General features: G+C 49.9%; 110 protein-coding genes (2 of these 110 running past the window's edge). 99 read left to right on the forward strand and 11 right to left on the reverse strand.

Translation table 11 applies throughout. The features are described 5' to 3' along the window. From fliQ to pduL, 70 genes are all read left to right on the forward strand, one after another. A protein-coding gene (gene fliQ / locus KB559_RS08915; RefSeq protein WP_211021364.1) for a flagellar biosynthesis protein FliQ crosses the window boundary here: on the forward strand, positions 1-199 show its 3' portion. The gene continues 71 nt to the left of window position 1, outside the view; 199 of the gene's 270 nt are visible here — the last part of the coding sequence; the start codon falls outside the window, past its left edge; it ends in the stop codon at positions 197-199. A gap of 12 nt (positions 200-211) precedes the next feature. Further along, positions 212-1,000, forward strand: a complete 789-nt coding sequence (gene fliR, locus KB559_RS08920; RefSeq protein ID WP_211021365.1) for a flagellar biosynthetic protein FliR — start codon at positions 212-214, stop codon at positions 998-1,000. Positions 1,001-1,014: 14 nt separating this feature from the next. Further along, positions 1,015-2,109, forward strand: a complete 1,095-nt coding sequence (flhB, locus tag KB559_RS08925; RefSeq protein WP_211021366.1) for a flagellar biosynthesis protein FlhB — start codon at positions 1,015-1,017, stop codon at positions 2,107-2,109. Positions 2,110-2,132: 23 nt separating this feature from the next. Then, positions 2,133-4,169 carry a flagellar biosynthesis protein FlhA gene (gene flhA / locus KB559_RS08930; protein ID WP_211021367.1) on the forward strand — a complete coding sequence of 679 codons (2,037 nt, stop codon included), beginning with the start codon at positions 2,133-2,135 and terminating at the stop codon, positions 4,167-4,169. Then, the gene (flhF, locus tag KB559_RS08935) at positions 4,166-5,641 is read left to right on the forward strand and encodes a flagellar biosynthesis GTPase FlhF (RefSeq protein ID WP_211021368.1); all 1,476 of its coding nucleotides are present in this window, start codon (positions 4,166-4,168) and stop codon (positions 5,639-5,641) included. Before flhA ends, flhF begins: the two co-directional genes overlap by 4 nt. After that, complete coding sequence (locus KB559_RS08940; RefSeq protein ID WP_211021369.1) at positions 5,638-6,528, forward strand: MinD/ParA family protein; 891 nt, start codon at positions 5,638-5,640, stop codon at positions 6,526-6,528. The genes flhF and KB559_RS08940 overlap by 4 nt, the downstream gene beginning before the upstream one ends. A 31-nt stretch (positions 6,529-6,559) precedes the next feature. After that, complete coding sequence (gene cheB / locus KB559_RS08945; protein WP_211021370.1) at positions 6,560-8,032, forward strand: chemotaxis-specific protein-glutamate methyltransferase CheB; 1,473 nt, start codon at positions 6,560-6,562, stop codon at positions 8,030-8,032. Positions 8,033-8,061: 29 nt separating this feature from the next. Then, complete coding sequence (locus KB559_RS08950) at positions 8,062-10,137, forward strand: chemotaxis protein CheA (protein ID WP_211021371.1); 2,076 nt, start codon at positions 8,062-8,064, stop codon at positions 10,135-10,137. 58 nt (positions 10,138-10,195) lie between these two features. Then, positions 10,196-10,657: a chemotaxis protein CheW gene (locus KB559_RS08955; RefSeq protein WP_211021372.1), complete on the forward strand. Its 462-nt coding sequence runs from the start codon at positions 10,196-10,198 to the stop codon at positions 10,655-10,657. Between the two features lie 3 nt (positions 10,658-10,660). Then, complete coding sequence (locus tag KB559_RS08960) at positions 10,661-11,287, forward strand: chemotaxis protein CheC (protein WP_211021373.1); 627 nt, start codon at positions 10,661-10,663, stop codon at positions 11,285-11,287. Beyond that, a complete protein-coding gene (locus KB559_RS08965; RefSeq protein ID WP_211021374.1) occupies positions 11,280-11,777 on the forward strand; it encodes a chemotaxis protein CheD in 498 nt (165 codons plus the stop codon). The genes KB559_RS08960 and KB559_RS08965 overlap by 8 nt, the downstream gene beginning before the upstream one ends. A gap of 2 nt (positions 11,778-11,779) precedes the next feature. After that, positions 11,780-12,226 carry a hypothetical protein gene (locus tag KB559_RS08970; protein WP_211021375.1) on the forward strand — a complete coding sequence of 149 codons (447 nt, stop codon included), beginning with the start codon at positions 11,780-11,782 and terminating at the stop codon, positions 12,224-12,226. A 15-nt stretch (positions 12,227-12,241) separates the two neighbouring features. Beyond that, on the forward strand, positions 12,242-13,030 hold the full coding sequence (locus KB559_RS08975; protein ID WP_211021376.1) for a FliA/WhiG family RNA polymerase sigma factor: 789 nt from the start codon (positions 12,242-12,244) through the stop codon (positions 13,028-13,030). A gap of 43 nt (positions 13,031-13,073) precedes the next feature. Next, entirely contained in the window at positions 13,074-14,480 is a 1,407-nt protein-coding gene (locus KB559_RS08980; protein WP_211021377.1) for a DUF342 domain-containing protein, read from the forward strand. Between the two features lie 33 nt (positions 14,481-14,513). Further along, entirely contained in the window at positions 14,514-14,840 is a 327-nt protein-coding gene (locus KB559_RS08985; RefSeq protein WP_211021378.1) for a hypothetical protein, read from the forward strand. Positions 14,841-15,129: 289 nt separating this feature from the next. Continuing rightward, the gene (locus KB559_RS08990) at positions 15,130-15,807 is read left to right on the forward strand and encodes a hypothetical protein (RefSeq protein ID WP_211021379.1); all 678 of its coding nucleotides are present in this window, start codon (positions 15,130-15,132) and stop codon (positions 15,805-15,807) included. Continuing rightward, positions 15,804-16,400 (forward strand): hypothetical protein, encoded by a 597-nt coding sequence (locus KB559_RS08995; RefSeq protein ID WP_211021380.1) that lies wholly within the window; start codon positions 15,804-15,806, stop codon positions 16,398-16,400. The genes KB559_RS08990 and KB559_RS08995 overlap by 4 nt, the downstream gene beginning before the upstream one ends. A gap of 258 nt (positions 16,401-16,658) precedes the next feature. Beyond that, positions 16,659-17,357 (forward strand): 30S ribosomal protein S2, encoded by a 699-nt coding sequence (rpsB, locus tag KB559_RS09000; protein WP_211021381.1) that lies wholly within the window; start codon positions 16,659-16,661, stop codon positions 17,355-17,357. 129 nt (positions 17,358-17,486) lie between these two features. Then, positions 17,487-18,137: a translation elongation factor Ts gene (gene tsf, locus KB559_RS09005; protein ID WP_211021382.1), complete on the forward strand. Its 651-nt coding sequence runs from the start codon at positions 17,487-17,489 to the stop codon at positions 18,135-18,137. A 126-nt stretch (positions 18,138-18,263) separates the two neighbouring features. Beyond that, positions 18,264-18,992 (forward strand): UMP kinase, encoded by a 729-nt coding sequence (pyrH, locus tag KB559_RS09010; protein WP_211021383.1) that lies wholly within the window; start codon positions 18,264-18,266, stop codon positions 18,990-18,992. Then, on the forward strand, positions 18,993-19,547 hold the full coding sequence (gene frr / locus KB559_RS09015; protein ID WP_211021384.1) for a ribosome recycling factor: 555 nt from the start codon (positions 18,993-18,995) through the stop codon (positions 19,545-19,547). 71 nt (positions 19,548-19,618) lie between these two features. Then, a complete protein-coding gene (locus KB559_RS09020) occupies positions 19,619-20,389 on the forward strand; it encodes an isoprenyl transferase (protein WP_211021385.1) in 771 nt (256 codons plus the stop codon). A gap of 21 nt (positions 20,390-20,410) precedes the next feature. Then, positions 20,411-21,214 carry a phosphatidate cytidylyltransferase gene (locus KB559_RS09025; protein WP_211021386.1) on the forward strand — a complete coding sequence of 268 codons (804 nt, stop codon included), beginning with the start codon at positions 20,411-20,413 and terminating at the stop codon, positions 21,212-21,214. A gap of 26 nt (positions 21,215-21,240) precedes the next feature. Further along, the gene (locus KB559_RS09030) at positions 21,241-22,380 is read left to right on the forward strand and encodes a 1-deoxy-D-xylulose-5-phosphate reductoisomerase (RefSeq protein ID WP_211021387.1); all 1,140 of its coding nucleotides are present in this window, start codon (positions 21,241-21,243) and stop codon (positions 22,378-22,380) included. A gap of 129 nt (positions 22,381-22,509) precedes the next feature. Further along, the gene (gene rseP / locus KB559_RS09035) at positions 22,510-23,784 is read left to right on the forward strand and encodes an RIP metalloprotease RseP (RefSeq protein WP_211021388.1); all 1,275 of its coding nucleotides are present in this window, start codon (positions 22,510-22,512) and stop codon (positions 23,782-23,784) included. A 21-nt stretch (positions 23,785-23,805) separates the two neighbouring features. Then, positions 23,806-25,257: a proline--tRNA ligase gene (gene proS / locus KB559_RS09040; protein WP_211021389.1), complete on the forward strand. Its 1,452-nt coding sequence runs from the start codon at positions 23,806-23,808 to the stop codon at positions 25,255-25,257. Positions 25,258-25,607: 350 nt separating this feature from the next. Next, positions 25,608-29,924 carry a PolC-type DNA polymerase III gene (locus KB559_RS09045; RefSeq protein ID WP_211021390.1) on the forward strand — a complete coding sequence of 1,439 codons (4,317 nt, stop codon included), beginning with the start codon at positions 25,608-25,610 and terminating at the stop codon, positions 29,922-29,924. Between the two features lie 152 nt (positions 29,925-30,076). Further along, positions 30,077-30,538 (forward strand): ribosome maturation factor RimP, encoded by a 462-nt coding sequence (gene rimP, locus KB559_RS09050; RefSeq protein ID WP_211021391.1) that lies wholly within the window; start codon positions 30,077-30,079, stop codon positions 30,536-30,538. Between the two features lie 48 nt (positions 30,539-30,586). Beyond that, positions 30,587-31,684 carry a transcription termination factor NusA gene (gene nusA / locus KB559_RS09055; protein ID WP_211021392.1) on the forward strand — a complete coding sequence of 366 codons (1,098 nt, stop codon included), beginning with the start codon at positions 30,587-30,589 and terminating at the stop codon, positions 31,682-31,684. Between the two features lie 40 nt (positions 31,685-31,724). Next, positions 31,725-32,045, forward strand: coding sequence for an RNase P modulator RnpM (gene rnpM, locus KB559_RS09060; RefSeq protein WP_211021393.1), 321 nt, complete (start codon positions 31,725-31,727; stop codon positions 32,043-32,045). Beyond that, positions 32,038-32,361, forward strand: a complete 324-nt coding sequence (locus KB559_RS09065) for a L7Ae/L30e/S12e/Gadd45 family ribosomal protein (RefSeq protein ID WP_211021394.1) — start codon at positions 32,038-32,040, stop codon at positions 32,359-32,361. The genes rnpM and KB559_RS09065 overlap by 8 nt, the downstream gene beginning before the upstream one ends. Next, a complete protein-coding gene (infB, locus tag KB559_RS09075; RefSeq protein WP_247681667.1) occupies positions 32,354-35,020 on the forward strand; it encodes a translation initiation factor IF-2 in 2,667 nt (888 codons plus the stop codon). The genes KB559_RS09065 and infB overlap by 8 nt, the downstream gene beginning before the upstream one ends. Before the next feature lie 15 nt (positions 35,021-35,035). Further along, on the forward strand, positions 35,036-35,389 hold the full coding sequence (gene rbfA / locus KB559_RS09080) for a 30S ribosome-binding factor RbfA (protein WP_211021395.1): 354 nt from the start codon (positions 35,036-35,038) through the stop codon (positions 35,387-35,389). 18 nt (positions 35,390-35,407) lie between these two features. Further along, the gene (locus tag KB559_RS09085; protein ID WP_211021396.1) at positions 35,408-36,385 is read left to right on the forward strand and encodes a DHH family phosphoesterase; all 978 of its coding nucleotides are present in this window, start codon (positions 35,408-35,410) and stop codon (positions 36,383-36,385) included. Continuing rightward, positions 36,382-37,302, forward strand: coding sequence for a tRNA pseudouridine(55) synthase TruB (gene truB / locus KB559_RS09090; protein WP_211021397.1), 921 nt, complete (start codon positions 36,382-36,384; stop codon positions 37,300-37,302). Before KB559_RS09085 ends, truB begins: the two co-directional genes overlap by 4 nt. A gap of 53 nt (positions 37,303-37,355) precedes the next feature. Then, positions 37,356-38,303 carry a bifunctional riboflavin kinase/FAD synthetase gene (locus tag KB559_RS09095; RefSeq protein WP_211021398.1) on the forward strand — a complete coding sequence of 316 codons (948 nt, stop codon included), beginning with the start codon at positions 37,356-37,358 and terminating at the stop codon, positions 38,301-38,303. A 162-nt stretch (positions 38,304-38,465) separates the two neighbouring features. Next, entirely contained in the window at positions 38,466-38,735 is a 270-nt protein-coding gene (rpsO, locus tag KB559_RS09100; RefSeq protein ID WP_076168040.1) for a 30S ribosomal protein S15, read from the forward strand. 93 nt (positions 38,736-38,828) lie between these two features. Then, positions 38,829-38,996 (forward strand): hypothetical protein, encoded by a 168-nt coding sequence (locus KB559_RS09105; RefSeq protein WP_211021399.1) that lies wholly within the window; start codon positions 38,829-38,831, stop codon positions 38,994-38,996. 301 nt (positions 38,997-39,297) lie between these two features. Further along, complete coding sequence (gene pnp, locus KB559_RS09110) at positions 39,298-41,403, forward strand: polyribonucleotide nucleotidyltransferase (RefSeq protein WP_211021400.1); 2,106 nt, start codon at positions 39,298-39,300, stop codon at positions 41,401-41,403. 208 nt (positions 41,404-41,611) lie between these two features. Then, the gene (locus tag KB559_RS09115; RefSeq protein ID WP_211021401.1) at positions 41,612-42,598 is read left to right on the forward strand and encodes a polysaccharide deacetylase family protein; all 987 of its coding nucleotides are present in this window, start codon (positions 41,612-41,614) and stop codon (positions 42,596-42,598) included. Between the two features lie 125 nt (positions 42,599-42,723). Next, positions 42,724-43,977, forward strand: coding sequence for a M16 family metallopeptidase (locus KB559_RS09120; protein ID WP_211021402.1), 1,254 nt, complete (start codon positions 42,724-42,726; stop codon positions 43,975-43,977). Beyond that, positions 43,961-44,416, forward strand: coding sequence for a dUTP diphosphatase (gene dut / locus KB559_RS09125; protein WP_211021403.1), 456 nt, complete (start codon positions 43,961-43,963; stop codon positions 44,414-44,416). Before KB559_RS09120 ends, dut begins: the two co-directional genes overlap by 17 nt. Positions 44,417-44,569: 153 nt before the next feature. Further along, positions 44,570-45,469 carry a dipicolinate synthase subunit DpsA gene (gene dpsA / locus KB559_RS09130; RefSeq protein ID WP_211021522.1) on the forward strand — a complete coding sequence of 300 codons (900 nt, stop codon included), beginning with the start codon at positions 44,570-44,572 and terminating at the stop codon, positions 45,467-45,469. Then, on the forward strand, positions 45,466-46,059 hold the full coding sequence (locus tag KB559_RS09135) for a dipicolinate synthase subunit B (RefSeq protein WP_211021404.1): 594 nt from the start codon (positions 45,466-45,468) through the stop codon (positions 46,057-46,059). The genes dpsA and KB559_RS09135 overlap by 4 nt, the downstream gene beginning before the upstream one ends. A gap of 230 nt (positions 46,060-46,289) precedes the next feature. Further along, positions 46,290-47,510, forward strand: coding sequence for an aspartate kinase (gene dapG, locus KB559_RS09140; protein ID WP_211021405.1), 1,221 nt, complete (start codon positions 46,290-46,292; stop codon positions 47,508-47,510). 45 nt (positions 47,511-47,555) lie between these two features. Continuing rightward, on the forward strand, positions 47,556-48,419 hold the full coding sequence (dapA, locus tag KB559_RS09145) for a 4-hydroxy-tetrahydrodipicolinate synthase (RefSeq protein WP_211021406.1): 864 nt from the start codon (positions 47,556-47,558) through the stop codon (positions 48,417-48,419). Between the two features lie 252 nt (positions 48,420-48,671). Further along, positions 48,672-50,351 (forward strand): ribonuclease J, encoded by a 1,680-nt coding sequence (locus tag KB559_RS09150; RefSeq protein WP_211021407.1) that lies wholly within the window; start codon positions 48,672-48,674, stop codon positions 50,349-50,351. 432 nt (positions 50,352-50,783) lie between these two features. Continuing rightward, entirely contained in the window at positions 50,784-51,548 is a 765-nt protein-coding gene (locus KB559_RS09155) for a ClpP family protease (protein WP_373316805.1), read from the forward strand. Further along, entirely contained in the window at positions 51,545-51,769 is a 225-nt protein-coding gene (locus tag KB559_RS09160) for a YlzJ-like family protein (RefSeq protein ID WP_211021408.1), read from the forward strand. Before KB559_RS09155 ends, KB559_RS09160 begins: the two co-directional genes overlap by 4 nt. A gap of 65 nt (positions 51,770-51,834) precedes the next feature. Next, on the forward strand, positions 51,835-54,501 hold the full coding sequence (locus KB559_RS09165; protein WP_247681668.1) for an FtsK/SpoIIIE family DNA translocase: 2,667 nt from the start codon (positions 51,835-51,837) through the stop codon (positions 54,499-54,501). A 188-nt stretch (positions 54,502-54,689) separates the two neighbouring features. Then, on the forward strand, positions 54,690-55,556 hold the full coding sequence (sleB, locus tag KB559_RS09170) for a spore cortex-lytic enzyme (RefSeq protein WP_211021409.1): 867 nt from the start codon (positions 54,690-54,692) through the stop codon (positions 55,554-55,556). A gap of 130 nt (positions 55,557-55,686) precedes the next feature. Further along, complete coding sequence (yfmF, locus tag KB559_RS09175; protein WP_211021410.1) at positions 55,687-56,967, forward strand: EF-P 5-aminopentanol modification-associated protein YfmF; 1,281 nt, start codon at positions 55,687-55,689, stop codon at positions 56,965-56,967. Between the two features lie 3 nt (positions 56,968-56,970). Then, complete coding sequence (yfmH, locus tag KB559_RS09180; protein ID WP_211021411.1) at positions 56,971-58,251, forward strand: EF-P 5-aminopentanol modification-associated protein YfmH; 1,281 nt, start codon at positions 56,971-56,973, stop codon at positions 58,249-58,251. A 1-nt stretch (position 58,252) separates the two neighbouring features. Next, positions 58,253-59,020: an elongation factor P 5-aminopentanone reductase gene (ymfI, locus tag KB559_RS09185; protein ID WP_211021412.1), complete on the forward strand. Its 768-nt coding sequence runs from the start codon at positions 58,253-58,255 to the stop codon at positions 59,018-59,020. Positions 59,021-59,131: 111 nt separating this feature from the next. Further along, positions 59,132-59,386, forward strand: coding sequence for a DUF3243 domain-containing protein (locus KB559_RS09190; protein WP_211021413.1), 255 nt, complete (start codon positions 59,132-59,134; stop codon positions 59,384-59,386). A gap of 210 nt (positions 59,387-59,596) precedes the next feature. After that, a complete protein-coding gene (locus KB559_RS09195) occupies positions 59,597-60,367 on the forward strand; it encodes a DUF3388 domain-containing protein (protein ID WP_211021414.1) in 771 nt (256 codons plus the stop codon). Positions 60,368-60,441: 74 nt separating this feature from the next. Next, entirely contained in the window at positions 60,442-61,482 is a 1,041-nt protein-coding gene (locus KB559_RS09200) for a RodZ domain-containing protein (protein WP_211021415.1), read from the forward strand. Positions 61,483-61,637: 155 nt separating this feature from the next. Further along, the gene (locus KB559_RS09205) at positions 61,638-62,129 is read left to right on the forward strand and encodes a YajQ family cyclic di-GMP-binding protein (protein ID WP_211021416.1); all 492 of its coding nucleotides are present in this window, start codon (positions 61,638-61,640) and stop codon (positions 62,127-62,129) included. A 171-nt stretch (positions 62,130-62,300) separates the two neighbouring features. Next, positions 62,301-62,645, forward strand: a complete 345-nt coding sequence (locus tag KB559_RS09210; protein ID WP_211021417.1) for a hypothetical protein — start codon at positions 62,301-62,303, stop codon at positions 62,643-62,645. Beyond that, the gene (gene pgsA, locus KB559_RS09215) at positions 62,642-63,229 is read left to right on the forward strand and encodes a CDP-diacylglycerol--glycerol-3-phosphate 3-phosphatidyltransferase (protein WP_211021418.1); all 588 of its coding nucleotides are present in this window, start codon (positions 62,642-62,644) and stop codon (positions 63,227-63,229) included. The genes KB559_RS09210 and pgsA overlap by 4 nt, the downstream gene beginning before the upstream one ends. Positions 63,230-63,263: 34 nt before the next feature. Further along, the gene (locus tag KB559_RS09220; RefSeq protein ID WP_211021419.1) at positions 63,264-64,529 is read left to right on the forward strand and encodes a competence/damage-inducible protein A; all 1,266 of its coding nucleotides are present in this window, start codon (positions 63,264-63,266) and stop codon (positions 64,527-64,529) included. 251 nt (positions 64,530-64,780) lie between these two features. Then, positions 64,781-65,842: a recombinase RecA gene (gene recA, locus KB559_RS09225; protein WP_211021420.1), complete on the forward strand. Its 1,062-nt coding sequence runs from the start codon at positions 64,781-64,783 to the stop codon at positions 65,840-65,842. A 101-nt stretch (positions 65,843-65,943) separates the two neighbouring features. After that, positions 65,944-66,795, forward strand: a complete 852-nt coding sequence (locus KB559_RS09230; protein WP_244861426.1) for a regulatory protein RecX — start codon at positions 65,944-65,946, stop codon at positions 66,793-66,795. A gap of 314 nt (positions 66,796-67,109) precedes the next feature. After that, positions 67,110-68,651: a ribonuclease Y gene (rny, locus tag KB559_RS09235; protein ID WP_211021421.1), complete on the forward strand. Its 1,542-nt coding sequence runs from the start codon at positions 67,110-67,112 to the stop codon at positions 68,649-68,651. A 76-nt stretch (positions 68,652-68,727) separates the two neighbouring features. Next, positions 68,728-69,522 carry a TIGR00282 family metallophosphoesterase gene (locus tag KB559_RS09240; RefSeq protein ID WP_211021526.1) on the forward strand — a complete coding sequence of 265 codons (795 nt, stop codon included), beginning with the start codon at positions 68,728-68,730 and terminating at the stop codon, positions 69,520-69,522. Between the two features lie 106 nt (positions 69,523-69,628). Further along, a complete protein-coding gene (locus KB559_RS09245) occupies positions 69,629-69,889 on the forward strand; it encodes a stage V sporulation protein S (protein WP_006286829.1) in 261 nt (86 codons plus the stop codon). 110 nt (positions 69,890-69,999) lie between these two features. Further along, positions 70,000-70,953 carry a dipeptidase gene (locus tag KB559_RS09250; RefSeq protein ID WP_211021422.1) on the forward strand — a complete coding sequence of 318 codons (954 nt, stop codon included), beginning with the start codon at positions 70,000-70,002 and terminating at the stop codon, positions 70,951-70,953. 226 nt (positions 70,954-71,179) lie between these two features. Beyond that, on the forward strand, positions 71,180-72,955 hold the full coding sequence (locus KB559_RS09255) for a 2-oxoacid:acceptor oxidoreductase subunit alpha (protein WP_211021423.1): 1,776 nt from the start codon (positions 71,180-71,182) through the stop codon (positions 72,953-72,955). Further along, the gene (locus KB559_RS09260; RefSeq protein WP_211021424.1) at positions 72,942-73,808 is read left to right on the forward strand and encodes a 2-oxoacid:ferredoxin oxidoreductase subunit beta; all 867 of its coding nucleotides are present in this window, start codon (positions 72,942-72,944) and stop codon (positions 73,806-73,808) included. The genes KB559_RS09255 and KB559_RS09260 overlap by 14 nt, the downstream gene beginning before the upstream one ends. 120 nt (positions 73,809-73,928) lie before the next feature. Then, positions 73,929-74,501 carry a phosphate propanoyltransferase gene (gene pduL / locus KB559_RS09265; protein ID WP_211021425.1) on the forward strand — a complete coding sequence of 191 codons (573 nt, stop codon included), beginning with the start codon at positions 73,929-73,931 and terminating at the stop codon, positions 74,499-74,501. 49 nt (positions 74,502-74,550) lie between these two features. Here pduL and spoVAD read toward each other — a convergent pair whose 3' ends face one another. The 3 genes from spoVAD to KB559_RS09280 are packed head-to-tail and all read right to left on the reverse strand — an operon-like array spanning position 74,551 to position 76,938. Further along, positions 74,551-75,561, reverse strand: coding sequence for a stage V sporulation protein AD (gene spoVAD, locus KB559_RS09270; protein WP_211021426.1), 1,011 nt, complete (start codon positions 75,559-75,561; stop codon positions 74,551-74,553). Between the two features lie 3 nt (positions 75,562-75,564). Next, on the reverse strand, positions 75,565-76,053 hold the full coding sequence (spoVAC, locus tag KB559_RS09275; protein WP_211021427.1) for a stage V sporulation protein AC: 489 nt from the start codon (positions 76,051-76,053) through the stop codon (positions 75,565-75,567). 24 nt (positions 76,054-76,077) lie between these two features. Next, positions 76,078-76,938 (reverse strand): DUF421 domain-containing protein, encoded by an 861-nt coding sequence (locus KB559_RS09280; protein WP_211021428.1) that lies wholly within the window; start codon positions 76,936-76,938, stop codon positions 76,078-76,080. Between the two features lie 166 nt (positions 76,939-77,104). Here KB559_RS09280 and KB559_RS09285 point away from each other — a divergent pair, with 166 nt between their 5' ends. The 10 genes from KB559_RS09285 to KB559_RS09330 all read left to right on the forward strand — a co-directional run bounded on the left by KB559_RS09285 (position 77,105) and on the right by KB559_RS09330 (position 87,970). After that, positions 77,105-77,311, forward strand: a complete 207-nt coding sequence (locus KB559_RS09285) for a DUF1657 domain-containing protein (RefSeq protein WP_211021527.1) — start codon at positions 77,105-77,107, stop codon at positions 77,309-77,311. Between the two features lie 205 nt (positions 77,312-77,516). Further along, entirely contained in the window at positions 77,517-79,067 is a 1,551-nt protein-coding gene (gene miaB, locus KB559_RS09290; RefSeq protein WP_211021429.1) for a tRNA (N6-isopentenyl adenosine(37)-C2)-methylthiotransferase MiaB, read from the forward strand. A 55-nt stretch (positions 79,068-79,122) separates the two neighbouring features. Next, on the forward strand, positions 79,123-79,584 hold the full coding sequence (locus KB559_RS09295; RefSeq protein WP_211021430.1) for a YlbF/YmcA family competence regulator: 462 nt from the start codon (positions 79,123-79,125) through the stop codon (positions 79,582-79,584). A 139-nt stretch (positions 79,585-79,723) separates the two neighbouring features. Next, positions 79,724-80,137, forward strand: coding sequence for a PaaI family thioesterase (locus tag KB559_RS09300; protein ID WP_211021431.1), 414 nt, complete (start codon positions 79,724-79,726; stop codon positions 80,135-80,137). Positions 80,138-80,235: 98 nt separating this feature from the next. Then, positions 80,236-81,015, forward strand: coding sequence for an NUDIX domain-containing protein (locus KB559_RS09305; protein WP_211021528.1), 780 nt, complete (start codon positions 80,236-80,238; stop codon positions 81,013-81,015). A 118-nt stretch (positions 81,016-81,133) separates the two neighbouring features. Continuing rightward, entirely contained in the window at positions 81,134-82,588 is a 1,455-nt protein-coding gene (locus tag KB559_RS09310) for a nicotinate phosphoribosyltransferase (protein ID WP_211021432.1), read from the forward strand. Between the two features lie 332 nt (positions 82,589-82,920). Then, the gene (locus KB559_RS09315) at positions 82,921-83,928 is read left to right on the forward strand and encodes a 2-oxoacid:acceptor oxidoreductase family protein (protein ID WP_211021529.1); all 1,008 of its coding nucleotides are present in this window, start codon (positions 82,921-82,923) and stop codon (positions 83,926-83,928) included. Positions 83,929-83,954: 26 nt separating this feature from the next. Further along, positions 83,955-86,261 carry a thiamine pyrophosphate-dependent enzyme gene (locus KB559_RS09320; RefSeq protein ID WP_211021433.1) on the forward strand — a complete coding sequence of 769 codons (2,307 nt, stop codon included), beginning with the start codon at positions 83,955-83,957 and terminating at the stop codon, positions 86,259-86,261. A 73-nt stretch (positions 86,262-86,334) separates the two neighbouring features. Continuing rightward, entirely contained in the window at positions 86,335-87,330 is a 996-nt protein-coding gene (locus KB559_RS09325) for an acrylyl-CoA reductase family protein (protein ID WP_211021434.1), read from the forward strand. Positions 87,331-87,433: 103 nt separating this feature from the next. Beyond that, the gene (locus KB559_RS09330; RefSeq protein WP_211021435.1) at positions 87,434-87,970 is read left to right on the forward strand and encodes a hypothetical protein; all 537 of its coding nucleotides are present in this window, start codon (positions 87,434-87,436) and stop codon (positions 87,968-87,970) included. 88 nt (positions 87,971-88,058) lie between these two features. Here the strand turns inward: KB559_RS09330 and KB559_RS09335 are convergent, their stop codons facing one another. Next, positions 88,059-88,571, reverse strand: coding sequence for a MogA/MoaB family molybdenum cofactor biosynthesis protein (locus KB559_RS09335; protein ID WP_211021436.1), 513 nt, complete (start codon positions 88,569-88,571; stop codon positions 88,059-88,061). A gap of 187 nt (positions 88,572-88,758) precedes the next feature. Between KB559_RS09335 and KB559_RS09340 the strand changes: the two genes are divergently transcribed. The 5 genes from KB559_RS09340 to KB559_RS09360 all read left to right on the forward strand — a co-directional run bounded on the left by KB559_RS09340 (position 88,759) and on the right by KB559_RS09360 (position 93,662). Further along, positions 88,759-89,793, forward strand: a complete 1,035-nt coding sequence (locus KB559_RS09340; protein WP_247681669.1) for a CobW family GTP-binding protein — start codon at positions 88,759-88,761, stop codon at positions 89,791-89,793. A 112-nt stretch (positions 89,794-89,905) separates the two neighbouring features. Next, complete coding sequence (locus KB559_RS09345; RefSeq protein WP_211021437.1) at positions 89,906-90,241, forward strand: four-helix bundle copper-binding protein; 336 nt, start codon at positions 89,906-89,908, stop codon at positions 90,239-90,241. 134 nt (positions 90,242-90,375) lie between these two features. Further along, positions 90,376-92,280 (forward strand): OPT family oligopeptide transporter, encoded by a 1,905-nt coding sequence (locus KB559_RS09350; RefSeq protein ID WP_211021438.1) that lies wholly within the window; start codon positions 90,376-90,378, stop codon positions 92,278-92,280. Positions 92,281-92,292: 12 nt separating this feature from the next. Then, entirely contained in the window at positions 92,293-92,682 is a 390-nt protein-coding gene (locus KB559_RS09355; protein WP_244861429.1) for a PqqD family protein, read from the forward strand. 92 nt (positions 92,683-92,774) lie between these two features. Then, entirely contained in the window at positions 92,775-93,662 is an 888-nt protein-coding gene (locus KB559_RS09360) for a protease complex subunit PrcB family protein (protein ID WP_211021439.1), read from the forward strand. A 69-nt stretch (positions 93,663-93,731) separates the two neighbouring features. Here KB559_RS09360 and KB559_RS09365 read toward each other — a convergent pair whose 3' ends face one another. From KB559_RS09365 to KB559_RS09375, 3 genes are all read right to left on the reverse strand, one after another. Further along, positions 93,732-94,097 carry a RidA family protein gene (locus KB559_RS09365; RefSeq protein ID WP_211021440.1) on the reverse strand — a complete coding sequence of 122 codons (366 nt, stop codon included), beginning with the start codon at positions 94,095-94,097 and terminating at the stop codon, positions 93,732-93,734. A gap of 144 nt (positions 94,098-94,241) precedes the next feature. Continuing rightward, positions 94,242-96,308, reverse strand: a complete 2,067-nt coding sequence (locus KB559_RS09370) for an ABC transporter ATP-binding protein (RefSeq protein WP_211021441.1) — start codon at positions 96,306-96,308, stop codon at positions 94,242-94,244. 1 nt (position 96,309) lies between these two features. After that, a complete protein-coding gene (locus tag KB559_RS09375) occupies positions 96,310-98,067 on the reverse strand; it encodes an ABC transporter ATP-binding protein (RefSeq protein ID WP_211021442.1) in 1,758 nt (585 codons plus the stop codon). Positions 98,068-98,508: 441 nt separating this feature from the next. Between KB559_RS09375 and KB559_RS09380 the strand changes: the two genes are divergently transcribed. The 4 genes from KB559_RS09380 to KB559_RS09395 all read left to right on the forward strand — a co-directional run bounded on the left by KB559_RS09380 (position 98,509) and on the right by KB559_RS09395 (position 103,757). Further along, complete coding sequence (locus KB559_RS09380) at positions 98,509-98,796, forward strand: HesB/YadR/YfhF family protein (RefSeq protein WP_211021443.1); 288 nt, start codon at positions 98,509-98,511, stop codon at positions 98,794-98,796. A 208-nt stretch (positions 98,797-99,004) separates the two neighbouring features. Beyond that, entirely contained in the window at positions 99,005-102,625 is a 3,621-nt protein-coding gene (locus KB559_RS09385) for an AAA family ATPase (RefSeq protein ID WP_211021444.1), read from the forward strand. Between the two features lie 6 nt (positions 102,626-102,631). Beyond that, on the forward strand, positions 102,632-103,111 hold the full coding sequence (locus tag KB559_RS09390) for a hypothetical protein (protein WP_211021445.1): 480 nt from the start codon (positions 102,632-102,634) through the stop codon (positions 103,109-103,111). Beyond that, entirely contained in the window at positions 103,083-103,757 is a 675-nt protein-coding gene (locus KB559_RS09395; RefSeq protein ID WP_211021446.1) for a hypothetical protein, read from the forward strand. Before KB559_RS09390 ends, KB559_RS09395 begins: the two co-directional genes overlap by 29 nt. 70 nt (positions 103,758-103,827) lie before the next feature. On the opposite strand, the gene KB559_RS09400 is transcribed toward KB559_RS09395, so the two are convergent. Beyond that, positions 103,828-104,334, reverse strand: coding sequence for an ADP-heptose synthase (locus tag KB559_RS09400; RefSeq protein WP_211021447.1), 507 nt, complete (start codon positions 104,332-104,334; stop codon positions 103,828-103,830). Between the two features lie 201 nt (positions 104,335-104,535). Between KB559_RS09400 and KB559_RS09405 the strand changes: the two genes are divergently transcribed. The 3 genes from KB559_RS09405 to KB559_RS25570 all read left to right on the forward strand — a co-directional run bounded on the left by KB559_RS09405 (position 104,536) and on the right by KB559_RS25570 (position 108,364). Then, the gene (locus tag KB559_RS09405; protein ID WP_211021448.1) at positions 104,536-105,507 is read left to right on the forward strand and encodes a phosphotransferase family protein; all 972 of its coding nucleotides are present in this window, start codon (positions 104,536-104,538) and stop codon (positions 105,505-105,507) included. Between the two features lie 292 nt (positions 105,508-105,799). After that, positions 105,800-107,554 (forward strand): ABC transporter ATP-binding protein, encoded by a 1,755-nt coding sequence (locus tag KB559_RS09410; RefSeq protein WP_211021449.1) that lies wholly within the window; start codon positions 105,800-105,802, stop codon positions 107,552-107,554. Positions 107,555-108,064: 510 nt separating this feature from the next. Further along, positions 108,065-108,364 carry a hypothetical protein gene (locus KB559_RS25570; protein WP_211021536.1) on the forward strand — a complete coding sequence of 100 codons (300 nt, stop codon included), beginning with the start codon at positions 108,065-108,067 and terminating at the stop codon, positions 108,362-108,364. A gap of 67 nt (positions 108,365-108,431) precedes the next feature. Here KB559_RS25570 and KB559_RS09420 read toward each other — a convergent pair whose 3' ends face one another. Together KB559_RS09420 and KB559_RS09425 are read right to left on the reverse strand one after the other, a co-directional pair. Continuing rightward, positions 108,432-108,884 carry a DUF441 domain-containing protein gene (locus KB559_RS09420; protein ID WP_211021450.1) on the reverse strand — a complete coding sequence of 151 codons (453 nt, stop codon included), beginning with the start codon at positions 108,882-108,884 and terminating at the stop codon, positions 108,432-108,434. Positions 108,885-108,920: 36 nt separating this feature from the next. Then, positions 108,921-109,913: a YpdA family putative bacillithiol disulfide reductase gene (locus KB559_RS09425; protein WP_211021451.1), complete on the reverse strand. Its 993-nt coding sequence runs from the start codon at positions 109,911-109,913 to the stop codon at positions 108,921-108,923. A 219-nt stretch (positions 109,914-110,132) separates the two neighbouring features. Here KB559_RS09425 and KB559_RS09430 point away from each other — a divergent pair, with 219 nt between their 5' ends. The 4 genes from KB559_RS09430 to KB559_RS09445 all read left to right on the forward strand — a co-directional run bounded on the left by KB559_RS09430 (position 110,133) and on the right by KB559_RS09445 (position 113,260). Further along, complete coding sequence (locus tag KB559_RS09430) at positions 110,133-110,606, forward strand: DUF3939 domain-containing protein (protein ID WP_211021452.1); 474 nt, start codon at positions 110,133-110,135, stop codon at positions 110,604-110,606. Between the two features lie 133 nt (positions 110,607-110,739). Next, positions 110,740-111,438 carry an HAD family hydrolase gene (locus tag KB559_RS09435; protein ID WP_211021453.1) on the forward strand — a complete coding sequence of 233 codons (699 nt, stop codon included), beginning with the start codon at positions 110,740-110,742 and terminating at the stop codon, positions 111,436-111,438. Positions 111,439-111,846: 408 nt separating this feature from the next. Beyond that, on the forward strand, positions 111,847-112,935 hold the full coding sequence (gene rsgA, locus KB559_RS09440; RefSeq protein WP_481856448.1) for a ribosome small subunit-dependent GTPase A: 1,089 nt from the start codon (positions 111,847-111,849) through the stop codon (positions 112,933-112,935). Between the two features lie 184 nt (positions 112,936-113,119). After that, positions 113,120-113,260, forward strand: coding sequence for a hypothetical protein (locus KB559_RS09445; protein WP_211021454.1), 141 nt, complete (start codon positions 113,120-113,122; stop codon positions 113,258-113,260). Between the two features lie 72 nt (positions 113,261-113,332). On the opposite strand, the gene KB559_RS09450 is transcribed toward KB559_RS09445, so the two are convergent. Then, positions 113,333-113,572, reverse strand: a complete 240-nt coding sequence (locus KB559_RS09450) for a hypothetical protein (RefSeq protein ID WP_211021455.1) — start codon at positions 113,570-113,572, stop codon at positions 113,333-113,335. A 360-nt stretch (positions 113,573-113,932) separates the two neighbouring features. On the opposite strand from KB559_RS09450, the gene KB559_RS09455 reads away from it, so the two are divergent. The 3 genes from KB559_RS09455 to KB559_RS09465 form a co-directional block, all read left to right on the forward strand. Next, positions 113,933-114,760, forward strand: a complete 828-nt coding sequence (locus KB559_RS09455; protein WP_211021456.1) for a hypothetical protein — start codon at positions 113,933-113,935, stop codon at positions 114,758-114,760. Positions 114,761-114,942: 182 nt separating this feature from the next. Next, complete coding sequence (locus tag KB559_RS09460) at positions 114,943-115,329, forward strand: GntR family transcriptional regulator (protein WP_211021457.1); 387 nt, start codon at positions 114,943-114,945, stop codon at positions 115,327-115,329. Then, positions 115,326-115,343, forward strand: partial view of an ABC transporter ATP-binding protein gene (locus KB559_RS09465; RefSeq protein WP_211021458.1) — the beginning only. It continues 849 nt past the right edge of the window; the window shows 18 of its 867 coding nt (coding positions 1-18); it begins with the start codon at positions 115,326-115,328; its stop codon lies beyond the right edge, outside the window. Before KB559_RS09460 ends, KB559_RS09465 begins: the two co-directional genes overlap by 4 nt.

Here is a 115,343-nt window from a genome sequence, read left to right on the forward strand (position 1 = left end):
GCTGATTATCGGTTTGGTCGTCGGTTTGATCGTGAGTATTTTCCAAGCTACCACCCAAATTCAAGAGCAGACGCTGGCCTTCGTTCCCAAGATCGTCGCCGTACTGTTGGCATTGCTGATGTTTGGGCCGTGGATATTAACGACGCTTGTCGATTTTACCTACAGCATATTTAACAACCTATCTAGTTATATCGGTTAGGCCGAAGAAATTATGGAGATTATACTGCACGGAATTTCTGTCTTTATGCTTATTTTTTGTCGAATGACGGCGTTTTTTGTTGTCGCTCCGGTTTTTTCTTCACGTGGCGTTCCTAACACATTCAAAATTGGGCTCTCCGCCATGATCGCATTGTTAATTTTGATGATTCAAGGAACGAATCAGGTGATACCCCAAGATCTTGGATACGTCTTGATGATTATCCGCGAGGTCTTGATCGGCCTGTTGATGGGGTTTGTGGCCTACCTGATCTTTTCGGTCATTTTGACTGCCGGATCATTTATCGATATTCAGATCGGATTCGGTATGGCGAACGTGCTTGATCCGATGACAGGCGCTTCCGCTCCCGTCCTCGGCAACTTTAAGTATATTATCGCCACGCTGGTCTTTTTAAGCATTAACGGACACCACTATTTGCTTGACGCAGTAATTCGCAGTTATAACTGGATCCCGTTATCAAACGATGTTTTTCAAAGGATTTATCGTGGAGGCGTTACGGAGTTTCTGGTCAGCACCTTCAGTCAGTCGTTTACGCTTGCTTTTCAAATGGCTGCGCCGCTGGTGGTTGCCTTGTTTTTAACGGACGTTGCTCTCGGCTTTCTGGCTCGTACGGCACCTCAGTTCAACGTTTTCGTAATAGGGATTCCTCTGAAGATTATTGTAGGACTGGTTGTACTGCTCCTTTTGATTCCGGGCTTCATCTACGCGTTTGAACATTTGTTTGAAGTGATGTTTAATGCGCTGCACAATTTATTTGGAACGCTGGGGAGTCGGCCGACATAGGGAGGGAATCGCTGATGACGTACCGGTATCGTTATAAACTGGATTTGCAGATGTTTGCCGGGGAGAAGACGGAGAAAGCGACGCCCAAAAAGCGGCAGGAAGCAAGAAAAAAAGGCCAGGTCGCGAAAAGCCAGGATATATCCGGCTCGATCATTCTATTATCTACTTTTATGTGTCTTATGGCCTTTGGCGGCTATATCAAAGAAAGATTGGTCGCTTTGTTTACGGATATTTTTTACCACCGCTTGACGATGGATGTGACCAAGGAAAATGTAATGATCATGCTAGGGGATTATGCGGTTCAGATTCTTCTGCTGATTGCTCCGGTCTTTTTGGTTGTCGTTGTGATGGGGGTTATCGCCAACTATGCCCAGGTAGGATTCCTTCTTACCGGTGATCCGCTGAAGATGCATTTCAACAAGCTTGACCCGATCAAAGGGTTCAAAAAAATATTTTCCATGCGCTCGCTTGTGGAGTTTTTCAAATCGATATTTAAGCTGACGATCATCGGGTACCTGGTTTATACGACGATATGGGGGGCAAGAAGTCATCTCGCAACCCTTGGGAGAATCCCGGTGGAACAGGCATTTCACTTCACAGCGGAGCTCACAATGAATCTCGGCATTAAAATCGCCGCCGCTTTGCTCGTTTTGGCGGTGCTGGATTATATGTATCAAAAGTATGAGCATGAGAAGAGCCTTAAAATGTCCAAACAGGACGTGAAAGACGAGTACAAGAAAATGGAAGGCGACCCGCTCATCAAAGGCAAAATCCGGGAAAGACAGCGCCGCATGGCGCTGCAACGGATGATGCAAGAAGTGCCGAAGGCAGATGTGATCATTACCAACCCGACGCATTTTGCCGTAGCGCTGAAATATGACGGATCGCAAATGGAGGCTCCGCAGGTCGTGGCCAAAGGGCAGGACTTTGTCGCACTCCGGATCAAGGAGATTGCCAAGGAGCATGGTGTTGTTACGATTGAAAATAAGCCGCTGGCAAGGGCGCTGTTTCAGAGAGCGGAAATCGGGGATATGATTCCCGGCGATCTCTTTCAAGCCGTTGCCGAAGTACTGGCATATGTATATAAACTGCAAGGCAAAGTGAAATAAGTTCGGGATCGGAGGAAGAACCGGTGAAGAAGTTCAAAGATATATTCATCCTAGTAGGCATTATCGGCATTGTTCTAATCATGATCGTTCCGATCCCGACTTTGCTGCTGGATATTCTTCTCATCATTAACATATCGATTGCATTAATGATTTTGCTCGTAGCCATGAACACGAAGGAAGCGCTACAGTTCTCCATTTTCCCGGCGATGCTTCTTATTACGACCCTGTTCAGGCTGGCGCTGAACGTATCGACTACGAAGTTGATTCTAGGACAGGCCGAAGCAGGCCATGTCGTAGCAACCTTCGGGTCCTGGATTTCAAGAGGGGAGCCTGTTGTCGGCTTCGTAGTCTTCCTGATTCTGGTGGTTGTGCAGTTTATCGTAATTACGAAAGGGTCAGAGCGCGTAGCCGAAGTAGCGGCCCGCTTTACTCTCGATGCGATGCCTGGTAAGCAGATGAGTATTGACGCCGACCTCAACGCAGGGCTGATCAATGAACAGCAAGCCCGTGAGCGCCGGAGCAAGATTGAACGCGAAGCCGATTTTTATGGCGCGATGGATGGGGCGAGTAAATTCGTCAAGGGCGATGCGATTGCGAGTATCATCATCCTCCTTATCAACCTGATCGGCGGCTTTATCATCGGGATGACCATTCATGGTATGTCGTTCGGGGACGCTCTCTCGACTTATTCGATCTTGACGATCGGGGACGGTCTGGTCAGTCAGATTCCTGCACTGCTTATTTCTACGGCAGCCGGTCTTATCGTTACGCGGGCTTCCTCTGAAGGAAACCTGGCCGATGACATCACAGGACAGTTGTTTACGTATCCCAAGCTTCTTTATATCGTTGCCGGTACGATCGCGCTGCTCGGATTGTTTACGCCGATCGGTCCTTGGACCACGCTTCCTTTTGCGGGATTGATGATATATGCCGCTAGGCGGATGCAGAAGAATCTCGACAAAAGACAAATTGAGCAGGAGATTCAGGAAGAGGAGCAGCAAATCGAAGAGGTACGAAGTCCGGAGAGCGTGATCAACCTGCTGCAGGTTGATCCGATCGAGTTCGAATTCGGTTACGGGTTGATCCCGCTGGCCGATACGGGACAGGGCGGAGATTTGCTCGACCGGATTATTATGATCAGGCGCCAATGCGCGCTTGAAATGGGGCTTGTCGTACCGGTTATCCGCATTCGCGACAATATTCAACTAAAACCGAATGAATATGTCATCAAAATTAAAGGAAATGTCGTTGGCGGTGGTGAATTACTACTTAATCACTATTTGGCAATGAGTCCCGGGATGGATGACGATTCGATTACAGGCATTGAGACTCAGGAGCCTGCTTTCGGGCTTCCTGCGCTTTGGATCGATGAATCCACTAAGGACCGGGCAGAGTTGTCCGGCTATACCGTGGTCGATCCGCCGTCCGTTGTTGCTACGCATCTAACCGAATTGATCAAGAAACACGCGCATGAGCTGCTGGGAAGACAGGAGACAAAGGCGTTGGTCGACAATTTGAGAGAGAATTACGCTGTCCTTGTCGACGAACTGATTCCTTCCTTGCTCTCCATCGGGGATGTGCAGAAGGTGCTGGCCAAGTTGCTGCGTGAGAAGATTTCGATTCGCGATATGGTAACGATTTTTGAAACCCTGGCTGATTACGGGACTTATACGAAGGACCCCGAGGTTTTGACGGAATATGTCAGACAGGCGCTATCCAGACAAATCACCCAGCAATATACGCAGCAGGGTGAAACGATGAGGGTAATCACCGTGGGGCCTACGCTGGAGAAGAAGATTGCGGAAAGTGTGCAGCAGACCGATCAAGGCAGCTATTTGGCGCTTGATCCGATGTCGACACAGACTCTTTTCCAAAAGCTATCGGAGCAGATTAACCGCCTGCTTCAGACCGGTCAGCAGCCGATCGTATTGACTTCACCAACGATCCGGATGTATTTGCGGCAGGTTATTGAGAGAAGCATGCAGGATATTCCGGTACTGTCCTATAGTGAACTTGAACCTAACGTAGAAATTCAGAGTGTCGGAGTGGTGAACTTATGAGAGTAAAACGTTATATCGTCGACACGATGCCGGACGCCATGTCCAAAATACGCACCGAACTGGGAGCCGATGCCGTCATCTTGAGTACCAAAGATATGAAGGTCGGCGGATTTATGGGATTATTCGGCAAAAGAAAGATTGAGGTCATCGCAGCTTCTGAAGGCAACGACGGATCTCCTTCCAAACCGCAGCCGCAGACGGCGCGCATTGCACAGACTCCGATGGCGAGGCAGGCGGTTCCGGATGTTTACCGTAAATCCTCCCAATTAACGTCTCCTTCTTCATCGGGAGCGGGCAACACAGTGTTGCCTCCGGCCGCTCAGCCTACCCGACCTGCTCAGCAGGCGCGTCCCGCGATGATGCCCGGGCTGCAGGAAAGGGAGGAGTTGCCGGTCGCGGCGTCCATGCCGATGTCGACAGTCTCATCCGTGCGAAAACAGCCATCTGATGGGATCGCTAGGCCTGACATCGCCAGGGAGGAGACGGCTGCCAGTAGATGGGACGAAGCGTTGCGACAAGCCTCCTTGGAAGAGAAGAGGCCCCCTGCTCCTTCAGCATCGCCGGCCCCTAAGCCGGCAGAAGTGCTTAGCTTGAAGGAAGAGAAGCTGCTCGAAGAGATTCGCGAGATGAAGACCTGGATCGGTCAATTGGCGAGACAGCAGCACGAAAGCAGAGAGCTTCCTGAACCCCTGCCGGCGATTAAGAGCCGACTGGAATGCCAGGAGTTGTCCGCGGACCTGGTTGAGAAGTGGATTGATGCCGCTTATCGGGAATGGATCGAATCCGGCAAATCGGCTTCATCGGATGTGCTGGAAGCTGCTGTAAGAGCCGAGGCCGCTTCCTTCCTGCAAGGTCGTATCGGGGAAGGCATTCAGGACGAGACCAAAATCGTCTACATTGCCGGACCTACCGGAGTCGGAAAGACGACTACGATTGCGAAGCTGGCTGCGGATCAAATTTTCCGGGCACACAAAAAGGTAGGCTTTATAACGGCTGATACGTACAGGATATCGGCTATAGAGCAGCTCAGAACGTATTCTTCGATTTTAAATGTGCCGCTTGAAGTCGTTCAATCACCGGGCGACGTGCAGAGAGCGATGCAAAGGCTCTCCCATTGCGATTTGATCTTGATGGACACGGCAGGGCGGAATTATTTGAACGAAATTCATGTGGCCGAACTGCACAGCATGCTCAGCACGTCGGAGCAAAGCGAGACTTATCTGGTCCTAAGCCTGACGTCAAAGACACAAGACATGAAGAAAATTACGGAGCATTTCAGCCGGTACGGGCTGGACAAAGTGATTTTCACCAAACTGGATGAAACGGAAAGCGTGGGCCCTTTGTACAACTTGATTCACGACTACCCTCTGCGGGTTTCCTATATTGCCAACGGACAAAATGTCCCTGACGACTTGCTGACGGCGGATTCTGAATTGCTGCTGGATTTGATTACAGGAGCTCGTAACTCATGAGCGACCAGGCGCAAGCTCTTCGACAACTGGTAACTTCCCGAAGCGGTTTTGACCCGCAGTCAATAAGTAAAAAGAGCAATGCCCGTATTATTACCGTAAGCAGCGGAAAGGGTGGGGTCGGAAAATCCAACTTTACTCTCAACTTCGCTCTCGCTTTAAAGTCGTTTGGAAGCAAAGTCCTCATTTTTGACGCTGATATCGGCATGGCCAATATCGACGTTTTGATGGGAGTTCGCCCGAGATACAGTCTTTATCATTTATTGAAAGGCGAACGGGACATCACGGAGATCATCGAGCTTGGAACCGGCGGACTTCCCTTTATTGCGGGAGGTTCCGGCATGACGGATTTGTTTACCTTGTCGGAACAGGATCTCAACTACTTTACTTCTCAGATCGAGCAGATATCGGAAGAGATGGATTTCATCCTTTTTGATACCGGGGCAGGACTCTCCAAGGAAACTTTGAAGTTTATAACTGCCGCCGACGAGTGTTTGGTTGTAACGACCCCTGAGCCGACCTCGATAACCGATGCTTACGCACTCATCAAGGTGGTGCACGGGCTGGAGAAGGATGTAGCGTTCCGGCTGGTCATCAACCGGGTCGCGGGTGAAAGCGAAGCCAAGCAGGTTGCTGATAAAATTTCGCTAGTCGCGAAGCAGTTTCTGGATATGGATATTCCTACTCTTGGGTATTTGAGCGATGACGCACACGTCATGCAGGCGGTGAAGAAACAGATTCCGTTTTCTGCCGCTTTCCCGGGTTGTCCGGCAGCACGAGACATTCGAAGCCTGGCAATGAAATATATGGATGTTCCACAACTGAAGTCAAAGGATACTTTGTCAGGAATCAAAGGATTTATGCATAAATGGCTTAAGCGCGCAAAATGATTCTGTATAAAGGACAGGAGTGGAACGAGATATGCCTTATCGGGTGATGGTAGTTGACGATTCGGCGTTTATGCGGAAAATCGTTTCCGATCTTATTGAACAGGATCCGGCATTTCAAGTGCAGGGTACCGCCAAGAACGGAAGGGAAGCGCTTGATCTTATAGAGTCGCTCTCGCCGGACCTTGTCACCATGGACGTCGAAATGCCGGAGATGAACGGGCTTGAGGCACTAAAGCACATTATGGAGCAGCACCCTTTACCGGTGATTATGCTATCGGGCATCAATGAGCAGGGAATGCGGGAGACGATTATGGCTCTAGAACTCGGAGCGTTTGATTTTATCCGCAAGCCTTCGGCATCCACCAGCTCACATGATATCGAACAGGTGGGACGAGAGCTCAGGGAGCAAATCAGGGTTGCGATGCTGGCTAAGGAGCGAAGGGCGGCTAGGGCGGCTGCGCTGGAGACCAAAGCTCCGGAGCGGCTGCCTCCGGTCGAACTGGGCTTCTCGGCCTTGCATCTGACAAGCCTAAGCACGGCGCCGGCCCAAAGGAAACCCGGAAAGTCCAGGGAGTCCTTGTTGGACCGGGGGATTTCGGCAGATCAACCGAAGCGGAATTCGGAAGCGAAGGAAGTTCCGGCTTCCCGCAAGCCTTTGGCGAAACCTATAACCGACGCCAAACCGGCTCCGGCTGCATCGGCTACAAGGCCGGAGAGCAGGACGGCCATCGTCCAGAGCGACGCCAAAGTAGACAAGGAAGATTTGCACCAGGCGGTTTCGCCTAAGACCCGAAGCAAAGCGGAGACGCTTGCAACGGCGAAACCAGGGCAACGTCGTCCGGCCGAACCGCCGTCAAGGCAAGCTGCGGAATTAGAGCAGGCTGCGCGGGAGAGGGAAAGAGCAAAAGAAGCCGCGGCCCGCACGGAATTCACCGACCTGGTTGCGATCGGAACTTCAACCGGCGGTCCCAAAGCGTTAAAGGCTGTGCTGGAAAAGCTTCCTGCCAACTTCCCGGCTCCTATCGTGATCGTGCAGCATATGCCGCCGAATTTTACCAAATCGTTGGCCCAGCGCTTGAACAGTTTGAGTGAATTAAACGTGGTGGAAGCGGAAGAAGGAATGAGGCTTGAGGCGGGTACCGCTTATGTTGCACCCGGCGGCTATCATTTAAATGTAGTTCCGGCCTCGGACGGAAGCTATAAGGTGTCTCTGACGGGGCAAGAGCCCCGCAATGGGCACAGGCCGTCTGTCGATGTCATGTATGATTCACTTCTGCCCTTGCAAACTCTTAAGCGGCACATTGTACTCCTTACCGGTATGGGCAGCGATGGAGCCAGAAGCATGAAACGGCTGTACGAAGCCGGTGTAACTTCCACGATCGCGGAAAGCGAGGAATCCTGCGTTGTGTACGGAATGCCCCGCTCGGCGATCGAAATGGGCTGCGTCAGTCAGGTACTGCCGTTGCATGAAATTGGTTTCAAGCTTGCACAAGTTGTGAAATAAACGGAATCTCTTGAAGGAGGTGCCTCACCATGGACATGAACCAATATTTATCCATGTTTATCGATGAGTCGAATGATCACTTACAGTCATTAAACGAAAATATGCTGGAACTGGAGAACCGTCCTGATGATCTCGGGATCGTACAGGTAATCTTCCGCTCCGCCCATACACTGAAGGGCATGGCTGCCACAATGGGCTTCGAGGACTTGTCCTCCCTGACGCATCAAATGGAAAATGTGCTGGATCTGGTGCGCAACGATAAACTTAAAATGCAGGATTTTATTTTTGATACCTTGTTCCAAAGTCTTGATGCTCTGCAATCCATGGTTCAAGATATTACCCAGGGAGGGGAAGGCAAAGAGGATGTAAGTTCGATCGTTGCCTCCTTGCAATCGATTGTCCGCGGCGATATAGCGCCTTCCGGGCAACAATCGGGCGCGAAAGCGGCTGATAAGGCTTCGTCTGCAAGCGGTGCGGCCATTCGGCTGGATGAATTCCAATACTCGGTCCTCGAGCAATCGATTACCGAAGGACACAAAGTAATGTACATCGAAGTGGCCGTAAGGGAAGACTGCCAATTGAAAGCCGCTCGTGCTTATCTGGTGTTCGACCTGTTGGAACGGTACGGGGAAATTGTGAAATCGCATCCGTCTGTCCAGGAAATCGAGCAGGAACAGTTCGACCGGAGCTTCTCTCTCTATTACATAACTCAAAAAGAGGCTGCGGAACTTCAAGGCATGATTATGAATCTGTCCGAGATTGATTCGGCTCAGGTAGCGCTGCTGGATCATGAGACACTGAGCCAGCTGGATTCAGGAATTAAAGAGGCTTCAGTCGCTGTAGAAGCTGCCGAGCCGACTGCGAATAATGCGGAGAAGCCGGCTGCCGGCAGTAAAGCAGCCAAGCCGGAAGAAGGCAAAACGAGCGCCCGTCCTTCCGCCGTGTCGGCAGCACCTTCCAGAACGATTCGGGTCGATATCGATCGCCTGGATGTACTGATGAATTTGTTCAGTGAGCTTCTGATTGACCGATCCCGCCTTGAACAGCTGGCTTATGAAGTGAAACGCTCCGATCTGACCGAAACCGTGGAGCATATGAGCCGGGTCAGCAGCGATTTACAAAACATTGTCCTGAAGCTGCGGATGGTTCAAATCGACTCCGTATTCAACCGTTTCCCGCGGATGATTCGGGATTTGGCCAAATCGCTGGACAAAAAAATCGATCTGATCATCGTCGGGGCCGAAACTGAACTCGACCGGACCGTGATCGATGAAATCGGGGACCCTCTGGTCCATCTGCTGCGGAACGCCGTGGACCATGGCGTAGAGCCTTTGGAAGAACGGATTGCTGCGGGCAAACCGGAAACCGGAACAGTGGAATTGCGCGCGTTCCACAGCGGAAACCACGTATTTATCGAAATCGAGGATGACGGCCACGGCATCGATCGCGACAAAGTGCTTGCGAAGGCTTTGAAGAACGGCGTTGTTACTGAGAGCGAAGCCAGTACCCTGACCGATGAGCAGGTATTTATGTTATTGTTTGCTCCGGGCTTCAGTACGGCAGAAGTGATCTCCGATATCTCCGGCCGCGGCGTAGGACTTGATGTAGTTAAAACAAAAATCGAGTCGCTCAGCGGAGTTGTCTCGGTAGATTCCAAGCTTGGAAAGGGCACGAAGTTTTCGGTTCAGCTCCCATTGACGCTGTCGATCATTTCAGCGATGTTGATCAAGGTCGGATCTGAGAAATATGCGATTCCATTGTCCTCCATCGTGGAAACGGGACTTATCAGACGGGAGCAAATTCGTAAGGTTCACGGCTACACGATGATCCCGTACCGTGATTCCCATATCCCGCTAATGTCATTAGCCGAGCTGTTTGATGTACGGGACTTCGATGAGAAGTCCGAAGAAGAGACGGAAATCGTTGTCGTCCGCAAGGGGGACAGGCTTGCAGCTCTGACGGTTGAGGACTTTATCGGTCAGAACGAAATTGTAATCAAGAACCTGGGTAAGTATCTGCCTCCTGTTCAAGGTGTAGCCGGTGCTACCATTCTAGGGGATGGGCAAGTCGCTTTGATTATAGATCCGAATGCTTTCATTAAATAAAGCTGCTTTTCAACCCGGCTGCGCAAACTTAAGCCGGGACCAATAAGGAGGGATCCCCATGGGAGAGGAAATTAAAGTCATCGTTTTTAAACTGGGGCAAGAAGAATACGGCATCGAAGTGGACAAGGTTCAAACGATCGAACGCATGATGCCGATTACCCGTGTGCCCAAGACTTTTTCTTTTGTCAAAGGCGTAATCAATCTGCGCGGCGTCGTTATTCCGGTCATTGATTTACGCGGACGTTTTGGCCTGCCGGAAGCAGAGCATAGCGATCAAACACGGATTATTATCGTGGCGGCCAATGAGATGGAGGTTGGGTTTATCGTCGATTCGGCGAATGATGTCATCGACTTGAATTCGGACTCTATCGATTCTCCTCCCGATGTGGTCGGAGGCGTCAAAGCGAAGTATTTGCAAGGGGTGGCGCGTCTTTCCGACGAACGTCTGCTTGTAATGCTGAATTTATCAGAAGTACTGAACCGCAGTGAAATTATTCAATTGGAAAGTTTAGAGGGATAACCGGTGGATCTGTTTAAGGACTTTGAGGAATTCAAAATGGACGTGTTGAAGGAGGTCGGCAATATCGGCGCTGGAAACGCGGCCACCGCACTCTCCAGACTGCTGGATAAGCCGATTGACATGGCGGTTCCTAAAGTTCAGATGCTGCCGTTCGAAGCGATTGCTGAGCGGGTAGGCGGAGCCGAGAAGATCGTGCTTGCCGTCTTTTTCCGGGTCGAAGGGGATACGCCGGGCAATTTATTCTTTATTCTTAGCCCGGAGGCGGCCAAGAAGCTCTTGCATCGCCTTGCAGGCATCGAAGTCGAAAGCGGGGACAGCTTTTCCGAAATGGAATGGTCTGCGATCTCGGAGATCGGAAATATATTGGCCGGGTCCTATATTTCTTCCCTTGCCGATTTCACCTCGCTTTCAATGACCCCAACCGTTCCAGCGCTTGCGATGGATATGGCGGGAGCAATACTAAGCTATGGGCTGCTGCAATTTGGAGAAATGGGCGATTCCGCCATGCTGATTGATACGACCTTCATCGAAGGCAAGCATGAAGTGGAAGGACAGTTTTTCCTGATTCCAGACCCCGAGTCCTTTGCAAAAATTTTCGCTGCTTTGGGAGTGCCAATGAGCCATGATTGATGAGCAGCATATCGTTAAGGTTGGCATGGCGGACCTGAATGTGATTCGCGGACAGGGGTTAATCCGCACAACGGGGCTTGGATCATGTGTAGGGGTAACATTATTTGATCCATTGCTCAAGCTGGCCGGCCTTGCTCATGTCATGCTCCCTTCGTCCTCAATCGCGCGGGAAGGTGCGTTGAACATTGCCAAGTATGCCGACACGGCAGTCCCGGAGCTGGTTAACAAGCTAAAGGCGCTCGGCGCCTCGCAAAGTCGACTGGTTGCCAAAATGGCAGGGGGATCGCAAATGTTTACCTTTGCCGGAACCGGAGACTCGATGCGGATCGGTCCAAGAAATGTGGAATCCTGCAAAGCGATGCTGTCGCAGCTCGGCATTCCGCTCCTTGCCGAAGATACGGGGGGAAATTACGGAAGAACGATCGAACTCGACTGTGAAACGGGTATATTATTCATACGCAGTGTACAAATGGGTATAAAGGAATTGTAGCTATGTCAGGAAAATTCAGGTACTTTCTTCTTATTGGATTTATCGGATTCTTAATTACTTTTGCCGTTTCGGCCGGGAATAATCTGTTTATGACCAGTTTTATCCGGGGACTTATCGGATTTGCAGCTTGGTTTTTCCTGAGTTTCGCGGGAAGCTGGGTCTTCGGCTTTTTGAAGGAGCAGGACGTCCGTTCGGATGCCAGTGATCTTTCTGCAGCGCTGCAGGAACAAGAGCAAGTGCAAGAGTTAGACAAAGGAAACAGCCTCGATTTTACGACGCCGGATCAAAGCGAGGAATTGAACGAATTATTGAAGCAGTCGCCGGACAACCAGTCGCAATCACAGGCTCACGAGTTTACACCACTCCATCCGCCTAAATTAGTTAAAACACTTGACGACAAAGATCCTGAAGAGCTGGCTAAGGTCGTTCGTCACCTGACAGAAAAATAAGGAGGGTGAAGGCAATTGAACGAGCGGAAGACATCCCCTCTGAATTACGCCGATGTTTGGGAAAGATGGAAGGAACACGGTGATTTAGAGGCCAAGAAACAACTTATCGAGAAGTATCTGCATATTGTCGACTACGTTTCGGGACGTCTGGCGGTCGGTCTGCCCAAGAATGTTTCCAAAGATGATTTATCCAGCAACGGAGTTATGGGGCTGATTGACGCTGTCGAGAAATTCGATTATAAACGCGGACTACAGTTTGAAACATATGCTTCGTGGAGAGTTAGAGGAGCGATCTTGGACGGACTGCGTCAGGGGGACTGGGTTCCCCGTTCCGTAAGAGAGAAAGCCAAAAAAATTGAAGAAGGATACCAGCAGCTCGAACAGCAGTATCTTCGGACTGTCACGGATATGGAAATGAGCGAGCACTTGAACATCAGCGAGAAGGAATTTCAGAACATGCTCCAGGAAGTCGCGGTTATGACGCTCTGCTCACTGGAAGATCCGATCCGGGAAGAAGAATCGGAGACACGGCTGTCCATGCTTGTTGACGATAAAGCAAAGAATCCCGACTATAAAGTGCAGGAGTTTTATTTGCGTGAATCACTTGCCAAAGGGATTGAAAAATTGACGGAGAAGGAACGCACGGTCGTGTCTCTGTTATATTATGAAGATTTATCGCTGAGTGAAATCGCAGAAGTGATGTCTTTATCGCCTTCACGGATCTCCCAATTGCATTCCAAGGCAATACTGCGGCTGCGCGGCAGTTTGGAAAAGCACCGCGACCTGCTTATGCGGGAGGATTAGAGGAGCTCATTTTCTTATAAGTAGATGGAAGGAGGAACGACTCATGCAATTTACGGATGATTTGGGGCAAATCCTGAGTATCACTTTAAATGACGACAAGACAGTAGCCTACTTGCAATTTATGAAAAAAGAAGAGGACTTCTCCTGTACTATGGATGCGCTCCATCAGTTTCTGAATTCCCAGGGCATTAAATATGGAATTCAGGAAGATATCGTGAAACGGTTTGCCATCAATCCGAGAGAATACTTCTTCAGCAAAACGCCGATTGCGATTGGCGTAGAACCTCAGCAAGGGGAAGATGGTTCAATTCGTTATGCGGTTCCTATGGATGATGTCAGATTTAAGCCTTTGGAAACCGATGACGGCAAAGTGGATTACAAAGAGGTTAGTCGTCTTAATAATGTCCGGAAAGGGCAGTTAATCGCCGAATTAGTTCCTCCGCTTCCCGGTCGGCCCGGAACGGCAGTAACCGGTGAAGCCATTCCTAATAAAGCGGGAAAAGACGCCAGATTCAAGGTCGGCAAAAATGTGGTGTTGAATCCCGAGCAAACCGCTATGTACGCGGCCATCGACGGGTTGGTTACCCAGACGGACAAAGGAAAGTTGAATGTGTTTCCTGTCTACGAGGTTAACGGTGATGTCGATTACAGTACGGGAAATATTGATTTTGTAGGTACCGTCGTCATCCGCGGCAATGTTCTGACCGGTTTCAAAGTCAGTGCGGCCGGGGATATTCGTGTTGTTGGCGGCGTAGAAGGGGCCGAATTGTATGCGGAAGGTTCTATCGAGATTACCGGCGGAATCATCGGTTATAACAAAGGCTTGGTCAAAGCCGGACAAAATATCAAGAGTTCTTTCATCCAGGACGGCAACGTGCTGGCGGGTGAAAATGTAGTAGTGACCCAAAGTATCATGCATTCCAATATCCGTGCAGGAAAAGACGTCATTTGCAGCGGAACCAAAGGCTTAATCGTAGGCGGCAGCATTCAAGCCGGCGAAAAAGTGACTGCACGAATTATCGGGAATCCGATGTCGACGACGACATCGATTGAGGTCGGCGTGCTGCCCGAGCTTCGAAATGAATTGATGGAACTACGTCAGCAAGTCAAAGAAATTATGGCAAACTTGGACAAGTCCGAAAAGGCCCTGACTCTGTTGGACCAACTCGCTTCTTTGGGCAAATTGACTCCGGATAAGGTAGAGATGCGCTCAAAACTGGGATTGACCAAAAAATTGCATATCCAGGAAATGAACGACCTGAAAGACCGGATGCTTAATATTGAAAAGGCGTTGGAAGATACCGGAAAAGCTCAGGTGGATGTCCTGAAAATGATATACGGCGGTTCAAAAATCGTTATTGGCCGGTATACCAAATACATTAAAGAACCGATTTCACGCATGTCCTTTTATTTCAGCGAAGGTGATATTACTATGTCGGCTTACGTATAGAACCTTATGTCGATTGAATGATGAGGTGATCGTATGGATTTGAAAGCTGTTGAATTGCAAATCGCCGTTCCCCGGACCCAGGAAGTTGGACGTATTCAGCAAGAAGCGCAGCAAAGACCTCAGATCGATCAAAGTTTATTATCCACGGCGAACATGAAGGAACGCGAGCTCGACCGTCACCGGAGTTCGAATGTTGACGAAAGCGCGCACAACAGGACAATAAAACGGGAGGACAGTTCTTCCTCGGGTAATCAACGCCAGGGCCAAGCTTCACCAGAAGAGAAACAGGCGGCACAGGAGAAGGAACAACAGCCGGCTGATCATCCGTATAAGGGGAAACATATCGACTTGTCCCTTTAGACTATTTATTTTAGAGGTTGTTCAAAAAGTCATCTTTCCACGACGAAGTAGATCATGAAGCGGATTCGACGTCGAATCTTGAATTCAGCCGGGCCTTCCGTTGCTCACGTACCCCATGAGCAAATGCTTACGAAGTCGTTTTCTACGAAAACGTTTAGCTCCGCTACTCAGTCCCTAACTTCATCCGACCTAAAGCGTTTTACAAAAACGCACTTCGAAAGCATACGCTTCGGTCCTGAAAACCTGACTTTTTGAACACGCATTTTTACAGCAAAAGGTGAGGATTACATTGTCATTTGGAGATCCATGGTTTTATATTGTACTTTTGGGGGCGGCGGCGCTTGTCTATGCATTGCTTCTGCCGGGACGAAGTCCTGCTGCGAGCTCTAAGCCTGGAGTTTCGGACGGATTTGAAGCTACGCTGGAGCAGTATATGGCCGAGATCGAGAGAGAGAATGAGGAATTGATCGACCTTGTAGCTCAGATGAAGCAGGAGTTTACTTCAAAACAACTGGCCCATCAAGAGCAGATTGCCGAGCTGCGCCAGCGTTTGGCGGATGTGGAGTTTACATCCAGGTCTAATGCTTCCCGGCTGGAGCAATTGGAACAGGACGAGCAGGTTACGGCGGCTGTTCAGGGTAAGATTTCTTCGGATATTGACTCGACAACCTGGAAGCCTGAAGTTGCTGGTGCACCGTATAATGTTGCGGAAGGACTTCCCGGTGTCGCCGCTTCCCAGGTGTCCGGGCTCGCTGAATCTATCATTCCCGCAACCGCTCAACCGGAACCTTCCCAGCCGGACACGCTCGAGCCGGAGTTGACCGAGTCCGTTCGCGACCGGTACCCGGAGCTGTTTGATTTGTATGCAAAGGGGAAATCCGTGGATACGATCGCCAAAAGCACAGGTCTCCAACGCGGGGAAGTTCAGCTTATTCTTCAGCTTGCCAAGAGGGAGGAATCCCGATGATCCGCAATCGTCAATTTATGACAGGTCTTGGCATCGGTCTGATCGTAGGCGCGTTGCTGTTGCAGATTATGATGATCGGCCAGGGACCAAACGGTAAGCTGCAAACAAAGGAACAGATCGAGCAGGCGGCAGCCGCATTGAATTTGAAGGTTGTCTCGGCCGATCAGGAACTATTGACCGAGGAAGAGTGGCAGGAGAAGACTGAGCAAGAGCAAGCAGGATTGGATGAAGGAATCGAATCGGAAGATCCCGTGGATCCTTCAAATCCCGATGCGCCGAACACACCGGGCGCCCCTGACGATCCTGATTTACCGGGGGGGAAAGGCGCTGTCTCCGTCCCTGAAACGACCTCTCCGGCATCTCCCAAAGAACCTGACAAAGCCACGGTGACCTACAAGATCTCCCACGGCAGCACGCTGACCGGCGTGGCGGAGGGTTTGCTCAAGGCAGGCGTGATCAGCGACAAGGAAGCCTTCTTGCAGGCTGCGAAAGACAAGAAGATCAATTACAAAGTGCGTACCGGTACCTTTACCTTTGAACAAGGGGAAGATTTCGGCTCCATTATTTCGAAGATTTCAAGTACCGTAAAATAAAGAGAAAATATTGTAGTTTGGATACAGCGAGCTCCTGAATAGGGGCTTTTTTTGTTTCTTAATTGGAGATCTTCTCGCTTTTTGGCGTCCAAGCCGCAAACTTGGTTGCATCGTGTATTTACTTATGGTATATTAATTGACGGTGTTATAACGCACGCTGACCGATTTCATCAAGGGTGCTCTCATAATGAGAGTCTTGACGGAAGATGAGGCCGGCGGAGGAAGCATCAAAAAACCAAACTTAGGAGGTGCGTGAAGATGGCAGTAATCTCCATGAAACAACTGCTTGAAGCAGGCGTTCACTTCGGACACCAGACTCGTCGTTGGAACCCGAAAATGGATCGTTATATCTTCACTGAAAGAAACGGAATTTACATTATCGACCTGCAAAAAACGGTCAAGAAAGTTGAAGAAGCTTATAACTTCGTTAAAAGCGTAGCTGAAGAGAATGGCACCATTCTTTTCGTAGGCACGAAGAAACAAGCTCAAGACTCCGTGAAGGAAGAAGCAGAACGCGCTGGTCAATTCTACATTAACCAACGCTGGCTCGGCGGTACGCTGACCAACTTCCAAACGATTCAAAAGCGGATCGACCGTTTGAAGCAATTGGAATCTTGGGAAGAAGACGGTACTTTCGCTGTCTTGCCTAAGAAAGAAGTTATCATTCTTCGCAAAGAAAAAGATCGTCTCGAGAAATTCCTGGGCGGAATCAAGAACATGAAGGGCTTGCCAAGCGCTCTGTTCATCATCGATCCTCGCAAAGAACGCATCGCGGTTGCTGAAGCCCGCAAATTGGGTATCCCAATCGTAGGTATCGTTGATACCAACTGCGATCCGGACGAAATCGACTACGTGATTCCTGGTAACGATGACGCGATCCGCGCGGTTAAACTGCTCACCAGCAAAATGGCTGACGCTGTAATCGAAGCGAACCAAGGCGAGCAAACTACGGCTTAATATTGAAACAATACCGATAGAATTAAATTAAAAAGGGTGGTTGGTAGGTGTCAAACCTCTCACTACCCTTTTTTTAAGAGATATTTTAAAGTGAAAGTTATCCAATCTTATTGTGGAGGTAATATAAACATGGCTGTTGATGCTAAATCTGTAAAAGAACTGCGTGAAAAAACAGGTGCGGGTATGTTGGATTGCAAAAAAGCACTTGAAGAAGCAAACGGAGATTTGACGAAAGCGATTGAGATTCTTCGTGAAAAAGGTCTTTCCGCTGCAGCGAACAAAGCTGGACGTATCGCTACGGAAGGCGTTGTAGAATCCTACATCCATGCCGGCGGCCGGATCGGCGTACTGGTTGAAATCAACTGCGAAACTGACTTCGTTGCGAAGACAGATCAGTTCAAAGATTTCGCTCGTGACATCGCAATGCATATCGCGGCTATGAGCCCACGTTATGTACGTCGTGAAGAAGTTCCACAAGAAGAAGTGGAAAAAGAAAAGGAAATTTTGAAGGCTCAAGCGCTTAACGAAGGCAAGCCTGAGAAAATCGTTGAAAAAATGGTTGAAGGCCGTATCAGCAAGTACTACGAAGAGTTCTGCTTGCTTGAGCAATCCTTCGTCAAAGACCCTGACAAAACGATCTCCGCATTGGTTAATGAGAAGATCAGCGCTATCGGCGAGAACATCTCGATCCGTCGTTTCGTTCGTTATGAACTGGGCGAAGGCATGGAGAAAAAAGTGGATAACTTCGTTGAAGAAGTTATGGCTCAAGTTAGACAATAAGATTAACAAGTTAGAACCATCATATAATTGAATGTCTGAAAAGTTGGAACACGCCGTGTTCCTTCTTTTTTAACCTGACACCCGCATAGCTTATTTCAGTAGGGGGTCTATAGTGGAGGTATACAATTGAAACAGCCAGTTTTTAAACGTGTTGTCTTGAAGGTTAGCGGTGAATCGCTGGCCGGGCAAAATGGGTACGGTATCGATGCCGAGACGATTTCGTCGATCGCCCAGCAGGTGAAAGAAGTCGTTGAGCTCGGAGTTCAAGTCGCCATCGTATGCGGAGGCGGTAACATTTGGCGGGGCATTGCAGGCAGCGCCAAAGGAATTGACCGCGCAACTGCAGACTATATGGGGATGCTGGCCACGGTTATGAATTCGCTGGCTTTGCAGGACGCGCTCGAACAAATCGAGGTCCCTACACGGGTGCAAACCTCCATCGCAATGCAGCAAATCGCCGAGCCGTACATTCGCCGCCGGGCTATCCGTCATTTGGAAAAGGGCAGAGTCGTGATCTTTGCCGCCGGTACGGGAAATCCGTTCTTCTCTACCGATACGACCGCCGCGCTGCGCGCAGCGGAAATCGAAGCAGAAGTAATTTTGATGGCGAAGAACAAAGTAGACGGGGTTTATTCGGCGGATCCTTTTGTCGACCCGACTGCAGAGAAATACGAAATTCTTACTTACTTAGAAGTGCTTAACAAAAACCTGGGTGTTATGGATTCGACAGCATCGTCGCTGTGCATGGACAATAACATCCCGCTGATTGTATTTGCCATTACGGAACAAGGGAATATCAAACGTGTCGTTCTGGGCGAGAAGATCGGGACGATTGTCAAAGGGAGTGTAGATTAAATGCCGCAAAGTATCAAAACTCATGCCGAAGAACGCATGGATAAAGCGATCCAGGCACTTAAACGAGATCTTGCTACGCTTCGGGCCGGAAGAGCCACGCCTTCTCTGCTTGATCGGATTCAAGTGGATTACTACGGTTCACCGACTCCGGTAAATCAGCTTGCCAACATTAATACACCGGATACCCGCACCCTTATGATTCAGCCTTGGGACAAATCGTCCTTGGCCGATATCGAGCGGGCGATCCAAAAGTCCGACCTGGGCTTGACACCTGCCAACGACGGGACGTCGATCCGACTCTCCATTCCGGCTTTGACGGAAGAGCGTCGTTTGGAACTTGTGAAAATGACGAAGAAGTTCGGAGAAGAGGCGAAGGTAGCGATCCGCAACATTCGCCGCGATGCGAACGATGATATCAAAAAGTTGGAGAAAACCGACATCTCTGAAGACGAATCGCGCAGACATCAGGAAGATATCCAAAAAACGACCGATAAATTTATCGCGGAAGTGGATAAAGTGCTTGCTGCGAAAGAAAAAGAGATCATGGAAGTTTAAGAGACATATTGCGGCCCCTCCTTTTACGGTGGGGTTTTGTCTCTTTTTCATCACCGGCTGGAGGAAGAGCAATGAAAAATGTTTTTGGGTTCTGGCGAAAAAAAGGGAATGGCTCTGTGTCTGTATCTGTGCCTGACAGCGATAATATCCCTAAGCATGTCGCTATTATTATGGACGGCAACGGCCGTTGGGCGCGCAAGCTCGGCTTGCCGCGCATCGTCGGCCACCGGAACGGAATGAAGGCTGTTAAACGGGCAACGATTGCGGCGGATGAGCTTGGAATTTCCGTCTTAACGCTTTATGCCTTTTCGACAGAGAACTGGAAACGGCCAAAGGATGAGGTCGACTTTTTGATGTCGCTTCCCCAAGAATTTTTGGCACTGGAACTCGAGGAATTGATTCAGAAAAACGTTCAGGTCCGGATGATGGGACATACCGAGGAACTTCCGGAGCATACGATTTCCGCCATGGAAGAAGCCATTGAGCGGACCAAAAACAATACGGGACTTATTTTGAATTTTGCGCTCAACTATGGAAGCCACCGGGAAATCACGGAATGCGTTAAAGAACTTGCCCGCGATGTGAAAGATGGCAAAATCCAGCCCGAGGAAATTACTCAGGATATGATCGGTTCCGGCCTCTTGACCGGCGGATTGCCTGACCCTGATTTGCTCATTCGGACCGGCGGCGAGCTGCGGCTCAGTAATTTTATGTTATGGCAAACGGCATATAGCGAACTATGGTTTACGGATCTGTACTGGCCTGAATTCGGACGCGAGCAATTGTTTGCTGCGGTAACGGAGTATCAAAGACGAACTCGGCGGTATGGCGGATTATCCTAGCGGGATGGAAGGTGTAGACAGTTGAAACAACGGTTGATAACTGGAATTATAGCCGGAGGCGGATTCCTCGGGCTCTGTCTGGCAGGAGGGATTTGGTATCATGGGCTTGTCTTGGTCATGGCCTTGATCGGATTTTATGAATTCGTGCGTATGACGAAGACTCCGGCTTTTGGCGGCACCGCTGTGATCGGGTATCTGGGCGTACTATACGTCGTGTTTCCGTGGAAGCTGCTCGGACTGGACATGCCGCTGAACTTACTGTCGGTATTCTGGCTGCTGATGCTGCTGTTTCTTGTCGTTACCGTTGTTTCCAAAAACGGGATTCCGATCGGACAAGTTGCACTGCTGTTTCTTGGCATGGTTTACGTCGGCGTGGGCTTTGCTTATCTTGCTGATACGCGAAGTACTGCGGATGGGCATGGACTGTTTTGGACCTTCCTGATGCTTGCTTCGATCTGGAGCAGCGATGCCGGTGCTTATTTTGTGGGCCGGAGATTCGGCAAGAACAAGTTGTGGCCTGCAATCAGCCCTAATAAGACTGTGGAAGGCGCGATTGGAGGCATCATATGCGCGGTTATCGTCGCCGTTATTTTTGCATTGGCTTCCGGTGGCCTGCTCACGATTGGAAGAGCGCTTATTCTTGGCGTGTCGGCTGCTGTAGTGGGTCAGATGGGCGACTTAATCCAATCGGCTTACAAACGGGTGTACGGCATAAAGGATTCCGGTAATTTGCTGCCCGGTCATGGCGGTATTCTGGATCGCTGCGATAGTTGGATCGCCGTTTTTCCGTTTGTACATATATTATCTTTACTTCCGGTGTTCTGAAATTATTGAGGTGAGAGGTGCGCGTAATGAAAAAACTAGCAATCATCGGCTCGACCGGCTCCGTCGGTACCCAGACCCTCGATGTCATAACTCAGCATGCTGATCAGTTTGAGGTGGAAGGGCTGGCCGCAGGTTCCAATGCCGATCTCTTCGTGGAGCAGGTAAACAAGTTCCGTCCGAAAAAAGCTTCCGTCTCGACTAAAGAAATTGCGGACCGGGTCCGCCCCTTGATACCGTCGGGAGTGGAGTTGTATTACGGAGAAGAGGGACTAATCGAGGTAGCTGCCGGAACCGAAGCGGAAACGGTCGTTACTGCGATTGTAGGGAGCGCGGGGTTGCCGGCTACATTGGCTGCGATTTCCGAAGGCAAACATATTGGACTGGCTAACAAAGAAACGCTGGTGACTGCGGGTCATCTCGTAACCGGATTGGCCAAGAAAAAGGGAGTATCCCTGTTGCCCGTGGACAGCGAACATTCAGCGATTTTTCAATGTCTTAATGGTGAACGGATGGAAGATGTGGAGCGGATTACGCTCACGGCATCCGGAGGCTCCTTCCGGGATTTGAGCAGGGATCAGCTACAGCATGTCACCGTTGAGGATGCTCTTAAGCATCCGAACTGGTCCATGGGTGCCAAAATAACGATCGATTCGGCCACGATGGTCAACAAAGGATTGGAAGTGATTGAGGCCCGCTGGTTGTTCGGGATGAGCTTCGAACAGATCGGCGTTCTACTGCACCCGGAAAGCATCGTCCACTCTTTCGTTGAGTATCGTGACGGGAGCGTGATCGCTCAGCTCGGTACGCCGGATATGCGTGTGCCGATCCAATACGCGCTTAGCTATCCGGAGCGTTGGACTTCAAGCACCAAACGGCTGTCCTTGGCCGAAGTGGGCAAGCTTCATTTTCGCGAAATGGATATGGTACGTTATCCTTGTTTAAGACTGGCCTTCGAATGTGGTAAAATAGGAGGAACGGCAACTAGCGTATACAATGCGGCTAATGAAGTCGCCGTAGCCCGGTTTTTGAACAGAGAGATCTCTTTTTTGCAAATTGAACATATTATCGAAAGTGTTCTGTCCAGACATGAGGTTCAGGCTGAACCGGATCTGGATGCTATCAAAGAAGCCGACCGGTGGGCCCGCGAAACAGCGCGGTCTTTGTAAGTCCCGAGGAGTATTTTTTCTTTCGGAGCGGAAAAGTTCCATCCCGGTATTCTCTTGTACCTGATCGGAGAATAATGATAATCTAAAAGAACGTTGGACGATCCGTGGCCAAAAGGAGGATGCTTACGATTGGAATTGCTTAAAATTATATTTTTGACTGTTCTCATGTTCTTCGTGATAGTTACGGTGCATGAGTGGGGACATTATTTCTTTGCCAAGCGCGCCGGAATTCTCGTAAGGGAGTTTGCGATCGGCTTCGGTCCCAAACTGTTCTCTTACAAAAGGGATGAGACGCAATTTACCCTTCGGCTGCTGCCCTTCGGCGGGTATGCCCGGATGGCCGGGGAAGATCCGGAGCTAGTCCAGATTTCGAACGGGCAAACCGTAGCGTTAAGGCTGGATGGCGAAGAAGTCCGAAAAATATATCTGGATCGTCTCGATAGCCGGAAAAATGTAATCCGCGGCGAAGTGAGCGATGTAGATCTGGAAGACCGGCTCATCGTCAAGCTGGATGTCGACGGAGAAGAGTTAAACTATCGCGTGCATCCGCAAGCGATGCTGGTGGCGAAGGGCAAAGAAACCCAAATCGCACCGAAGGACCGCCAATATGGCAGCAAAACGGTGGGCCAGCGTGCCCTGTCTATTTTTGCAGGCCCGCTGATGAACTTTATTCTCGCCTTCGTGCTCTTCGCGCTCCATACGCAGATGGCCGGTATTCCGCTTGCGGAGCCTAGTCATTTGCAAATCGGCGAAGTAATGAAAGGCATGCCGGCTCAAGAGGCCGGCGTTCAACAGGGTGATATTATCGAATCGGTGAACGGAAAGCCGGTCGGTACCGATGCGAACGGTTTGATCGACATGATCAAAGCATCCAAGGACAAGCCGATGGAATGGACGGTTAAACGGGGAGATCAGACCCTGGCGATCACGCTGACCCCACGTTCAGTGGATAAGGAAGAAGGCGGCAAGGTCGGAAGCACAATCGTTACTTATTTCCCTACGCGGAGCGCTTCGTTTGGAGAAACGTTCACCGTGGCAGGCAAAGATTTGGTTTACACGACCAAAGCGATATTTATCGGCTTTCAGCAGCTGATCAATAAATTCTCGATGGATGATTTAGGCGGTCCGGTGCGCACTTTTGAAGTTACCGGGCAAATCGCGAAGCAAGGAATTTCACAGTTGACTTACTGGGCGGCTATTCTCAGTCTGTATCTGGGGATATTCAATTTGCTACCGATTCCTGCGCTGGATGGAAGCCGGCTTGTGTTCCTGGGGGTTGAAGCCTTGCGGGGAAAACCGGTGGATCCGAACCGCGAGGGGCTTGTGCATTTTATCGGGTTTGCGATGCTGTTCTTGCTGATGATTGCGGTCACTTATAATGATATTTTGCGATTGATAGGCTAATTACGGGAGGACTAGGGTTTAATGGCTAACGAGGAGAAACAATTTGTTACGGAAATTACTCCGCAAGGAGAAGATTTTTCACGCTGGTATATTGATGTAATCAAGAAGGCGGATTTGATGGACTATTCGCCTGTACGCGGATGCATCGTTTTCAAACCGGACGGGTATGAAATTTGGGAACATATCCAGGCGGAGCTGGATCGCCGTTTTAAAGAAACGGGCCACCGCAATGCCTACTTCCCGTTGTTTATTCCCGAGAGCTTTTTCCAGAAGGAAAAAGAACATGTCGAGGGCTTCAACCCGGAGCTTCCTTGGGTAACCGAAGCGGCTGGCGAAAAGCTGGAGGAACGTTTGGCGATCCGTCCGACTTCGGAAACCATGATCGGGCATATGTATGAGAAATGGATTCAGTCTTATCGTGATTTGCCGGTATTGATCAACCAATGGGCCAACGTGGTTCGTTGGGAGAAACGGACATTGCCGTTCCTGCGCACGAGCGAATTCCTGTGGCAGGAAGGTCATACCGCGCATGAGGACGAAAAGGATGCCCGCGAAGAAACGATGCGGATGCTGGAAATTTATCGCGATTTCGTAGAGAACTATTTAGCGATTCCGGTAATTGTTGGCCAGAAGACGCCTTCGGAGAAATTCGCCGGCGCAGTGGATACGTATTCGATCGAAGCGATGATGAAAGACGGTCGTGCCGTTCAAGCGGGAACTTCGCATTATCTCGGTACGAACTTTGCGACCGCATTCGATATCCAATATTTGAACCGCGACAATGTCCGCGAGTATGTGCATACAACATCTTGGGGTGTCAGCACCCGGTTGATCGGCTCGCTGATCATGGTTCATGGCGATGACCGCGGCCTGGCTTTGCCGCCTAAAGTGGCACCGAAGCAGGTCATGATCATTCCGATCGGCCCTCCTAAAACCCGGGATGCCGTTGTAGGCCGGGCAGACGAACTGTTTGCCGAATTGAAAAAATCCGGCGTTCGCGTCGGGATTGACGACCGTGCGGATGTCCGTCCGGGCTGGAAGTTCAATGAATACGAAATGCGCGGCGTTCCGGTTCGTCTGGAAATCGGACCACGCGATATGGAGAACGGGGTTTGCGTGCTTGTATCCCGAATCAGCGGAGAGAAAAAAGTAATATCCCAGGAGAACCTGGTGGAAGAAGTGAAATCCATGCTGGATCAGGTGCATCAGGAAATGTTTGAACGCGCCAAAGCGTTCCGGGAGGAACACTTCTATTCCGTAGATACATTGGATGAAATGAAAGCAAGCATCGAAGAAAAGCGCGGCTTTACACTCGCCGGCTGGTGCGGCTCCGAAGCGTGCGAGCGTCATGTGAAGGAAGAAACGGGCGCTACAAGCCGGAACATTCCGTTTGATCCGGAGGTTACCAAAACGACTTGTCTGGTGTGTGGGGAAGAAGCGCGGCACACGGTTGTTTTTGCCAGAGCCTATTAGATGTTGTTCAAATAGTCATCTTTTGATCACGAAGTACTTCAGGTTGCAAATTCGACATCGAATCTTGAATTCAGGCGGGCCAAGAGGATGCTTTCGAAGTATGTTTCCTTCGGAAACATTTGAGGTGCTCACGTAGGTTTTGCCTACGCTCCGCTCCTCGGTCCCTCCTTCATCCAACCTTCTCGGTGCTGAAAAGTCGACTTTTTGAACACATACTATTAGTCGACAAACCTTTATTTTAGAAGGCTTCCGGCAGGAAACTGCCGACAGGTTCGATTCCTGTCGGACCCCCGCGCCGGGAGCCTTGTTGTTTGAGGAATACAAAAGCGTGTCGTATGGGAGGGGAAATCATGTCCGACACTCAGGGAAAAAGAATGCGTCTCGAACTGTTGATGAAGCAGGCGGAAATGCCGCCAACCGTGGTTGATCCGTATTTTCTCGATGGATTTATCGATCAGGTGGAAGTCAGCCGCTCCAATAAAGAATGGAAAATAACGCTTTGCAAAAGCACGCTTGTTCCGGGCCAGATCTATCGCACCTTTTACTTACGGATTAAAGAGCGGATGGAGCATATTGCGAACATCTCTTTCTTATTCCGCTACGAGAACCAGATTAGCGAGAGCGAGATCGTACAGGAATATTGGAAACTGTTCCTGGAGTGGGTGCAGCGGGAGGTACCGTCCGTCAACGGCTGGATGGCTCGGGCGTCGCTCGAAGTTGAGGGAGATCTGATTTCGGTTGCTTTCACGGATGCCATGACATTGGAATTAGCCCGAAAAAAAGGGATTGATCGTGCGATCACGGTATATTATGAAACCCACTTCGGTTTAAGTCTTCGGGTTAAGCTGATTTCTGGTGAGAACAGCAGCGAAGTGTTTGAAGAATTCCAGCAGCGGATCGTCGAGGAGAATCGCGAAGCGATCCAGCAGCTGATGGAGAGTGTACCTGAGGAAGCTCCGGCTGAAGAAGTGGACGGAGAAGTTATCAAGTTGCAGATTGGTTACGACATCAAAGAACAACCGGTACCGCTTCAGGAGATTCAGGATGAAGAGAAGAAGATTACAATTCAAGGCACAATCTTCGGCCTGGACCGTAAAGAGCTTCGCAACGGGAACACGCTGTTTACTTTTTACCTGACCGATTTTACCGATTCCCTGCAAATGAAAATGTTTGCCAAGACCAAGGATGATTTGAAGATCATGGGGCAGTTGGCGAACGGCAAATGGGTGAGAGCCCGCGGTAAAGTGGAAATGGATCGCTTTATGCAAATTCCCGAGCTGGTTATGATCCCTTCCGATCTTTGCGAAGTTTCTGCGCCCCCGTCCCGGAAAGATAATGCCGAGGAGAAGCGCGTGGAATTCCATCTTCATACAACAATGAGTACGATGGACGCCGTTACTCCAATTGGAGAATATGTCAAAACGGCGGCGAAGTGGGGACATAAAGCAATTGCCGTTACGGATCACGGTGGAATTCAGTGTTACCCGGACGCGGCCAAAGCGGCGAAGAAGAATGGAATCAAAATGATCTACGGAGTGGAAGCCAACGTTGTCAACGACAATGTGGCGGTCGTCCTTAATCCTCGTCCCGAAGATTTAAAGACGACGACCTTTATCGTATTCGATATCGAGACCACCGGTCTGTCGGTAACTCAGAATAAGATCATTGAAGTCGCCGCCGTCAAAATGAGCGAGGGCAAGGAAATTGACCGGTATGCCACCTTCGTCAATCCGCATGAGCGTATTCCGTATCATATCCAGCAATTGACGAACATCAACGATGAGATGGTTCAGGATGCTCCGGATGTGGAACCGGTATTGAAGGATTTTATCGAGTTTGCCAAAGATTCGGTACTCGTGGCTCACAATGCCCGGTTTGACGTGGACTTTGTGAATGCGAAACTGAAGGAACTCGGCCTGCCTGTCATGGACAACCCGGTGTTGGATACGCTGGAGATGGCCAGAATGTTATTCCCATCTATGAAAAATCACCGCTTGAATACATTGGCGGCTAAATATAAAGTTTCGCTGGAGAACCATCACCGTGCGATCGACGATACGTTGGCGCTGGGACAGATTTTAAACGGACTCATTGAGGATGCCGCAAAAATCGAAGGGATCACATCCCTGGAGCGCTTGAACGACAAGGTCGGCAAGGATTTATCCAATGCCCGCCCGTTCCACTGCGGGATTTATGCCCTCAATATGACCGGCAAGAAAAATTTATATAAATTGGTGTCGATGTCTCATACCCAATATTTTAAACGGGTCGCCTGTATTCCGAAGTCCAAGCTTGCGGAAATGCGCGAAGGCCTGCTCATCATTTCGGGATGTGAGAAAGGCGAATTTTTCGAGGCGGTGCTGAACAAATCGGTGGAGGAAGCCGAAGGAATCGCCGAGTTTTACGATGTGCTGGAGATCCAGCCGCTGACAATGTATATGCACTTAGTAGATAAAGGGCTGGTCGGGAGCGCAGAAGAGCTGCAGACGGCCGTTCGTAAAGTAGTGGAAATCGGCGCTAAGTTGGGTAAACCGGTGGTCGCTACGGGGAACGTTCACTACCTGGATCCGCGCGACAAGCTATACCGGGATATTACGATTCACGGAATTACCGGCTTCAGCCCGCTAAAAGATATCCGCAAACCCGATGCTCATCTCCGCACAACGGACGAAATGCTGAAGGAGTTTGAGTTCCTGGGCAAGGAGAAAGCCTATGAGGTCGTCGTAAAAAACACCTCCGATCTGGCGGATTCCTTCGAGGATCTGGAACTGTTTCCGGACAAGCTGTATACCCCGATTATCGATGGGGCGGATGAAGAAATCCGTAATACCTGTTATGCGACGGCAAGATCCATTTATGGGGAAGATTTGCCAGATGTAGTCGTCAAACGTCTTGAGAAAGAGCTGGAACCGATTATCAAATACGGATTCTCGGCCAACTATCTGATTTCCGAACGCTTGGTGAAAAAATCCAACCAGGACGGCTACCTCGTCGGCTCGCGGGGATCGGTCGGTTCGTCGGTTGTCGCTACATTCCTTGGCATTTCGGAAGTAAATCCGCTTCCGGCTCATTATATTTGTTTGAATCCCGAATGCCGGCATAATGAATGGTTCCTTGACGGCAGCGTGCCGAGCGGATTCGATTTGCCGGACAAGGATTGTCCGAACTGCGGAAACAAGCTGAAGGGAGAAGGGCAGGATATCCCCTTCGAGACGTTCCTTGGCTTTAAAGGCGACAAAGTTCCCGATATCGATCTTAACTTTTCCGGGGAATACCAGCCTCAAGCGCATAATTACACCAAGGTGTTATTCGGGGAGAAGAGCGTGTTCCGTGCCGGAACGATCGGTACGGTCGCCGAGAAAACCGCATTCGGATTTGCAAAAAAATATGAAGAAGAACACCACAAGAGCTGGCGCGGCGCCGAGCTCAACCGGCTGGCCTCCGGCTGTACCGGCGTTAAGCGAAGCACGGGCCAGCATCCCGGCGGGATCGTGGTCGTTCCGGACTATATCGAGGTCGAAGACATTACGCCGGTGCAATATCCGGCCGACGACACGAGCTCGGAATGGATGACCACGCATTTCGATTATCACGCGTTTGACGCGAATCTGCTCAAGCTCGATATTCTGGGTCATGATGACCCGACGATGATGCGGATGCTGCAGGATTTGACCGGCGTCGATCCGACGACGATTCCGATGAACGATCCGAAGGTTATGAGCATGTTCAACTCGACGGAAGCGCTCGGCGTTTCGCCTCAGCAAATCCGGACACCGGTTGCCACTTACGGAATTCCCGAAATGGGAACCAAGTTCGTCCGCCAGATGCTTGTGGAATCACAGCCGTCTTCGTTTGCGGATTTGCTGCAAATATCCGGTCTGTCCCACGGTACCGGCGTATGGCTGGGAAATGCGCAGGAACTGATCAAGAACGGAACCTGCAACATCAAAACCGTGATCGGTTGCCGGGATGACATTATGCTGTTCCTGATCTATAAGGCGGGCATGGATGCCGGACTGGCTTTCAAAATTACGGAGAGTGTTCGTAAAGGGAAGGGCTTGTCGCAGGAATGGATTGATGAGATGAAAAAGTGCAAGGTGCCTCAGTGGTACATTGACTCTTGCCTGAAGATCCAGTACATGTTCCCGAAAGCGCACGCCGCTGCTTACGTTATCTCTGCGGTGCGGACAGCTTTCTTCAAGCTGTATCATCCGATCGAGTATTACGCGACTTACTTCTCGGTACGCGGCGAGGATTTCGATATCGAGTTGTTCTGCCAGGGGTATGACGCGATATACCGCAAGATCGAGGAGATCGAGCAAAAAGGCTTCCAGGCGCTGCCGAAGGAAAAGAATATGCTGCCGATTCTCGAGATGGCGCTTGAAATGACATCGCGCGGCTTCCGTTTCAAGGGAATCGACCTGTACCGTTCCGATGCGACGAAATTCATCGTCGACGGCGACGCGCTCATCCCGCCGTTCTCCGCGCTGGCGGGTATCGGCGACAACGCCGCCCGTAACATCGCGGCGGCAAAGGAGCAGGGGGAGTTCCTCTCCATCGAGGATTTCCAGCAAAAGTCCAAGGCGAGCAAAACGGTCGTCGAACTGCTCGGTACGATGGGCTGTTTCCGGGGGCTGCCGGAAAGCAACCAGCTATCGCTGTTTTAGCCCGGCGTAAAGGCGTTTTACTTGTCACTATTACCGGACTATGTTATAATTTTTTTGGTAATCATGAAGATAGAACCGTTGCTTAAAGAGTGGGGAAACCCACTCTTTACTCTTTGGTATATAGGAAAGAACCATATGGAGGTAATGTACGCTTGAGCACACCGAAGATCAAAGCGGCCGTGGAAGAGATGGTCAAACCTTTTTTGGATGAGAACGGCTTTGAACTGGTCGACGTCGAGTACGTCAAAGAAGGGAGCAATTGGTTCCTGCGCGTATTCGTGGATAAAGACGGAGGCATAGATATCGATGACTGCGGTCGGATCAGCGAATTTCTAACCGAGAAGCTGGATGAGAACGATCCGATTCCATCAGCTTATTTTCTGGATGTGTCCTCCCCCGGGGCGGAACGTCCGTTGAAGAAGGCGGAGGATGTATTAAAAGCCGTCGGCAAAGATGTATTTGTGACTACATATGAACCGGTAGACGGCTTGAAAGAATTCGAAGGCCGGCTTCTTTCTTTTGAAAATGAGGAGCTTGTCGTCGAAATCGGCAAAAAGAGCCATACCATTCCATACAGCAAAGTTGCCAGCGCCAGGTTGGCCATTATTTTCTAAACAAGGTATTGAAACGTAGGGGATTATGAAAGGGGGAACTCGAGGCAAATGAGCATGGATTTTATCGAAGCCTTGAATGAGTTGGAAAGGGAAAAAGGGATCAGCAAAGATATACTGTTCGAAGCGATTGAAGCTGCTCTGATCTCCAGCTACAAGCGCAACTTCAATACAGCGCAAAATGTGCGCGTGGATATGAATCGTCATACCGGTGCAATCAAAGTCTTCGCCCGTAAACTCGTGGTGGAGGAAGTGCTTGATCCGCGGACGGAAATCTCGGTGCCGGCGGCCCGTGAAATCAATCCGGGCTTCCAACTGGAAGATATCGCGGAAATTGAAGTGACGCCGCGTGATTTCGGGCGTATCGCTGCCCAAACTGCCAAGCAGGTCGTAACGCAGCGCATCCGCGAAGCGGAGCGCGGGTTGATCTATAACGCGTTTGTGGAAAAGGAAGAGGATATCGTTACGGGGATCGTTCAGCGCCAGGATATGCGCAACATTTTCGTCGATTTGGGCAAGGTTGAGGCTCATCTTCCATTGAATGAGCTTATGCCGAACGAGAAGTTCAAGCACGGCGACCGAATCAAGGCATATATCACCAAGGTGGAGAACACGACGAAGGGTCCGCAAATCTTGTTGTCCCGTACTCATCCCGGTTTATTGAAACGGCTGTTTGAACTGGAAGTTCCTGAAATTTTCGATGGCGTTGTAGAGATTCGTTCCGTGGCCCGCGAAGCGGGTTTTCGTTCGAAAATCGCCGTATATTCGCGCAACAGCGAAGTGGATCCGGTCGGCTCCTGCGTAGGGCCTAAAGGCACTCGCGTTCAAACGATCGTGAATGAGCTGCGCGGCGAAAAGATCGACATCGTCCGTTATTCGGAAAGCGTCGAGGAGTATGTGGCAAATGCACTTAGTCCTTCCAAGGTTCTCGAAGTTCAAGTGTTTGAGTCGGAAAAAATGGCCCGCGTCATCGTGCCTGATTACCAGCTCTCGCTAGCGATCGGGATCAAGGGACAAAACGCCCGTCTGGCCGCGAAACTGACCGGTTGGAAAATCGACATCAAGAGCGAAACCCAGGCGGAAGAGGAATTCGGAAGAGAAAGAACCGAACAGGATGAAATGCCGCAGGATTCCGTTTCCGTCGACTAACTCTAAATGGACTTGGGAGCAAGAAACGGGGGTCTTTTAAATGAAACCTAGAAAAATACCGCTTCGCAAATGTGTGGCATGCCAACAGATGATGCCCAAAAAGTCCCTGATCCGCGTCGTCCGTTCGCCGGAAGGGGAAGTATCGATCGACCTGACCGGGAAGAAGTCGGGACGGGGCGCATATCTCTGCGGGCAAGTATCTTGCTTCAAGCTTGCGCATAAGAACCGTGCGCTTGACCGTGCATTGAAAGCTCCTGTAGGGGCGGAGGTATATGAACAGTTGGCGCGCGATTTCCTGGCGGTGGAGGATGAATTCATCTCCACCCGGGACCGGACCGAGGAGGAAGGCGACGATGAGTAAGGCGTTGAATCACCTCGGCCTGGCTACGCGGGCAGGGAAGCTGGTTACCGGAGACGAACTGGTTCTGAAAATGATCCGTTCCTCCGAGGCAAAGCTGGTTATTGTTGCCGGAGACGCATCGCCCAATACACAGAAGAAATTCCGCGACAAATGCGCAACGTACGAAGTCCCCTTGATGATCGGTTTTGACAGGGAACGGCTCGGTTCCAGCGTTGGAAGACCGGAACGGGTTGTACTTGCGCTGACGGACCAAGGGTTTGCCGATATGATTACCAAAGAAATCGTGAAAACGTCGGAGGTGGAGTATATTGAGTAAACAAGAAAACAAAGATAAACTCAGGGTGTACGAATATGCCAAATCGCTCAATATGAGCAGTAAAGAAATTATTACCATTCTTAAGCGTCTTAATATTCCGGTCAATAACCATATGAGCGTAATGGAAAATGACTCCGTATCTCGTGTGGAACAATTCTTTAAGGATATTAAGAGCAACGCCGCTGCCAAGAGAGAAGGTACCGGACGCGCTGAAGCTCCAGCTAAATCGTCGGCCCAGGCTTCCGCAGGAGGAAGTCAGACACCGAAAACATCCGCCGGGGAAGGAACCGGCCAGCGTGGAGTTCAAGGCCGAAATGTCCAGGAGAACCAAGGACAAGGCAATCGAGCGACAATCAATCAAGGACCAAGCAATCAAGGACAAAGTAACAACAAAAATCAACAAGAAAAGCAGGTAAGCATGAATAATAGACCAAATAACAACAACTCATCGGCTGCCACGAGCAGCACTCAAGCCACTCAGGAAAGAAATAATCGCCCATCCGGCGGCAACCATTCGTCCCAAGGAGCCAGACCTCAAGGTCAAGGCTCAGGATCGAATTCCAACCGCAGTTCGCAACCGAACCGCGGGCAAAACCAAGGTGGCGCGCCGCGCAGTGATGCTCCTCGTTCGGGGAATGCAGGTCAGCGTAGCCCGCAACCAAACCGCAACGCTTCTTCAGGCAACAATAGCGGCGGAGGCAACTTTGGCGGAAACCGCAGCCAAGGCGGACAAGGCGGCCAAGGTCAGGGCTTCAAAAAAGGAAATAATAATAACAACAACAGACCGAACAAAGGCTTTGACGATAATCGCCAGGGCGGATACAAAAACAATCGTGGCGGTAAAGGCGGTCGCGGCGGAAGAGGCGGATACAACCAGCAGCCTCCACGCGAGAAAATCGATAACACGCCTAAGAAAATCATCGTTCGCGGAACGATGACGGTCGGCGAAACAGCGAAGCTGCTTCATAAGGATGCTTCCGAAGTCATTAAGAAGCTGATCTCGCTCGGCGTTATGGCTACGATCAATCAAGAGCTTGATATCGATACGATTCTGCTTCTTGCCGGCGATTTCGGCGTAGAGGTCGAAGTGAAGATTCCGGTTGAAGATGATCGTTTCGAAACGATCGAGGAAGTGGATGAAGAAGCAGATCTGTTGGAACGTCCACCGGTTGTAACGATCATGGGTCACGTTGACCATGGTAAAACAACATTGCTCGATGCTATCCGTTCGACGAACGTTTCCGGCGGCGAAGCCGGCGGGATTACCCAGCATATCGGTGCTTATCAAGTTGAAATCAACGGCAAGAAAATCACGTTCCTGGATACTCCGGGTCACGAAGCGTTTACGGCAATGCGTGCCCGCGGTGCCCAATTGACCGACATTACGATTATCGTAGTGGCAGCGGACGACGGCGTTATGCCGCAGACGGTTGAAGCGGTCAACCATGCCAAAGCGGCAGGTCTTCCGATTATCGTAGCCGTGAATAAGATTGACAAGCCGGATGCCAATCCGGATAAAGTAAAACAAGAATTGACCGAGTATGGTCTGGTTCCGGAAGAATGGGGCGGAGAAACGATCTTCGTCAACGTTTCCGCCAAGCAAAGAATGGGCCTTGAAGACCTGCTTGAAATGATTCTGCTGGTTGCAGAGGTCAATGAATATAAAGCAAACCCTGACAAACGCGCTCGCGGTGCCGTCATTGAGGCCGAGCTCGACAAGAGCCGGGGTCCGGTTGCCCGTATCCTGGTGCAGCACGGTACTTTGAAAGTCGGCGACGCATTCGTGGCAGGGAATAGTTTCGGCCGCGTCCGGGCAATGGTAAATGATAAGGGACGTCGTCTCAAAGAAGCGGGTCCTTCCACGCCGGTGGAAATCACCGGTCTGAATGAAGTGCCGCATGCGGGCGATCCGTTCATGGTATTCGAGGATGAGCGTAAAGCTCGTTCCATCGCCGACAAACGGGCGATTACCCAACGTCAATCCGACCTTGGAGCCAATACCCGCGTAACGCTTGACGACTTGTTCCGTCACATTAAAGAGGGCGAGATCAAGGATCTGAACGTCATCATCAAAGCGGACGTACAAGGATCGGTTGAAGCGCTCAAGAGTTCTTTGGAGAAAATCGAAGTGGAAGGCGTCCGCGTGAAAATTATTCACAGCGGTGCCGGTGCCATTACCGAATCCGACATCATTCTTGCCGCAGCTTCTAATGCGATCGTCATCGGCTTTAACGTCCGTCCGGACAGCCAGACGAAAGCAACGGCAGACCAAGAAAAAGTCGATATCCGTCTGCACCGCGTTATTTATAACGCGATTGAGGAAATCGAACAGGCGATGAAGGGCATGCTGGATCCGGTGTACAAAGAAACGGTCATCGGACACGCCGAAGTCCGCAACACATTCAAAATCAGCAAAATCGGAACGATTGCGGGTTGTATGGTTACTTCGGGCAAAATTTCGCGCGCTGCGGAATGCCGCCTGATCCGCGACGGCATCGTCGTATTCGAAGGCAAAATCGACTCGCTTAAACGGTTTAAGGATGACGCGAAGGAAGTTGCGCAAGGTTACGAATGCGGTATTACCCTTGACAATTATAACGACCTCAAAGAAGGCGACGTTATCGAAGCGTTCATTATGGAAACCGTCGAACCGAAATAAGGTGAGGTGTCACACATGGCCAAAAATCGTACCGGCCGCGTAGGCGAACAGATCAAAAAAGAACTCAGTGTGCTGATCCAGAGCGGGCTCAAGGATCCCCGCATCGGATTTGTCACCGTGACCGGCGTTGATGTGACGAGCGACTTATCACAAGCCAAAGTGTATCTGAGCGTGTTTGGGGATGAAGAGACCAAGCAGGCTTCATTGAAAGGTTTGGAAAAGGCAGGCGGCTTTTTGCGGACTGAGCTCGGCAAACGGATACGCCTTAGACACACGCCTGAGCTTATTTTCAAGATCGACGAATCGATTGCCTACGGCAGCCGAATCGAGAAGCTTCTTGGAGATATTTCGCACGAAGATGAAAATTAGATTTTAAAGGAGACGGCAATGCAGACCAATGAACGGGAGTTCCGGCAAGCGCAGCAGTTTTTGACGGAGCATGATCATTTCCTGGTAGTGTCGCATGTACAGCCGGACGGAGATGCAGTCAGTTCTACCCTTGTGGTGGGCTGGCTTCTCTCATGTCTGGGTAAAAATTACGTTATGGTCAACGAAGGGCCAATTCCGAAACGGATGGAGTATTTATCGGAATCGGAACAGATCGTTGATCTGTCGCAGGCTCCGCTGACAGAGTCCCATAAATATGTGATTTGCGTAGATTGCGCCGATTTCAAGCGGACGGGCAAGAGCAGCCTTCATTTTTCCGAAGATGCCCAGATTCTCAATATCGACCACCATCCGACCAATGACGGATACGGGACTGTTAATCTGATCGTTCCAAATGCGGCGGCAACGGTTGAAATATTGTATGATCTGATCCGGTTTATGAATCTGGAGATGAATCAGAACGTGGCAACTGCCATCTACACCGGGCTTTTAACCGATACCGGAGGATTCCGCTATTCGAGTACATCGCCCAAAGTAATGGAGATCGCATCAAAACTGCTAGAATATGGCGTAGATGGGCCAGGCTTATCGGAACTGCTATTGGAGCAGATGACCCTGCCGCAGCTTAAGCTGCTGACACGTGCCCTTAACGGGCTGCAAATCAGTGAAGATGGTAAAATCAGCTGGGTATCCGTCGATGATAACGATATGGAGATTACGGGCGCAATCCATGAGGACCTTGAAGGAATCGTGAATTACCCCCGTAACATTCAAGGCGTCGAGGTTGGCCTGTTGTTTAAAGTAATCAACGAAAACGCAGTGAAGGTAAGTATGCGTTCAGCCGGAAAGGTCGACGTGGCAAGCGTGGCCCAAAGCTTTGGCGGCGGTGGACATGTCCGTGCAGCCGGCGCACGCATCGAAGGAACTTTGGAAACCATCGTACCGCGCGTGATTGAGCAGGTGAAGAAGCAGCTATGAATTCTTACGAAGGCATCCTGCCGATTCTAAAGCCTGCCGGCTTTACATCGCATGATGTCGTGGCCAAAAGCCGCGGCATTCTTAAGATGAAACGGATCGGGCACACCGGGACTCTGGATCCTGCGGTAACCGGCGTTCTTCCTCTGTGTCTGGGGCGGGCGACCCGTATGGTCGAGTATTTGCAGGAGCTGCCCAAGGAATATGAAGCTACGCTAATTCTTGGTCTGGCTACGGATACGGAAGACATGACGGGAAACGTTCTGGAGCGAATGGAGCAGGTCTCCGTAACTGAAGCCGAGGTTCGGGAAGTGTTAGCGAAGTTTGTAGGAACTATCTCGCAAATTCCACCGATGTACTCAGCCCTGAAACTGGACGGCAAGCGCTTATACGAACTGGCCCGTGAAGGTAAGACCGTGGAGCGCCAGCCTCGTGAAGTAACGATTCACGAGTTGGAGCTGCTCTCGTTTATACCCGATCCAGTACACCCTAGAATTTCTTTTCGTACCTTGTGCTCCAAAGGAACTTATATCCGTACGTTATGCGTTGATATTGGCAAAGCCTTGGGCGTTCCCGCAGTCATGGAACAATTGAAACGGACCATGTCGGCCGGTATCCGGGAAGACCGTTGTCTGACCCTGGAGCAATTATCCGAGCAAGTGGGGAATGGAACTTTGGCTTCAGGACTGATTCCTGTAGATGAAGCGGTGAATCATTTGCCCGCGCATACGGTGCAAGAGGAGAAGGTAAAGGCCGCGTTGCAAGGCCAGCGCTTGTCTCATTCCGTAGTTCATCCGTCAGCAACTCCTGGCGATACTATCCGGTTATATAGTCCTGAACAGCAGTTTTTAGGCATATATCGTGCGGATGAGACCACCGGCGCCGTGACACCGGTAAAGGTTTTTCTTCCCGGACAATAATTTTATAATGATCTAAATCTAGCGAATCCGCGTAAATTGCAGGTGAGACGATTTTGGAAACGATACACTTAACTTATCCTTTGACAGCCGAGACTATAGCCGACACGGCTAGACCTCAAATACTGGCGATCGGCCAGTTCGACGGACTTCATTTGGGCCATGCCAGCGTTATCGAAACAGCGATTCGGCTTGCGGCGGAGGCCGGTCTTCCGTCTGCGGTCATGTCTTTTCATCCGCATCCGAAGGAAGTCATGAAAAAGGGCGACTATGAAGGTTACCTGACCCCGCCGGAAGAGAAGGAACGAATTCTTCGCGGTATGGGCGTAGATTACTTATATGTTGTGGAGTTCAACGATGCCTTTTCGCGGGTCAGCCCGCTCAATTTTGTTTGCGGAATGCTCCTGCCGCTGCAGATCCAGACCGCTGTAGTCGGCTTCGATTTCCGGTTCGGGTACCGCGGGGAAGGGCATGCAAGCATGCTCAGAGAACTGAGCGAAGATTCGCTGGAAGTAAACATCGTACCGCCGTTCCTGATTGAAGGTGAAAAGGTCAGCAGCTCGGACATCCGCAAAGCTTTGCAGGAAGGCAATGTCCGGCTCGTTGAACGCTGGTTGGGTCGTCCTTATGCGATGAAGGGAACGGTTATGCACGGAGAGAAGCGCGGCCGGAAGCTGGGCTTTCCGACGGCAAACCTGCAGCTGGATGAGCACTTCGTGCTGCCGGCCAAGGGGGTTTACGCCGTTAGAGCAAACTATGGCGGAACTGCTCTCTCAGGCGTCATGAATGTTGGCGTCAAGCCGACTTTTCATGACAACGTCTCCCGACCTTCCCTCGAAGTCCATTTGTTCGACTTTAACGGTCAGCTTTATGGGGAGTCATTGCTGGTGGAAGTGATCGATTTTATTCGTGAGGAGCGTAAATTCAACGGAATCGATGAATTAATTGCGCAAATTACGAGGGACGCCGAAACCGCGAAGCAATTACTGAGTTCCTCAGATTAGGCTTGTCTTTGCGGCATTTACTTTTATAACTGATCTGTGCTATACTAATCTACGTTGTTCATGCGGGACTCCCGCATAGACACGGATAACCTTGGCTTGGTTACCGGTCTCACCGTCCGGTTACTAGGCTAACGGCGATTTGATTATAAGGAGGTGAACAGGATGGCATTAACTCAAGAGCGCAAACAACAACTGATTGAAGAGCACAAGACTCATGAATCCGACACAGGATCCCCAGAGGTGCAAATTGCTATCCTTACGGAGAACATCGTGAATTTGACGGACCACTTGCGTACGCACAAGAAGGACCATCATTCCCGTCGCGGTCTTCTGAAAATGGTTGGTCAACGCCGCAAGCTGTTGGCTTACTTGAAGAACAAAGACGTTAAACGTTACTCCGCTTTGATTGAGAAGCTCGGATTGCGTCGTTAATTTGCTTTTGTTTGACCAAAGCAGCCCGGTTGCCGCTGGTTCCGCCGATAAAGCGGACGGCGTGCCGCTGGGTTGCTTTTTAAAAAGCTGGAAATGAATACGTTTTTGCAGCGTCGTAAAATCATCTTGGAAGCTCCTGCCGGGGCTTTTGTTAGCTTAGATGATCAGTCCCTTGAATTAAGCTTCTTACTAATGTTAGCTGGAAAACCTCCATCTAATTCCGCCAAAGACTCCGGATATTCGTATAAAGCAGGTAATTAGCGGGAGGTTTTCCAGTTAATCGGGGGAATTTGAAGATACGCGCTGAATTAACGGTATGTTTCCAGCTAATTGTTTTTGCTTCAGCCGATAAAGGTGAACACATACACGATTCACAGGACGGCTGGACTTTCACGAACGCCGCAAGGCGTTTTCTTGGTGTGTAGAAGGATATTTTTGTGAGGGACAAGTCTTTTGAATTAGCTAAAACCTTTCCGCTTGATAATCTATGTTTATGAATGTGATGAAAGCAGGAAATAATGAGACTTGTACCGAACTGTTAATTGTGACAAGGAGGGATTTCATGGAAAAACATGTAAAAATGCAGTTGGGGGGAAGACCTCTTATACTGGAAACCGGACGTTTGGCTAAACAGGCGAACGCTGCAGTAATGGTACGATACGGAGAAACCGCTGTATTGTGTACAGTAACGGCTTCGGCGGAACCTAAAGACCTTGATTTCTTCCCGCTTACAGTCAATTATGAAGAAAAGTTGTATGCCGTAGGTAAAATTCCCGGCGGCTTCATTAAAAGAGAAGGACGTCCGAGCGAAAAAGCGATTCTCGCCAGCCGCTTGACCGACCGTCCGATCCGGCCATTGTTCCCGGAAGGATTCCGCAATGACGTACAAATCGTCAATCTCGTAATGAGCGTGGATCAGGACTGCGAGCCTGAAATCGCCGCTATGATTGGTACCTCCGCAGCGCTGAGCATTTCCGACGTACCTTTTAACGGCCCGATCGGCGGAGTAGCTGTCGGTCGTGTGGACGGACAATTCGTTATCAACCCGAATATCGCCCAGCAGGAAGCCAGCGACATTTATGTCGTGGTTGCAGGTACTAAAGACGCGATTATGATGGTGGAAGCGGAAGCCAACGAAGTTCCGGAAGAAGTTATGCTGGAAGCGATTATGTTCGGCCATGACGAGATCAAGAACATTGTAGCTTCTATTGAAGAACTGGTTGCCGTAGCTGGTAAAGAGAAGATGGAAGTGAAGCTGCACGCTGTCAATGAAGAAGTAAACCGCGAGGTTCGCGAGTTTGCCGAAGCACGACTTGTGGAAGCTGTTAAAATCGTTGAAAAGCATGAGCGCCAGGATGCGATCGACGTAATTAACGATGAAACGGTAGCCCATTTTGTGGAGAAGTACATAGAGTCTCCTGAACTTCTTGGCGACGTGAAGGAAGTGCTGCACGACATCGTCAAAGAAGAAGTGCGCCGCCTGATTACGCATGATAAAGTTCGTCCTGACGGACGGAAGCTGGATGAAATTCGTCCGATCGAATGCGACATTAACCTGTTGCCGCGTACGCATGGATCCGGTCTGTTTACCCGTGGTCAAACTCAAGCGCTCAGCATTTGTACGTTAGGAGCTTTGGGCGATGTGCAGATTCTGGACGGCATCGATTTGGAAGAATCGAAACGGTTCATGCACCATTATAATTTCCCTCCGTTCAGCGTAGGGGAAGCTCGTCCGCTCCGCGCTCCTGGACGTCGTGAAATCGGACATGGCGCACTCGGCGAAAGAGCGTTGTCCAAAGTAATTCCTCCGGAATCCGAGTTCCCGTATACGATTCGTCTCGTATCCGAGGTGTTGGAATCCAACGGTTCGACTTCGCAAGCCAGCATTTGCGCCAGCACGCTGGCAATGATGGATGCTGGTGTTCCGATCAAAGCGCCGGTAGCCGGTGTGGCAATGGGCTTGATCAAGGACGGCGAGCATGTATCCATCCTTACTGACATTCAAGGAATGGAAGATCATCTCGGAGATATGGACTTTAAAGTGGCCGGTACATCGGAAGGTGTTACTGCCATTCAAATGGACATCAAAATCGACGGTATTGACCGCCAGATTCTGACCGATGCCTTGTCTCAAGCTCGGGAAGGCCGCATGTTCATCCTGTCCAAGATGATGGATCGCATTCAGAAGCCGAAGGAACATTTGTCTCCTTATGCGCCTAAGATTATGATCATGAATATCAACCCTGACAAAATCCGCGACGTTATTGGTGCCGGCGGTAAAATCATCAATAAAATTATTGAAGAAACCGGCGTGAAAATCGATATCGAGCAAGATGGACGAGTATTCATCGCTTCTACTAATGAAGAAATGAACAACAAGGCCCGTTCGATTATCGAAGGCATTGTGAAGGAAGTAGTTGTTGGAGAAATCTATGTGGGTACCGTAAAACGGATCGAGAAATTCGGCGCTTTCGTAGAGATTCTGCCGGGTAAAGACGGTCTCGTACACATTTCCCAGATTTCTACTGAGCGCGTGGCTAAAGTGGAAGATGTGTTAGCTATCGGGGATACCGTCACTGTAAAAGTAACCGAAATCGATCAGCAAGGTCGGGTTAATCTTTCCCGCAAAGCGGTATTGACCGCTGAAACGGAGAAATCGCCATCCTGATTTCTTGCATCATGGTCTAACGCAAAAAAGAGGCAGAATGAAATATTTCTGGCTCTTTTTTATTTTTGACTCCTTTGTATTTTGCTTACAGAAGCGTGTGTGTTATGTGATTCTATTAAAATGGGGAGTCGAAGTTCCCCTTGTCCGCATAAATGCCTGCTTAATCTCATAAGATGAGGACAAAACCCTCTGAAGGGATGAGTCTGTCATGAATCGGAAAAAGGTCGCTTTGGTATTTTTTTGCATGATTCTGGTCTTTGTGCTTGGACAATTTACCGGAATCCATGCTTTCGTAGATGGCGGAGGCCGGCAGGATCGCGGCCAAGACGCTTTCGGAAGGTTCGCGGACAGCCGGGGAGAAGGTGAACTCCTGGCTAAGATCAAGGAAGAGGCAGCCAAGCGGAGGATTGAGCCGGTGGATGCAGTTGTTGATCGGGTTTGGCGGGCGATTCCCGGGTACAACGGTCTGGAAGTTGACATTGAGAGCACTTACCAAAAGGCGAGATTAAAGCCGGAAGGTACGGAAATTGAATATGTGTATAAGGAAATCAAGCCTAAGATTAACCTCGATGATTTGGGAGCTCACCCGATTTATCGGGGGAATCCCAACAAGCCGATGGTCGCTTTTATGATCAACGTCGCTTGGGGCAACGAGTATATCGTTCCGATGCTTGATACGTTAGATGAGGCCAAAGTGAAGGCGACTTTCTTTTTTGATGGAAGCTGGTTGAAAAAGAATGCCGATATTGCGCTGGAGATTCAAAAACGCGGCCATCAGCTTGAGAATCATGCCTATTCGCATCCTAACATGAGTCAACTGGACGACAGCAGGGCCAGGCTTGAAATCTCTAAAACGAAGGATGTACTCAAGGAGAAACTTGGGGTAGACAACCGTTGGTTCGCTCCTCCATCCGGAGACTTTAATGACCGGACCGTCCGTCTGGCCGCCGAACAAGGTTTAAAAACGGTGTTGTGGACTGTAGATACGATCGATTGGCGGAAGCCGCCAGCGGAAACGATTATATCTCGAATCTCAAGCAAAGTAGAGCCGGGTTCGCTTATCCTAATGCATCCCACAGCTTCCTCGCGAGATGCGCTTAAGGGGATGATTCAGGTCATCCGTAAAAAAGGACTTCAGTTAGGAACTGTAGACGAAACGCTGTCCAGTGACCGGGTGGTTTTGCCGGGGAGTTGAGGATTCGGTGTTTTTTTGATAGGATATTGTTGCATTTGATTCCTTTCGAAGATAGTTTTACTGCTATGCATTTTATTCAGTCAAAGCTAGCTAGAACATAAGCAGAACTTTTAGGAGGGCCATTCGTGAATAAAACGCAACTAAAAAACGGCCTTCGGGTGGTTATGGAGAAAATACCGACCTGCCGCTCGGTGTCGTTCGGCATATGGGTAAAGACGGGTTCCCGTAACGAAACGCCTGAAATGGGCGGTATTTCGCATTTTATCGAACATATGTTGTTCAAGGGTACGGATCGGTTCAGCGCCAAGGATATCGCCGAGGAATTCGATGCCATCGGCGGTAACGTGAACGCCTTTACGTCCAAGGAATATACATGCTATTACGCCAAAGTACTGGATGAGCATTTACCGATCGCGGTGGATGTGCTCTCGGATATGTTTTTCCGTTCTTTGTTCGATGAAGAAGAATTGCGCAAAGAGAAGAATGTAATCGTAGAAGAAATCTCAATGTATGAGGACACCCCTGACGACATGGTCCATGACCTGCTCGCGGAAGCGGCTTATGGCAGCCATGCGCTTGCTCTGCCCATACTTGGTACGGAAGAGAAGTTGCAGGCCATGGGTCCGGCGGATCTTCGCAAATACATGAACGAGAAATATACGATCGAGAATACGGTAATCGCCGTCGCGGGTAATATCGATGATTCAATTCTTGAGCTGCTCGAGAAATATTTCGGGGATTTTGCAAACCGGGGGAAAGCCGATATTTTGAGCGCTCCCGATTTTCTCGGCGGACTCAAATTTCATCGCAAAAAGACGGAACAAAACCATATTTGCCTCTCTTTCCCGGGGCTTCCGATCGGGGATCCGAACCAATACGCAATGGTACTGCTGAACAATGCTTTGGGCGGCGGCATGAGCTCCAGACTGTTCCAGGAAATTCGCGAAAAGAGAGGCCTAGCCTATTCGGTGTATTCCTACCATAGCTCCCATGCGGATAGCGGTTTGTTTACCGTTTATGCCGGGACCGCACCTAAACAAACTAAAGAGGTGCTGGACCTGACAAAAGAGATCTTGCATGAGGTAGCCGTAAAGGGCATCAGTGAGAGTGAACTCCGTAAAGGCAAGGAGCAGTTAAAAGGAAGCTTGATTCTTAGCCTGGAAAGTACGGGCAGCCGGATGAACCGGCTTGGCAAAAATGAATTGATGCTGGGGCGCCATTATACGCTTGACGAAATGATTGCCCGCATTGAAGATGTGACTATGGATAATGTGAACGAGGTGCTCAAAACGATGTTTAACCAGCCGTATGCGCTTGCTATGGTAGGTGCTTCGGATCGTGTGCTGTCGGGAATAAGGAGAGATGAACTTGTCGTATGATGTTCAGATTCAATTAATTGCGGGAAATGAAGACATTGAGTTACCGCGCAAAATGTCGGAGCTGGCTTCAGGGTTTGATTTGTATGCTGCGGTAACCGAGGAACTGGTGCTGCACCCGGGAGAGCGTCAGCTAGTGCCTACCGGGATAGCCATCGCTATGCCCGGCGGTCTGGAGGCTCAGATTCGCCCTCGGAGCGGGCTTGCGTTCAAGCATGGCATTACCTGCCTCAACACGCCAGGCACGATCGATGCCGATTATAGAGGCGAAATTAAAGTGCTTCTGATTAATCTCGGACAGGAGCCGTTCACGATCAAGAGAAATGAGCGGATTGCCCAAATGGTCTTCCAGATCGTTCCGGAAGTGAATTTGTCCCGGGTTGACGAATTGTCGGAGACCGTCCGCGGCGCCGGCGGATTCGGCCACACCGGAACCAAATGAATCAAAAACCGTTAAGGACCTCGTCACTCAGTGACGGGGTCCTTATTTTTTTTCGCGGGAATAAGGTATTATTCGTCTCCCGGTTTTCACCACTTTGTAGGCCACGGCATAAGATGCTCTATATTGTATTGCCTGGAAGGAGTGCCGAAGTTGATGCTAACTGGCCTAACCATCGTCTTTCTGGGCGGAGACGCCCGCCAGGTGGAAGTGATTAACAAATGTGTGGAGTTGGACGCTGCGGTGCGGGTGGTTGGCTTTGAAACCCTGGACACCCCGCTTGCCGGCGTCACTCTTGAAACGCTGACCCCGGAGCTGCTTCAGGAAGCGGACGTGATCGTGCTTCCCGTAGTAGGATGTTCCGATCAGGGAGAGATACCCGCACCGTTCTCCAAAGATAATCTGGTCTTGAAGAAGGAACTGTTTTCAGCGATAAAGGAAGGTACTTTGGTTTATACGGGAATAGCCAAAAGTTTCTTGAAGCGAATGGGAGCGGAATACGGTTTTCGCTTGATCGAACTGTTGGAAAGAGATGATGTAGCGATCTACAACTCGATTCCGACGGCCGAAGGAGCGGTAATGATGGCGATCCAGAACACGGATATCACCATCCACGGCTCCAATTGCATGGTTCTAGGAATAGGGCGAACAGGTTTTACACTGGCAAGAACTCTGCAGGGTTTGGGAGCGAATGTACAGGTGGGAGTACGCAGGGAGGCCGATGTGGCCAGGGCGGTGCAAATGGGCTGGAAGCCTTTTGCGGCAACGGATTTGAACGCTTACGGAGTCGGGATTGACTTGATTTTTAACACAATTCCGACTATGATAGTCACAGCGCAAATCATCTCGAAACTGCCCCGTCAAGCAGTTATAATCGACCTTGCCTCGGCTCCCGGCGGAACGGATTTCCGGTTTGCCGAGAAGCGCGGAATCAAGGCGCTCCTTGCTCCCGGTTTGCCCGGAATCGTCGCTCCCAAAACGGCTGGAATCATCATGGCGAAAACGCTCAGTCAGTCGATTATGGAAGAGTTTCATTTACGGGGGGATGAAGAGTGAATTGGCAGGGGAAAACAGTAGGTTATGCTGTGACGGGATCGCATTGCACCTTGGCTGAGGTTATGTCTCAGATCCAACGATTTGTCGATGACGGCGCCAAAGTGGTGCCGATCATTTCGCAATCCGTACTGAGCACGGATACCCGATTCGGCAAATCGGATCATTGGCAAAAGCAATTGAAAGATATAACAGGGAATGATATCATTTCTTCAATTGTCGACGCGGAGCCGCTCGGACCTACCAAATTGCTTGATGTGCTGGCCATCGCTCCTTGTACGGGGACTACGACCAGCAAGCTGGCAAATGCGGTTACGGACAGTCCTGTCCTGATGGCTGCCAAAGCGACGCTTCGCAACGGGCGCCCGGTAGTGCTTGCGGTTTCGACCAACGACGGATTGGGCTTCAATATGGCGAACATCGCCAAATTGATCGTTGCCAAAAATATATATTTCGTTCCATTCGGACAGGATAACCCGGATAACAAACCAAATTCGCTCGTAGCGCGAATGGAACTTGTGCCGGAAACCTGCTATGCGGCAATCGAGGGGAAACAGCTTCAGCCGCTGATCATTGAACGATTTCGGGACTGATTGAACTCATTCAAACTTTGCAAATCGACAAACTCCGAAATAACGGATATACTTTGGAAGAAATGAAAAATGGATCGTGAAACGAGAAAGAAGATATTCGGGGACGATTCGATTCAGGTTCCTTGAAACTGAACCTGTGGATCGTCTCGAATTATCTGCAAATGAACACACATTAGAACAACGGAATGAAGAACTGCTTTACTCCGCTTACTTAAAATGGAGGAATACCCATGCGCATCTTGGTGCAGAAGTTTGGTGGCACGTCACTCTCGACAAAGGAAGCCAGAGGACATGTCATCTCGCATATCCGCCGGGAACTGGATAACGGTTACCGGCTTATCGTTGTGGTTTCAGCTATGGGCCGTAAGGGGGATCCTTACGCCACGGATACTCTTTTGGATTTGATAGCTTCAGGCGGAGGCTCGCTGCCTTCGCGCGAACAGGATTTACTGCTTTCCTGCGGTGAAATTATTTCGGCAACCATGCTTTGCAGTTTGCTGCAAGAACAATCCATCAGCTCCGTCGTGCTAACCGGAGCACAAGCTGGTTTCCGGACGGACAGTCAATTCGGCAATGCCAGAATTCTGGATATGGTCCCTACAAGGGTCCTGGAAGAACTGCAGACCCATGATGTGGTCGTGGTTACCGGTTTCCAGGGGCAAAACCAGAACGGCGACTTTACTACGCTCGGCCGGGGAGGAAGCGATACTTCGGCAACGGCGCTGGGTGCGGCGCTGCATGCTGAAATGGTGGACATTTACACCGATGTGGACGGAATCCTCACCGCCGATCCGAGAATTGTAGAAGACGCCAAGCAGCTTGATTATGTCAGCTATGCTGAAATATGCAATATGGCCCACCAGGGGGCGAAGGTGATTCATCCACGCGCCGTAGAAATCGCCATGCAAGCCGGCATCCCGGTTCGGGTTCGTTCCACATTTTCTCAAAGCGAAGGTACCCTGGTTGCCAATCCGGAAGGTTTTAAAGACGTGCAAATCGGGATTGTCGACCGTTTCGTGACCGGAATCGCCTATGTGGCTAACGTGACACAGATCAAGGTTGAAGCCGGCGGCAGCGGTTCGGACAACCTGCAGTTGCAGGTGTTTAAAGCGATGGCCGAGAATGCGATCAGCGTCGATTTTATTAATGTTACCCCGTCAGGGGCGGTTTATACCGTTTTTGACAGCGAGGCCGCTAAGGCTCGCCGGGTTCTGGACGATTTGGGACTTCATCCTCAGATTTTATCCGGCTGCGCCAAGGTATCGGTCATCGGCGGAGGCATTAACGGTGTACCGGGAATCATGGCCCGGATCGTAGAGGCGCTTACCGAACAGAAAATCCAGATCCTCCAATCGGCCGATTCCAATACGACGATTTGGGTTCTAGTGAACAAAGAAGATATGGTGCAAGCCCTACGTGCGCTGCATGCCAAATTCGAACTTGGCAAGTAGCAAGCTCCGTAGGGAATTAGTCATATATATTAAGGAGGAGACAACGTGGATTTCGGAAGATTGATAACAGCGATGGTAACTCCCTTCGATAACAAGAATGAGATCGATTGGGAACAAACCGCACGACTTATGGATTATTTGATTGATAATCAAAAGTCTGACAGTCTTGTCATTTGCGGAACAACAGGGGAGTCTCCCACTTTATCCGATAAGGAAAAATTGGAAATGTTCGCTTTTGCCGTCAAACATGCGGCCGGACGCTGTAAAATTATTGCGGGAACGGGTAGTAATAATACGGCTCATTCGATACAGTTATCGAAAGATGCCGAAGCTACCGGGGTAGATGCACTCTTGCTTGTGGCTCCTTATTACAACAAGCCGAATCAGGAAGGGCTGTACCGTCATTTTGAGGCGATCGCGACCTCAACGAAGCTGCCGGTCATGATCTACAACGTACCAAGCCGGTCCGTGATCAGCATTAGCAAAGAAACAACGCTTCGTCTGGCGCAAATCCCGAATATCATTGCGACGAAGGAATGCGCTCCGTTGGAGCAGGTGGCGGGAATTGCCGCAGAAGCCCCGGAAGGCTTCAAGGTTTATTCCGGTGACGACGCATCCGCATTGCCTGCCATTTCCGTAGGCGCTTACGGCGTTGTTAGCGTAGCCGGCCATATTGTCGGCCCAGCCATGAAAGAAATGATTGAATCGTTTGTCGCCGGGAATGTAGAGAATGCGGCAAAGTTACATCAGAAGCTGCTTCCGGTATTCAAAGGCTTATTCGAATGTCCAAGTCCGGTAGCCGTAAAATATGCGCTTAACGAATTGGGACAATCTGTTGGTTCCGTACGTCTTCCCCTGATTCCGCCAAACGATGACGAAGCGGCCAGAATCCGCGCTCTTCTTGGCTAACAGCCAAAAATATGTTTCATTTCCATAAACCGATGCCGTCTTAGAGGCATCGGTTTTTTTACGATGGAGCAAGGTAACGTTATGAAGGCGGCAGGCGGCTGACTTGTATTTTGCCAAATTAATCATGTATAATGGTTTCAAGTGACTGGGTGCGGTGATTTATTAATTAACAATTAATATAAGAAAAGCACTGATCGGTGCATTTTCATTTACAAATTATGACGTCCAAAATAATAGGAGGGTTAGATTCACTTGTCTAAAAAAATGAATACTGATAAATTGATGATCTTTGCCCTGGGCGGCGTCGCTGAAATCGGGAAGAACATGTATGTTGTCCAGTATGGTAATGACATCGTCGTTATCGATGCCGGCTTGAAATTTCCGGAAGAGGACATGCTCGGTATCGACATCGTTATTCCCGATATCACTTACCTGACGGAGAACCGTGACAAGGTAAGGGGTATCGTATTGACCCACGGCCATGAAGACCATATCGGCGGATTGCCTTATGTGCTCAGAAACTTGAATGTTCCGGTTTACGGGACAAAGCTGACGCTGGGCCTTGTCGAGAACAAATTGAAGGAAGCCGGATTGCTCGGAGATACGAAGCGGGTATTGATCCATGCTGACTCGGAGATTCAGTTGGGATCGTCGATGAAAGCCACTTTCTTTAGAACGAACCACAGTATCCCCGATTCCGTCGGAGTGTGCATCGAGACGCCGGAAGGCAATGTCGTTCACACCGGCGACTTCAAATTCGATCATACTCCAGTCAATGATCAATTTGCCGACCTGCATCGAATGGGGGAAATCGGAAAGAAGGGCGTACTTGCCCTGCTGTCGGATAGTACAAATGCCGAGAAACCGGGATTTACCCCTTCGGAGAAAAACGTAGGGATCGTGCTTGACGATATTTTCCGTAAAGCGGAGCAGCGCGTCGTCGTGGCGACCTTTGCATCGAATGTGCATCGGATTCAGCAAGTCATCGACGCTGCATTCTCGACGGGACGCAAAGTAACGATTATTGGCCGCAGTATGGTCAACGTAGTATCGATCGCTTCGGAACTCGGTTATTTGAATGTTCCGGACGGCATTTTGATCGAACCTGAAGAAGTGAATAAAATGGCGGCGGACCGGGTCGTTATTTTATGTACAGGCAGTCAGGGAGAACCGATGTCGGCGTTGACGCGTATGGCGCGTTCGACTCACCGCAAAGTGGATATTTTGCCTGGCGATACGGTTATCATTGCGGCTACCCCGGTACCCGGCAATGAGAAGTATGTTGGACGAACTATTGATGAATTGTTCCGCCTGGGAGCGGAAGTTATATACAGCGGTTCCAATTCCGGAGTACACGTATCCGGACACGGCAGTCAGGAAGAGCTGAAGCTGATGCTTAACCTGATGCGTCCTAAATATTTCATTCCGATTCACGGCGAGTACCGGATGCTTCGCAAGCATGCGCTGCTTGGGCAATCGGTCGGTGTCGAACCGGAGAACATCTTCCTGGTCGATATCGGGGATATCGTTGAAATCCAAGGCGGGGTTGCCCGCAAAGCCGGTAAAGTACCTGCCGGTAATGTCCTGATCGACGGGCTCGGCGTAGGCGATGTAGGTAATATCGTTCTTCGCGACCGCAAGCTGCTGTCCCAGGACGGAATTCTCGTAGTTGTTGTAACTTTGAGCAAACAGGATGGCACGATCGTATCGGGACCGGACATCATTTCCAGAGGTTTTGTCTATGTTCGTGAATCCGAAGGTCTGCTTGATGAAGCAAACCGGATCGTCTCCAGTACGCTGGAGAAATTGATGAGCGAGAACGTAAACGAATGGGCATCGCTCAAAACAAGCGTGAAGGATTCGTTGGGTCGATTCCTGTATGAACAGACCCGCCGCAGACCGATGATTCTTCCAATTATTATGGAAGTTTGATTGGCGGCTATGACAAATTTATAACTAGGCACACAGTCGCCTCTTCTCCTGCCGGTAATATTGGACGGTTCCTTGCGGGAGAGGAGGCTTTTTGAGTTGAGTTTCAGAAGCTTATGGTAAGGGACTTTTTGGTTTGAAGTGCGTGTTCAAAAAGTCGGGTTTTCAGGACCAAGAAGGTTGGATGAAGATAGGGACTGAGTAGCGGAGCGTACATAAGGTACGTGAGCAACGGAAGGCCCGGCTGAATTCAAGATTCGACGTCGAATTTTGATCCTGATCTGCTTCGTCATGGAAAGATGACTTTTTGAACAACCTCTTGAAGCTGACAGTAATTCGGCGGGAATAGAGACCGGGAGAAGGTCGGCATACTAGCTCATGTATGGATCGCAAGCGACGACAACAGGCCCGAGGGCTGGAAGGAAGCGTGACGACATGAACAAAGAAACCGGAAGATCAGCGGCGAACCAGGAGGCGGAAATGCCACCGGTACAGCCGGATTCGGAAAAAAAGACCGCGGCGGTAACTGAAGCCATTCAACAGCTGGGACAAACCGCCGTGCCTACCCCTGGCGAATCAAATGTGTACTGTTTGACGATCATTGGTCAGATCGAAGGACATCTCGTGCTTCCTCCACAAAATAAAACGACGAAATACGAGCATTTGATTCCCCAACTCGTGGCCGCGGAGCAAAATCCGCGGATTGAAGGTCTGCTGATTATTTTGAATACGGTGGGAGGGGACGTGGAAGCGGGCCTCGCCATCGCGGAAATGATAGCTTCATTGTCCAAGCCGACCGTTACGGTTGTCATTGGAGGAGGGCATAGCATCGGTGTGCCCATTGCCGTAGCCTCGGACTTTTCCTTTATTGCCGAAAGCGCGACGATGACAATTCACCCGATCCGGATGACCGGACTTGTCATCGGAGTACCGCAAACCTTTGAATACATCGAAAAGATGCAGGAGCGGGTAGTCCGCTTCGTTACTGCGCATTCACGGATTCCTGAGGATACCTTTAAAGAGCTGATGTTCAAAACGGGAGAATTAAATCGGGATATCGGTACGGCTGTTGGCGGCAATGATGCGGTCAAATACGGATTGATTGACGGTATCGGCGGTATCGGCGAAGGGTTGAGTAAATTGAATACCCTGATCGAATCGCGGAGGAATGTACAGCCTGCAGGAGGGATTACGCAATGACCCACTATACGATCATACCCGAAGAGGCTTATTGGGAACAGCCGGAAATTAACGATATGTACAATGAGATCGAGGTTGGCGGAATATTGATGCAGGTACGTATGGAGCCGGGAAACCGTGCCACCATTGTTCGTCTTCTCCGATGCGGTTTAGATGATTATTTAAACCCGGCTTACGCTCCGGGAAGTCAAATTGCTTTTTTGCCCGTTCCGTTAAGATAGCGGGAACATATGTATGGTACCCTCCGGTGATTATGGTATAATATTCATCTGGGGGGTGTTCCTGTTTGGCACGCAAACGTAAGAAGAAAAAGGCAGCTCTTGGAAGTATGCTCAAATATGAAATTTATGGGATCATCCTGATCACTTTATCCATCATTGCCTTGTCCGGGGAGGCAGCCGTCGGCAGAACGCTCTCGAAAATGTCGGCGCTCATTCTTGGCAAGTTTTATTTCGTGATTCCTTTAATCGGCATTTTTGTCGGACTGGCTGTGATGATCAGACGGAAATGGCCAACGAAGTGGACAACGCGCCGCAGCGGATTTTTACTTGCTGTCCTCGCTTTTGTATTAATGAGTACGATTTCGGCAATGGGGCAAAAATTGTCTCCTGTCGTCTCATTAAGCTTCGGCAATATCATGGGCCAAATTCATCGTGATCTTCAAGGGGCCTTGTTTCATCCTGCATCGGCGGATTCCGGATTCAGTTTGCTGAACTTGAATATTAGCGGAGGATACATAGGCGGTCTGGAATTTGCGCTGCTCTATTCGCTATTCGGGATGGCAGGGGCAAAACTGATTATGATCGTCATGCTTGCAATCAGCTTTATGCTGGTTACCGGTTTATCATATGTGGAAATGGTCCGGCTGCTTCGTTCCAGAATGGGCGGTTTCGGAGAGCTTCTCGGCAAAAAAATCCGCATGCTCCGTCCTGTGCCCGTGACGAACAAAGCGAAGAAGACACCAAAACCAGTCATCTCCGTCCCGCAAGAAGTGGAGGAAGAGGAGGAGGAATTATCGCCTTCGGTTCCGTCACCCAAGCAGAAACAGAAGCCGGTATTTTTTCAGCTCTTCGGTTTCAAGGAGAAACCGGTCGAAGCTCATGAGCCTGAGCAAAATCCCGCTTATGAGGACGAGGATTCGGCTGGGAATCAAGATATTAACTGGAATGAACTGGAGTATCGAGGTTTTACCGGGAATGAACCTGCGGATGATGATCGACCAATTCAAGGCGCGGCCGTTGACCGTTCATCTGTTGAAACGGGTCCGATTATCCGGGACTTTTTCGACCATATTCAGCGCGAAGGCCAACCCGGTTTGGATGAACCCGAATCGGAAGAACTGCAAGATGCAGTGTTTGAAGGTAATCCGGCTGCGGAGATGGAAGCTCTGTCCGGTGATCTTGAACCGGTAGCCGCGGACGTCTTATTGTCTGCCGAAGGGCAGGAGACAGGCCCGGAAGCGGGAGCGGATAGTCTAGAAGGTGCGGCGGATGATATAATCATTGCCCCTCCGCCCAAACCGGCTCCCAAGCCGTACAAGCTGCCGTCATTCCGGCTGTTATCCAAACCTGGAGGCGGGGCGAAATCCGGCGATCAGGCTGATTATATGCAGACAGCCCGCAAGCTGGAAGCTACGCTGGAGAGCTTCGGCGTTCGGGCGCGCGTGCTTGAAGTCGTACGCGGACCAGCAGTGACGCGCTATGAAATCCAGCCCGATATCGGGGTCAAAGTAAGCCGGATCGTCAACCTTACCGATGACATTGCCCTGGCGCTGGCAGCTAAAGACATCCGGATGGAAGCGCCGATCCCGGGCAAATCGGCGATCGGCATTGAGGTGCCGAACAATGAGGTATCGCTGGTAACCATGCGGGAAGTGATGGAGACGCCGACCTTTGTGGATGCGGAATCCAAGCTGTCCATCGCATTTGGCCGCGATATTTCCGGACAAACGATCGTCGGCAATCTGGCGAAAATGCCCCATCTGCTCGTTGCAGGTGCTACGGGCTCCGGGAAGTCCGTATGTATCAACGGGATCATAACGAGCATTTTGTATAAGGCGAAGCCGGATGAAGTTAAATTTATGATGGTCGATCCCAAAATGGTCGAACTCAACGTATATAACGGAATTCCGCATCTTCTGACACCTGTGGTGACCGATCCGCGCCGGGCTTCACTTGCCCTCAAGAAGATCGTCGTGGAAATGGAGAAACGGTATGAGCTGTTCTCCAAGTCCGGTGCCCGCAATATTGAGGGTTACAACTTAATGATGAAAGAGAATCCGGACGCGGTGCTGCCATATATCGTCGTTATCGTGGACGAGCTTGCCGACCTGATGATGGTCGCAGCAAACGATGTGGAGGACGCGATCGCACGTCTGGCCCAGATGGCCCGGGCGGCAGGGATCCATCTGATCATCGCGACCCAGCGTCCGTCCGTCGACGTTATTACCGGGGTTATCAAGGCGAACATTCCGTCGCGGATCGCCTTCGGCGTATCCTCACAGGTGGATTCCCGTACCATACTCGATATGGCCGGCGCGGAGAAGCTGCTCGGACGGGGCGATATGTTGTTCATGCCGATGGGCGCTTCCAAACCGGTCCGAGTGCAGGGTGCATTTATGAGTGATCAGGAAGTGGAAGTAATTGTAAACTATGTACGCGGACAAGGACAGGCCGAATATGATGAAAGCCTTGTTCCGGAGATCGAGGAAGACACATCCGGACAGGAGGAAGTGCTGGACGAATTGTACGACCAAGCCGTACAAATCGTGCTGGAGGCTAAACAGGCTTCCGTATCGCTGCTACAGCGGCGGATGCGCGTCGGGTATACCCGAGCGGCCCGTTTAATCGATTCTATGGAGGCCAGAGGCATTGTAGGGCCTTATGAAGGCAGCAAGCCGAGGGAAGTATTGATGAGTATGGATCAGTACAAAGTCGGTAAAATTTCGTCCTGATCGACAATGAAATAGTCAGGATATCAAGCCCCGCCGTTATAACTGCGGGGTTTTTTGCATGGATTTTAACCGGCTGCAGCAGCTCGCCAATTCCGGCAATTCTGTCGGTGAATAGGAAGGGTCTGGGCTTGTCATAATAATGTCATCCAACTATGTTAATCCACAATAGAAAGGTAGAGCTAAACGTTATGAAAAATATGAAGATATGGTTTGCCGCAGGTTTAGTGCTGCTTTTGTTCGGAATCTTTTACGGATACAGCTATCTGCGTCAATCAAACGATGTAGAACTGAAGCAAGAAACGCCCAAGCATGCCGTTCCTGTTTTTAGCGAACAGGTCATCGACTACGGTGCGTTTGGCAAAGACGTTTATGAGCTGCAGGGGCGCCTGGCTTTTCTAGGGTTTTATCATGGTAAGCTGGACAGCCAGTTCGGTCCAAAAACAAAGGAATCGCTCAAATGGTTCCAATCGGAATTCGGAATGAAGGTTGACGGCTTGGCCGGTCCCAAAACAAAGTTGAAGCTATATAATGCGACAAAAGCTTGGAAGCCCGGCATGGAGTATGCCAACCAGGGCCAGGGGCAAGGACAAGGACAAGCTGGTCAGGCAAATGGTCAAGCAGGCAAAGAAACGGCACAAACCGGAAATGAGAAGCCTAAAGCCGAAAACACGGATTTGTCTCCGTCAAACGGTATGGGGCTCTCGGAGAATGATCTGAAAATCATGGCCAACGCGGTTTATGGTGAATCCCGGGGCGAACCCTTTGAAGGTCAAGTAGCTGTAGCTGCCGTCATTTTAAATCGGGTGAAGTCGCCGAGTTTTCCGAACACGGCTTCCGGCGTAATTTTTCAGCCTGGCGCGTTTACTGCGGTAGCGGATGGACAAATCTGGCTGGAACCGAATGAGAATGCCCGAAAAGCGGTACAGCAGGCTTTAAACGGATGGGATCCTACCGGAGGATGTCTGTATTATTTTAATCCGGAAACAGCGACCTCCAAATGGATTTGGACTCGGCCTCAAGTTAAAACGATAGGAAAACACATATTCTGCATGTAAATTTTACGCATGGAAAAGAAGCAGCCGCTTGATCCGCCAGGTTGCTTCTTTCCTTTGAATTGGTATAGAATGGAACTGAATTTTGTTATCGCAGCGCGCACCAATAGTCTCTCGTAAAGGAGTTTTGGTCTTGAACAAGACGATTTTCGAACGCGGCAGCGCGGGTCATATTCGGATCCATGTTCTGCCTACGACCCGCTTCAAGACGTTTGCCGTTTCCCTGTATGCGGGCATCCCGCTGGACAGCAAGACGGTAACAACGACGGCATTAACCCCTTTTGTCCTAAGAAGGGGCACGGCCTCTTATCCGGAAACGATTCAGTTCCGGGAGCAGCTTGAGCGTCTTTATGGCGCAGGCTTCGGTTTTGATGTGTATAAACGTGGAAATTATCAAATCGTGCAATTTAGAATGGATACCATTAACGATTCATTTGTGCAGAGCGATGAGTCGCTGCTGGCAAAGTCTTTCGCTTTTCTCGGTGAAGTCGTCACCAAGCCGGTTTTGGAGAACGGGGCTTTCCGGCCTTCCTATGTAACTTCCGAACGGGAAAATGTCCGCCAGAAGCTGGAGAGCATCATCAATGATAAAATCCGGTACGCAGCGGAACGTTGCATCGAGGAGATGTTCAAAGATGATCCTTACCGTCTGCATCCGCTCGGACAACGCAGCGATCTGGACGGCATAACGCCGGATTCGCTATACGCCGCTTACCGGAATTGGCTGGAGCAGGCCAGCCTGGATCTGTATGTAGTCGGGGATACTTCCCTTTCGGAGGTGCAGGAGCTTGTAGAGAAGATGTTCGATCTTAAGCGCTCCTCTACGCCAGAGTATGCTCCAGAGCACAGCGAAGTTGTCTCAAAAGAAGTACGGACCATCAAAGAAAGCCTGGACGTCAATCAGGGCAAGCTAAACCTCGGTCTTCGCACGCCGATTACTTACGGGGACGAACGATATGCCTCCGCCTTGCTTTACAGTGGAATTCTGGGCAGCTATCCGCATTCCAAGCTGTTTATGAACGTACGCGAGAAAGAAAGCCTGGCCTATTATGCGGCTTCCCGTTATGACGGCCATAAAGGTCTGATGACGATTCAGTCGGGCATCGAGATTGAGAACTACGAGAAGGCGCTTACCATTATTCAGGCCCAGCTTGCGAGTATGCGTGCCGGAGAAATCTCTGAACTTGAAATAAGCCAGACCAAGGCGATGATCCGCAACAGTCTGCTTGAAATGCAGGATTCGGCCTTTGAAATGATCGCTTACGACTTTAACCGGGTACTTTCCGGGAAAGACCGCCCGGCGGAACTGCTGTTAAGCCAAGTGGAGCAGGTGGGCACGAAAGACGTGGTCGATGCGGCCGAAACGTTCCAGCTTGACACCATTTACTTTTTAACAGGGCAAAAGGAGGGATGACCGGTGGAAGCGATCACTTATGACAGATTACAGGAAACGTTGTACCGCGAAACGATGGATAACGGGCTGCAGGTGTACGTTCTGCCCAAGCCGGGATTCCAGAAAACCTACGCTACCTTTTCGACGAAATACGGTTCTATCGACAATCATTTCCGGGTAGCCGGAGAAGACGAGGTTTCCGTACCAGACGGAATCGCCCATTTCCTTGAGCACAAAATGTTCGAGGAGCCGGAAGGCGACATTTTTGCCAAGTTCGCTTCCCAAGGGGCTTCCGCCAACGCTTTTACTAGCTTTGATCAGACGGTTTATTTATTCTCGGCCACCGAGAATATCAAGGAAAACCTGGAAACGTTGATTAACTTTGTGCAGCATCCTTATTTCACGGATCAGAATGTGGAAAAAGAAAAGGGAATTATCGGCCAGGAAATCGGCATGTACCGCGACAATCCGGATTGGAGAGTTTATTTCGGCCTGATTGAAGCGATGTATGGCGTCCACCCGGTACATATCGATATTGCCGGTACGGTGGAGTCGATCGGGACGATTACGAAGGAAACGCTGTATACCTGCTATAACGCATTTTACCATCCAAGCAACATGCTGCTGTTTATCGTCGGAGGCGTGAATGCCGAGGAAGTGTTCCAACTGGTTAGGGAAAACCAGGCCACCAAGGAATATAAGCCGCAAGGCGTCATCGACCGCCTGTTTGACGAAGAACCGCTTGCCGTTAATGAAAAACGCCGCGAATCCAAGCTGCCTGTGTCACTCCCTAAATGCCTGTTCGGCTTTAAGGAAACCAAGCTGGGATTTGAAGGCGAGGAATTGCTGCGGCGCGATCTTGCAACCAAGCTGGCGCTGGACTTGTTGCTCGGTTCAAGCACCCGGCTGTACCAGAAGCTGTATGATCTTGATTTGATATCCGACAGCTTCTCTCACGAGTACAACAGCAACCCGAATTATGCCTTTTCCGCGATCGGCGGGGACACGAAGGACCCGGAACGTCTGATGCAGGTTATCACCGAGGAAATCAAGAGCGTGACGGCCGCCGGGTTCCGCGAAGAGGATTTCGAACGTGCCCGCAAGAAGAAGATTGGCGGCTATTTAAGAATGCTTAACTCCCCGGAAAATATTGCTCATGAATTCACCCGCTACCGCTTCCGCGGCGGGGATTTGTTCCAGGTGCTTCCCGTCTATGAGTCGTTGACGCTGGAAGAGGTAAACACCCGCCTGCGTGAGCATATTGATTGGGAACAGCTGTCCGTTTCGCTGGTGGTGAGTCCGTAAGATGGTATCGAATCATGGGATAGAGAAGAACATCGGTGAGATGACCGTATTGGTCACCGGCGCCAGCAGGGGAATCGGAGCGCAAATTGCGCTCCGATTCGCGTCGGTTGGTATGAATGTTGTGATCCACTACATGAACTCGCATGAGGCGGCTAACGAGGTCGCCCGCAAGTGCATGGAAGAGGGAGCCAAGGTGTACACGGTTTCGGCCGATTTACGGAGCAAGGAACAAATTCTCCGGATGAAGGATAAATTGGAGAGTCATGGGTTAAGGCCTGATATTGTCGTTAATAACGCCGGCATATCCCATTACGGACTGCTTTCCGATGTGGATGAAGCGGAATGGGACGACGTGATGGACGTAAATCTGAAGAGCGTATTCCTGTGCAGCCAGGCTTTTATGCCGTACATGATTTCTCAGCGGTTCGGGCGGATCATTAACGTGTCCTCGGTATGGGGGATTTCAGGCGGTTCTTGCGAGGTTGTTTATTCTGCAGCCAAGGGAGGCGTAAATGCCTTCACGAAGGCGTTGGCCAAAGAATTGGCACCTTCGGGCGTTACAGTGAATGCCGTTGCTCCCGGCGCGGTAAAGACGGAAATGATGGCCCGTTTTGACGAAGATGAACTGAAGCAGCTGGAGGAAGAAATTCCCGCCGGAAGACTGGCTTCTCCGCAGGAAATTTCTTCGCTCGTCTATTTTCTTGCGTTGCCGGAGTCGGGATATATTACCGGACAAATAATTAGTCCCAACGGTGGCTGGGTAACTTAAAGGAATTCGTGTTGACGGAATTACCCAGACCGTCTGAGCGAATAAAGACACGGCAATCATCGCATATTACAACTGTTGATTTTAAATCGCCAATCGAAGGAGGATTTATAAATGTCAACAGTACTCAAAAATTTCGATAACTGGAAAAAGTTTCTCGGTGACCGCGTCAAACACGCGGAAAATACGGGCATGAGCGAGGAAGCTATCGCTAATCTCGCTTATGAAATCGGCGGGTTTCTTGACGACAAGGTGGATCCTCAAAACGAGTCCAACCGCGCACTGAAGGAAATTTGGGACGTGGGCAGTGAAGAGGAACGCCGAACCATAGCCAGACTGATGGTTAAGCTGGCCAAGAAAAACGCATAGTCCGGTCAGAAAAGCTCCCTTACAGGGGGCTTTTCTCCAATCTAAATACCGCGGCTTGCCTTTCAATTCTATTTTATATATCATAAAACACGTATTCATATTCTGTTCGCATTTTCTGGCCATTGGACCGGCAGCTAACTTTTCATGAACTGTGCAGGAAATCGGGCCGATTTTGTCGAATAGTGTAGAGGACTTAGAGAAGGTGTATGGATGGAGTCGAAACAATGGTATTTGGAATATAAAATACATAAAAACCGTCCCGGTTTGCTTGGGGATATTGCCTCTACGCTCGGGATGCTTGAAGTTAATATTTTGACGATTAACGGAGTGGAGGGGGAAACCCGTGGTCTGCTCCTGGAAACTGACGACGACGACAAAATCGCTCTCCTTGACCAGATGCTCCGCAAGGTCGACAGCATTACGGTTACCGCCCTGCGAAGCCCCCGGTTGGTCGATCTTTTGGCCGTGCGGCACGGCCGTTACATCGTTAGGGATTCCGACGACCACAAAACATTCCGTTTTACCCGGGATGAGCTTGGGTTGCTTGTTGATTTTTTGGGTGAAGTATTAAAAAGGGACGGTCATCAGGTCATCGGCCTTAGGGGAATGCCCCGCGTGGGTAAGACGGAGTCCATTATCGCGGGGAGCGTCTGCGCGATGAAGCGATGGGCCTTCGTATCCTCGACGCTGCTCAGGCAGACGGTGCGCAGCCAACTGTCCGAGGACGAAATGAACCCGAATAACGTGTTTATTATCGACGGGATCGTGAGCACGCTTCGTTCCAATGAAAAGCACTTCCAACTGATTCGTGACTTGATGAAAATGCCTTCGACAATCGTTATTGAGCATCCGGATGTTTTTATCAAGGAATCCGAATATAATTATGACGATTTTGACATTATTATAGAATTGCGTAACAATCCTGACGAGCAAATCGTTAATGATACGTTCACTACAAATTATTATAGCGATGAGCTATGAACTTAAATTTAAGATATGTAAATAAATCCATACATGGATTTCATGATATTTAATAATTACAGGAGGTGATGGTCGTGTCGGATTTGGGCCAGCAATTAAAGGAAGCCCGACTTGCCAGAGGCTTGTCTCTGGATGATGTTCAAGAAATGACAAAAATTCGTAAGCGGTATTTGGAAGCCATCGAGGCGGGGGATTATAAAGTTTTACCGGGAAGTTTCTACGTGCGGGCCTTTATTAAGACATATGCCGAAGCAGTGGGTGTAGATCCGGATGAACTGCTGAACGAACATAAGCAGCATGTTCCGGATGTGGCTCCTGAACCGACGATGGAGCCCGTGCTTCAGAAGCGGCGCAGCTCCCGAACGGCGGAGAGAAATTCAAAATGGTTGTCGACGACACTGATGTGGTCGTTTGCTGTGCTGATTCTCGTAGTGATTTATATGTATTTCACGGTTTGGGGCAAAAGTGACGAGGCCAAGGACAACCAGCCTGATCAAACACCGGTAACGGACATCAGCTCGGAAGGAAACGGCGGGACCGGAAACACGGGACAGAACGGGACTAATGCGGGTACAGGCAATGAGGGTACTGCCGGAAACGGTACTGCGGGCAATAACGGTACCAATGGAACCGATAACGGCAGCAACGGTACGGAAGGTAACGGTAGTACGAATACAGGTACTGACACCGGTACGGATACCGGCGTAGGGACTGTGGTTGTCGCTCCCGACGGGAAGGAAGGAAGCACGACCAAATTTCTGGTTCAATCAGCCGGAAGCCAGCCTGTCCAGGTAGTGATCAATGCTACGGGCAAAAGCTGGGTAGAAGTCCGCAAAGGCGACAAGGGCGGAGAAAAACTGTATTTCGACAATACCACCGAGGGTGAGGTTCTCACCTATGAACTGGGACCGGAAGGCTTGTTCATTAAGTCGGGTGCGTCTTCGAATACGACGATTACTGTCGGAGACCAAGTGGTCACGGACGGGAAGAATACTTCCAAAATCCAGTTAAACCTGGGCAGCGCTGACGCAGGATCGGCTAATGGAAGCAATGGATTGGATAACAGCACAACCGATGGAACCAGCAGTGACGGTAGTGCTAATAACGCCGAATAATACGGGCGTCTTTGACCGGATAACGGTCAGGGACGTCCTTTATTTTTCATCGGGGCGGTGTCGACTCGACTTTGCGAAATCTTTTACATATAATTATGATATGTGTTGAAAAAGGTGACTTTTTGAACTACCTCTATTGGAAAGGAATGTGAATTATGGCTTCTGAAAGTTCTTTTGACATTGTATCGAAAATGGACATGCAGGAATTGACCAACGCGATCGACCAGACCGAACGGGAAATTGCCAACCGTTTTGATTTTAAAGGCAGCAAAAGCGAGTTGAAGGTCGAAAAGGATGTGCTGGTGATCCTGTCCGATGACGAGTACAAGCTGAATGCGGTAATTGATATTTTACAGTCTAAAATGATCAAGCGCGGTTTGCCGATCAAAAACCTGGACTACGGAAAGGTTGAGCCGGCTTCGCTCGGCACGGTTCGTCAACGAATCAACCTGAAACAGGGAATTGATCAGGAGAACGCTAAGAAAATCAACGTACTGATTCGGGATTCCAAGCTGAAAGTAAAGAGCCAGATCCAAGGCGATCAAATCCGCGTCACCGGCAAGAGCAGAGACGATCTGCAGCAGATTATTCAAATGCTCCGTAAAGCGGATCTTACCGTTGATTTGCAATTTACGAATATGAAATAAGCAAGCATCCGGTCTCTCGCTGTGCCAGTGGCTCCGCGCGGGGCTCTTTTTTTCAATGAACATCGATTTTTGGGTGTTATATGTGGTTTTGACAGTATTGTTTCGGAAATATTATACTTAATTAGGTTTTTAAAATGGGAGCATGGCTTATAGCAATGGGGGATCGAATTCATGACAGAAATAGTGAAAGTCGTTACACTAGGGGCCTCGACTGGGGATAGGCCGATTCAAGTCAGAAACCCGATGTTTAATTATGAAGAGGGCTCGCCGCTCTTTCGGAGTACCGTCCGGTATTCGACCTACATAAAATATGATGAGGAAGAGGCCGAGGAACGGCGTGCCGGCACGTTGATAAAGATTCAGCGTTCTTCCGCTAAAGATAACAGAAACAAGCATAGCAGGCAGGGTGTTGATGATCATGCGGCGGTCGGCAGTTTAGCCGGTATGAGGGGTCTGGTCAAAGTCCGCATTACACCAGCTTGCGAGTATGATCAGTCAGGGGAGGCAATCCTATGAATCTGCCCAATCGCATCACGTTAGCCCGTATATTTATGATTCCGCTGATGCTTGTATTTTTGCTCTTGGATTTGGAATGGTGGTCATATGGGCTGACGCTGGGAAATTATTCGCTTCCCGTAAATCAGTTGCTCGGCGCTGTTTTGTTTATTGTGGCGGCAAGTACGGACGGGATTGACGGGTACATCGCCCGCAAACATAATCTCGTTACGAATCTGGGCAAACTGCTCGATCCTTTGGCGGATAAGCTGTTAGTTGCTGCCGTTCTCATTGCGCTTGTCGCAATGGGGAAATGCGACGCCTGGATTGCGGTCATTATCATCAGCCGTGAGTTTGCCGTGACCGGCTTGCGCGAAGTGGCGCTGCTGGAAGGCTCGGTGATCGCCGCCAGCAAATGGGGTAAGGCAAAAACCATTACGCAAATTATCGCGATCTCAGCGCTTTTGCTGAACAATTTCCCGTTCGAATGGATACACTTCCCTTTTGATCAAATCGCAATTTGGCTGGCTGCTCTTATTACGATTTACTCGGGAATTGATTATTTCGTAAAAAATAAAAACGTGCTTAATTTTTCAAAAATGTAATACGAACGCTATCCTCCGGAAGGAGACATGACCAGTGAAGGCAGAAATCATCGCAGTCGGTACCGAGCTGCTGCTCGGCCAAATCGTAAACACAAACGCACAATATTTGTCTCAGGAACTAGCTTCCATTGGGATTGACGTCTATTTTCAAACCGTGGTTGGCGATAATGTAGAACGCTTATCACAGGCCATCAAAATCGGCTCCGGGCGGGCTGATCTTCTCATATTCACCGGCGGACTAGGTCCGACTCAGGATGATCTGACCAAAGACGCCGTGGCTGCAGTGCTTGGAAGATCGCTTCATATCGACCGGATGGCTATGGACAATATCGACCGGTTTTTCCAGGGACGCGGCGTTCCGATGACGGAAAACAACCGCCGGCAGGCTCTTGCTATTGACGGTGGGACTCCTTTGCCTAACGAGACCGGACTTGCGGTTGGCAATGCCGTCGCCGAGAACGGAAAGTTTTATATTTTGCTACCGGGACCGCCTTCCGAGCTGAAGCCGATGTTTGAACAGCAGGCCAAGCCCTGGATTTTGCAGCATGTTTTGACGCAGGAGGAGCCGCTTTATTCCAAAATGCTTAAGTTCGCCGGCATCGGGGAGTCCGGGCTTGAGACCCGTCTGCTTGACCTTGTAGAAAATCAATCCGATCCGACGCTTGCCCCTTACGCTAAGGAAAGCGAAGTAACGATCCGGATCTCGACCAAGGCAAAGACACAAAGCGAGGCTATGGAGAAGCTGGATAAGCTGAAAGATGAAATCGCTTCGCGCCTGTCGGATCACCTCTATGCCGAAGAGGATGTCCCGATCGAAAAAACGATCGTCGACATGATGACAGAGCGGGGACTTACCGTCAGCGCGGCGGAGAGCTGCACAGGGGGCTTGCTGATGCAGTCGATTACAAGCATACCCGGCAGTGCAACCGTGTTTCTCGGCGGAATCGTCTGCTATTCCAATGCGATGAAGGAGAAGCTGCTGAACGTGCCTCATGATTTGCTGGAGGGCGAGGATGCCCCGGGTGCGGTCAGTGCGGAAACGGCCAAGGTGCTGGCCGAACAGGTGCGCATGATTGTAGATACGGATTTCGGCTTGTCGATTACCGGGGTGGCCGGTCCAGGCTATTCCGAGCGCAAGCCGGTCGGCCTTGTATACATCGGCATCTCCCGCCGCGGTGGCGACACTGCCGTGTTCGAATTGAATTTGAAAGGGAACCGGGATACGATCCGCATTCGTTCTGCGAAAACGGTGTTGTATCACCTCTGGAAGCAGCTTAAAACGGAAGCCGCCGAAGCCTAGAGGCGTGCCCTTGCCAGTTCTGCGGCAGCGGAGTATAATTGAACACAGCGGAAGAACCGCAGCAAACTGAATTGTTTTGCTGTGGTTCTTTTTTTTGTTGTTAGACGGAATTAAGTGGGAAAGGAGGATTTTTCAGGCTCAAAAAAATTACGAATGTATGTTCGAAAAAATGCTTGGCAAACGTTCCAAAACAAGGTACAATTATAAATGTAGTAATCATGTATCCAATCATATTTAAGGATGTGAGCTGATTGTCAGATCGTAAAGCTGCGCTGGAAATGGCGCTTCGTCAAATAGAAAAACAATTCGGTAAAGGTTCGATCATGAAGCTGGGAGAATCCACGCATATGCAAGTGGAGATCGTTCCCAGCGGATCGTTGGCACTAGATATCGCACTCGGTACCGGGGGACTTCCCCGCGGCCGGATCATTGAAGTATACGGACCGGAATCTTCCGGTAAAACAACGGTAGCGCTGCATGCCATCGCTGAAGTTCAGAAGATCGGTGGACAAGCCGCATTTATTGATGCGGAGCATGCGCTGGATCCTTCCTATGCAAGCAAGCTGGGCGTAAACATCGACGAACTGTTGCTGTCTCAGCCGGACACCGGCGAACAGGCTCTGGAAATCGCCGAAGCCCTCGTACGCAGTGGCGCGGTGGATGTCATCGTTATCGACTCCGTAGCAGCTTTGGTTCCAAAAGCGGAAATCGAAGGCGAGATGGGGGATTCCCACGTCGGTCTCCAAGCCCGTCTCATGTCCCAGGCTCTGCGTAAATTGTCTGGTGCCATCAGTAAATCCAAGACGATTGCCATCTTTATTAACCAATTGCGTGAGAAAGTCGGCGTTATGTTCGGTAATCCCGAGACTACTCCAGGCGGTCGTGCCTTGAAGTTCTATTCTACGGTTCGTCTTGACGTCCGTCGTGTAGAAACGATCAAGATGGGGAATGATATGGTAGGTAACCGGACCCGGATTAAGGTCGTCAAGAATAAGGTTGCGCCTCCATTTAAACAGGCGGAAATCGATATTATGTATGGTGAGGGTATCTCCAGAGAAGGCAGTATTATCGATATTGGCGCTGAGAAAGATATCGTGGATAAGAGCGGTGCCTGGTATTCCTATGCAGGGGAACGTCTGGGACAAGGACGCGAGAATGCGAAGCAGTATCTTAAAGAGCACAAGGAAATTGCGAATGCGATTGAACAGAAGATTCGTGAAGCCAGCAACTTGACGACTTCGGTACCTGCTGCTTCAGCTAGCGAACTTGAAGCTGAGTCACAAGAAGAACAGGCGCTTTTCGAAGAAGAATAAACCGATGCTGACGAAGCGCTCTGTGGCCCGGGGGATCCCGGAACAGAGCGCTTTTTTGATATAATCGAGATTATATGAAATGACAAAGGAGCGGAAGAAGGGTGGATCAACGATATGGAAGCCGCGGTAGTCGGCCGAAAGGACAACAGGGGCGGAAGGATGAACCGGGCGAGATCGTGGACATTTCGGACGAAAGTTTTTGGGAGATGACCCGCGGCACTGCCGGGGGTAATTCTTCGAACGAACTGGCGGAGGAAGGGGGCGGCGACGGGATTGACGCTTTTCCCGAGGACATCGAACTGGCCATTACCTCCGTATCGTTGCTGAAGCGTCCGAAGTTCCGGTATCGTATTTCGTTCGGGTCTTACTCATTGGAAGTTCACGAAGACGTCATGATCAAGTACAGAATGATCAAGGGCGCTGTATTTACCAAGAGCGAGTTGGAAGAGATTGTTTTTGCCGATGAACGGCAGCAGGCCTATGCCGATGCCTTGCACTATTTAAGCCGCAAGCCTCGCACAGCCTACGAGATTACTATGCGTCTCGGTGAAAAAGGATGGGGCGAGGAGACGGCGGCCGAGGTTGTTCGCAGGTTGACGGAAGATGGTCTGGTCAATGACGCCGCATACGCTCAGGAATGGGCCGGCCAGCGCGTTCGGGGCCGGGGGAAGGGTAAGTTATGGGTGCGTCATGAACTCCGCCAGAAAGGGGTTCCAAAGCCGTTAATCGAGGAGGCCCTTCAAACCGTCAGCGAAGATGATGAATTTGAAAGCGCCATGGAGCTGGCAGCCAAGAAGTGGCGTACTTCGACAGGAGAACCGGCTGACCGGAAACGCAAAACAGGGTCTTTTTTAATGCGGAGAGGATACTCCGGATCCCTGGTTTCCAGAGTCATTCGCGAGTTGGGGCGGGAAGACGGATTCAGCGATGAAGAAGAGTGGGAGAATGATTAGTTTGGCAAAACGGACATTGCTTGTCATTTGCTTGACAATTTCTTTCATCAAATAATAAAATGAACATGAATCTATTTTTACTTGGGCCCTTTTTTTCCTTCCAAAATTATGGGCTCTGTGAGGATTCTCTATTTTGTAAATCATGAAGGCCAAATTTTCCGTTTGTGGCTGGAGGAAACTTTGCATCACTCACACATGGAAAGCCTTGCCTTAAACGGCCTGTAATGAATTCTTTGTATGATGATGAATGAGAAAATTTACAACTGCAAACATCCCAAGGAATGCCTTGGAGGAAACAACGGGGAGGTGAACAGATGAGTACAGGAATCTGGATCGTTCTCGTTGCAGCCGCTTTATTCTTTGGGTTCGGAATCGGATATTTTATTCGCAAATCTCTTGCAGAAGCTAAAATTTCCAGTGCGGAACAAGCTGCAAGTCAAATCTTGGAAAACGCGAAGAAAGACGCAGAAGCACTGAAGAAAGAAACGGTTCTTGAAGCGAAGGACGAAGTCCATAAGCTAAGAGCCGAAGCTGATAAAGACATTCGTGAACGTCGGAATGAAATTCAACGACAAGAAAGACGATTGTTGCAAAAGGAAGAGTCGCTGGATAAAAAATTGGAATCGCTGGAACGTAAAGAAGAGCAAGTGGCGGGCAAAGAGAAACGGATTGAAGAAACTCAGCAGCAAATTGATCTGATTTACAAGAGTCAGGTTCAAGAGCTTGAACGTATTTCGAATTTGAGCATGGAGGATGCCCGTACCATCATTTTAAACAATGTGGAGCAGGAAGTTCGCCATGAAACGGCTCAAATGATTAAGGACATCGAACAGCAGGCGAAGGAAGAAGCGGACAAGAAATCCCGCGAAATCATCACGCTCGCCATCCAACGCTGCGCGGCGGATCATGTCGCGGAAACTACGGTTTCCGTAGTATCGCTGCCTAACGAAGAGATGAAGGGTCGGATTATCGGTCGGGAAGGCCGCAATATTCGTGCTCTGGAGACGCTTACCGGTATCGATTTGATTATCGACGATACGCCGGAAGCGGTTATCTTGTCGGGCTTTGATCCAATTCGCCGTGAGATTGCCCGTACCGCACTCGAGAAATTGGTGGCGGACGGACGTATTCACCCGGCACGGATTGAAGAAATGGTTGATAAATCCCGCCGTGAAGTTGATGAACGGATCCGCGAGTATGGCGAACAAGCCACCTTCGAGGTCGGCGTTCATGCGCTGCATCCGGATTTAATCAAAATTTTGGGACGTCTCAAATTCCGGACAAGCTACGGACAAAATGTGCTTAAGCACTCCATGGAAGTAGCTTACCTGGCTGGACTTATGGCCGGTGAACTGGGCGAGGACATTACGCTCGCCAAACGGGCCGGACTGCTGCACGATATCGGTAAAGCGCTTGATCATGAAGTGGAAGGATCTCATGTCGAAATCGGCGTGGAACTGGCTAAGAAATACAAGGAACATCCGGTCGTTATCAACAGTATCGCTTCGCACCATGGGGATTGCGAGGCAACTTCGGTCATTGCGATGCTGGTTGGCGCAGCTGACGCTTTGTCGGCGGCTAGACCCGGAGCGCGTCGTGAAACACTGGAGACGTATATCCGGCGGCTGGAGAAGCTCGAGGAGATTTCCGAATCGTTCGAGGGCGTGGAGAAATCCTTCGCTATTCAAGCGGGCCGCGAGGTGCGCGTGATGGTGCAGCCTGAGAAGATCGACGATGCGGAAGCGTTCCGATTGGCGAGAGATATTACGAAGACGATTGAGAGTGAGCTCGATTATCCGGGCCACATCAAAGTTACCGTCATTCGCGAGACTCGGGCGGTTGAATACGCTAAGTAAAGGTTATGCTGAAAAGTGGCCCCTCAGTGGGCCGCTTTTTCATTCTGTCAGAAGCCGACATTGAGGAGGAACCGACATTAAAGTTCTGTTTATTGGAGATATTGTAGGAAATACGGGGCGTAAAGCATTAAAGGAAACGCTGCCGCGCTTGAAATCAAAATACAATCCGCACATCATTATCGCCAACGGAGAAAATGCGGCGTCCGGGCGGGGGATTACTCCCAAAATCGCTAGGGAATTTTTTGAGCTTGGCATTCACGGGCTTACGATGGGCAACCATACGTGGGATAACAAGGAGATTTTCGACTTTATCGATGACGAGCCTCGCTTGGTTCGGCCTGCGAATTATCCGCCAGGCACGCCTGGGCTTGGCTCTACCATAATCAAGGCTAACGGAAAGGAACTGGCTCTCGTCAATTTGATGGGGCGCACGTTTTTGCCGGCGATCGATGACCCGTTTCGGATGGCGGACGATATCGTCGATGAACTGTCCAAGAAACACAAATGCATCTTGGTCGATTTCCATGCGGAGGCAACTTCGGAGAAAATCGCTATGGGTTGGCACCTTGACGGCCGGGTTTCTTTGGTCGTCGGAACGCACACCCATGTCCAAAGTAACGATGATACCGTGTTGCCGCAAGGCACGGCCTATTTGACGGACGCCGGCATGGTTGGCTCACGTGAAGGCATACTCGGCATGGAGCGCTCCGCCGTGCTGCGCAAATTTACGACCCAGTTGCCGGTGCGTTTTCAGGTTGATGAAGGCAAATGGCATTTTCACGGCTGTGTAGTCGACATTGACGAAGCTACGGGCCATGCCAAGAAAATTGAGAAGATCCGTCTGCTCGAAGACGAATGGATTATGGATTAAGCTTTAGGGAAGGTGCCTCCGAATAAAAAGAAGGAATTTTTTGAAGTCTCACGAATATCTTCTAAGTAGTGGGATCAATCAAACCTATTCCCAGGAGGTACTAACCATGGAAGTATTAAAAGTTTCAGCAAAATCCAATCCTAACTCCGTTGCCGGTGCGCTTGCAGGAGTACTAAGAGAACGCGGCGCTGCTGAACTTCAGGCCATTGGGGCGGGTGCACTCAACCAAGCTATCAAAGCTGTAGCGATTGCCCGGGGATTTGTGGCGCCAAGCGGTGTCGATTTGATTTGTATTCCGGCTTTTACGGACATCGTAATCGATGGCGAAGATCGCACTGCTATTAAATTGATCGTAGAACCTAGATAAAATAATTGCATTTTTTTGCGGGAGAGGCCTGTTTACGATAGAGTAGACAGGTTTTTTTGCATTCTTTTCACCGAATCGGGTAATAAAGTTAAGAGAGCGGAGGGATCGGCTTGGCGTATAAGGTCGTAGATTTTCATTGCGATGCGCTCAGTAAAATGCAGCTGGATTCGGAGTTAGAGTTTACGGGTGACACTCGCCTGGATGTCAACCTGGAGCGGATGGAGCAGGGCGGGGTGGGCCTTCAATGCTTTGCGATATATCTGTCGGAGCGGCTCGGTAAGCCCGGTTTCGGGCATATTCTGGACCAGATAGATTTGTTTAAGCAAAAAGTGCTGCAATCCGGTGTGGCGGCTATTACCTCGGTTGAAGAGCTGGTAGAAGCTGAGGCGGCCGGGCAGCCCGCGGGACTGCTCTCGATAGAAGGTGCGGACGGACTGGAAGGGAATTTTCACTATTTGCAGGTTTGCTATGAGCGGGGTGTCCGCTGTCTGGGATTGACCTGGAATTATGCCAATTGGGCTGCGGATGGCATTCTTGAACCGCGGGGAGGAGGGTTTACCACCCGGGGGCTCGAACTTGTCAAGGCTTGTCATAAGCTAGGCATGATACTCGATGTATCTCATTTATCGATTAAAGGCTTCTGGGAACTGGCTGAGCGGGCGGAGCAAAAAGGAATCCCGTTCATCGCATCCCATTCCAACGCGTACCGTATATGCTCTCATGCAAGAAACTTAAGGGATGATCAAATTCGAGCCATCGTTTCTCTAGGAGGCAGAATAGGGATCACCTTTGTTCCATGGTTCGTTAAAAAATCCTCTGTGGTGGAAGCGAACGATCTCCTTCCTCATATCGAGCATATTTGCTCTTTAGGCGGAGAGAAGGCGATCATGTTCGGCTCGGATTTCGACGGAATCGAAAGTCATATCAAGGATTTGCGTCATTCGGGTCATTATTTGGAATGGGCGAATCTGCTGCTTCGCCACTATCCGGAGGAGCTTGTTAGAGGCTGGTTGTCCGGTAATGCACTGTCTTTTTTGAAGGCGTGGTTACCACAAAAAAAGTAAGCGCTTTAATTGATCCAATTAAGAGATTGGTTTCATCGAAAACTACTATATGAAAAAGGGTAGAAAACGCTTGCTTTTTATATGTTTGCGACATAAAATTGACATGACTCTGAAACAGAATGTTCACAAATGTCGGGGGTAATTATGCTATTCCTCACAGGTTTACATTCTGTCAGCACTAATATCAACTAAATTATAGTGCGATACCATAAAGGGGTGGGCGATCTTGATTAGTCAATTGTCTTGGAAGATCGGTGGACAGCAAGGTGAAGGTGTTGAAAGTACTGACCGGATTTTTTCAACGGCCTTGAACCGACTGGGTTACTATTTATACGGCTATCGGCATTTTTCTTCACGTATTAAAGGCGGTCATACGAACAACAAAATCCGGATCAGTACCAAGCCGATTCGCGCGATTTCCGACGACTTGGACATTTTAGTCGCTTTCGACCAGGAGAGTATCGATTTTAATGCACATGAGCTTCGTAGCGGCGGAGTTATCGTGGCGGACGCTAAATTCGGACCGGTCGTTCCGGAAGGCGTGGATGCCAAGTTGTTCGCCGTTCCGATTACGAGCATTGCGGAGGAACTGGGCACTTCGTTGATGAAGAATATGGTCGCTTCCGGCGCATCCTGGGCGCTTCTGGGATTGCCGCTCGAAGTATTCAATAAAGCAGTGGAAGAAGAATTCGGACGTAAAGGTCCGGCGATCGTGGAAAAGAACATTGAAGCGGTCAAACGGGGCGCGGAATTTGTCCTGGAACTTGCAGGGGGACCGCTTGAAGGCTTTAAGCTGGAACCGGCCGACGGCAAGCAAAAGCTGTTCATGATCGGTAACGATGCGATCGGACTGGGCTCCTTGGCAGCCGGTTGCCGGATTATGAGTGCATATCCGATTACTCCGGCTTCGGAAATTATGGAATATCTGATCAAAAAGCTGCCGAAGTTCGGCGGAACCGTGGTTCAAACGGAAGATGAAATTGCTGCAATTACGATGGCGATCGGAGCCAGTTATGCAGGGGTACGGACGATGACCGCTTCGGCGGGGCCGGGCCTGTCGCTCATGATGGAAGCGATCGGACTTGCCGGTATGACCGAAATCCCTGTCGTTATTGTCGACACTCAGCGCGGCGGTCCTAGTACGGGCCTTCCGACCAAACAAGAGCAGAGCGATATTAGCGCCCTGATCTACGGAACGCACGGGGAAATCCCTAAGATCGTTCTTGCACCAAGCTCGATCGAAGAATGTTTCTACGATACGATTCAGGCCTTCAATCTGGCCGAGAAGTATCAGGTGCCAGTTATCCTGGCGACGGATCTTCAATTGTCGCTCGGCAAACAGTCCTGTGAAGCGTTGGATTTCGAAAAAATCCAAATCGACCGGGGCTATATGGTCAAGGATATTCCGGACCGCGAAGATTCGAGCATGTTCAACCGTTACGCATTTACCGAAAATGGCATCTCGCCGCGGGTCCTTCCCGGAGAGAAAAACGGCATTCATCATGTGACCGGCGTGGAGCACGATGAAGCGGGCCGTCCTTCGGAAAGCCCGGTGAACCGTAAGAAGATGATGGATAAACGTTTCCGTAAACTGGCTAAGCTCGATGTAGAGAATCCGATTCACCTGCACGCGCCTCACGCAGAACCGGACCTTCTGATCGTAGGCATGGGCTCTACCGGCGGAACGATCGACCAGGCTCGCCTGCGTTTGAACGGAGAAGGCATCACTTCAAACCATATGACGGTTCGCTTGTTGCATCCTTTCCCGGTTGAAGAAGTACGGGAGCAAATGGAGAAAGCAAAGAAAATCGTCGTTCTTGAAAATAACGCAACCGGCCAATTGGCTAATTTGATCAAAATGAATGTCGGACATCACGATAAAATCGTGAACGTTCTGAAATATGACGGGAATCCGTTCCTGCCTGCGGAAATATTCGAAAGATGCAAAAATGCAGCCGGCAATTTGACTCAGGAGGAGTTGGTGAAGAATGGCAACCTTTAAAGAGTTCCGTAATAACATCAAACCAAACTGGTGTCCGGGATGCGGCGATTTCTCCATCCAAGCGGCGATTCAACGCGCTGCCGCCGCAGTAGGGCTTGAGCCGGAAAACCTGGCTGTCATTTCAGGGATCGGCTGTTCCGGCCGGATTTCCGGTTACATTAACGCATACGGTCTGCACGGGATTCACGGACGTGCGCTTCCGATCGCCCAAGGCGTCAAACTGGCGAACCGTGATTTGACGGTTATCGCTTCCGGTGGCGACGGAGACGGCTTCGCTATTGGTATGGGACATACGGTACATGCGATCCGCCGGAATATCAACATCACTTACATTGTCATGGACAATCAGATTTATGGACTGACGAAAGGCCAAACTTCGCCTCGTAGCGGAGAGGGCTTCAAAACGAAGAGTACGCCGGAAGGATCTGTGGAATCCACGCTTTCTCCGCTGGAAATCGCGCTGGCTTCAGGAGCGACCTTTGTTGCCCAATCGTTCTCCAGCGATCTGAAGCAGTTGACTTCCTTGATCGAGCAGGGGATTCAGCATGAAGGCTTCTCGCTCATCAACGTATTCAGTCCTTGCGTGACTTTTAATAAAGTCAACACTTACGACTGGTTCAAGGAAAATATCATCAATCTGGACACGGTGCCGGATTATGATCCAAGCAACCGGGCGATGGCAATGTCGAAGCTGATGGAAACGGGCAGCATGATTACCGGTCTTATTTATCAGAACAAGGAAAAGAAGAGTTACGAAAATATGGTGCATGGTTTCAAAGAGGAACCACTTGCCCAACAATCGCTTGCTTTGGAAAAAGCGGAGTTTGACAAACTTGTTGCAGAATTCGTTTAAGACCCAAAAAAGGTGTCCGCCATACGCGGACACCTTTTCCTTTTTGTTTGAAATAGGTGTATAATGGGTAACGATGTGAATCGTCATCGATATAGAGAATATACGAGGAGTGTTTCAAACATGAGCAAAACTGTACCTGTCGGCGTATCGGCACGTCATATTCACCTGACACAAGAACACATCGAGGCGTTGTTCGGTCAAGGTTATCAATTGACAGAATTCAAGCCATTGTCCCAACCTGGACAATTTGCAGCAAACGAAACCGTTGCTGTAATCGGATCTAAGGGACAATTCGACAAAGTCCGCATTCTCGGACCTGCACGTCCTGCTTCCCAGCTGGAAATTTCCCGTACCGATTCCTTCGCCATCGGCGTGAAGGCTCCGGTTCGCGAATCCGGCAACATTGAAGGTACTCCGGGAATCAAGGTTAAAGGCCCGGCTGGCGAAATCGAATTGGAGCAAGGCGTTATCGTAGCTGCGCGCCATATCCATTTCCACACTTCCGATGCCGAAAAATGGGGCATTGCGGACAAGCAATTGCTTAAGGTTCGCCTGGGTGGCGAACGCGGCCTGGTGCTTGAAAATGTAATCGCGCGCGTTTCGGATTCCTTTGCGCTGGACATGCATATCGATACAGACGAAGCGAACGCAGCAGGCGCCAACAATGGTGACACGGCTGAAATCGTTGACTAATTAATAGTTGCAAAAGGACCCCGCCGAATGACGGGGTCCTTTTTGTTATCTAGTTTCCGCTCTCTATGGAGACGGCGTGCGCAATGCACGGGATACTTTCGCCTTGCTGAAAGGACAGAGGGGAGAGCAAGGCTCCGGTGGCTACAACAAGGATCCGCTTCAACTCGCCTTTTTTCACTTTTTTCAGGAGATGACCGTAGGTGACTACCGCTGAGCAAGCACAGCCGCTGGCTCCGGCTTGAACATTTTGATTCTCGTAGTCATAGATCATCATGCCGCAATCTTGATAATTGGTTTCACGGATGGGAACGCCGTGTCTTTCCAGCAGCTCGTTGGCGATTTCGAAGCCAACCTTTGATAAATCGCCGGTCACGATCAGATCGTAATGGGAGGGCTTGATCTGTAAATCCCGCATGTGGGCCTCAATCGTGTCAACAGCGGCAGGCGCCATAGCTGCCCCCATGTTGAACGGGTCGGTGATCCCCATATCGACGACCCGTCCGATCGTGGCCGAGGTCACTACGGGACCGTCTCCTTCGAGCGAAAGCACGGCCGAACCCGAACCGGTAACGGTGAATTGGGCAGTCGGCGGCTTTTGCGAACCGTATTCCGTAGGATATCGGAATTGTTTCTCGACGCTGGCATTGTGACTGCAGGTTCCGGCCAAGGCGTAATTGGCGCCGCCTGAATTGACGATATACGAAGCCAGCGCCAAGCTTTCCATGGAAGTCGAGCATGCGCCGAACAGACCGAGGTAGGGGATGCTCAGCGTTCTGGCCGCAAAGCTGCTGCTGATGATCTGATTCATCAGGTCACCACCAAAGAAGAATTGCACCTGTTCTTTGGTCAGGCCCGCATGTTCGATGGCTAGTGAAGCGGATTCTTCGAACAGAACTTTTTCCGCCTTCTCCCAGCTGTCTTGCCCGAGGTAAAGGTCGGCGTGAATGATATCAAAATCATTGGCCAGCGGGCCTTGTCCCTCAAATGGACCAACTACGGTCGCGGTGCTGATAATTTTAGGCTTATTCTCAAAAATCCAGCTCTGATGTCCCTTTAGCATGGGTTAATGGCCTCCTCCCGCAAAGTCCGGCACGAATATGGCATAAATAAGGCCGATGATAAAAGCCGCCACCGTACCGAAAACGATTACCGATCCGGCTAACTGAAACATTCCCGCACCGACTCCAAGAACAAGACCTTCACTCTTATGCTCAATGGCGGAAGAGGCCATGGAATTGGCAAACCCGGTGACCGGTACCGCGGTTCCGGCTCCGGCCCATTGCGCGATCTTATCGTAAACTCCCAAGCTGGTCAGGATGACCGACAGAATGACAAGCACCGCGACCGTCGGGTTGCCGGCCTCCTTATCGCTAAATCCACCGTAATGAATAAAAGCTTGGCGAATGCATTCCCCGATCAGGCAAATAAGCCCCCCAACCAGGAAAGCGCGAAGACAATTGACAAAAGCGGGGCGCTTCGGTTCGATGTCAGCCGATAAACGCTGGTACTGTTGCTGAGTCGGAGTTGATTTTTTGTTCTTCTGCTTGGACATTCGGGCGATCCTCCTTTTATCACTTTATCTGGACAAGACGGGCTTAACTTCATCTATAATCTTCAGCAGTCTTTCGGAGCAAGCTCCGTACATTTGTTTTGCGGACGTTTCTTTTGTAGAGAGGGCAAACATTTCAAGATCGGCTTCGCATTTTTTAAGCTGAGCAAGGAGTGTTGCTTTTTCCTGTGGAGCGGGAACTTGAATTTTATCATCGTAAAGATCTACATAAAATTGACCGTATCCGTCAACTTGGCCTAAATTCACGTTATCCAGGGAAACGCCCAGCTTCTCCAGCTCGGTGTGGAGCCATTGCCGGTTCAACCCGTTCGTGGCCAGCGGCTCATCCATAATTTTTCCGTCGATAATGACGGTCTGCGGTTCCGGCTCAGGGGATACTTTAATCCCAAGATGGGAGGGGGTGAGCGGCTGGTATTCTTTTTTGAGCAGGGCATTGATTTCACCATCTGGTTCGATCAAGGCAAATTCAACCTGGGCAGTCTGGAAAATGCTCTTTTTTCGCAGCTGCTCGAGCAGTTCGTCGTTCGTCAATTTTTCCTTCTTCAAGTTTTCTTCCAGAATCTTGCCGTCTTTAATCAGAATGGTTGACTTACTGTCGATCCAATCCCGGGCTAATTTGCTCTTGATCTGAAGATACTCGATGCCGAGTGAAACGAGAAACCAGACCCCCATCGAGATGATCCCCAAATACCAGTGAGTATCGACGTCCACGGACAGGTAAGCCGTGATGCTCCCGATCGTAATCCCGGTAATGTATTCAAAGAAGGACAACTGGGAGATCTGCCTTTTGCCCAGCATGCGTGTCAAAATAAAGAGGATCACTGCGGAACACAGTGTTCGCACAATGACTTCCAACCATATCGGCATAACTCTGCTCCTTTCAAACCCGTAAGTGAATTATTCCAATTATGCGCAGCCAGCGGTATTTTCACTAAAGCAAAATCTGGCATCCTTGTACTCGAATAACGAAGAAGAACCGGGGTTACATTATGGTTCGTGCAATATGCAGATTTGGAACAAGGTGGTGAAAAATATGACAGTGGCAGCTCAAGTGAAAACAACGCTGGCCTCGCTGAAAAGCGCTCAGGCCAACCTGGAGCAATTCGCACTCAATACGCAGAATCAAGATGCTAAGAACCTGTTTACGAGTGCGGCGGAACAAACCCAGCAAATCGTCACCCAAGTGGAAAACAGAGTTCAACAGCTGGAAAACGAAGAACCACAATACAAAGGATTTTAATTTAAAGACCTGCTTCAAAATAATTCGGCCCGTTCCCAGGAACGGGCCTATTTGCTGCGCCTATATTCCGGTATTCGATCACGCTTGATAATCTGGATATCACCTGTGAATCATGATATAATTTGGTGTAATGCATTTTTTGGCTTTGGATTGAATTTCTAACACACTGAAATAGATAGATTGGCAAAAGGAGTGAGCCGGCATCATGGCTAAGGAGAGTAAGGATTACTCCAAGTATTTTGACTTCTCGGACGCGAAGGTCATTTCGGAGGACGAGCGGGGGAAGAAGATCAGAATCCGCGGACGGGAGATCCAGATTCTTTCGGAACCGAATCACCGCATAGAGAAGCAACGCGGCAAGGAAGATATTCAGGTGCTGTATGAAACGGCGGTTCCGGACGAGATGAAAGCGATCGGGAACGGCAGACATTATATTGTGTATACGTTCGGGTGCCAAATGAACGAGCATGATACCGAAACGATCAAGGGTCTCCTTGAACAAATGGGATATCAGCCTACCGAGGACCGGAAGCAAGCGGACATTATTTTGTTGAACACTTGCGCAGTCCGCGAGAACGCCGAGGATAAGGTATTTGGAGAACTCGGTCACTTGAAAGGACTAAAAACGGAAAAACCGGATCTTTTGCTTGGGGTTTGCGGATGCATGTCTCAAGAAGAGGGCGTCGTCAACCGGATTATGCAAAAGCACGGGTTTGTCGATCTCATTTTCGGAACGCATAACATTCATCGTCTTCCATATCTCATTCAAGAAGCATTATTCAGTAAGGAAATGGTTGTCGAGGTTTGGTCCAAGGAAGGCGACATCATCGAGAACCTGCCGAAGAAGCGCGAAGGCATGAGGGGCTGGGTCAACATTATGTACGGCTGCGATAAATTCTGTACATATTGCATCGTTCCGTTTACCCGCGGCAAGGAACGCAGCCGCCGTCCGGAGGATGTCATCGCCGAAGTTAGGGAGCTTGCGCGTCAAGGATTTAAGGAAATTACGCTACTGGGTCAGAACGTAAACGCCTATGGTAAGGATTTTACCGATATTCAATACACGTTTGCGAATCTTATGGATGATATCCGCAAGATCGATATTCCGCGAGTGCGGTTCACAACTTCACATCCACGGGATTTTGACGATCATCTGATCGAGGTGCTCGCCAAAGGCGGCAATCTGGTGGAACATATCCATTTACCGGTGCAATCAGGCAGCAGCGAAGTGCTGAAGAAGATGAGCCGGAAATATACGCGGGAGCATTATCTGGAGCTGGTGGGCAAAATTAAAGCCGCCATTCCGGGCGCGGTGTTGACGACGGATATTATCGTCGGCTTCCCGGGCGAGACGGAGGAGCAATTCCAGGAGACGCTCTCCTTGATGCGTGAGGTTCGGTTTGACTTCGCATACACCTTCTTATATTCACCACGTGAAGGAACGCCAGCCGCAGTAATGGAAGATAATGTGCCGATGGAAGTGAAGAAAGAACGGCTGCAACGGCTTAATGAGGTAGTGAACGAGAACAGCCGCATAAGCAACGACACGATGCAAGGCCGAATTGTGGAAGTGCTCGTGGAGGGCGAGAGCAAGAACAACGCCAGCGTGCTTGCAGGCAGAACGCGCAGCAATAAACTGGTTCACTTCGAAGGCGGTCCCGAATTGATCGGTCAATTCGTCAACGTGGAAATCACGGATCCAATGACCTGGTACATCAAGGGCAACATTGTGCCCGAGCCTGTATCTATGGCCTAAAACATAGAAATAACGAAGATTCATAGAAGTTATAATGTAATGAGGGGGTAAGACCTTGGGAGAACATCATAACCATCAGGATCAAAGTGATTGCGGGGTACCGAAATTCGATTCCCGCGACCTGGTCATCCGCGAAGATATTATGTCGAAAGCGAAAGAATTGGCCGCATTAATCGGAACTAGCGAGGAAGTCCAGCAGTTCCAGAAGGCTGAGCAGCTTATTCAGCGTCATGAGCGGGTTCAAACCTTGATCAGTTCGATCAAGAAGAAACAGAAAGAAATCGTAGCTTTCGAAAGTTTCCAGAACAAGGCTATGGTGGAGAAAATCGAGCGTGAAATTGAGGAGCTGCAGGACGAGCTGGACGGCATTCCGGTTGTCACCGAGTTCCAGCAAAGTCAAAGCGATATCAATTATTTGCTGCAGCTCGTCATTTCGGTCATCCGGGATACGGTCTCCGATAAAGTGAATGTGGAGGCAGGCAGCGAGCCGGCAGCGACTTCCGGCTATGGCGAGTAATTGGTTGAAGTCGGTGCGGGAGTTATCTTCCGCACCTTTTTATTCTTCATAAGGTTGAATCGGTACCATGACATAAAAGAAGTACATAACGGGCATGGTCTAAATAGAGGATGCCTAAACAGGGTGGAGGTCACGATTCATGGATTGGAACGAAATTATGAGTAAGGAAGAGCATTCATTCTGGGGTCTATTGGGAATGAAGCTGATTTCTGCAGACAGCAGCCGGGTTGAGATCGGATTGACGGCAGGGGATCAACACCTGAATTCGATGGGAATCGTTCACGGCGGAGTTTTGTCATCGATGATGGATCAAGCCATGGGTACGCTGGTGGCTGCGATTAGAAAAGGCACCCAAGGGGTAACGACTCATTTGAACGTCAATTTTCTAAGCGCTATGCGCAAGGGAGAACTGGTTGCTTCGGCGTTTCTGTTGCATGAAAGTCAGCGCACGATGACCCTGCGCGCGGAAGTTCGTAACGAAGAAGGAACACTCGCCTGCATCGCTACGGCAACATTTCGTCTGCCGCGCGAGCGGAGTGAAAGTACGAACTAGTTCATCTTATATAAATAATTATTAACATGATTAATTATCTGGAACGCCATGTTCATGCGTGAACAAAGCGTTATCATATGACTGATGTGGTGATCGTAATGAGCAATAAGAAGCAGCAAGCCGAGCCGGAGGATGAAGTACAAAAATACCGGACGCCGGACGGCATACCGGCTGATATTGTCATGTTTACCTTGACCAGGCAGGAGCGGAAAGCATCCACGAAATCACTGCCTCGCTTTGACCTCAAAGTCATGCTGATTCGCCGCAGAAGCTGGCCGTTTGCCGGCGCTTGGGCGCTTCCGGGCGGATTTTCCCAGGAGGATGAGTCCCTCTTTGAGACGGCGCGCCGGGAGTTGAAGGAGGAGACCGGGGTAGACGGCCACCATCTGGAGTATTTGGGTGTCTACAGCAAGCCGGGACGGGATCCTCGCGGATGGATTATATCGCACGCTTTCTTTGCGCTGGTGGAGGAATGGGTGCTGGAAAAACGCCAATCGGCGGATGACGCGCAGGAGGTAGGTTTGTTTACGGTGCGGGAAGCCCTGGAAGAGCTGGATCTGGCTTTTGACCATCGCGAAATTTTGGAGGATGCTTACCGGAGAATTCAACAGCAAATGCTGCAAACGACGATTGCCAAGCAGTTTTTGCCGCCGCATTTTACGTTGGGTGAGCTGTACCAGGTTATTCAAACCGTGGTTCCGGATTTTGCCGAGCTTAACTTTATTCGTAAAATTACCTCAACGCGCAGCCGTCAAGGCATTTTGGAAGAAGTGCGCGATGAGAACGACAAACCGATGCTGTCCAACCAGTATTCGCAACGTCCGGCGCAGTTGTACCGGTTTACCGATTTCACGCCGCAACTGTCAATCTACACTTAGCCCCAACCAGTTGGGCTATACATACTCTATTTAAGGAGTTTAAAAGAGAGAACCATTGTAATCTATTGGATAATGCTGCCCTTTCTGTCATCAGGACAGCCAGAGAGGATGAGACATCATGCTGAGCGAACATTTGGCACTGCATACGGATAAATATCAAATTAATATGATTTATGCGCACTGGATTCATGGAAGCCATAACCGTAAGGCTGTTTTTGAAGCCTATTTCCGTAAACTTCCTTTTGGTAACGGATATGCCGTGTTCGCGGGATTGGAGCGGATAGTCCATTACATCCGGAATTTGCGCTTTACCGAGAAAGACCTTGCTTACTTGGCCGAACAGGAAGAAAATTATAAGCCTGAGTTTTTGCAACTGCTGCGGGACTTTTCTTTTCGCGGGACGCTGTTGTCGTTAAAAGAAGGGGATTTATGCTTTCCGAATGAGCCGCTGATCCGGGTGGAAGGCACCATTATGGAGACGCAGTTGATTGAGACGGCTTTACTTAACTTCATGAATTTTCAGACCCTGATCGCTACGAAGGCCTCGCGAATCAAACGGGTAGCGGAGAACGACGTGCTGCTTGAATTCGGATCGCGACGTGCACAGGAAGCCGATGCAGCGGTTTGGGGAGCGCGAGCCGCTTACATTTCCGGTTTTGACGCAACATCGAATTTGCTCGCCGGCGAAACCTTCGGCATTCCAACCAAAGGTACGCATGCCCACTCCTGGGTGCAGATTTTCGATTCCGAACAGGAGGCATTTGAGCTTTATGCCAAAGCGCTGCCGGATTACGTCTCCCTGCTGGTCGATACCTTTGACACGCTTGAAAGCGGGGTTCCCCATGCGATCCGGACGGCCAAGCAATTGGAATCCGAAGGCAAGCGGCTCGGAAGTATACGACTGGATAGCGGCGACCTCGCCTACCTGTCCGTTCAGGCCCGAAAAATGCTTGATGAGGCGGGTTTGCCCTATGTGAAGATTGTGGCTTCTAATGATCTGGACGAGAACACGATCTTCAACCTTAAGGCTCAGGGAGCCAAGATCGATGTCTGGGGCGTAGGGACTCAACTGATCACAGCGGCGGACCAGCCGGCATTGGGCGGGGTATACAAGCTTGTGGAACGCGAACGGAACGGAGTCATGGAGCCGACGATCAAAATTTCCGGCAATCCCGAAAAGGTAACTTCGCCGGGGAAAAAGGATGTGCTCCGCATCGTCAGCAAGGAGAGCGGTAAAGCTATTGCCGACTATGTCTGTCTGCCGCATGAAGAACAGGCTCGTTCCGGCGGAAAGCTGCGCCTGTTCGATCCCGTACATCCTTATCTGAAGAAGTCGGTGAAGGATTATGAAGCGGTCCCGATGCTGGAGCCCATTTTCGTAGAGGGTGAACTGGTGTATGATCTTCCGGATTTGGAGGAGATCCGCACCTATCATCAGGCCCAGCTAAATATGTTCTGGCCCGAGTACCTGCGCAAGCTGAATCCGGAAATCTACCGGGTCAATCTTAGCCAGGAAGCCTGGGAATTAAAACAAAAAATGATCGAGGAGCGAATGAGCCACCTGGATGAGTAAAAGAAGAGGTTGCCCCGATAGTCTGAACAAGACTGTCGGGGCTTTTTCTATGCTTGGAAATGACTATAAATTATTTCTCGGGAAAGCGCAGGAATCGAGTTTTTCGGATATTTCGGGAGCTTTATTCGACATGTTTTGATCGACAATCAGCATCATATATGACAACCAACGCACAATTGTATTTTGAGATTGTCCATATGACTTTTGTTACATTCGTCACACTGTTTCTATGATAAATTGAAACATTAAATAAGGATTATTTTTGTGAGACTTAAATTTTACTCATTTTACGTCGTTATGATTTCACAGTGACGAAGAAGGGAGTCAAACGCGTGGTACATTTGCCGAAACTGAACGAACTCGGTTTTTTTGAAATCCGCCTTGAATCAATTGGAGGGCTCGGAGCTAACCTTGCCGGAAAAATGCTGGCTGAAGCCGGAGTGGAGGGCGCTGGTCTCAATGGGGTCAGCTTCTCGTCCTATGGTTCTGAGAAAAAAGGCTCGCCGGTAAAAGCCCATATTCGCTTTTGCGATTTGGAGACTTCCATCCGGGATACGTCTCCGGTAGAAAGACCGCATATCGTTAGTATTTTTCAGGAAGCGCTCGCGAAGACGGTTAACGTGATCAGCGGGATTTATGAGGACAGCACCGTGCTTGTAAATTCGCGCAAAACACCGGAACAACTGAAAGAAAGAATGAAGCTCATCGGCGGAACGATTGCCGTCATCGATGCGACCGGAATTGCGCTGGAAGAGAAGAACCGCGTCAATATGGCGATGTTGGGGGCGATGTTCCGGTTATGTCCGTTTCTGGACCCAGAAACGATGAAGGGTGTCATCCGCAAGTCGCTTGAAAAGAAATACCCGCAGACGGTAGCGCCGGCTTTGGCGACATTTGAACGCGGATATCAAGAAGTGGTCTTCCAGACGTTTGCTCTGCCTGAAGGAGCAAGTATGCCAGCCTTTGTACGGGCGGACACGCCGGTTCTAGGGTATGAGACTCAGCCGCTTGGGGGACTGATCGTGAACCCCGGCAACAGCATCCTGAAGGATCTCAGCATTTCCCGCTCAGGGATGATGCCTCACTTCAAAGAAGAATCATGTATCCATTGCGCCCAATGTGACAACGTCTGTCCGGACAATTGTTTTGTCTGGGAAGAGCTGCCGGACAAGAAAGGCCGTCCGCAAATGTTCGTGAAGGGAATCGACTATCAATATTGTAAAGGCTGTCTGAAGTGCATTCACGCCTGCCCAACGGACGCGCTGTCCGGGGAACGTGAGGAAGACAATTATGCCGATGAGCATCGTGTTCCTCACTTATTCGATTTAGTGGTCCAATAATATATTCGGAAGGGCGGTATACCTGCATGGCGATCAATTTGGAAAAAGAACGCAGAACGGCCAAGGTGGAACAACGCGTCGTTTTTGAGTCGGGTAACGAGATGGCGGCCTACGCCGCCCAGCAAATCAATTATCATATCATGGGCTATTTTCCGATTTCACCATCCACGGAAGTAGCTCAATTTCTGGATCTTATGAAGGCGAACGGCCAGCATGACGTTAAACTGATTCCCTCGGACGGAGAACACAGCTCCGCAGGGATTTGTTTTGGGGCATCGACCGGTGGCGGGCGCGTATTTAACGCGACCAGCGCTAACGGTTATATGTACATGCTGGAGCAAATGCCGGTACAGTCGGGGACCCGTTTCCCTATGGTCATGAATCTGGTTTGCCGGTCCGTCTCCGGTCCTCTTAATATCCACGGGGACCATTCGGATTTGTATTTTGCGTTGAACACAGGCTGGCCGATTCTGATGTGCCGTGATCCTCAAGCCGTTTACGATATGAATATCATGGCGATCAAGCTGGCCGAGGATCCGGAGGTCCGTTTGCCGGTGCTCGTAGCCTCGGACGGTTATTTCACATCTCATCAAAAACGGAGAGTCAGCACGTTCGCCCATAGCGAAGACGTGCTCAAATTCGTCGGAGAGACCCCGCCGGCCGGATTCCTGCATACGCTGGACCGGAACAATCCGATTACCGTCGGTCCTTATATGAATGAGCCTGATTATATCAACAACTGTTATCAGCAGTCGCAAGGCATGTATAACGCGGAGCGGGTGTTTGAACGGATTGCGGACGAATATGCGGAATTGACAGGCCGTGAATATCCGATGCTGGATCTTTACCGCATGGAGGACGCTGAAGTGGCCGTGTTCCTGATGAATTCGGCTTCGGAGATCATCAAGGATGTCGTTGATGAACTGCGTCGTCAAGGGATCAAGGCGGGCTCCATCGCGCCGAACGTCATTCGCCCGTTCCCGCAGAAGCAAATCGCAGAGGCGCTGAAACATGTCAAGGCGGTGACGGTCGGTGACCGTGCCGACTCTTATGGCGCTCATGGCGGGAATATGACGAATGAGATCAAAGCGGCCTTGTTCACTTACGGAAATCACTCGACCAAGGTGGTTAGCCGGGTTTACGGGCTTGGCGGCAAAGAATTTTATGCCGAGGACGGACATCATTTGTTCTCTCTGGCAATCGACGCCGCTAAGCAAGACCGGGTTGAGGTGCCGTTCGATTATTACGGGCATACGCCTGGCGACAAAGAAAAGGCGCCGAAGCGCATGATGAATCCGCTCCGGTTTGAAGATTTGAAGACCGGGCTGATTACGGTGACCCGGAATGAAGAAACCGGCAAGCTCGGCGTCCGGATTCCTCCGCTTCGGGCTTTAACCAAGAAACCGAAACGGATTGCACCGGGGCACGGGGCATGTCCGGGCTGCGGTATTTTCTCAGGTCTGGAGCTGTTCTTTAAAGGTATCGAAGGCGACATTGTTGCGCTGTTCCATACCGGCTGCGCCATGGTGACTACGACCGGGTATCCGTATTCGTCCCACAAAGCGACTTACATCCATAACCTGTTCCAAAACGGAGCGGCTACGCTGTCCGGATTAGTGGAAATGTTCTGGGAGCGCAAACGCAGAGGCGAGTTCGATAAGCTCGGATTAAGCGATGACTTTACCTTTGTCATGGTGACCGGAGACGGTGGTATGGACATCGGGATGGGACCGGCGATCGGCGCGGCATTGCGGAATCACCGGATGATCATTGTGGAATACGATAACGAAGGATATATGAATACAGGTGCGCAGTTGTCTTATTCGACGCCGCTCGGTCACCGGACATCGACTTCGAATCTCGGTTCTGCACAGCAAGGGAAAGTGTTCCATCACAAGGATACGGCGCAAATCATGGCGGCGACGAATATCCCTTACGTATTTACGGGAAGTGAAGCGTATCCGCAGGATCTCGTGAAGAAAGCGGCGAAAGCCCAATGGTATGCGCAGAATGAAGGCCTTGTTTATGGTAAAATATTAATAGCGTGTCCGCTCAACTGGATCAGTAAGGACGATGAGGGAACTAATATCGTGGATGCAGCCGTAAATTCCTGCTTCTTCCCGCTATATGAGGTAGAACATGGACAAACGGCAATTACGTACAATCCGGACGATAAAGGTAAACGGGTACCGTTGACCGACTGGTTGAAAACGATGGGCAAAACACGCCATCTGATCAAGCCGGAGAATGAAGTAGCGCTCAAGTCCTTTGAGCAGGAAGTGGAACGCCGCTGGCAGGTATTGCTGGCCAAACATGAGCATCCATATTTATAACAAATTCATGATATAAAATATCGATTACGGCAAATACCAGTTACCGTACTTATCACCTGAGGAGGAAGTCAACATGGAGCAATTTCGGGCATTTCGCGTGCATAAGGATGAATCGGGATTCCGGTCGGGAACGGAGTCAATTACCTTGGAAGACCTGCCGGAAGGAGACGTTGTTGTTCGTGTCCATTATTCCAGTGTCAACTACAAGGATGGTTTGGCATCGATTCCTGACGGAAAAATAGTAAGGCAGTATCCGTTCATTCCCGGAATTGATCTGGCAGGCGTGGTGACGGACTCCCGGGACGAACGGTTCCGTATCGGCGACTTTGTGCTGTGTACGGGTTATGGGCTTGGCGTCAGCCACGAAGGCGGGTTCGCCGAGTTCGTCCGCGTTCCGGCGGATTGGCTGGTTCCGCTGCCGAAGGGCTTATCGCCGCTGGAGGCGATGGGTATTGGTACAGCCGGCTTTACGGCAGCCTTGTCGGTGGAGCGCCTGTTGGCGAATGGACTGGCACCGGATAGCGGTCCGGTGCTGGTCGCAGGGGCGACCGGCGGCGTCGGCAGCATGGCGGTATCGATCCTGAGCAAGCTCGGCTTTGAAACGGTTGCCGTGACCGGCAAGTCCGGACTGACGGACAAGCTGCTGGCGCTCGGCGCAAGCCGGGTGCTTAACCGGACGGAAGCGGAGTCCGGTGCGAAAGGAGCGCTCGGCAAAGAGCAGTGGGCCGCCGTTGTCGATCCCGTTGGCGGGGCCGTTACCGGCGATTTGCTGAAGAGCGTACGTTATGGCGGTTCGGTCGCTCTGTCCGGCATGGCTGCCGGAGGAAACTTCGATGCCACGGTTTATCCGTTCATTTTGCGGGGCGTCAACCTGCTTGGCATCGATTCCGTGCTCTGCCCGATGAAGCTGCGACTGAAGCTGTGGGAGCAGTTGGCCGGAGTGTGGAAACCGGAAACGGCACTTGCAGATTGGATTACGGTATATGAGCTTGACCGGCTACCGGAGGCATTAGCTACCGTATTGGGCGGTAAAGCGGAAGGCCGCCAAGTGATCTCACTGTTGCCATAGCGGTTCGCGGTTATTTGCTGGCCTTGGTATAAAATGGTCGCCGAAGAGGTATTCTAACACCATCGAAGGATGCGAAGCCAACCTTGAAAAGGAAGGGATAGCTATGAGATGGTGGGCGATAGGCCTGGGATCATTGCTGGCGCTGACTCTCACTGCAGGCTGCAGTGAGGGCGGAAAGCGGATGGCCAAGGATGAATTGGATATGTATAATATGAAAAGTTATGCGGAAGGTAACCAACGCCAATTGAACAGCGGCACTACGCTGAATACCGCGCTTCTCAAAGCATTAAAAGCGGAAAGTTCCAAACGAAGCATCCGGCTTACGCATGAAACGTATGCGGAAGGCCTTGACGGCAATATCAGCTACAGTTATTTCATTAACGGCGATGCTCGTCATTTTGTGATCGTACATGTTTATCCGAGCGAAAGCGACCGGGTCCGGGAAATCGGTGAAATGTATGGAGCCATTAATGGATCGACTAAAGCCGCTGCGGCTTCCGAGACATCCGTAATTTCTGAGAAGGGCAACGCCGCGCTTGTTTATGCTTCAAGCGGTATTCAAAAAAGCAAATACAGCGAGGACATTAAAGCTGTGTTTAAATCAGTGCTGGACGGAATGAACTTGCAGCCCAATCGCTAATAAATAAAATCCCTCTTCCAAGGAATGAATGTTACCCATGGAAGAGGGATTTTTTTAGTTGCTGAAGTTATTTGACCTGGCATTACTTTTACTTTTTATAAATTTCTCGCATGACATGCCGCAGCTCGGGCAAGATGATTTTTTCCATGGCCAGCTTTACGGCCCCTTGCGAACCCGGCATTGAGAATACGGCCATATTTCCGATCGTTCCGGCGATGGCTCTGCTTAAAATGGCGGCAGGACCGATATCCTCGGTGTAGCTTAAATAACGGAATATTTCTCCGAACCCAGGAAGCTCTTTATTCAGCAGGCTTCGAACAGCTTCGTAAGTTGTATCGCGCGGGGCAATCCCCGTACCACCGGTAAGCAGCACGGCTTCGATTTCCCGGCTGGATACCGCTTCGCGCAACAATTGACGGATGCCGTCATATTCGTCCTTCACGATCGTGTATCTGACAACTTTATAACCATGCGCATTAAGGAGTTCCTGCATCAACTGGCCGCTCGTATCATTCTCTACGGTCCGCGTATCGGATACAGTCACTACCATGCAGGCCACTTCCTGAGGCGCTTCGCTGCGATGCTCATCAACGGATTTCATTTCGCTCATATCCTTTCTGGATGTAGGATCGGTATATATACTTTACCACAAACCGCTAAAAACGTTCACTTCGGTCTGGTGCAGGGACATCTATTTCTGCCCAGGCCGTCATGAAAGTTGCATGAACCGGCGGCTTGGTGTAAACTCGCTTTCATGGAAAGAGGATGGATTGACGGAGGAATGCAAAATGGAAAGAGACATTGACAAAGAAAAAAGTGAAATGACACCGGTATATATTTTGTCCGGTTTTCTAGGAAGCGGTAAAACGACTTTGCTTCAGCGGCTGATTGCATACTGGAAGGATCTCGGATTGAAGCCGGCGGTCATTATGAATGAGATCGGAGAGGTCAATCTGGACGGCCAGCTCGTCGATGAGGAGGTGCCTATGGCCGAAATGCTTGGCGGATGCATCTGTTGTACGATCCGGGGAGATTTGAGTATGCAGTTATACGAACTGATCAAGGGGGATCAGCCGGATCTGGTCGTAATTGAGGCGACGGGAGCAGCCAACCCGATGGAGATTTTTGATGCGGTCACGGAATCTTCCCTTTACTTGAAGCTGGACATCCGTCCCATGATTACAGTCGTTGACGCAGCCCATCTGGCAGAGCTCTATTCGTCGCAGCAGGGAAAGACGTACCGTCTGATGCTTGATCAAATCCGCTGCGGTTCGGACTTGATTCTGAACAAAATCGACCGGATCGAGCCCGGGCAGCAGCAGGAAATGAAGGACCTGCTTACCCGGTTGAATCCTTTTGCCCGCATCATTCCGGCCGTTAAATGCGAAGTTGACTTGCCATCTTTGCTGGAGAACGGTACGCGGATTGAGCATGTTCATGATCATGTATCCGGAAAAGAGGAGGATCATGATCTTCTTAAAAAACATGACCACCACCATGACCATGACGTACACTCGCATGCATCTCATGAACATGTGACCGTCTATACCCATTATTTTTCCGGTCCGGTAGACAGTGTGGAGTTTGAACAATTTATTAAGGACCTGCCCCGGGAAATTTACAGAGGCAAAGGGATATTACAATTTTCCGATACGTCGAGCCGGTTTTTGTTTCAATATGCGTACCGGGAAGCCGACTACCTCAAAATCACCCCGCAGGGCGACGTTCCGGATGTGGCGGTGTTCATCGGCGAACACTTTGACAAGGTGGCGCTGGCCGAACAATTGAAAGCAATGGAGAAAGAAGCCGGGCAATCGGACTAACCAACAACAGACAGGGTATTATTTCCTATCCGTTTCAGGATCTCGCGATAAAGGTAATACATAAATGAGCGTGTTTACACTTGCAACTCATCATCGGGAGGTTATTTGAACTATGATCCAAGAAAAATACCGTGAATGCATCGATGCTTGTCTCCAATGTATGAATGCATGTAATTACTGCTATGTATCCAGTCTTAAAGAATATGAACTGGCAATGTTGAGAGATTGCATCCGTTTGGACCGGGAGTGCGCCGACATTTGCGCTTTCGCTGCCGAGGCTTTGTCCCGGAATACGCCGTTTGCGATGGAAATTTGCGAACTGTGCGCGAAAGCGTGCGATGCTTGTGCAGAGGAATGTGAAAAGCATGAGCATGAGCATTGCAAAGCATGTGCGGAGGCTTGCCGGCGTTGCGCCGAGATTTGCCGTAAAATGAATACTGCCGCTTAAAAGGCTGGATCATGACAGCTGGAAAGCCCGGATTTTCCTACCGTTTCAGGGAGGTGAATCCGGGCTTTTCGTTTATTAAATGGGGGAATCGGGTATTATATTACTGCTTTTTCACAGTGAAGGGAGATTTCGCCATGGAGAAAAAACCAACCGATTCCTCAGCATCATTCGTACCTTACATCTCCGCATCCCGAACCCTGCCCGAATTAACTGCAGTGGCGATCAGTTTGGGGATTGTGCTAGCGGTCGTGTTTGCGGCGGCTAACGCTTATTTGGGACTGAAAATCGGTTTGACGGTCAGCGCCTCGATTCCGGCAGCCGTAATTTCTCTGGCGGTACTCCGTGGTTTGTTCCGCAGAAAGTCGATACTGGAGAACAATATCGTCCAAACGATGACTACGGCCGGAGAGGCCGTAGCTGCAGGCGCAATTTTTACGATTCCGGCGTTGTATATGTGGGACTTGAATCCGGGTCAGCAAATGATCAGCTTCATCGTGCTGGTAGGCGGGTTTCTCGGGGTGGCCATGATGGTGCCGCTGCGCCGGCTGCTGATCGTGAAGGAACATGAAACCCTGCCTTATCCGGAAGGGACGGCGTGCGCCGAGGTGCTGGTTTCCGGTGAGACGGGGGGACGTAGCGCCCGCATGGTGATGCTCGGGTTTGGCGTCGGAGGACTGGTGAAAGCGCTAGGAGACGGATTGATGTTGTTTCGAACCGAGATCGAGACAGCGGTATTCAAATTTAAAAATGCAGTAATCGGCATGGATACTTATCCCGCCTTACTGGGTGTCGGGTATATTATCGGCCCGCGCATTGCCGGACAAATGCTGGCAGGAGGGATTTTGGCCTGGCTGGTGCTTATTCCAATGATCGGTTTCTTCGGGGCTGGAGCCACGGGATCGATCGCTCCCTCACAAACCCCGATCAGCCAACTTGACGCTTGGGGAATTTGGGGCGATTACATTCGATATATCGGAGCCGGTGCGGTAGCCGCAGGAGGGTTGATCACGCTGGTGAAGACCCTGCCGATGCTATTCAGCTCGTTGGCAGCCACCTTGCAGGGCTTAGCAACACGCGGTGACGAGAAGGTAACCCTGGACCGGACTAACCGGGATATTCCGGCCAAATGGGTATTTGCGCTCATTCTTGTACTCATCATTTTGCTGGCGTTTGACCCGATTACGAAAGTCGGGATATTAGGCGCCGTAGCCATCGCCTTGTTCGGATTTCTATTCGTTACGGTCGCTTCACGGATTGTCGGACTAGTCGGCAGTTCGTCTTCTCCCGTCTCCGGGATGACCATCGCCACCTTGCTAATCGTGACCGTCCTGTATAAGCTCACAGGCGTATCGGGAACCGCCGGTATGGTGACGGCTCTTACTGTAGGCGCGATCGTTTGCGTGGCTCTAGCGGTAGCTGGAGACATCTCGCAGGATCTCAAAACCGGTTATCTGGTTGGTGGCACACCATGGAAGCAGCAGGTTGCCATGATGATCGGCGTGCTTGTATCCGGTCTGGTCATCGGGTTTATTTTGAATGTGCTAAATGCATCTTATGGCTTAGGTTCGGAGCAGCTGCCCGCCCCAAAAGCCGTGTTGATGCGGTTGATTGTAGAAGGAATCATGGCCGAGAATCTGCCTTGGGATCTGATTTTTATCGGGGTTGCCGCAGCGATTGTATTTGAATTTCTTGGGTTGAATTCGTTGACTGTGGCTGTGGGCATTTATTTGCCGGTTCATGTCAGCACTCCGATTATGGTCGGCGGTTTAGTACGGTGGTTCGTAGAATTCATATCCCGTCGTAACGAAGGCTTGCTGAAGAGCCGGATCGAGACAGGAACGCTGCTGGCTTCCGGCTTAATTGCTGGAGAATCTCTGGTCGGCGTCATAATTGCGATCCTGATTTGGGCGGGTGTTCAGGTTCCAGGTACATTGGCCGTACAGAATCACCTGCTTCCATTTATCGTGTTCCTGGCTGTAACGATCCTGCTAACGGTGATTTCGCTTCGCAGCAAAGACGGGATTACTCAAAAAAGTTAGGAGGATGATGTAATGGGTCGAAGAACTAAACGTCCGGTCAGTAATTTACTTGAAATGATTCCATTGCTCCGTCCTCATCTCGATACAGTAGAAGACGATGAGGGAAAAGTAACACTGTTGTTGCCGAGAACCAGCTGGCTGGAGCGGCAATCCATCCGTTATTTGAAACAGCCAGCCTGGATAAAGGTTCATTTGGATGAGCTCGGAAGCAGCGTGGTATCTCATTGCAATGGACAGTATACCGTTGCCGAAATCGCATCGAACATCAAACGAAAATTTGGTGCAGAAGCGGAGCCGCTGCATCCCCGTTTGAGCAAATATTTGGAGGTCCTGGAGGCCAACGGCTGGCTAACCTGGCTTCAATCTGAAGCTGATGACGGCGAAGCGTCCGCCGGAGGGTGAGGATATTATCCAGTCTGTATATTTAATTTATAAGGAAAAAATATGCAACCTTTCTTATAATTCCTGCGTCTAGGGGGCAGAGGTGATTCCACATGAAAAAGAATAAGCTGAACGCAGTGGCCGCTTTGGTCTTGTCCGGCTCTTTGCTGCTTGCTTCATCGGCATCGGCTTTTAACGATGTCCACGGACAGGATGCAAAAATTACTGAGTCGCTGCAACAAAAAGGTGTAATCCAAGGTATTTCCAAAGACAAGTTCGTTCCCAAAGGCAAGCTGACCGGAGCTCAAGGCGTTTATATGATCGTCCAGGCACTCGGGTTGGAAGGGAAAGAAGGTAAGAAGAATTCAAATAAGCACCACGGTAAAAATTCATGGTATTACTCAGCTCAAAAAGCATTAGAAGACCGCGGAATCAAGCTGCCTGACAAATTCAAATGGAACGGCGAAATTTCGAAGGAACAGTTCGCTTATATTCTGGATCAGGCGATATCTTCAACCGGGAACTATCCGATGATCAAAATGTATATCGACGTAAAAGATGCGGATCAGGGAAATGTTCTCTACTCGGGCAGTATTCAAAGATTGCTTCTGATGAAAATTACCGAGCTGGATGATAAAGGAAAGTTCTATCCAACTTCCCCGCTGACTCGCATCGAAGCGGCCAGAATGGTCTACAATGCGGCCGAGTATGTGAAGGAATTTAAAGAAAACGAAGAAAAAAACCGCCAAAACGTGTCAGTTAGCGTGGAGCGGATCAACGATCAGGTCAACAAGGTGACTTTGACCCGGTATCAGCAGCCTCATCCCGGATATGGGATTCGGGTGGCCAAGGTAGAATTCACGAAGCAGAACAAAGCGATCGTATATTATGAATTGCTGTCTCCGGACCCGGATATGATGTATCCTCAGGTCATTACGGATTCCAAGACTGAAACCTATGTATCAAATCAGTATACCGTTGAGATTGAGCAGTTGAAATAACAAGCAAAATCAAGGAAAGCCGCTCTGCGAGTTTAGTTGAAGACTCGCAGAGCGGCTTCTTTCTTGTAATTATGTATGGCGCGACGTTGTCAATCCGGGATTGTAGGCAATCCCCTCGATCATTAGCAAGCAATCCTTATCAAAAAACTCCGTGGTGTCGGTTATTCTTGCGGGATATTGATCTTGTGCAAAATAATCGCAGAAAATTTGTTCCATGGCAGGCAAATTCTCAATATGCTTCAAATGGACTGAAACTTGGACGATCTGATCCAACGAAGTAGCGCATTGCTCAAGCGTGTTCTTTAAATGAACAAATACATCGCGAATCTGTTCCTCGAACGTATCGCCAAAACCGCGATGCAGTCCGATGAATACATAATCTCCGGCAGCTACCGCCGAGGAATAACTGAACGGAGTAGATATTCTCTGAATCATGCTAACTCCTCACCTTCAATTAGAATGGAAATACAAGTAAATTATAGAACAAATGTTCTTGTTTCACAGTGATATTATTGATAGACAAATAAAAACCCAGCTGAAGAGAGGCTTCTAGGCCTCATCTCCGACTGGGTTTGTAAATTATATGCGATTTACGGCCGGCAGCATTGCTATGCCGGTTGCTTCCGGTGCTTCGGCAGCAGCCCCAAGCTGAAGCCGGTACATTTGATAATAGCGTCCGCCGAGCGCCAGCAATTCCTCGTGGGTGCCGCGTTCGACAATTTCGCCGCGGTGCAAGACGAGGATCTGATCTGCCCCGCGGATCGTGGACAAACGGTGGGCGATAATAAATGTCGTCCGCCCGCGTTTGAGCACTTCGAGCGCGGATTGAATCAGCGCCTCGGTTTCCGTATCGATGTTGGCGGTAGCTTCATCGAGAATGAGGATCGCCGGATCGAAGGCCAGCGCCCTGGCAAACGAGATCAGCTGGCGTTCGCCTGCGGACAGGGTGCTGCCTTTTTCCACGACCGGCTCATCCAGCCCTTTAGGCAGATGCGATAGAATCCGCATTGCGCCTACATCCTCTAAAGCTTTCTGGACCGTCTCGCGTGAAATGCGCTCGTCGCCCAGGCTCACGTTCGAAGCAATCGTGCCGGTAAAAAGGTAAGGGTCTTGCAGCACGATCCCCATATGCTGGCGGATCCACTGCTTCGGCAAGTCGATTACAGGTTGACCGTCGATCGTGATGATTCCTTTTTGAGGATCATAGAACCGGAACAGCAGGTTGATGATCGAGCTTTTGCCTGAACCGGTATGACCGACCAGGGCCACGGTTTGGCCTTGCTTCGCTTCGAAGGAAATGTTCTTCAACACGTAATCGCGCTTGTAGGCGAAAGAGACGTTTTTAAATTCCACATTACCTTTGTAGCGCGGCATAGATCCGTCGGTTACGGGTTCGCCCGGTTCATCCATTAGCGTGAATACGCGTCCGGCGGATACGAGGGACGAGTCCAGAGCCGCAAGCTGGTTGACCATCCCGGTAATCGGCTGGAACAGCCGGCCGAGCACGTCGACGAAAGCATACAGCACACCGAGGGAGATGATGCCCGCGCCTGTCAGCTGCGCAGATCCGAAGTACCAAAGTACGACGGCGAAGGAGAAGCTGCGAATTACATTAACCAGGTTGTGCGATGTAAATGCGTTCAAATTCAGCATTTTATTCTGATGCTTCATGTAATCGTCGTTCAGGTTTTCGAACTCTTCCTTGGTCTGCGCTTCGCGGCGGAAGATCCGGATGATCGACATGCCTTGAATCGATTCGTTGATGATGGCATTAATCTCACTCAGCCGGGAGCGGATGATCGTATTGTATTTGGTCGCAAACTTCCGGTACAGCACCACCCACAGCCAGATGATCGGTACAACGAATAGACAGATCAGGCCGAGTCTGACATCCAGTAAGAATAGAGCTACATAGACTCCCAGCATATTGATGATGCCCGAGAAGAAGTTGGATAGGACGGCGATAAACAAATCCTTGACCGCCTCCGTATCGTTCGTGACCCGGGAGACGACTTTACCTGCCGGCAGGTTGTCGAAGAAATGAACCGGCAGGCGCTGAATATGCGCGTACACATCCATCCGCAGCTTCTGAATAACTTTGTTGGCCGAGGATTGGAGCCAGTAGGTTTTTCCGAATTCCATGATGATCGAGATCGCCAAGAAAACGAAATACCAGCTGACCAAAGTGAATATTCCCGGAACCTCGGGTTTGTAAAAAGCAAATACCTCGGAAGCCGTCAGCTTTTGAGCCGGGTATTCGGTGACCTTGCCGTTATGGTTGAAGGTCAGCACGCCGTCCTTGAAGCTGCGATCGCCTGATATTTCGGCTACGGCAGCGTTTACGAAGACAAATGACTTGCCGACCTGCAGCACACGGGCTTCGGCCCCGCGTGCTTCTCCATCTGCAAACCGGTCGCCGCGTTTGTAGTAGCGACCGTCATAAGAAACGGTTTTGTCGCCGGCAGCCGCTGTTTCAAAAAAAGGCTTCTCGATCGCCAGCATATGATCGTCGATCATCGTCCGGGCGATAAACGGGCCGGCCAGTTCGGCGGCTACGCCGATCGCCAGCATGATGAGCGCCAGAATAAATGTATTTTTCGCCGTTAGGGCGTATTTGAACAGTGATTTTCCCGTATGGGTGTGCATCTTAGGACACCTCCCCGTCAGTCAGGTTCGATTCGACCTGCTGGCGTTCGTATTGTTCGCGGTACCATCCGTTCTGCTGAAGCAGTTCTTCATGAGTACCTTGCTCGATAATTCGCCCTTTTTCCAGCACCACGATCCAGTCGGCATGTTCGATCGCCGACAAGCGGTGGGTGGAGATCAGGGTTGTTTTGCCGGAGCGTTTGCTCCGGATATTCTCGATGATCCGGGCTTCCGTCCGGGCATCGACCGCGGACAAGGCGTCGTCGAGAATCAGGATGTCGGGATCGGCGATAAAGGCTCTCGCCAGCGAGACGCGCTGCTTCTGTCCGCCTGAGAGGGCGACGCCCTTCTCGCCGACGAGCGTATCCAGTCCGTCGGACAGCGTTCCTAGATCCTGGTCGAAGGCAGCGGTGCGAATCGCTTCCATAATGACATCATCCGATGCGCCGGAGCGTCCGAATTGGATGTTCTGCCGTACCGTTTTGGAGAACAAGACTTGTTCTTGCGGAACGTAGCCGATCCAGCCATGAAGGCGGTTCAGTGTGATTTGGCCGATCGGTACACCTGAAATGACCAGTTCTCCGGTACCGGACGGATATTCGTGCAGCAATTGTTTCAATAGCGTCGACTTCCCGCTGCCGGTTCTGCCGACGATACCTAGCGTTTCGCCGCGCTGGATCGACAGGTCGATATTCTCCAGATTGTTGATCGTCGAGGTAGGATACCGGAAGGTTACATCCTTGAATTCAATGCTCTCCGGTACAGCCACTTCGACCGGATGCTCGGGATCCTGTACATCGGGCCGAACATTCAGCGTTTCGTTTACGCGGTCCAGCGAGGCGCCGCCGCGCTGCATTACATTGATCAGTTCACCGATGGCGAACATCGGCCAGATCATCATCCCCAGGTACATATTGAAAGATACGAGATCGCCCAGGGTCAATTCATTATGAAATACGAGATAAATGCCATAAGTCAATCCGATCGCATAGCTGAGTCCTACGAACAGGCGGATGGTCGGTTCAAAGTAGGCGTCCACTTTGGCCACCGCCAGGTTCTTTTTATACACGTCATTCGTGATGTCCGCAAACCGTTTCTCATCATTCCGTTCCTGAACATAGGCACGGATTACGCGAATACCGGCCACGGATTCCAGCACCTGATCGTTCATGTCTCCGAACGCGTCTTGTGCGAGGGTGTATCGCTCATGAATGATCTTTCCGTAAATTTTCATCGCCAGGGCGATAAAAGGGAGAGGAATGATCGCGGCCAAAGTCAGCTTCCAGCTGATCAGCGTGCTCATGGCGATAAAAATAACCGAAAGGTAGGCGGTGGAGTCCGTCAGCGTCAGCATACCGAACCCGACCGTCCCGGCTACGGAACGAAGATCGTTCGTTGCCCGGGCCATTAAGTCCCCGGTACGGCTACGCTCGAAGAACGGCGGAGTCATGCCAAGAAGATGGTTCATAAAGCGGGTGCGGAGCAGGCGCTCTACCAGGTTGGAGCCACCGAACAATTTATGCATCCATATGTACGTTATCAGGTAAATAATAGCGAGCACCGCGATGATGAGCAGAATGTAGGTGGTCAATGATGACCAGGTAACGGTGCCAGTGGCAATGTTGTCAATGGCTTTACCGAGCAGCCTGGGTGGGGCAAGTTCCAGGACTCCCGCCAAAATCAGCAGGACAAGGCCGATCACGTAGCGCCTCTTTTCCCTTTTAAAGAACCATCCCAAATTTTTAAGCACTGCAAACATAGTGAGGTTTCCTCCTTTTTCTATTCCGAAATAACCCGTGAAGCCGAAAAAACAGCAAAAAAGGCACATCGTCCGAAAACGATATGCCTTAATAATTCAGAACATATGAATGCGTACGCTACTTCAATTCGAAGTAACCGCCGCCAAGAATGAAAAAGCTGCTTTCCCAGATGCTCATTGGCCACGAAAGGTCGGATCAGAACGCTTTCAAAGCCGGTCGGGTTACTTCGGTATTCAGTTGTGTGTATGTCGCATGATCAAATGCGCTCTGATTAAACATCTTAAACACCGTCGTCACCCTTTCTTAGTTAATGGTAATAAATTCAATTGCTGATCTCGTATGTTTGAGATTTTAACACCCGTTTTGTAAAGGTGTCAATTTATTTTTTTGCAAAAATGCCGGTTTGGTCTAAAATGAAGAGAGTATAGGAGGGATTACACATGATCGAAATATCGAGAGACGCCGCCAACTGGTTTAAAAAAGAGCTGAGCTTAGAAGAAGGACAGACCGTGCGGCTATTCGCCAGATACAGCGCGGGAGGTAAGATTCACCCCGGCTTCTCATTGGGAATTCAGGTCGAAGAACCGGTGTTTCCGGGCCTTTCCTCCACGGTGGAGGGAATCACGTTTTTTATGGAAGAGCATGACCAATGGTACTTGGACGGTCATAAGCTGAAGGTTGTTTATAATGCTGCCGAAGACGATATTGATTATGAATATGAGAATTGAGGCAGAAAAATAAGTGTTTTCTAATGCAATAGGCCGTACCCGGATCGTGGGACGGTCTTTTGCTTTTTTATAATGGAAAAAAGAATTCTATATCTTAAGCCCTAATTTTCTAATTTTTATCTTTATTTTCAAAGGGTTCCATACCTTCCATGACGAAAAAGAGAGATTGGGTATTTACTATTCGTTGTTATTGAACGGAGGCTTATCGTTGGACATCAGGCAGATTCTGAAATTTATTTTTCCTGAATATCAGATTATCGAATCGGTTCGTAAACATGGGTTTATAGCGAAAAAGTCGACAGCAGAATCAAGTTCCGTGAAGCCGATCGCATCCATACCGGGGTCCTCGGCGGATCCGGGGATGCATAACGAAGGGGAAGCGGCCGCCTCAGGCTGCGGGAACGATAAAATTCCTTACAGCGGAACGATCAGGGATACCGTGACGGCTGACTCGCTGGATAAGAGCATTGCATTCGCCAAAGAGGATGTCCTCCGGCAGTTTATCGGGCAGCGACCGGCGGTGGAGCATTTGTTTATTGCGATGAAAAGACCGTTTGTGAGCGGGTTTGACGGAGATAAACCGAGAAATACGCTGTTTCTTATCGGCGGGGAAAGCATGGGGAAGCAAACGTTGGTGAACACGGCCGTTGCTGCTATGAAGGAGCAGAAGCTGCTCAGCTATGAAGTCCCGTCCCGGATCGACCTCGGATTATATCCCGCATTGTCCGACAAGGGGCTCTTCCTCTCCGACTTATATAAGGCGATGTATACCAACTCTGATGTTGTCGTCGTTGAGCGATTCGAGTTGGCTCACAAGGCTTTTATTGATGTTCTCTCAGGACTGATCGTACAAGGGAAATACCAATTAGGCGCACGGTACGCGATGCAGAACAACGTCCTCGTGGAGGCGACCGGAGTGCTGGCCCATAACTCGGTCAGTGAGCTTTCCGCGAACGGGAAATTTTTCGTGTTTGTTACGGGCAGCTCCAAGAGCCGGATTGAAGAGGCGTGGAGCCCGAAAGTGATGGAGGTCGTAGGGGACTTGATCCGGTTTGAGGATTATTCGGAGCAGGATATTCGTGCAATAACGTTAAAGCTGCTGCGGGATATGGAATTGCGCTGCAAGAATCAGCTGTCGCTCCGCGTGGGTTTTACCGACAATTTCGTCGCTTGCTGCAGTTCCCGGTTCAAAAAAACGACAGGAATCAGAGCGATCGAGGAGTACATATTCAATTTTATATATAAAGCTTTATCCGATTACAAATTAAGAAATCCGCTGCCCCCAATGACGGAGGCTAGTCTTGATTATGTCGCGGGACGGCCGCTGGTTCGTTTAAACACAGGAGCCGCTGTGATTACAACGGTGGATCTGTCGGAGTCCGAGTGGTTTCCGGACAAAACGAACGCGCAAATCGACGAAGTCCGCAAAGAATTAAACGCCGTGGTCGGTCTGGATAAGGTCAAAGAATATGTGTATAGCCTGGAAAACCACGGAAAGGTCCAGCATATGCGGGAAGAGGCGGGCTTCTTATCGTCATCCATTACGAGGCATATGATATTTACGGGGAATCCCGGTACGGGCAAAACGACCATTGCCAGAATCGTCGCAAAATATCTTAAGGCGATCGGAGTGTTGTCGACAGGCCAACTGCGGGAAGTCAGCAGGGCGGACCTGGTCGGACAATATACCGGACAAACGGCCAAGCAGACGAATGACGTGATTCAAGCCGCGTTGGGCGGCGTTCTTTTTATAGATGAAGCCTATGCGCTGTGCAGGGATAAGCATGATACTTACGGACAGGAAGCCGTTGATACACTGGTCAAGGCGATGGAGGATCACAGGGATGATCTCGTCGTTATTCTGGCCGGATATCGTGATGAAATGGAGCGTTTCCTCAAAACAAACAGCGGGCTGAAATCAAGGTTCCCGGTACAGATCGAATTCGAGGATTACACGGCTGAAGAAATGGCCGCGATCGCGGAAATAACGGCGGCTTCCAAGGGATACCGTATTAGCGAGTCATGCCAAGGGCAGCTGCTTGAACTATTTGAGAAGAGCCAGATCAAGGGAAGGAATGACGGCGGCAATGGCCGGCTGGTCCGAAATGTGATTGAAGGGGCCATTTTGGAGCAGGGCAAGAGGATTGCACAAGCTGCAAACCCCGAAATGGATCTTCTCTGCCCCGAGGATTTCCGATTTGCAGACAAAACGGTGTTTGATCTGGAGCAGTCGTTGTCCGAAATTATCGGCTTGGAAGAAGTTAAGGATTTTCTCCGCATTCAGTATAAACTTTTGCTGGCTAATGAAAAAAGAAAGCAGGCAGGAATCACGGTCGATTCCTCCCAATCGCTGAATATGGTATTCACGGGTAATCCGGGAACCGGCAAAACGACAATGGCACGAGTTGTCGCGAATATGGTTAGAGAAATGGGGCTGCTGAAGCAGGGTCATCTGGTGGAGACGGACCGCAGCGGACTTGTCGCGGAATATGCCGGGCATACGCCGAAAAAGACCGAAGAGGTATTCCGCAGCGCGTTGGGCGGCGTGTTATTTATTGATGAAGCTTATACATTGAAAGATAACGGAAGCGGGTATGGGAAAGAGGCGATCGATACCCTGGTGAAGCTGATTGAGGATTACCGGGGTGAAATCGTCGTTATTTTGGCCGGGTACAACAAGGAAATGACGGATTTTATGAAATCCAATTCGGGTCTCGCCTCCAGATTCCCTTTGACCATTGAGTTTCCTGATTACAGCGGCGATGAACTTTACCGGATCGCTTTGAAAATGATCGCCGAGAAAGGCTTTACCCTGACGGAACCGGCCAAAACGATGCTGTATGATCAATTGATGGCAGCTAGGAAGGCAGCCTCCGCGCATACCGGGAATGCCAGAATGGTTCGTAACCGGATTGAGAACATCATGCGGAACCAATCGGCAAGGGTGGCCGATCAGGACGACGTTACCGTACAGGGATTGACGGAAATTATCGAGACGGACATTCAACCGGAGAAGACGGGCGATACCGGTTTTGATCTTGAACAATCGCTCTCCGGGATCGTAGGACTGGATGAGGTCAAAGACTATGTGCGGAGTCTGCACGCAAGGTTGAAGATGGAGAATGAACGCAAAAAGCTGGGCCTTGGAAAAGAACAGCCGCAAACCTTCCATATGATTTTCATGGGGAATCCCGGCACGGGCAAAACGATGATGGCACGGACAATTGCACATGTGCTCTATCATATGGGAATCGTCAAAACAAGCAAGCTGGTCGAGACCGACCGCTCCGGCCTGGTAGCGGGCTATGTGGGACATACGGCGTTAAAAACCACGCATGTCGTAAACGAGGCACTGGACGGAGTACTGTTCATTGATGAGGCGTATGCGCTTGCGAAGGGGAGTGAACAGGATTACGGGCGGGAAGCGATCGATACGCTGGTGAAACTGATGGACGATCACAGGGAGCGGCTTGTTGTGATTTTAGCCGGTTACGGGGAAGAGATGATGGAGTTTTTGGCGACCAATCCTGGCTTGAAATCCCGCTTTCCAAACATTATCGAATTTCCGGATTACTCGCCCGATGAGCTCATGGTCATCGCGGAAGGCTTTTATTCTTCAGGCAGCTTCGTTCTCAGCAGCGAAGCAAGAGAGAAGCTTTACCGGGTATTTGAACATGCCGTAACGCAAGAATCCTTCGGCAACGGACGATATGTCCGAAATGTGGCCGAACGCTCGGTCAACCGCCAGGCGCTCCGTTTGACCGCCAAGCCGGAAATCTATAAAGAAGAGCTGGTAGTCATCGATGCTGCCGATATTGAGGAGGTATAGCACATTATGCGTAGTTGGAAATCTGTATTGGGAACCATCGCGGCGTGGATTTATTTTTTGGCGGTTATGACCTGGCTGCTTCCCATGCTGTTTCTGGTTCCGATTATGACGCTCTCGGATATGGGAACCGTAATGGAATCCGGGTTTGCAGTCCCGAACACGGGCGTATTCTTGACGGCATTGTTTGGATTGTTTATCGGCTTATCTCTGATGATTCCGGCGTTCCGCAAGATGTATGACAAGTTGCCCTGGATGTTTCCCTACGTAAAAATAATGCTCATCAATACGATCATCGTAAGCGTGGCATTGCTGATACTGAATTTTGGGTACGAAGTGCAGAGCGACAGCAGACATATGGTGTGGACCATAGTGATGGTGGTCCAGATTATATTATGCCGGATTTTAATGAGTCTTTATTTTCACCGGAAAAGAGCCGCTTTAACGGGAGGGATGGCAAATGAGCGATCAATATCGGCACGATCTTGAACGCGGTGAGGTTGAAAAGCGTGAGCAAGCTCAGCAGCAGGCGACGGACGACGATACGACCCGGCAACAATCGGGAGGAAAGCTGCCATTTGCCGGGGATTCCCGACCGGAGCAGCCTGTCACTCCGAAGGCTAGGGACGACCGGAACAAGAACGGATCGTCCTATAAGCGGTTCGGCGCGTTTTCCATCGCTGCATTTTTTATTGTTATGATCGTTTATATGTTCTCCAGCCAATCCGTAGATACGTCCGATGCTGCCGTGAAAGCGCTGGCCGATCGGACCTCCACATCGCTGCTCGCCGGTGCGGTACTGCTGAAGGAGGACAAGAACATCGGCAAACAGGATTATACGATTACGCATAAGTCGCTAAGCGCGGATACGAAAATCTGGGTCTGGGATTATGCTGCGGAAGACGGCGATTACGTTCAGGTGCTAGTAAACGGAGCGCCCGTAGGCGATGCGTTTATGATCAAGCATAAACCGAGGGTATTAACCGTTCCGGCAGTTGGCGAGGTCCAAATAAAGGGCGTAAAAGACGGGGGCGGCGGGATCACCTACGCGATCCGGTATGAGGTGAACGGTACGAATTATTTTAATACTGCACCTCAGGGGGAGTTTAATAACTATACCCTGCAAAAAGAATAGCCGGAATTTAAGAAGCACAGGATGCAGAATTTCTTCTGTACCCTGTGCTTATCTTTTGTCATAATGCTGTTTATGAGAAAATGCTGTCCTCCATCGCAAAGTCGAAATCTCCGATATCAAATACCTGAACCGGGGCTTCGGCGGCGATGATCCGGCGGATCAGCTCTAGCTGGTCTGTTAAAATAGGGGCGTTCTCCCGCTGCGCGGCAAGCACGATTTCGGTTTCGATAGGATCGAGCAATTCGCCGTACTGTTCATTGTCAACCGAGTTGATGACGATCCAGGAGATATTGTCGCCAAACAGAATAGCAGGACTCTTTGACCAAGGGACGGCAAGCGCCCGTTCCAGCTTCTTCCGGTTCAGCGGTTCTTCCAGATAAGAGATCAGTTCGTTGATCTTGTTCTTGACGTGCAGGTCGTCCGAGGGATCGTTCATAAGCGGTTCCGGACTGTTTTGAAATTCATAGAGCTCCATGACGGTGGTGTAAGGGACAATATATTCGACAGGTGCTGAAGGCACCAGCAATTCACCGTAAATCGCCACCATCACGGCCTCGATTACAAATCGACGTGACATGGTTATCCTCCTAATGCGGCTGCTGCCTTTCGCTGCCTGTTCTTTGTTGCGTAGCGGTGAAAGTGGGGCTGGTACTTATGCGCCGCATCTTTTGCCGCGTTACAGGCAGTGACATGTTATTATGGAGTATATCATTATTGTGTTTACAAATACAGCTTTACGGGAAAAATACGCGGTTGTCCAAAGAAGGGAGGCTGTTGTATGGAAATAAACGTTAGAGCGGAAGGGCAGCTACTGCCGCAGTCGGTACTTACTTGGGTTGAGGAGCAAGCGGGTAGACGGACCGGAAAATTGGCCAGAGTGGAGCAAGTGATGCCGATGCAAGGGGGAATTTCTTCTGCGGTGTATGCATTGGAAATTTCATTGGCTGACGATAAAGAGCACCTGAATTGGGTACTGCGTCAATTTACGGACAAAGTCTGGCTTCAGGCGGAGCCGGATCTGGCCGAGCATGAAACGGCAGCATTGCAGGCCGCGAAATCGGCCGGAATACCTTCTCCGGAGTGGATTGCCGCAGATCCGACTGGCGAGCGGTGCGGATTGCCGATGGTGCTGATGAGCCGTCTCCCGGGTAAGGTAGTTTTGCCAGCGAGTCCCTCAGAGAGCTGGATTCGGGGACTGGCTGAAGCGGCAGCCGCAATGCATGGTAATCAGGCTTCGATGAATGAACCGATAGTATGGAACTATTTTACTTATAATAAAATAGAAGATCTTCAGGTACCTGCATGGACGACTACTCCTTCCGCTTGGGCCAAGCTGATTGAGCGCGTTAATAGACCGGCCCCCAATTATGTGCCTCGTCTCATTCATCGGGACTATCACCCGGCCAATGTGCTTTGGCTGCAGGACCGCGTGAGCGGCGTCGTGGATTGGGTAAATGCATGCCAAGGTCCTGCAGGGATCGATACCGGTCATTGCCGATTGAATTTGGTTCAACTGTACGGAGTGGAAACGACGGATGCTTTTATGGAAGCTTATCTGGCTTCTCCTGGAAGCGTGATAGAGGCAGCGGATCCTTATTGGGACATACTTACCTTGATTGAGGTACTGCCGGGTCCTCCCGGGGTATATAAAGGTTGGGAAGATCTTGGCTTTCAAGGACTGACCGCCGAATTGATCGAAGCGCGTCTCGACGCGTATGCAGAGAGATTGGCAAATGAAATAGAATTGTAAAAGTGATTCAGTCCATGTTGATCGGAATGAGAAATAAGGGACTTTAGGGGCGCTATTTGAGAGATTATAAGCTATACAGGAAAAATAAGGTGCTTTTAGGGTCTTATTTTGCAAACTGAGACCTGGACAGCCGACTTCAAGCATATTTAAGACAAATAAGGCCCCGGAAGGATCTTATTAACGAGGAAAATACTGATTTTGATAAAATAAGACCCAAAAAGTCCTCTATGGTTTGTTTTTCAAAATCAATTGTTCATTTTTGTAGAGAAAAGCAGAGGGAAGTGCAGCCGAGTTGAAACAATGGAAAGCTTATTTTAAATTTGTTAAGCCTTATACGAAGTGGATTGTATTAACCCTGATCATCGGGATTTTGAAATTTGGTATTCCATCATTATTGCCGCTCGTTCAGAAGTATGTAGTGGATGACATTTTGCTCAATCAGGCCGTGGATATAACTGAAAAAATAAACCGGCTTTTGGTTGTGCTTGGAGGTACGTTCTTTTTATTCGTGATTGTCCGGGGACCTGTCGAATATGCAAGGCAATATTTCGCTCAGTTCATTACAGCCAAAATTCTGTTCGACCTGCGCAACAAGCTGTATGCCCATTTACAGCGGTTGTCGCTCCGCTATTATCAAAATACCAAAGTGGGTGAAGTCATCTCCCGCTTTATCAATGACGCCGAGCAAACGAAAAATATCGTAGAAGTCGGCATGATGAATGTATGGCTGGATTCGTTCACTTTGGTGTTCGTGCTAGGTTTTATGTTCTATCTTAACCCGCTGCTTACCCTTGTCGCGATTTCCATATTTCCGCTTTATGCCATCGCGGTCAAAGTGTTGTACAAGCGGCTGAAGAAGCTTACCAAGGATCGCTCCGCCGCGCTGGCCGGGATCCAGGCTTATTTGCATGAGCGGATCCAGGGGATCTCGGTGATCCGCAGTTTTGCGCTGGAACGCCACGATGCGCGGCAGTTCGAGGGGATCAACGGTAAATATCTTAGCAGGGCAATGGCGCACAGCCGATGGAATGCATGGACATTCGCCATTATAAATACACTGACGGATATTGCGCCGCTGCTTGTCATCGGATACGGGGGTTACCAGGTGATCCAGGGTCATTTAACGCTGGGAACGTTCGTTGCGTTTTTTGGCTATCTCGATCGGTTATATGCACCGCTGAAACGCTTGATCAACTCTTCCACAATCCTGACCCAAGCATCCGCTTCCTGGGAAAGGGTGCTGGAATTGCTGGAGGAGCCGTATGAAATGACGGATGCCAAAGGCGCGGCGGTAATGCCGGCCGGCACTCATGGTATTACTTTTCGGAATGTATGGTTTAAATATCAGGAGCAAGGGAACTGGGTGCTTAAAAATATTTCGCTGCAGGTCAACCCGGGGCAGACGGTTGCTTTTGTCGGGATGAGCGGAGGCGGAAAGTCTTCTCTTGTCGGCTTGATTCCTCGCTTCTATGACATCCAGAAGGGTACGCTGACGGTCGGAGGAAAGGATGTCCGGGACTGGACGATGGAAAGCTTGCGCAGCCGGGTTGGTATGGTGCTCCAAGATAACTTCCTATTTAGCGGGAACGTGCGGGACAACATCAAACTGGGCAATCCCGAAGCGGATGACGAAGACGTCGTAGCCGCGGCAAAAGCGGCGAATGCGCACGAATTTATCATGGCGCTGCCGCAGGGCTATGATACCGAAGTGGGCGAACGGGGCGTGAAGCTGTCCGGTGGCCAGAAGCAGCGGGTTGCCATTGCCCGCGTATTCCTGAAGGATCCGCCGATCCTCATTCTGGATGAAGCAACATCAGCGCTTGATTTGGAATCGGAGCATCTGATCCAGCAATCGCTCCAGGACCTGTCCAAGAGCCGGACCACGCTGATCGTTGCTCACCGCTTATCCACGATTACATATGCGGATCTTATTATCGTGATGAAGAATGGGGCGGTAGCCGAACGGGGCACCCATGAAGAGTTGATGGCCAAGCCGGAAGGCGTCTACGCGCAATTGTATAATATTCAAAACCTGAATCATCAGTAAATGGATCAAAAAGATGGATCGCCTCAGTTGCCGGAGTACCGGCACACTGGGGCGATTATTTTTTCTATACAAGGTTGTATAATTTCAAGTTGATGTAGCAATTAAATAAATTGTAACTCAACTTTCGCAGCTTATTTTCGGTAGGTAAGCCTTGATGTAATTGGGCAAACCTGCGATCCATTGCTGAAGTTATGTTTGGATAAGCGTTGTAATCATGCTGGAGCATACATATCGGAATTATTGAGGAATATTAGAGGAATCATGCAAAAGTGCAGAAATTTATTAATTAACCGGTTCAAAAGAGAAACATTCCTGCAAAAATACATAATTACCCCTCATCCCGAGTAACTTTATCTCTACAAGTCCAAAAATACTGCACTATTGCATCAGTTCCGCTAATATTACGTTATCGTGGCTTAAACTAATGTAGAATTGCAGGAATTTAAAAGGATATCAATAAAAAGATTTGTTACTTGCTTCCTTCATCATCGTTGACGTCAAGCCGCGCAGTTGCGTGTTGCTTGCGCCAATGATAGCTACGGTATATTTAAGACTAGGGCTGGCCAAGGTTCTCAAGTTGCCCTTGCCGATAGTAGTAGTGGCAAAATACTAATTCTTTTAACCAGCATCATTGTAGGAATATTAATTATGTTCTCGCCAGTATTTATTACAGGATCTTATTATGACGTTAATAAAGTAATGGGAAATCTTTTAAGTGCTGAAATGGTCGTTAGAACTCTGGCTGTAGTTATTGGATTATTAACTATGTATGATGGTGTAAAGACATTTTTAAAAAATAAAATATCCTGAATTTGAAGTAAGACAAAAGGCTGTCTTTTGAATGAATGTTCAAGAGACAGCCTTTTCCAATTACGTTTTACATTTTGCCGATGAACAGCGAAAGGATTCCTGCAGCGATCAATGGGCCGACCGGCACGCCGCGGAAAAAGGCGACGCCAAGCACCGTGCCGATCAGGAGTCCGGCTACTACGGTAGGCTGGCTGCCCATCAGGGCGGCGCCTCGCCCGCCAAGCCAAGCGACCAGCATTCCTACAGCGATGGCGAGCAGAGACTTCCAATGAAAGAAGGAAGACCATAGGGTTTGAAGCGACAGCTTCCCGCTGGCGACGGGGGCCATCACGCCGATGGTCAGGATAATGATTCCTACCGTAAGACCGTATTTCTCCAACCAGGGGAAGGCGTAATGCATATGGAGAACACGGATCAGCAGGAGGACAATCATAGCAACGGTGATCGGCATATTGCTGCTGAAAATTCCCAACCCGGCCATGAGCAAAAGTAAAAGTGATACAACATCGATTTGATTCATGTATGAAATTCTCTCCTTACTCCATTCCTATGGAGTCTATGCCTTATCGGATAACAGATCGCTGATATGCTCTGCGAGCAGGCGTCCGTGATCGCGTCCGGATTCGATGAATACTTCGTTTGCGTTGCGGCCGGAAGCGATAACGCCGGCTACATAGATGCCGGGGATATTCGTCTCCATCGTCTCCGGATTAAAGACCGGTTTCTCCATCTCGCCGGACATTTCCACGCCGGCGTCCAGCATCAATTTCCGATCCGGGCGAAAGCCCGTCAAAGCGAGGACGAAATCATTCGGAAGCACGGTTTTTTCCCGCATATCCACGGATTCTACGATAACTTCCCGTTTATGGATTTCGATCACTCTCGATTCCAGCAAAAGCTTTATTTTCCCCTTGTTTACCATGCTTTCAAACACAGGCTTCACCCAGGGCTTGACGGATTCGGACATCTCCTTGCCTCGGTAAACAACCGTAACCTCGGCATCCACACGGATCAACTCCATTGCGGCATCGACTGCGGAGTTACTGCCGCCGATGATCGCAACCTTCATCCCTGCATAAGGGTGAGCTTCCTGGAAGTAATGGGTTACTTTATCGGTATCTTCCCCAGGGATTCCTAAAATATTTGGATGGTCAAAATAACCGGTAGAAATGACTACATAACGAGTAGGGTATTCCCACTTTTCACCGCTGCGTGTGACGGAATGAACGATAAAAGTGCCGTCCGGCTGACGTTCGATCCGGGTAGCTTCTTCGTAAGAAGCAATATGCACGCCGTAGTGTTGGGTAACCCGGCGGTAATAGGCGAGCGCTTCGTGACGGAAAGGTTTCTCGTTGGGAGAAACAAAAGGGATGTCGCCGATCTCCAGCATTTCTGCCGTACTGAAAAACTGCATATGTGTAGGATAGGAAAAAATCGAATGGACGAGGCAGTTTTTTTCAAGAATGAGCGTATGTAAGCCGCGCCGCTGACATTCGATGGCGGCGGATAGTCCGCAAGGACCCGCTCCGATGATTATGACGTCTTGCATGAGAGTCCTCCTAAAGTAAATTTGGTTGCCGAACATTAACATCCTACCGCAAACGCCAAAGAATATCCAGAGACGTGCCCTTTATCGGGCATGGCTTGTCCAGGGTATGACTTTTCTATGAAGATTTGCATAAATAGCGTTCAAATTTAAAATTTAAGGATACAATAGTATTGAAAGCGCTTCCTACCCATGAAAAATCCAAGTTGGGAGGTACCATTCATGTTATTCTGGATGAAAAATAACCGTAAGCGCAGTAAAGTCGCCGGTTCCCCTCCTGCCGTGCAGGTGTCGTTGGAAGAAGTAAAACAAGCCGTTCGAAAATATGAGACCGATATGCCGGAAGGAATTAACCGCAAATCCTTGCTGTTACCTGACGGAAGTCTGGATTTGCAACGATTGTCCCGTTATTTGGGCGGGGTGAGTGACCAGAAATTTTATTTGTCGCGTGAAACTTACGAGATTTTTGCAGAGGCAGACCGGGAAATTCCTTATTATCTGGATCTCGTACAGGTAGCGGTGGATACGTATATGGAGGAAACCGGCAAGCTGCCTGTCTTGAAACCGCAAGCGCCATATCAGGTTGATTTCAGGCTGCTGCATACGGAGCATTATCTCAAAGAGATACCACCTTTTCCGCTATATATCACGGATCAGGAAATGCTGCTCACGCACCGTCCCAAACAGGTAATATAGTAGGCTATAAAGATTTAACCTGACTTAAGCGCAAGCTCCGTAAAAGGAGATGCGCTTTTTTGTTTTGCCGAGACAATTTGACAGGCAGTTTTACAATAGAGGGAGAGAGATATACAGAAATGGGGGAGTAGGTATGGAACAGATTAAAGCGGTTTTGTTCGATTTGGACAACACGCTCATGGACCGAGACCGGACTTTCCGGGGATTCGCCAGGCAATTAATAAGCGAACGGGTGAAGGTCAGCGGTCCGGAGGAGACGGAACGGATTATTGAATATATGATTGAGAGCGACGCGGATGGATACCGTCCGAAAGAGGGCTTTTTCAAGGAACTGATACAGGAACTGCCATGGATAGTCAAGCCGGATTTGACGGAGCTGAAGTCTTATTATGATAAAAACTACATGTCTCACGCCCGTATAATGGAGCATGCGGTTGAAACTTTAAAGGCTTGCCGTTCGCTGGGACTTAAGTTGGGTATCATTACGAACGGATTTAGTCATTTGCAGCATAGGAAAATTGATCTGCTGGAGCTGAGGGATCATTTCGACGCAATAGTCGTATCCGGTGATATCGGCATCAAAAAGCCGGATGAAAGAATCTACCGACTCGCATTGAAAAAGCTTGGCGTCCGTGCGGAGGATACGGTGATTGTCGGCGATCATCCCCGCAACGACATCTGGGGAGCCGCTCAGATAGGAATCCGTGGGATATGGCTGCTTCGAAAGCACGTTTGGTCCTCTGATCTGGAGGGAGGCACACCTTGGCACACGATCAAGGAATTGGATGAAGTCGCTCCATTGCTTCAGGCATCCTGTTTAACGGCGAAGTGAATTTCAAGTACAGGTTGACAAATGTTTCCTGATTCGAATATGATGTAGACAAATCTTTTCAAGGAGGCTGGTAATTATGTACGGAGTAAACCAAACGGTATTCACAACAATCCAACATATGATTACGGTCTCTGAACGGGATAACTGTTAGCAGGCGTTTTTCGTTGTTTATCGGAACAACGATAGAACTGTCTTGACAATGGAATATTGCCGCAGGACCGTAATGGTCCTGCGGTTTTTTCGTCTCCGGAGTTTTATTTGCTGTTCTTGCGGAGATGAGGGCGCGGGTGCTTTTGGCCGCGTCTTTTTTGTTTTTATTGTCCCTTTGAAAAGAAGCAACTATATAGCGAATTGGAGGAATTCGATTTGAACTCAAAATTAAAAGTAAACAGTATGCAAGATAACACCCTGGATATGAATATGCTCGGTTGGGGCCTTAGATGGGAGACGGCTTTTGCAGAGCTGAAGCTGGAAGATGCCGAACCTGGACGGATCGTAGCCGATCACGGGCATAAATACCGCGTAATTACGAAGCGGGGGGAAGGATGGGCCGAACTTTCCGGGAAGCTTCAACATGAGCTTCCCGATAGAAGCGACTATCCGGCTGTAGGGGATTGGGTAGCACTGCGGTATTTTTCCGACGGGGAAAAGGACGGCATGATCCATGGTATTCTGCCGAGATCCAGCCGGATATCCCGTAGGGCTGCAGGCTCGGTGCCGGTAGAGCAGATGATCGCCGCAAATGTTGACGTATTGTTGCTCGTGGCTGCACTGAATTTGGATTTTAATCTTCGCCGTTTGGAGCGTTATCTGGTTATGGCTTGGAATAGCGGAGCGAGTCCTGTCATTTTGTTGAGCAAGGCGGATCTTTGTGAGGATCCTGCACATTTTGTAAGGGAGACGGAAAATATCGCTCCGGGAGTTCCGGTCATCGCGGTCAGTGCCGCCCAAGATCAGGGAAGAGAAGAGCTGGAGGCCCTGCTGCAGCCCGGCATGACCATTGCTCTAACCGGCTCTTCGGGCGCGGGCAAATCGACGATCCTGAACTGGATCGCCAATGAGGAGGTCCAGCTTACCCAGGACATCCGGGAAAGCGACAGCCGTGGCCGCCATACGACGACTCACAGAGAAATGTTCGTGCTCCCGCAAGGAGCGGTGATGATCGATACGCCGGGAATGCGGGAACTGCAGCTATGGGACGATGCCGAAGGCGGCTGGTCCGAGGCCTTTAACGATATTGAAGAACTTGCTGCGCAATGCCGGTTCGGAGATTGCCTGCATGAGCGGGAAGCCGGATGCTCGGTGCAAGAGGCCGTAAACAGCGGCGAGCTGGACCGTAAAAGGCTTGATAATTACCGTAAAACCCGGAGGGAATTGAAATTCCAAGCCTCGAAGGAGCGGCAACGCCAGAGAAATGATCGGAGAACAACCGGTAAAAAAGAGGCCCCCCGGGGGAAAGGGGAGCAGCGTAGACGTTTCGAGCAACAAATGGAATAATTAGAAATTAAAGGACGGCTTAGGTAGCAAGTCAGCGAACCGGAAGAAACATGTCGAACACTAAGAATCCTTGTCAGACGCGGCGTTTAGCCGTTTAAACCTCGAGAATCGGGTTAAATTAGGAGTAAGAACAAGGCAGGAAAAATGTTCCTGCTGAGAGATTACCTGATGGAGGATGAGGAATATGGCCATAGACCGGTTTATTATTAAGAAAATACAAACCTGCACCTATGAACCGATGCGTGTGAATCTGCTGCGTTTGTTGCTGATCCGGATCGAGAAGGCGATGCATGAAGAAGAGGCCCACAAGACGACAGCTTATTAACCGTCGCCCGGGCCTCTTTATTTTCATAAATCATAAATATGTCTGTAACATGCAAAGTGTTACGTGCTTTGCTTAATAAAGCGAAAGAGCCAAGGAATCAAACTCGCTCTTGCTGTGAAGGATCGCCTCGGAGCCTTCAATTTCGATACTGATCAATGAATTCAGGCATTTCTTCAAAGCTTGTTTTCCGGTGCGAATCTTATTTTCCAGTGCACTAGTCAGTAGTTTCAATGTACGTTGTACGGGTTGTTTGGTATCGGTGTTAAAATATACGGGAACTTGGTTGTCTTGGAAAGTTATTAAAATTTTCATAGCTAATCACCTCTATACAGTGGTCTCATAATACACATTGTAAAGCAGAAATCTTAAAAATAGATTAAGATTACATTATAATTCAATTAAGGTTTTGTGACGGGCAGCCAAAAATGATAGAATTCTATGGTTGCCTTTTCATTTTATTACGGATAAATACGAAAATAAGTTTCATACTGCGTAAAAAAATGTGATTCAGCTCCTAGATTAATGGGTACTTTGTAATAGATTACCATAAATTTCCGATCAACAGCATTTTAAACAGTGGTATGATTACAACATCCCGAAAAATAACAGTATATCAATTTATGTTCATAAAGAGAGCGCAATCGACGAATTGAAGCAAAGGAGGTTAATAGAATGATAGTAGCTAATACGTCGCAAGAATCAGCTTTAACGCTAGATTCAAAAGAATTATTTTATTTGGCGGATTTGCTGGGCGCGGATTGCCTGGACTGTGTGGAGAATCCCTTTCGGGGATATTTGCAGAATGAAGCAGCGGAGAACCGGGATGATGTCCGCGAATCTCTGATTGCAAAAGGCGTCATAAATAGAGCTGTGGGAGATATCGCAATTCCACAGGAGATGTTCTCCAGACTGGCCGCATTGCTGTTCTCGGATAAAGCCTGCTGGATGAAATACAAAACCGGAACCCAAATAAACGAAGAATTTTTACATATTACAAACGAGCGGGTCGTCACGCTGGAGAGGATGCCTGAGGATCCGACCCTCCACCGGATGGATGAGATTGGCGAGGTAAACAAAGCATGCGGGGTGCTGGCCGGCAAGCTGAAATGGAATATGCATACCCCGGGAGAATTACCGGCTCTACTGCTGTCCAGGCGTCAATTTGAAGAAATCGTGAAGCATTTGGATGAATTGGAGATGGATGATATTTTAGCGGAGTTGTCCAAAGTATCGGATGACCAAGAGGGAATCATTGCACTCGCCAAGTGCATGAAAACCAGCGTGTCTCACGGAGACCTAAGGTTCTATGCCCGTCATGGAGAGAACTGGGAGAGACAGAGCGCTAAATTTATCAATAATCATCATATGAACTGGCTGATCCGTACCAGTTCCAGAGAGGATGAGGATTGGCTAATCGCCACTCCGACACCGAGCGAGAAATTTCAAGAAATGCTGCAGCATTGGTTTCAGCAGCCAAGCGGACAAGGTCTTACGGAATAGAGAAATATTAATTACGTCTCCGGTGTAACCGGGTAATGGCATAATACAAGGAACAGCTCCGGGTCAGGGGCTGTTTTTTTGCATTTATTTTTTTATTGTAATTATATTGACTGAATCGTGTATAGTGTATATATTGTATATATACATTAACGACAAAGTGAACAGTGATAAGGAAGGTGACCATGAACATTTTACTGTCTCCTTCTTCGGGCGAGCCGATTTATTTGCAGATTGTCAGACAGATGCGAGGGAGCATCTTGCAGGGAGAACTACTCCCTGGAACCCCGCTGCCGTCCATCCGCCAATTGGCGAAGGATTTGCAAATCAGCGTCATTACGACAAAACGCGCATATAACGAGCTTGAACAAGAGGGACTTATCGATTCCGTGGTCGGGAAGGGTTCCTTCGTGGCCGGAGGAAACCAGGAGTTTATCCGCGAACAGCGGATACGCATGCTGGAGGACAAAATCAAAGAATTGCTGGAGGAAAGCCGCAGCATTCCCGTCAGCGTGGATGAATTAATCGATTGGATCAGATTGCTGGAGAATGAGGGAGGTCCTGATAAATGAATGCAGTTGAAGTG

This window comes from Paenibacillus sp. Marseille-P2973 (assembly GCF_018101095.1).
Classification (GTDB): Bacteria; Bacillota; Bacilli; order Paenibacillales; family Paenibacillaceae; genus Fontibacillus; species Fontibacillus vini.

What these genes read in the sequence shown, in the direction of transcription:
- KB559_RS08980 (WP_211021377.1), top strand. Translation starts at nt 13,074, where the DNA reads ATGCAATTTACGGATGATTTGGGGCAAATCCTGAGTATCACTTTAAAT.
- KB559_RS09155 (WP_373316805.1), top strand. Translation starts at nt 50,784, where the DNA reads ATGAACAAAGAAACCGGAAGATCAGCGGCGAACCAGGAGGCGGAAATG.
- tsf (WP_211021382.1), top strand. Translation starts at nt 17,487, where the DNA reads ATGGCTGTTGATGCTAAATCTGTAAAAGAACTGCGTGAAAAAACAGGT.
- KB559_RS08995 (WP_211021380.1), top strand. Translation starts at nt 15,804, where the DNA reads ATGATCCGCAATCGTCAATTTATGACAGGTCTTGGCATCGGTCTGATC.
- flhB (WP_211021366.1), top strand. Translation starts at nt 1,015, where the DNA reads ATGACGTACCGGTATCGTTATAAACTGGATTTGCAGATGTTTGCCGGG.
- KB559_RS09285 (WP_211021527.1), top strand. Translation starts at nt 77,105, where the DNA reads ATGACAGTGGCAGCTCAAGTGAAAACAACGCTGGCCTCGCTGAAAAGC.
- KB559_RS09430 (WP_211021452.1), top strand. Translation starts at nt 110,133, where the DNA reads ATGTTATTCTGGATGAAAAATAACCGTAAGCGCAGTAAAGTCGCCGGT.
- frr (WP_211021384.1), top strand. Translation starts at nt 18,993, where the DNA reads ATGCCGCAAAGTATCAAAACTCATGCCGAAGAACGCATGGATAAAGCG.
- KB559_RS09210 (WP_211021417.1), top strand. Translation starts at nt 62,301, where the DNA reads ATGACAGAAATAGTGAAAGTCGTTACACTAGGGGCCTCGACTGGGGAT.
- fliR (WP_211021365.1), top strand. Translation starts at nt 212, where the DNA reads ATGGAGATTATACTGCACGGAATTTCTGTCTTTATGCTTATTTTTTGT.
- KB559_RS08940 (WP_211021369.1), top strand. Translation starts at nt 5,638, where the DNA reads ATGAGCGACCAGGCGCAAGCTCTTCGACAACTGGTAACTTCCCGAAGC.
- KB559_RS09205 (WP_211021416.1), top strand. Translation starts at nt 61,638, where the DNA reads ATGGCTTCTGAAAGTTCTTTTGACATTGTATCGAAAATGGACATGCAG.
- KB559_RS09030 (WP_211021387.1), top strand. Translation starts at nt 21,241, where the DNA reads ATGAAAAAACTAGCAATCATCGGCTCGACCGGCTCCGTCGGTACCCAG.
- miaB (WP_211021429.1), top strand. Translation starts at nt 77,517, where the DNA reads ATGGCTAAGGAGAGTAAGGATTACTCCAAGTATTTTGACTTCTCGGAC.
- KB559_RS09405 (WP_211021448.1), top strand. Translation starts at nt 104,536, where the DNA reads ATGGAAATAAACGTTAGAGCGGAAGGGCAGCTACTGCCGCAGTCGGTA.
- pduL (WP_211021425.1), top strand. Translation starts at nt 73,929, where the DNA reads ATGAGCAAAACTGTACCTGTCGGCGTATCGGCACGTCATATTCACCTG.
- KB559_RS09360 (WP_211021439.1), top strand. Translation starts at nt 92,775, where the DNA reads ATGAAAAAGAATAAGCTGAACGCAGTGGCCGCTTTGGTCTTGTCCGGC.
- KB559_RS09045 (WP_211021390.1), top strand. Translation starts at nt 25,608, where the DNA reads ATGTCCGACACTCAGGGAAAAAGAATGCGTCTCGAACTGTTGATGAAG.
- flhF (WP_211021368.1), top strand. Translation starts at nt 4,166, where the DNA reads ATGAGAGTAAAACGTTATATCGTCGACACGATGCCGGACGCCATGTCC.
- spoVAD (WP_211021426.1), bottom strand. Translation starts at nt 75,561, where the DNA reads ATGCTAAAGGGACATCAGAGCTGGATTTTTGAGAATAAGCCTAAAATT.
- KB559_RS08970 (WP_211021375.1), top strand. Translation starts at nt 11,780, where the DNA reads ATGTCAGGAAAATTCAGGTACTTTCTTCTTATTGGATTTATCGGATTC.
- ymfI (WP_211021412.1), top strand. Translation starts at nt 58,253, where the DNA reads ATGGTATCGAATCATGGGATAGAGAAGAACATCGGTGAGATGACCGTA.
- KB559_RS09370 (WP_211021441.1), bottom strand. Translation starts at nt 96,308, where the DNA reads ATGCACACCCATACGGGAAAATCACTGTTCAAATACGCCCTAACGGCG.
- KB559_RS09425 (WP_211021451.1), bottom strand. Translation starts at nt 109,913, where the DNA reads ATGCAAGACGTCATAATCATCGGAGCGGGTCCTTGCGGACTATCCGCC.
- KB559_RS09085 (WP_211021396.1), top strand. Translation starts at nt 35,408, where the DNA reads ATGCAGACCAATGAACGGGAGTTCCGGCAAGCGCAGCAGTTTTTGACG.
- cheB (WP_211021370.1), top strand. Translation starts at nt 6,560, where the DNA reads ATGCCTTATCGGGTGATGGTAGTTGACGATTCGGCGTTTATGCGGAAA.
- KB559_RS09350 (WP_211021438.1), top strand. Translation starts at nt 90,376, where the DNA reads ATGGAGAAAAAACCAACCGATTCCTCAGCATCATTCGTACCTTACATC.
- rpsB (WP_211021381.1), top strand. Translation starts at nt 16,659, where the DNA reads ATGGCAGTAATCTCCATGAAACAACTGCTTGAAGCAGGCGTTCACTTC.
- KB559_RS09355 (WP_244861429.1), top strand. Translation starts at nt 92,293, where the DNA reads ATGGGTCGAAGAACTAAACGTCCGGTCAGTAATTTACTTGAAATGATT.
- KB559_RS09335 (WP_211021436.1), bottom strand. Translation starts at nt 88,571, where the DNA reads ATGAAATCCGTTGATGAGCATCGCAGCGAAGCGCCTCAGGAAGTGGCC.
- KB559_RS08965 (WP_211021374.1), top strand. Translation starts at nt 11,280, where the DNA reads ATGATTGATGAGCAGCATATCGTTAAGGTTGGCATGGCGGACCTGAAT.
- KB559_RS09115 (WP_211021401.1), top strand. Translation starts at nt 41,612, where the DNA reads ATGAATCGGAAAAAGGTCGCTTTGGTATTTTTTTGCATGATTCTGGTC.
- KB559_RS09375 (WP_211021442.1), bottom strand. Translation starts at nt 98,067, where the DNA reads ATGTTTGCAGTGCTTAAAAATTTGGGATGGTTCTTTAAAAGGGAAAAG.
- KB559_RS09325 (WP_211021434.1), top strand. Translation starts at nt 86,335, where the DNA reads ATGGAGCAATTTCGGGCATTTCGCGTGCATAAGGATGAATCGGGATTC.
- KB559_RS08955 (WP_211021372.1), top strand. Translation starts at nt 10,196, where the DNA reads ATGGGAGAGGAAATTAAAGTCATCGTTTTTAAACTGGGGCAAGAAGAA.
- KB559_RS09320 (WP_211021433.1), top strand. Translation starts at nt 83,955, where the DNA reads ATGGCGATCAATTTGGAAAAAGAACGCAGAACGGCCAAGGTGGAACAA.
- KB559_RS09195 (WP_211021414.1), top strand. Translation starts at nt 59,597, where the DNA reads ATGGAGTCGAAACAATGGTATTTGGAATATAAAATACATAAAAACCGT.
- KB559_RS09310 (WP_211021432.1), top strand. Translation starts at nt 81,134, where the DNA reads ATGCTGAGCGAACATTTGGCACTGCATACGGATAAATATCAAATTAAT.
- proS (WP_211021389.1), top strand. Translation starts at nt 23,806, where the DNA reads ATGGCTAACGAGGAGAAACAATTTGTTACGGAAATTACTCCGCAAGGA.
- rnpM (WP_211021393.1), top strand. Translation starts at nt 31,725, where the DNA reads ATGAAACCTAGAAAAATACCGCTTCGCAAATGTGTGGCATGCCAACAG.
- KB559_RS09160 (WP_211021408.1), top strand. Translation starts at nt 51,545, where the DNA reads ATGACCCACTATACGATCATACCCGAAGAGGCTTATTGGGAACAGCCG.
- KB559_RS09020 (WP_211021385.1), top strand. Translation starts at nt 19,619, where the DNA reads ATGAAAAATGTTTTTGGGTTCTGGCGAAAAAAAGGGAATGGCTCTGTG.
- KB559_RS09395 (WP_211021446.1), top strand. Translation starts at nt 103,083, where the DNA reads ATGAGCGATCAATATCGGCACGATCTTGAACGCGGTGAGGTTGAAAAG.
- dpsA (WP_211021522.1), top strand. Translation starts at nt 44,570, where the DNA reads ATGCTAACTGGCCTAACCATCGTCTTTCTGGGCGGAGACGCCCGCCAG.
- rpsO (WP_076168040.1), top strand. Translation starts at nt 38,466, where the DNA reads ATGGCATTAACTCAAGAGCGCAAACAACAACTGATTGAAGAGCACAAG.
- KB559_RS09435 (WP_211021453.1), top strand. Translation starts at nt 110,740, where the DNA reads ATGGAACAGATTAAAGCGGTTTTGTTCGATTTGGACAACACGCTCATG.
- truB (WP_211021397.1), top strand. Translation starts at nt 36,382, where the DNA reads ATGAATTCTTACGAAGGCATCCTGCCGATTCTAAAGCCTGCCGGCTTT.
- KB559_RS09280 (WP_211021428.1), bottom strand. Translation starts at nt 76,938, where the DNA reads ATGCCGATATGGTTGGAAGTCATTGTGCGAACACTGTGTTCCGCAGTG.
- KB559_RS09065 (WP_211021394.1), top strand. Translation starts at nt 32,038, where the DNA reads ATGAGTAAGGCGTTGAATCACCTCGGCCTGGCTACGCGGGCAGGGAAG.
- rbfA (WP_211021395.1), top strand. Translation starts at nt 35,036, where the DNA reads ATGGCCAAAAATCGTACCGGCCGCGTAGGCGAACAGATCAAAAAAGAA.
- KB559_RS09455 (WP_211021456.1), top strand. Translation starts at nt 113,933, where the DNA reads ATGATAGTAGCTAATACGTCGCAAGAATCAGCTTTAACGCTAGATTCA.
- KB559_RS09445 (WP_211021454.1), top strand. Translation starts at nt 113,120, where the DNA reads ATGGCCATAGACCGGTTTATTATTAAGAAAATACAAACCTGCACCTAT.
- KB559_RS09420 (WP_211021450.1), bottom strand. Translation starts at nt 108,884, where the DNA reads ATGAATCAAATCGATGTTGTATCACTTTTACTTTTGCTCATGGCCGGG.
- KB559_RS09460 (WP_211021457.1), top strand. Translation starts at nt 114,943, where the DNA reads ATGAACATTTTACTGTCTCCTTCTTCGGGCGAGCCGATTTATTTGCAG.
- KB559_RS09330 (WP_211021435.1), top strand. Translation starts at nt 87,434, where the DNA reads ATGAGATGGTGGGCGATAGGCCTGGGATCATTGCTGGCGCTGACTCTC.
- pnp (WP_211021400.1), top strand. Translation starts at nt 39,298, where the DNA reads ATGGAAAAACATGTAAAAATGCAGTTGGGGGGAAGACCTCTTATACTG.
- KB559_RS09340 (WP_247681669.1), top strand. Translation starts at nt 88,759, where the DNA reads ATGGAAAGAGACATTGACAAAGAAAAAAGTGAAATGACACCGGTATAT.
- KB559_RS09380 (WP_211021443.1), top strand. Translation starts at nt 98,509, where the DNA reads ATGATCGAAATATCGAGAGACGCCGCCAACTGGTTTAAAAAAGAGCTG.
- KB559_RS09400 (WP_211021447.1), bottom strand. Translation starts at nt 104,334, where the DNA reads ATGTCACGTCGATTTGTAATCGAGGCCGTGATGGTGGCGATTTACGGT.
- KB559_RS09300 (WP_211021431.1), top strand. Translation starts at nt 79,724, where the DNA reads ATGGATTGGAACGAAATTATGAGTAAGGAAGAGCATTCATTCTGGGGT.
- KB559_RS08950 (WP_211021371.1), top strand. Translation starts at nt 8,062, where the DNA reads ATGGACATGAACCAATATTTATCCATGTTTATCGATGAGTCGAATGAT.
- nusA (WP_211021392.1), top strand. Translation starts at nt 30,587, where the DNA reads ATGAGCATGGATTTTATCGAAGCCTTGAATGAGTTGGAAAGGGAAAAA.
- KB559_RS09345 (WP_211021437.1), top strand. Translation starts at nt 89,906, where the DNA reads ATGATCCAAGAAAAATACCGTGAATGCATCGATGCTTGTCTCCAATGT.
- rny (WP_211021421.1), top strand. Translation starts at nt 67,110, where the DNA reads ATGAGTACAGGAATCTGGATCGTTCTCGTTGCAGCCGCTTTATTCTTT.
- dut (WP_211021403.1), top strand. Translation starts at nt 43,961, where the DNA reads ATGAACTTGTCGTATGATGTTCAGATTCAATTAATTGCGGGAAATGAA.
- spoVAC (WP_211021427.1), bottom strand. Translation starts at nt 76,053, where the DNA reads ATGTCCAAGCAGAAGAACAAAAAATCAACTCCGACTCAGCAACAGTAC.
- pgsA (WP_211021418.1), top strand. Translation starts at nt 62,642, where the DNA reads ATGAATCTGCCCAATCGCATCACGTTAGCCCGTATATTTATGATTCCG.
- KB559_RS09450 (WP_211021455.1), bottom strand. Translation starts at nt 113,572, where the DNA reads ATGAAAATTTTAATAACTTTCCAAGACAACCAAGTTCCCGTATATTTT.
- dapG (WP_211021405.1), top strand. Translation starts at nt 46,290, where the DNA reads ATGCGCATCTTGGTGCAGAAGTTTGGTGGCACGTCACTCTCGACAAAG.
- KB559_RS09365 (WP_211021440.1), bottom strand. Translation starts at nt 94,097, where the DNA reads ATGATTCAGAGAATATCTACTCCGTTCAGTTATTCCTCGGCGGTAGCT.
- KB559_RS09305 (WP_211021528.1), top strand. Translation starts at nt 80,236, where the DNA reads ATGAGCAATAAGAAGCAGCAAGCCGAGCCGGAGGATGAAGTACAAAAA.
- KB559_RS09190 (WP_211021413.1), top strand. Translation starts at nt 59,132, where the DNA reads ATGTCAACAGTACTCAAAAATTTCGATAACTGGAAAAAGTTTCTCGGT.
- KB559_RS09390 (WP_211021445.1), top strand. Translation starts at nt 102,632, where the DNA reads ATGCGTAGTTGGAAATCTGTATTGGGAACCATCGCGGCGTGGATTTAT.
- KB559_RS09105 (WP_211021399.1), top strand. Translation starts at nt 38,829, where the DNA reads ATGAATACGTTTTTGCAGCGTCGTAAAATCATCTTGGAAGCTCCTGCC.
- KB559_RS09260 (WP_211021424.1), top strand. Translation starts at nt 72,942, where the DNA reads ATGGCAACCTTTAAAGAGTTCCGTAATAACATCAAACCAAACTGGTGT.
- KB559_RS08985 (WP_211021378.1), top strand. Translation starts at nt 14,514, where the DNA reads ATGGATTTGAAAGCTGTTGAATTGCAAATCGCCGTTCCCCGGACCCAG.
- KB559_RS09245 (WP_006286829.1), top strand. Translation starts at nt 69,629, where the DNA reads ATGGAAGTATTAAAAGTTTCAGCAAAATCCAATCCTAACTCCGTTGCC.
- sleB (WP_211021409.1), top strand. Translation starts at nt 54,690, where the DNA reads ATGAAAAATATGAAGATATGGTTTGCCGCAGGTTTAGTGCTGCTTTTG.